The sequence below is a fragment of the Pseudomonas sp. p1(2021b) genome, from assembly GCF_020151015.1.
In the GTDB taxonomy this organism is placed as follows: Bacteria; Pseudomonadota; Gammaproteobacteria; order Pseudomonadales; family Pseudomonadaceae; genus Aquipseudomonas; species Aquipseudomonas putida_K.
Map to the genome: position 1 here is coordinate 5,061,170 of NZ_CP083746.1, position 112,817 is coordinate 5,173,986.

At 61.9% G+C, this 112,817-nt stretch carries 111 protein-coding genes and 5 pseudogenes (1 of these 116 cut by a window edge); 52 read left to right on the forward strand and 64 right to left on the reverse strand.

The window, feature by feature from the left end; translation table 11 throughout:
- Positions 1-30: 30 nt before the first annotated feature.
- Together K8374_RS23505 and argB are read left to right on the forward strand one after the other, a co-directional pair.
- Positions 31-1,404: pseudogene (locus K8374_RS23505) on the forward strand (phosphomannomutase/phosphoglucomutase); the annotation flags it as partial.
- A gap of 30 nt (positions 1,405-1,434) precedes the next feature.
- Entirely contained in the window at positions 1,435-2,340 is a 906-nt protein-coding gene (gene argB / locus K8374_RS23510) for an acetylglutamate kinase (RefSeq protein WP_224457415.1), read from the forward strand.
- A 174-nt stretch (positions 2,341-2,514) separates the two neighbouring features.
- Here argB and pyrE read toward each other — a convergent pair whose 3' ends face one another.
- Positions 2,515-3,156, reverse strand: a complete 642-nt coding sequence (pyrE, locus tag K8374_RS23515; protein ID WP_224457416.1) for an orotate phosphoribosyltransferase — start codon at positions 3,154-3,156, stop codon at positions 2,515-2,517.
- Between the two features lie 80 nt (positions 3,157-3,236).
- On the opposite strand from pyrE, the gene K8374_RS23520 reads away from it, so the two are divergent.
- Positions 3,237-4,016, forward strand: coding sequence for an exodeoxyribonuclease III (locus tag K8374_RS23520; protein ID WP_084855341.1), 780 nt, complete (start codon positions 3,237-3,239; stop codon positions 4,014-4,016).
- Positions 4,017-4,122: 106 nt separating this feature from the next.
- Here the strand turns inward: K8374_RS23520 and K8374_RS23525 are convergent, their stop codons facing one another.
- Positions 4,123-4,491: a DUF4870 domain-containing protein gene (locus K8374_RS23525; RefSeq protein ID WP_224457417.1), complete on the reverse strand. Its 369-nt coding sequence runs from the start codon at positions 4,489-4,491 to the stop codon at positions 4,123-4,125.
- A 25-nt stretch (positions 4,492-4,516) separates the two neighbouring features.
- Positions 4,517-5,239 carry a ribonuclease PH gene (gene rph, locus K8374_RS23530; RefSeq protein WP_224457418.1) on the reverse strand — a complete coding sequence of 241 codons (723 nt, stop codon included), beginning with the start codon at positions 5,237-5,239 and terminating at the stop codon, positions 4,517-4,519.
- Positions 5,240-5,465: 226 nt separating this feature from the next.
- On the opposite strand from rph, the gene K8374_RS23535 reads away from it, so the two are divergent.
- On the forward strand, positions 5,466-6,329 hold the full coding sequence (locus K8374_RS23535; protein WP_224457419.1) for a YicC/YloC family endoribonuclease: 864 nt from the start codon (positions 5,466-5,468) through the stop codon (positions 6,327-6,329).
- Between the two features lie 13 nt (positions 6,330-6,342).
- Positions 6,343-6,963 carry a guanylate kinase gene (gmk, locus tag K8374_RS23540; protein WP_224457420.1) on the forward strand — a complete coding sequence of 207 codons (621 nt, stop codon included), beginning with the start codon at positions 6,343-6,345 and terminating at the stop codon, positions 6,961-6,963.
- Positions 6,964-7,084: 121 nt separating this feature from the next.
- Here gmk and K8374_RS23545 read toward each other — a convergent pair whose 3' ends face one another.
- The 3 genes from K8374_RS23545 to K8374_RS23555 all read right to left on the reverse strand — a co-directional run bounded on the left by K8374_RS23545 (position 7,085) and on the right by K8374_RS23555 (position 10,905).
- Positions 7,085-8,629: an APC family permease gene (locus K8374_RS23545; protein ID WP_224457421.1), complete on the reverse strand. Its 1,545-nt coding sequence runs from the start codon at positions 8,627-8,629 to the stop codon at positions 7,085-7,087.
- Between the two features lie 133 nt (positions 8,630-8,762).
- Positions 8,763-9,518, reverse strand: coding sequence for a gamma-glutamyl-gamma-aminobutyrate hydrolase family protein (locus tag K8374_RS23550; protein WP_224457422.1), 756 nt, complete (start codon positions 9,516-9,518; stop codon positions 8,763-8,765).
- 4 nt (positions 9,519-9,522) lie between these two features.
- The gene (locus K8374_RS23555) at positions 9,523-10,905 is read right to left on the reverse strand and encodes a glutamine synthetase family protein (RefSeq protein WP_224457423.1); all 1,383 of its coding nucleotides are present in this window, start codon (positions 10,903-10,905) and stop codon (positions 9,523-9,525) included.
- Between the two features lie 206 nt (positions 10,906-11,111).
- Between K8374_RS23555 and K8374_RS23560 the strand changes: the two genes are divergently transcribed.
- From K8374_RS23560 to K8374_RS23580, 5 genes are all read left to right on the forward strand, one after another.
- Positions 11,112-11,984, forward strand: a complete 873-nt coding sequence (locus tag K8374_RS23560; protein WP_084855333.1) for a LysR family transcriptional regulator — start codon at positions 11,112-11,114, stop codon at positions 11,982-11,984.
- A gap of 258 nt (positions 11,985-12,242) precedes the next feature.
- On the forward strand, positions 12,243-12,506 hold the full coding sequence (rpoZ, locus tag K8374_RS23565) for a DNA-directed RNA polymerase subunit omega (RefSeq protein ID WP_008091595.1): 264 nt from the start codon (positions 12,243-12,245) through the stop codon (positions 12,504-12,506).
- Between the two features lie 59 nt (positions 12,507-12,565).
- Complete coding sequence (spoT, locus tag K8374_RS23570; RefSeq protein ID WP_224457424.1) at positions 12,566-14,674, forward strand: bifunctional GTP diphosphokinase/guanosine-3',5'-bis pyrophosphate 3'-pyrophosphohydrolase; 2,109 nt, start codon at positions 12,566-12,568, stop codon at positions 14,672-14,674.
- Positions 14,675-14,695: 21 nt separating this feature from the next.
- Positions 14,696-15,076, forward strand: coding sequence for a RidA family protein (locus K8374_RS23575; protein ID WP_043209898.1), 381 nt, complete (start codon positions 14,696-14,698; stop codon positions 15,074-15,076).
- Between the two features lie 57 nt (positions 15,077-15,133).
- Complete coding sequence (locus tag K8374_RS23580) at positions 15,134-15,859, forward strand: hypothetical protein (protein ID WP_224457425.1); 726 nt, start codon at positions 15,134-15,136, stop codon at positions 15,857-15,859.
- 56 nt (positions 15,860-15,915) lie between these two features.
- Here the strand turns inward: K8374_RS23580 and K8374_RS23585 are convergent, their stop codons facing one another.
- Positions 15,916-16,767 (reverse strand): SDR family oxidoreductase, encoded by an 852-nt coding sequence (locus K8374_RS23585; RefSeq protein ID WP_224457426.1) that lies wholly within the window; start codon positions 16,765-16,767, stop codon positions 15,916-15,918.
- Between the two features lie 190 nt (positions 16,768-16,957).
- Here K8374_RS23585 and exbB point away from each other — a divergent pair, with 190 nt between their 5' ends.
- The 6 genes from exbB (at position 16,958) to K8374_RS23615 (ending at position 23,800) form a co-directional block, all read left to right on the forward strand.
- A complete protein-coding gene (gene exbB, locus K8374_RS23590) occupies positions 16,958-17,947 on the forward strand; it encodes a tonB-system energizer ExbB (RefSeq protein ID WP_224457427.1) in 990 nt (329 codons plus the stop codon).
- Positions 17,948-17,950: 3 nt separating this feature from the next.
- A complete protein-coding gene (gene exbD / locus K8374_RS23595; RefSeq protein ID WP_084855328.1) occupies positions 17,951-18,379 on the forward strand; it encodes a TonB system transport protein ExbD in 429 nt (142 codons plus the stop codon).
- Positions 18,376-19,110: an energy transducer TonB gene (locus tag K8374_RS23600; RefSeq protein WP_224457428.1), complete on the forward strand. Its 735-nt coding sequence runs from the start codon at positions 18,376-18,378 to the stop codon at positions 19,108-19,110. Before exbD ends, K8374_RS23600 begins: the two co-directional genes overlap by 4 nt.
- Positions 19,111-19,204: 94 nt before the next feature.
- On the forward strand, positions 19,205-20,131 hold the full coding sequence (locus K8374_RS23605) for a hydrogen peroxide-inducible genes activator (RefSeq protein ID WP_084855326.1): 927 nt from the start codon (positions 19,205-19,207) through the stop codon (positions 20,129-20,131).
- Between the two features lie 4 nt (positions 20,132-20,135).
- On the forward strand, positions 20,136-22,214 hold the full coding sequence (gene recG / locus K8374_RS23610) for an ATP-dependent DNA helicase RecG (protein ID WP_224457429.1): 2,079 nt from the start codon (positions 20,136-20,138) through the stop codon (positions 22,212-22,214).
- A gap of 182 nt (positions 22,215-22,396) precedes the next feature.
- Entirely contained in the window at positions 22,397-23,800 is a 1,404-nt protein-coding gene (locus K8374_RS23615; protein WP_224457430.1) for an aminoacyl-tRNA deacylase and HDOD domain-containing protein, read from the forward strand.
- Positions 23,801-23,853: 53 nt separating this feature from the next.
- Here the strand turns inward: K8374_RS23615 and K8374_RS23620 are convergent, their stop codons facing one another.
- The 4 genes from K8374_RS23620 to K8374_RS23635 form a co-directional block, all read right to left on the reverse strand.
- The gene (locus K8374_RS23620) at positions 23,854-24,231 is read right to left on the reverse strand and encodes a helicase (RefSeq protein ID WP_224457431.1); all 378 of its coding nucleotides are present in this window, start codon (positions 24,229-24,231) and stop codon (positions 23,854-23,856) included.
- A gap of 154 nt (positions 24,232-24,385) precedes the next feature.
- Positions 24,386-24,685, reverse strand: coding sequence for an HU family DNA-binding protein (locus K8374_RS23625; protein WP_043209915.1), 300 nt, complete (start codon positions 24,683-24,685; stop codon positions 24,386-24,388).
- A gap of 190 nt (positions 24,686-24,875) precedes the next feature.
- Positions 24,876-26,024 carry an NAD(P)/FAD-dependent oxidoreductase gene (locus K8374_RS23630; RefSeq protein WP_224457432.1) on the reverse strand — a complete coding sequence of 383 codons (1,149 nt, stop codon included), beginning with the start codon at positions 26,022-26,024 and terminating at the stop codon, positions 24,876-24,878.
- 31 nt (positions 26,025-26,055) lie between these two features.
- Complete coding sequence (locus K8374_RS23635; RefSeq protein WP_011536423.1) at positions 26,056-26,223, reverse strand: rubredoxin; 168 nt, start codon at positions 26,221-26,223, stop codon at positions 26,056-26,058.
- A gap of 117 nt (positions 26,224-26,340) precedes the next feature.
- On the opposite strand from K8374_RS23635, the gene K8374_RS23640 reads away from it, so the two are divergent.
- Together K8374_RS23640 and ubiA are read left to right on the forward strand one after the other, a co-directional pair.
- The gene (locus K8374_RS23640; protein WP_224457433.1) at positions 26,341-26,898 is read left to right on the forward strand and encodes a chorismate--pyruvate lyase family protein; all 558 of its coding nucleotides are present in this window, start codon (positions 26,341-26,343) and stop codon (positions 26,896-26,898) included.
- Complete coding sequence (ubiA, locus tag K8374_RS23645) at positions 26,898-27,788, forward strand: 4-hydroxybenzoate octaprenyltransferase (protein ID WP_224457434.1); 891 nt, start codon at positions 26,898-26,900, stop codon at positions 27,786-27,788. The genes K8374_RS23640 and ubiA overlap by 1 nt, the downstream gene beginning before the upstream one ends.
- Positions 27,789-27,901: 113 nt before the next feature.
- On the opposite strand, the gene K8374_RS23650 is transcribed toward ubiA, so the two are convergent.
- Positions 27,902-28,273 carry a hypothetical protein gene (locus tag K8374_RS23650; RefSeq protein WP_196155897.1) on the reverse strand — a complete coding sequence of 124 codons (372 nt, stop codon included), beginning with the start codon at positions 28,271-28,273 and terminating at the stop codon, positions 27,902-27,904.
- Positions 28,274-28,445: 172 nt separating this feature from the next.
- Between K8374_RS23650 and phoB the strand changes: the two genes are divergently transcribed.
- The 4 genes from phoB (at position 28,446) to K8374_RS23670 (ending at position 33,228) form a co-directional block, all read left to right on the forward strand.
- Positions 28,446-29,135 (forward strand): phosphate regulon transcriptional regulator PhoB, encoded by a 690-nt coding sequence (phoB, locus tag K8374_RS23655; protein WP_003253341.1) that lies wholly within the window; start codon positions 28,446-28,448, stop codon positions 29,133-29,135.
- Between the two features lie 81 nt (positions 29,136-29,216).
- Positions 29,217-30,488: a phosphate regulon sensor histidine kinase PhoR gene (gene phoR / locus K8374_RS23660; RefSeq protein ID WP_263498544.1), complete on the forward strand. Its 1,272-nt coding sequence runs from the start codon at positions 29,217-29,219 to the stop codon at positions 30,486-30,488.
- 140 nt (positions 30,489-30,628) lie between these two features.
- Positions 30,629-31,969, forward strand: a complete 1,341-nt coding sequence (locus K8374_RS23665; RefSeq protein WP_224457436.1) for a hemolysin family protein — start codon at positions 30,629-30,631, stop codon at positions 31,967-31,969.
- 329 nt (positions 31,970-32,298) lie between these two features.
- A complete protein-coding gene (locus K8374_RS23670) occupies positions 32,299-33,228 on the forward strand; it encodes an IS110 family transposase (RefSeq protein WP_224455814.1) in 930 nt (309 codons plus the stop codon).
- Positions 33,229-33,338: 110 nt separating this feature from the next.
- Here K8374_RS23670 and K8374_RS23675 read toward each other — a convergent pair whose 3' ends face one another.
- From K8374_RS23675 to K8374_RS23710, 8 genes are all read right to left on the reverse strand, one after another.
- Positions 33,339-34,235, reverse strand: coding sequence for a peptidoglycan DD-metalloendopeptidase family protein (locus tag K8374_RS23675; protein WP_224457437.1), 897 nt, complete (start codon positions 34,233-34,235; stop codon positions 33,339-33,341).
- Between the two features lie 166 nt (positions 34,236-34,401).
- Complete coding sequence (locus K8374_RS23680) at positions 34,402-35,304, reverse strand: response regulator (protein WP_224457438.1); 903 nt, start codon at positions 35,302-35,304, stop codon at positions 34,402-34,404.
- Positions 35,305-35,468: 164 nt separating this feature from the next.
- Positions 35,469-36,236: a phosphate signaling complex protein PhoU gene (gene phoU, locus K8374_RS23685; protein ID WP_224457439.1), complete on the reverse strand. Its 768-nt coding sequence runs from the start codon at positions 36,234-36,236 to the stop codon at positions 35,469-35,471.
- A 91-nt stretch (positions 36,237-36,327) separates the two neighbouring features.
- Positions 36,328-37,161 carry a phosphate ABC transporter ATP-binding protein PstB gene (gene pstB / locus K8374_RS23690; protein WP_084855420.1) on the reverse strand — a complete coding sequence of 278 codons (834 nt, stop codon included), beginning with the start codon at positions 37,159-37,161 and terminating at the stop codon, positions 36,328-36,330.
- A gap of 72 nt (positions 37,162-37,233) precedes the next feature.
- Positions 37,234-38,904 carry a phosphate ABC transporter permease PstA gene (gene pstA / locus K8374_RS23695; RefSeq protein ID WP_196146543.1) on the reverse strand — a complete coding sequence of 557 codons (1,671 nt, stop codon included), beginning with the start codon at positions 38,902-38,904 and terminating at the stop codon, positions 37,234-37,236.
- A gap of 17 nt (positions 38,905-38,921) precedes the next feature.
- Complete coding sequence (locus tag K8374_RS23700) at positions 38,922-41,210, reverse strand: ABC transporter permease subunit (RefSeq protein ID WP_224457440.1); 2,289 nt, start codon at positions 41,208-41,210, stop codon at positions 38,922-38,924.
- Positions 41,211-41,350: 140 nt separating this feature from the next.
- Positions 41,351-42,349 carry a phosphate ABC transporter substrate-binding protein PstS gene (locus K8374_RS23705; protein ID WP_196155900.1) on the reverse strand — a complete coding sequence of 333 codons (999 nt, stop codon included), beginning with the start codon at positions 42,347-42,349 and terminating at the stop codon, positions 41,351-41,353.
- 247 nt (positions 42,350-42,596) lie between these two features.
- Positions 42,597-43,886 (reverse strand): MFS transporter, encoded by a 1,290-nt coding sequence (locus K8374_RS23710; protein ID WP_224457441.1) that lies wholly within the window; start codon positions 43,884-43,886, stop codon positions 42,597-42,599.
- A gap of 361 nt (positions 43,887-44,247) precedes the next feature.
- Here K8374_RS23710 and K8374_RS23715 point away from each other — a divergent pair, with 361 nt between their 5' ends.
- Complete coding sequence (locus tag K8374_RS23715) at positions 44,248-44,646, forward strand: acyl-CoA thioesterase (protein WP_003253317.1); 399 nt, start codon at positions 44,248-44,250, stop codon at positions 44,644-44,646.
- Positions 44,647-44,719: 73 nt separating this feature from the next.
- Positions 44,720-45,615 (forward strand): annotated as a pseudogene (locus tag K8374_RS23720) (D-hexose-6-phosphate mutarotase).
- Positions 45,616-45,683: 68 nt separating this feature from the next.
- On the opposite strand, the gene K8374_RS23725 reads toward K8374_RS23720, so the two are convergent.
- The 5 genes from K8374_RS23725 to K8374_RS23745 all read right to left on the reverse strand — a co-directional run bounded on the left by K8374_RS23725 (position 45,684) and on the right by K8374_RS23745 (position 49,305).
- Positions 45,684-46,217: a DUF3299 domain-containing protein gene (locus tag K8374_RS23725; RefSeq protein ID WP_084855308.1), complete on the reverse strand. Its 534-nt coding sequence runs from the start codon at positions 46,215-46,217 to the stop codon at positions 45,684-45,686.
- 47 nt (positions 46,218-46,264) lie between these two features.
- Positions 46,265-46,513: a GlsB/YeaQ/YmgE family stress response membrane protein gene (locus K8374_RS23730; RefSeq protein WP_084855307.1), complete on the reverse strand. Its 249-nt coding sequence runs from the start codon at positions 46,511-46,513 to the stop codon at positions 46,265-46,267.
- A gap of 94 nt (positions 46,514-46,607) precedes the next feature.
- Positions 46,608-47,690 (reverse strand): 5-(carboxyamino)imidazole ribonucleotide synthase, encoded by a 1,083-nt coding sequence (locus tag K8374_RS23735; RefSeq protein WP_224457442.1) that lies wholly within the window; start codon positions 47,688-47,690, stop codon positions 46,608-46,610.
- Between the two features lie 10 nt (positions 47,691-47,700).
- Positions 47,701-48,192: a 5-(carboxyamino)imidazole ribonucleotide mutase gene (gene purE / locus K8374_RS23740; protein WP_043209945.1), complete on the reverse strand. Its 492-nt coding sequence runs from the start codon at positions 48,190-48,192 to the stop codon at positions 47,701-47,703.
- 171 nt (positions 48,193-48,363) lie between these two features.
- Positions 48,364-49,305: a LysR substrate-binding domain-containing protein gene (locus K8374_RS23745; RefSeq protein ID WP_224457443.1), complete on the reverse strand. Its 942-nt coding sequence runs from the start codon at positions 49,303-49,305 to the stop codon at positions 48,364-48,366.
- A 180-nt stretch (positions 49,306-49,485) separates the two neighbouring features.
- Here K8374_RS23745 and aspA point away from each other — a divergent pair, with 180 nt between their 5' ends.
- From aspA to K8374_RS23765, 4 genes are all read left to right on the forward strand, one after another.
- Positions 49,486-50,910, forward strand: coding sequence for an aspartate ammonia-lyase (aspA, locus tag K8374_RS23750; protein WP_084855303.1), 1,425 nt, complete (start codon positions 49,486-49,488; stop codon positions 50,908-50,910).
- Between the two features lie 175 nt (positions 50,911-51,085).
- Positions 51,086-52,078 (forward strand): AraC family transcriptional regulator, encoded by a 993-nt coding sequence (locus K8374_RS23755; protein WP_224457444.1) that lies wholly within the window; start codon positions 51,086-51,088, stop codon positions 52,076-52,078.
- Between the two features lie 204 nt (positions 52,079-52,282).
- Positions 52,283-53,323: a histone deacetylase family protein gene (locus tag K8374_RS23760; protein WP_224457445.1), complete on the forward strand. Its 1,041-nt coding sequence runs from the start codon at positions 52,283-52,285 to the stop codon at positions 53,321-53,323.
- A 2-nt stretch (positions 53,324-53,325) separates the two neighbouring features.
- Entirely contained in the window at positions 53,326-54,429 is a 1,104-nt protein-coding gene (locus K8374_RS23765) for a polyamine ABC transporter substrate-binding protein (RefSeq protein ID WP_224457446.1), read from the forward strand.
- A 102-nt stretch (positions 54,430-54,531) separates the two neighbouring features.
- Here the strand turns inward: K8374_RS23765 and K8374_RS23770 are convergent, their stop codons facing one another.
- Positions 54,532-56,061, reverse strand: coding sequence for a PLP-dependent aminotransferase family protein (locus K8374_RS23770; RefSeq protein WP_224457447.1), 1,530 nt, complete (start codon positions 56,059-56,061; stop codon positions 54,532-54,534).
- Between the two features lie 89 nt (positions 56,062-56,150).
- Here K8374_RS23770 and K8374_RS23775 point away from each other — a divergent pair, with 89 nt between their 5' ends.
- From K8374_RS23775 to K8374_RS23785, 3 genes are read left to right on the forward strand one after another with little or no spacing between them, the layout of a single operon-like run.
- Positions 56,151-56,780, forward strand: coding sequence for an FMN-binding negative transcriptional regulator (locus K8374_RS23775; RefSeq protein ID WP_224457448.1), 630 nt, complete (start codon positions 56,151-56,153; stop codon positions 56,778-56,780).
- A 17-nt stretch (positions 56,781-56,797) separates the two neighbouring features.
- A complete protein-coding gene (locus K8374_RS23780; RefSeq protein ID WP_224457449.1) occupies positions 56,798-57,244 on the forward strand; it encodes a GNAT family N-acetyltransferase in 447 nt (148 codons plus the stop codon).
- Between the two features lie 7 nt (positions 57,245-57,251).
- Positions 57,252-57,923, forward strand: coding sequence for a GNAT family N-acetyltransferase (locus K8374_RS23785; protein ID WP_224457450.1), 672 nt, complete (start codon positions 57,252-57,254; stop codon positions 57,921-57,923).
- 189 nt (positions 57,924-58,112) lie between these two features.
- On the opposite strand, the gene oadA is transcribed toward K8374_RS23785, so the two are convergent.
- Both oadA and K8374_RS23795 read right to left on the reverse strand, forming a co-directional pair.
- Positions 58,113-59,921 carry a sodium-extruding oxaloacetate decarboxylase subunit alpha gene (gene oadA / locus K8374_RS23790; protein WP_084855295.1) on the reverse strand — a complete coding sequence of 603 codons (1,809 nt, stop codon included), beginning with the start codon at positions 59,919-59,921 and terminating at the stop codon, positions 58,113-58,115.
- 11 nt (positions 59,922-59,932) lie between these two features.
- Positions 59,933-61,348 carry an acetyl-CoA carboxylase biotin carboxylase subunit gene (locus K8374_RS23795; RefSeq protein ID WP_070093419.1) on the reverse strand — a complete coding sequence of 472 codons (1,416 nt, stop codon included), beginning with the start codon at positions 61,346-61,348 and terminating at the stop codon, positions 59,933-59,935.
- Between the two features lie 187 nt (positions 61,349-61,535).
- Between K8374_RS23795 and K8374_RS23800 the strand changes: the two genes are divergently transcribed.
- Positions 61,536-62,498 (forward strand): LysR family transcriptional regulator, encoded by a 963-nt coding sequence (locus tag K8374_RS23800; protein WP_084855294.1) that lies wholly within the window; start codon positions 61,536-61,538, stop codon positions 62,496-62,498.
- Here K8374_RS23800 and K8374_RS23805 read toward each other — a convergent pair.
- Entirely contained in the window at positions 62,440-62,658 is a 219-nt protein-coding gene (locus K8374_RS23805) for a PA3496 family putative envelope integrity protein (RefSeq protein WP_084855293.1), read from the reverse strand. The two genes, K8374_RS23800 and K8374_RS23805, sit on opposite strands and share 59 nt — an antisense overlap.
- A gap of 332 nt (positions 62,659-62,990) precedes the next feature.
- Positions 62,991-63,857 carry a transcriptional regulator HexR gene (gene hexR, locus K8374_RS23810; RefSeq protein ID WP_224457451.1) on the reverse strand — a complete coding sequence of 289 codons (867 nt, stop codon included), beginning with the start codon at positions 63,855-63,857 and terminating at the stop codon, positions 62,991-62,993.
- Between the two features lie 104 nt (positions 63,858-63,961).
- Here hexR and zwf point away from each other — a divergent pair, with 104 nt between their 5' ends.
- The 4 genes from zwf to K8374_RS23830 all read left to right on the forward strand — a co-directional run bounded on the left by zwf (position 63,962) and on the right by K8374_RS23830 (position 69,374).
- Complete coding sequence (zwf, locus tag K8374_RS23815) at positions 63,962-65,428, forward strand: glucose-6-phosphate dehydrogenase (protein ID WP_224457452.1); 1,467 nt, start codon at positions 63,962-63,964, stop codon at positions 65,426-65,428.
- Positions 65,429-65,514: 86 nt separating this feature from the next.
- Positions 65,515-67,701 carry a DNA helicase II gene (uvrD, locus tag K8374_RS23820; RefSeq protein WP_224457453.1) on the forward strand — a complete coding sequence of 729 codons (2,187 nt, stop codon included), beginning with the start codon at positions 65,515-65,517 and terminating at the stop codon, positions 67,699-67,701.
- Between the two features lie 189 nt (positions 67,702-67,890).
- On the forward strand, positions 67,891-68,739 hold the full coding sequence (locus tag K8374_RS23825; RefSeq protein WP_224457454.1) for a Tim44 domain-containing protein: 849 nt from the start codon (positions 67,891-67,893) through the stop codon (positions 68,737-68,739).
- 227 nt (positions 68,740-68,966) lie between these two features.
- A complete protein-coding gene (locus tag K8374_RS23830; RefSeq protein WP_084855290.1) occupies positions 68,967-69,374 on the forward strand; it encodes an SMI1/KNR4 family protein in 408 nt (135 codons plus the stop codon).
- Positions 69,375-69,552: 178 nt separating this feature from the next.
- Here K8374_RS23830 and K8374_RS23835 read toward each other — a convergent pair whose 3' ends face one another.
- Positions 69,553-71,313, reverse strand: coding sequence for a cation:proton antiporter (locus K8374_RS23835; protein ID WP_224457455.1), 1,761 nt, complete (start codon positions 71,311-71,313; stop codon positions 69,553-69,555).
- A gap of 322 nt (positions 71,314-71,635) precedes the next feature.
- Here K8374_RS23835 and K8374_RS23840 point away from each other — a divergent pair, with 322 nt between their 5' ends.
- Positions 71,636-72,121 carry an acyl-CoA thioesterase gene (locus tag K8374_RS23840; RefSeq protein ID WP_084855288.1) on the forward strand — a complete coding sequence of 162 codons (486 nt, stop codon included), beginning with the start codon at positions 71,636-71,638 and terminating at the stop codon, positions 72,119-72,121.
- A gap of 148 nt (positions 72,122-72,269) precedes the next feature.
- On the opposite strand, the gene pdxY is transcribed toward K8374_RS23840, so the two are convergent.
- Positions 72,270-73,151, reverse strand: a complete 882-nt coding sequence (gene pdxY, locus K8374_RS23845) for a pyridoxal kinase PdxY (protein ID WP_224457456.1) — start codon at positions 73,149-73,151, stop codon at positions 72,270-72,272.
- A gap of 117 nt (positions 73,152-73,268) precedes the next feature.
- Between pdxY and K8374_RS23850 the strand changes: the two genes are divergently transcribed.
- The gene (locus K8374_RS23850; protein ID WP_224457457.1) at positions 73,269-73,661 is read left to right on the forward strand and encodes a DUF3301 domain-containing protein; all 393 of its coding nucleotides are present in this window, start codon (positions 73,269-73,271) and stop codon (positions 73,659-73,661) included.
- Here K8374_RS23850 and K8374_RS23855 read toward each other — a convergent pair whose 3' ends face one another.
- Together K8374_RS23855 and zigA are read right to left on the reverse strand one after the other, a co-directional pair.
- Positions 73,662-74,630 carry a CobW family GTP-binding protein gene (locus K8374_RS23855; protein ID WP_224457458.1) on the reverse strand — a complete coding sequence of 323 codons (969 nt, stop codon included), beginning with the start codon at positions 74,628-74,630 and terminating at the stop codon, positions 73,662-73,664. It abuts the gene before it with no gap.
- A gap of 79 nt (positions 74,631-74,709) precedes the next feature.
- Positions 74,710-75,915: a zinc metallochaperone GTPase ZigA gene (gene zigA, locus K8374_RS23860; RefSeq protein ID WP_224457459.1), complete on the reverse strand. Its 1,206-nt coding sequence runs from the start codon at positions 75,913-75,915 to the stop codon at positions 74,710-74,712.
- 113 nt (positions 75,916-76,028) lie between these two features.
- On the opposite strand from zigA, the gene folE2 reads away from it, so the two are divergent.
- Complete coding sequence (gene folE2, locus K8374_RS23865; RefSeq protein WP_224457460.1) at positions 76,029-76,916, forward strand: GTP cyclohydrolase FolE2; 888 nt, start codon at positions 76,029-76,031, stop codon at positions 76,914-76,916.
- A 3-nt stretch (positions 76,917-76,919) separates the two neighbouring features.
- On the opposite strand, the gene K8374_RS23870 is transcribed toward folE2, so the two are convergent.
- A complete protein-coding gene (locus K8374_RS23870) occupies positions 76,920-77,447 on the reverse strand; it encodes a DUF3617 domain-containing protein (protein ID WP_224457461.1) in 528 nt (175 codons plus the stop codon).
- A 127-nt stretch (positions 77,448-77,574) separates the two neighbouring features.
- Here K8374_RS23870 and cls point away from each other — a divergent pair, with 127 nt between their 5' ends.
- Entirely contained in the window at positions 77,575-79,014 is a 1,440-nt protein-coding gene (gene cls / locus K8374_RS23875) for a cardiolipin synthase (RefSeq protein WP_224457462.1), read from the forward strand.
- Position 79,015: 1 nt separating this feature from the next.
- On the opposite strand, the gene cfaB is transcribed toward cls, so the two are convergent.
- Positions 79,016-80,200 carry a C17 cyclopropane fatty acid synthase CfaB gene (cfaB, locus tag K8374_RS23880; protein ID WP_224457463.1) on the reverse strand — a complete coding sequence of 395 codons (1,185 nt, stop codon included), beginning with the start codon at positions 80,198-80,200 and terminating at the stop codon, positions 79,016-79,018.
- Between the two features lie 209 nt (positions 80,201-80,409).
- Between cfaB and lpdA the strand changes: the two genes are divergently transcribed.
- The 3 genes from lpdA (at position 80,410) to K8374_RS23895 (ending at position 83,878) form a co-directional block, all read left to right on the forward strand.
- A complete protein-coding gene (gene lpdA, locus K8374_RS23885) occupies positions 80,410-81,810 on the forward strand; it encodes a dihydrolipoyl dehydrogenase (protein WP_224457464.1) in 1,401 nt (466 codons plus the stop codon).
- Between the two features lie 212 nt (positions 81,811-82,022).
- Complete coding sequence (gene choX, locus K8374_RS23890; RefSeq protein ID WP_224457465.1) at positions 82,023-82,961, forward strand: choline ABC transporter substrate-binding protein; 939 nt, start codon at positions 82,023-82,025, stop codon at positions 82,959-82,961.
- Positions 82,958-83,878 carry an alpha/beta hydrolase gene (locus tag K8374_RS23895; protein WP_224457466.1) on the forward strand — a complete coding sequence of 307 codons (921 nt, stop codon included), beginning with the start codon at positions 82,958-82,960 and terminating at the stop codon, positions 83,876-83,878. The genes choX and K8374_RS23895 overlap by 4 nt, the downstream gene beginning before the upstream one ends.
- Positions 83,879-84,496: 618 nt before the next feature.
- On the opposite strand, the gene arsJ is transcribed toward K8374_RS23895, so the two are convergent.
- Genes arsJ through K8374_RS23935 form a run of 8 tightly spaced genes read right to left on the reverse strand, consistent with a single transcriptional unit; the run spans position 84,497 to position 90,360 of the window.
- Positions 84,497-85,729, reverse strand: a complete 1,233-nt coding sequence (gene arsJ / locus K8374_RS23900) for an organoarsenical effux MFS transporter ArsJ (RefSeq protein ID WP_044047293.1) — start codon at positions 85,727-85,729, stop codon at positions 84,497-84,499.
- A gap of 9 nt (positions 85,730-85,738) precedes the next feature.
- Positions 85,739-86,743: an ArsJ-associated glyceraldehyde-3-phosphate dehydrogenase gene (locus K8374_RS23905; RefSeq protein WP_013974856.1), complete on the reverse strand. Its 1,005-nt coding sequence runs from the start codon at positions 86,741-86,743 to the stop codon at positions 85,739-85,741.
- Between the two features lie 32 nt (positions 86,744-86,775).
- Positions 86,776-87,279, reverse strand: coding sequence for a cyclin-dependent kinase inhibitor 3 family protein (locus K8374_RS23910; protein ID WP_013974857.1), 504 nt, complete (start codon positions 87,277-87,279; stop codon positions 86,776-86,778).
- Positions 87,280-87,291: 12 nt separating this feature from the next.
- Complete coding sequence (arsH, locus tag K8374_RS23915; RefSeq protein ID WP_013974858.1) at positions 87,292-88,008, reverse strand: arsenical resistance protein ArsH; 717 nt, start codon at positions 88,006-88,008, stop codon at positions 87,292-87,294.
- A gap of 3 nt (positions 88,009-88,011) precedes the next feature.
- Positions 88,012-89,073, reverse strand: a complete 1,062-nt coding sequence (gene arsB / locus K8374_RS23920; protein ID WP_054912979.1) for an ACR3 family arsenite efflux transporter — start codon at positions 89,071-89,073, stop codon at positions 88,012-88,014.
- 18 nt (positions 89,074-89,091) lie between these two features.
- On the reverse strand, positions 89,092-89,562 hold the full coding sequence (locus K8374_RS23925; RefSeq protein WP_044047179.1) for an arsenate reductase ArsC: 471 nt from the start codon (positions 89,560-89,562) through the stop codon (positions 89,092-89,094).
- A 19-nt stretch (positions 89,563-89,581) separates the two neighbouring features.
- Positions 89,582-89,938: a metalloregulator ArsR/SmtB family transcription factor gene (locus K8374_RS23930; protein WP_044047180.1), complete on the reverse strand. Its 357-nt coding sequence runs from the start codon at positions 89,936-89,938 to the stop codon at positions 89,582-89,584.
- A gap of 8 nt (positions 89,939-89,946) precedes the next feature.
- Positions 89,947-90,360, reverse strand: a complete 414-nt coding sequence (locus K8374_RS23935) for an arsenate reductase ArsC (RefSeq protein ID WP_044047181.1) — start codon at positions 90,358-90,360, stop codon at positions 89,947-89,949.
- 115 nt (positions 90,361-90,475) lie between these two features.
- Between K8374_RS23935 and K8374_RS23940 the strand changes: the two genes are divergently transcribed.
- Positions 90,476-90,814 (forward strand): ArsR/SmtB family transcription factor, encoded by a 339-nt coding sequence (locus K8374_RS23940; RefSeq protein WP_013974863.1) that lies wholly within the window; start codon positions 90,476-90,478, stop codon positions 90,812-90,814.
- Positions 90,815-90,856: 42 nt separating this feature from the next.
- A complete protein-coding gene (locus K8374_RS23945) occupies positions 90,857-91,399 on the forward strand; it encodes a flavin-containing monooxygenase (protein WP_013974864.1) in 543 nt (180 codons plus the stop codon).
- A gap of 209 nt (positions 91,400-91,608) precedes the next feature.
- Here the strand turns inward: K8374_RS23945 and K8374_RS23950 are convergent, their stop codons facing one another.
- The gene (locus K8374_RS23950; RefSeq protein WP_044047182.1) at positions 91,609-93,306 is read right to left on the reverse strand and encodes a phosphoethanolamine transferase; all 1,698 of its coding nucleotides are present in this window, start codon (positions 93,304-93,306) and stop codon (positions 91,609-91,611) included.
- Between the two features lie 507 nt (positions 93,307-93,813).
- On the reverse strand, positions 93,814-93,972 hold the full coding sequence (locus K8374_RS23955; protein WP_224459398.1) for a hypothetical protein: 159 nt from the start codon (positions 93,970-93,972) through the stop codon (positions 93,814-93,816).
- On the opposite strand from K8374_RS23955, the gene K8374_RS23960 reads away from it, so the two are divergent.
- On the forward strand, positions 93,943-94,143 hold the full coding sequence (locus K8374_RS23960) for a zinc ribbon domain-containing protein (protein WP_224459391.1): 201 nt from the start codon (positions 93,943-93,945) through the stop codon (positions 94,141-94,143). The two genes, K8374_RS23955 and K8374_RS23960, sit on opposite strands and share 30 nt — an antisense overlap.
- Before the next feature lie 55 nt (positions 94,144-94,198).
- On the forward strand, positions 94,199-95,104 hold the full coding sequence (locus tag K8374_RS23965; RefSeq protein WP_047595902.1) for a cation diffusion facilitator family transporter: 906 nt from the start codon (positions 94,199-94,201) through the stop codon (positions 95,102-95,104).
- A 125-nt stretch (positions 95,105-95,229) separates the two neighbouring features.
- Here K8374_RS23965 and K8374_RS23970 read toward each other — a convergent pair whose 3' ends face one another.
- The 8 genes from K8374_RS23970 to merT form a co-directional block, all read right to left on the reverse strand.
- Positions 95,230-98,196, reverse strand: coding sequence for a Tn3-like element TnAs1 family transposase (locus K8374_RS23970; RefSeq protein WP_010921731.1), 2,967 nt, complete (start codon positions 98,194-98,196; stop codon positions 95,230-95,232).
- A gap of 3 nt (positions 98,197-98,199) precedes the next feature.
- The gene (locus tag K8374_RS23975) at positions 98,200-98,760 is read right to left on the reverse strand and encodes a recombinase family protein (protein ID WP_010921730.1); all 561 of its coding nucleotides are present in this window, start codon (positions 98,758-98,760) and stop codon (positions 98,200-98,202) included.
- A gap of 174 nt (positions 98,761-98,934) precedes the next feature.
- Positions 98,935-99,924 (reverse strand): DUF3330 domain-containing protein, encoded by a 990-nt coding sequence (locus K8374_RS23980; protein WP_012314201.1) that lies wholly within the window; start codon positions 99,922-99,924, stop codon positions 98,935-98,937.
- Entirely contained in the window at positions 99,921-100,157 is a 237-nt protein-coding gene (gene merE / locus K8374_RS23985; RefSeq protein WP_003132004.1) for a broad-spectrum mercury transporter MerE, read from the reverse strand. Before merE ends, K8374_RS23980 begins: the two co-directional genes overlap by 4 nt.
- On the reverse strand, positions 100,154-100,519 hold the full coding sequence (gene merD / locus K8374_RS23990; protein ID WP_000995360.1) for a mercury resistance co-regulator MerD: 366 nt from the start codon (positions 100,517-100,519) through the stop codon (positions 100,154-100,156). The genes merE and merD overlap by 4 nt, the downstream gene beginning before the upstream one ends.
- A 17-nt stretch (positions 100,520-100,536) precedes the next feature.
- Complete coding sequence (gene merA, locus K8374_RS23995) at positions 100,537-102,222, reverse strand: mercury(II) reductase (RefSeq protein ID WP_003156770.1); 1,686 nt, start codon at positions 102,220-102,222, stop codon at positions 100,537-100,539.
- A 71-nt stretch (positions 102,223-102,293) separates the two neighbouring features.
- Positions 102,294-102,569 carry a mercury resistance system periplasmic binding protein MerP gene (merP, locus tag K8374_RS24000; protein ID WP_003131987.1) on the reverse strand — a complete coding sequence of 92 codons (276 nt, stop codon included), beginning with the start codon at positions 102,567-102,569 and terminating at the stop codon, positions 102,294-102,296.
- 12 nt (positions 102,570-102,581) lie between these two features.
- Positions 102,582-102,932 carry a mercuric ion transporter MerT gene (gene merT, locus K8374_RS24005; protein ID WP_003131974.1) on the reverse strand — a complete coding sequence of 117 codons (351 nt, stop codon included), beginning with the start codon at positions 102,930-102,932 and terminating at the stop codon, positions 102,582-102,584.
- A 71-nt stretch (positions 102,933-103,003) separates the two neighbouring features.
- Between merT and K8374_RS24010 the strand changes: the two genes are divergently transcribed.
- Positions 103,004-103,438 (forward strand): mercury resistance transcriptional regulator MerR, encoded by a 435-nt coding sequence (locus tag K8374_RS24010; RefSeq protein ID WP_003131969.1) that lies wholly within the window; start codon positions 103,004-103,006, stop codon positions 103,436-103,438.
- A 181-nt stretch (positions 103,439-103,619) separates the two neighbouring features.
- Positions 103,620-103,970, forward strand: coding sequence for a DUF3147 family protein (locus K8374_RS24015; protein ID WP_044047185.1), 351 nt, complete (start codon positions 103,620-103,622; stop codon positions 103,968-103,970).
- 32 nt (positions 103,971-104,002) lie between these two features.
- On the opposite strand, the gene K8374_RS24020 is transcribed toward K8374_RS24015, so the two are convergent.
- Complete coding sequence (locus tag K8374_RS24020) at positions 104,003-104,329, reverse strand: DUF2790 domain-containing protein (RefSeq protein ID WP_013974870.1); 327 nt, start codon at positions 104,327-104,329, stop codon at positions 104,003-104,005.
- Positions 104,330-105,028: 699 nt separating this feature from the next.
- On the opposite strand from K8374_RS24020, the gene K8374_RS24025 reads away from it, so the two are divergent.
- On the forward strand, positions 105,029-105,703 hold the full coding sequence (locus K8374_RS24025) for a heavy metal response regulator transcription factor (RefSeq protein WP_044047186.1): 675 nt from the start codon (positions 105,029-105,031) through the stop codon (positions 105,701-105,703).
- Positions 105,700-107,118, forward strand: coding sequence for a heavy metal sensor histidine kinase (locus tag K8374_RS24030; protein WP_013974872.1), 1,419 nt, complete (start codon positions 105,700-105,702; stop codon positions 107,116-107,118). The genes K8374_RS24025 and K8374_RS24030 overlap by 4 nt, the downstream gene beginning before the upstream one ends.
- Before the next feature lie 170 nt (positions 107,119-107,288).
- Here the strand turns inward: K8374_RS24030 and tnpC are convergent, their stop codons facing one another.
- The 5 genes and pseudogenes from tnpC to K8374_RS24055 form a co-directional block, all read right to left on the reverse strand.
- Complete coding sequence (gene tnpC / locus K8374_RS24035; RefSeq protein WP_224457467.1) at positions 107,289-108,464, reverse strand: IS66 family transposase; 1,176 nt, start codon at positions 108,462-108,464, stop codon at positions 107,289-107,291.
- A gap of 64 nt (positions 108,465-108,528) precedes the next feature.
- Positions 108,529-108,822 (reverse strand): annotated as a pseudogene (locus tag K8374_RS24040) (transposase domain-containing protein); the annotation flags it as partial.
- A 61-nt stretch (positions 108,823-108,883) separates the two neighbouring features.
- Positions 108,884-109,219, reverse strand: coding sequence for an IS66 family insertion sequence element accessory protein TnpB (gene tnpB, locus K8374_RS24045; RefSeq protein WP_224457468.1), 336 nt, complete (start codon positions 109,217-109,219; stop codon positions 108,884-108,886).
- Positions 109,216-109,539 (reverse strand): IS66-like element accessory protein TnpA, encoded by a 324-nt coding sequence (gene tnpA / locus K8374_RS24050; RefSeq protein ID WP_224457469.1) that lies wholly within the window; start codon positions 109,537-109,539, stop codon positions 109,216-109,218. Before tnpA ends, tnpB begins: the two co-directional genes overlap by 4 nt.
- On the reverse strand, positions 109,472-110,152 hold the full coding sequence (locus tag K8374_RS24055) for a hypothetical protein (RefSeq protein WP_224457470.1): 681 nt from the start codon (positions 110,150-110,152) through the stop codon (positions 109,472-109,474). The genes tnpA and K8374_RS24055 overlap by 68 nt, the downstream gene beginning before the upstream one ends.
- A 266-nt stretch (positions 110,153-110,418) precedes the next feature.
- Here K8374_RS24055 and K8374_RS24060 point away from each other — a divergent pair, with 266 nt between their 5' ends.
- Positions 110,419-110,640, forward strand: a complete 222-nt coding sequence (locus tag K8374_RS24060; RefSeq protein WP_013974874.1) for a hypothetical protein — start codon at positions 110,419-110,421, stop codon at positions 110,638-110,640.
- Positions 110,641-110,725: 85 nt separating this feature from the next.
- Here K8374_RS24060 and K8374_RS26355 read toward each other — a convergent pair.
- The 4 genes and pseudogenes from K8374_RS26355 to K8374_RS24075 form a co-directional block, all read right to left on the reverse strand.
- Positions 110,726-111,198 (reverse strand): annotated as a pseudogene (locus K8374_RS26355) (phospholipid carrier-dependent glycosyltransferase); the annotation flags it as partial.
- A pseudogene (locus tag K8374_RS24065) lies at positions 111,186-111,374 on the reverse strand (hypothetical protein); the annotation flags it as partial. The pseudogenes K8374_RS24065 and K8374_RS26355, both read right to left, overlap by 13 nt.
- Positions 111,375-111,580: 206 nt before the next feature.
- The gene (locus K8374_RS24070; protein ID WP_013974877.1) at positions 111,581-111,904 is read right to left on the reverse strand and encodes a DUF2790 domain-containing protein; all 324 of its coding nucleotides are present in this window, start codon (positions 111,902-111,904) and stop codon (positions 111,581-111,583) included.
- Between the two features lie 159 nt (positions 111,905-112,063).
- Positions 112,064-112,817, reverse strand: the 3' portion of a protein-coding gene (locus K8374_RS24075; protein WP_013974878.1) for a CusA/CzcA family heavy metal efflux RND transporter. It continues 2,408 nt past the right edge of the window; the window shows 754 of its 3,162 coding nt (coding positions 2,409-3,162); its start codon lies off the right edge, out of view; the stop codon is at positions 112,064-112,066.

The window sequence follows — 112,817 nt, forward strand, 5'->3', positions numbered from 1 at the left end:
CCAGAGATGAACGACATGGCCCACCTGGTACCCGCACTGCCCGAGAGCATCTTCCGCGCCTATGACATTCGCGGCGTGGTCGGCAAGACCCTGACGGGCGAGACCGCCTACTGGATCGGCCGCGCCATCGGCGCCCAGAGCCTGGCCCAGGGCGAACCTCAGGTTTCGGTTGGCCGCGACGGCCGTCTGTCCGGCCCGATGCTGGTGGAACAACTGATCAAGGGCCTGGCCGATGCCGGTTGCCAGGTCAGCGACGTCGGCCTGGTGCCGACCCCGGCGCTGTACTACGCCGCCAACGTACTGGCCGGCAAGTCCGGGGTGATGCTCACCGGCAGCCACAACCCGCCTGACTACAACGGTTTCAAGATCGTCATCGCCGGCGACACCCTGGCCAACGAGCAGATCCAGGCCCTGCTGACCCGCCTCAAGACCAATGACCTCACCCATGGCGAAGGCCGCGTCGAGAAGGTCGAGATCCTCGAGCGCTACTTCCAGCAGATCACCGGCGACGTGAAGCTGGCCAAGAAGCTCAAGGTGGTGGTCGACTGCGGCAACGGCGCCGCCGGCGTCATCGCCCCACAGCTGATCGAAGCCTTGGGCTGCGAGGTCATCCCGCTGTTCTGCGAGGTCGACGGCAACTTCCCCAACCACCACCCGGACCCGGGCAAGCCCGAGAACCTCGAAGACCTGATCGCCAAGGTCAAGGAAACCGGTGCCGACATCGGCCTTGCCTTCGACGGTGACGGCGATCGCGTGGGCGTGGTGACCAATACCGGCAGCATCGTCTACCCCGACCGCCTGCTGATGCTGTTCGCCCAGGACGTGCTGTCGCGCAACCCAGGTGCCGAGATCATCTTCGACGTCAAGTGCACCCGCCGCCTGACTCCGCTGATCGAACAGCACGGTGGTCGCGCCCTGATGTGGAAGACCGGTCATTCGTTGATCAAGAAGAAGATGAAACAGACCGGCTCGCTGCTGGCCGGCGAGATGAGCGGACATATCTTCATCAAGGAACGCTGGTACGGTTTCGACGACGGCATCTACAGCGCCGCGCGCCTGCTGGAAATCCTCAGCAAGGCCGGCCAGGACGCCGAAAGCCTGTTCGCCGCGTTCCCGAACGATATTTCCACGCCGGAAATCAACATTGATGTGACCGACGAGAGTAAATTCAGCATCATTGATGCTCTGCAACGCGACGCTGCCTGGGGCGATGCCAACCTCACCACCATCGACGGTGTGCGGGTCGACTACGCCCATGGCTGGGGCCTGGTCCGTGCCTCCAACACCACGCCGGTGCTGGTGCTGCGCTTCGAGGCCGACAGCGACGCCGAGCTGCAACGTATCAAGGCTGTATTCCGCGAGCAGTTGCTGCGGGTCGAACCAGGCCTGCAACTGCCGTTCTGACGACTATCCGTTCCTTACCTGGAGCCCTGCATGACCCTCGATCGCGATGCCGCTTCCCATGTAGCCGAGGTTTTGTCCGAAGCACTGCCCTACATTCGCCGCTTTGTCGGCAAGACCCTGGTGATCAAGTACGGCGGCAACGCGATGGAGAGCGAAGAGCTCAAGACCGGCTTTGCCCGTGACATCGTGCTGATGAAGGCCGTGGGCATCAACCCGGTGGTCGTGCACGGTGGCGGCCCGCAGATCGGCGACCTGCTCAAGCGTCTGTCGATCGAGAGCCATTTCATCGACGGCATGCGCGTCACCGACTCGGCGACCATGGACGTGGTGGAAATGGTGCTGGGCGGCCAGGTCAACAAGGACATCGTCAACCTGATCAACCGCCATGGCGGCAGCGCCATCGGCCTGACCGGCAAGGATGCGGAGCTGATCCGCGCCAAGAAGCTCACCGTCAGCCGCCAGACCCCGGAGATGACCCAGCCGGAAATCATCGACATCGGTCATGTGGGCGAAGTGGAAAGCGTCAACACCGACCTGTTGAACATGCTGGTCAAGGGTGACTTCATCCCGGTGATCGCCCCGATCGGCGTGGGCAAGAACGGCGAGTCTTACAACATCAACGCCGACCTGGTGGCCGGCAAGGTGGCCGAGGCGCTGAAGGCCGAGAAGCTGATGCTGCTCACCAACATCGCCGGCCTGATGGACAAGCAAGGCACGGTGCTGACGGGCCTGACCACCGAGCAGGTCAACGAATTGATCGCCGACGGCACCATCTACGGCGGCATGCTGCCGAAGATCAAATGCGCCCTGGAAGCGGTGCAAGGCGGTGTGAACAGCTCGCACATCATCGACGGCCGCGTGCCGAATGCGGTGCTGCTGGAGATCTTCACCGACAGCGGCGTGGGTACCCTGATTACCAACCGCAAGCCGCGCTGATCGTTAACCTGTTCCGGCCTCTTCGCGGGTAAACCCGCTCCCACAGGTACAGCACTGCCTTTGAGGGCTGTGGAAATCCTGTGGGAGCGGGTTCACCCGCGAAGAGGCCGGAACAGGCGACACAAAAAAGGCGACCTTCACAAGAAGGTCGCCTTTTTCATTTCCAGGCCCGGATCAGATACCGTACTGCGCCCGGTAAGCCTCGACAGCTGGCAGATGCTGCTTCAGCTGTGGGTCGTCGGCCAGGAACTCCAGCACCTGGGTCAGCGACACGATGCTGACCACCGGGATGCCGAAGTCGCGCTCGACTTCCTGGATCGCCGACAGCTCGCCATTGCCGCGCTCTTCGCGGTTCAGCGCGATCAGCACGCCTGCGGCCTTGGCCTGCTGGGCAGTGATGATCTGCATGACCTCGCGGATGGCAGTACCGGCGGTGATCACGTCGTCGATGATCAGCACGTCACCGGCCAGCGGGGCGCCGACCAGGCTGCCGCCTTCGCCGTGGTCCTTGGCTTCCTTGCGGTTGAAGCACCAAGGCACGTCGAGCTGGTGCTGCTCGGCCAGGGCCACAGCGGTGGCCGCCGCCAGGGGGATACCCTTGTAGGCCGGGCCGAACAGCACGTCGAACGGGATCTTGCTGTCGACGATGGCTGCCGCGTAGCAACGGCCCAGCTGGGCCAGTGCAGAACCTGTGTTGAACAGGCCGGCATTGAAGAAGTACGGGCTGGTGCGCCCCGATTTCAGGGTGAACTCACCGAAGCGCAGAACCCCGCGATCGATGGCAAAACGAATGAAGTCGCGCTGATACGGCTGCATGAAGAGTCCCGAATACCACGGATTTAGCTAAATGAGTTGAGCTCGGGTATCATACACGCACGAGATTTTTGGGGCCATTTATGCGGATCATCAGTGTGAACGTAAATGGCATTCAGGCTGCGGCCGAGCGTGGACTGCTCAGCTGGCTGCAAGCCCAGAATGCCGACGTCATCTGCCTTCAGGATACCCGCGCCTCGGCCTTTGAACTCGACGACCCAGCTTTCCAGCTCGATGGCTATTTCCTTTACGCCTGCGACGCGGAGGTGCCAGCCCAAGGTGGCGTGGCACTGTATTCGCGGATGCAGCCCAAGGCAGTCATCACCGGCCTGGGCTTCGAGACAGCCGACCGCTACGGGCGTTACCTGCAAGCAGATTTCGACAAAGTCAGTATTGCCAGCCTGCTGCTGCCTTCGGGCATGAACGGCGACGAGGACTTGAACCAGAAGTTCAAGTTGATGGACGACTTCGCCAAGTACCTGGACAAGCAGCGCCGCAAGCGTCGCGAGTACATCTATTGCGGCTCGTTGTACGTGGCGCAGCAGAAGCTGGACATCAAGAACTGGCGCGACAGCCAGCAATCGCCGGGCTTCCTGGCGCCGGAGCGCGCCTGGATGGACGCGATCGTCGGCGACATGGGCTATGTCGATGCCCTTCGCGAAGTCAGCCGTGAAGGCGACCAGTACAGCTGGTGGCCGGACAACGAACAGGCCGAGATGCTCAACCTGGGCTACCGGTTCGACTACCAGATCCTCACCCCGGGCCTGCGCCGCTTCGTGCGCAATGCGCGCCTGCCGCGCCAGCCGCGCTTCTCCCAGCATGCGCCGCTGATCGTGGACTACGACTGGACGTTGACCATCTAAAAGCATGGGGCTGCTTCGCAGCCCATCGCGGGACAAGCCCGCTCCTACAGGGATTGTGGAATCATCTGTGGGGGCGGGCTTGTCCCGCGATGGATCCTGCGAAAATCTACTTGATTGGCCGCCAGATCAGCGGATAACGGTAAGGCTTGCCTTCATTGGCCTTGACCCCCGCAACAATGGCCAGGACCAGCACCGCCACCGTCAGGATGGCGAACAGCACGATCCCCACCAGCACGAACATCAGCAGGAAGCAGATGAACCCGGCGATGGTCACGCTGATCTGGAAGTTCAGCGCCTCCTTGCCCTGGGCATCGATGAACGGGTCCAGTTCACGCTTCCAGATCCACATCACCAATGGGCCCAGCAGGTGCCCGAGCGGCACCACCAGGCCAAACAGCGCCGAGAGGTGGCAGAACATCGCCCATTGCCGGATTTCGGCATTGGGCGGCGTGATCGGCAGATCAGGTTCGTTCATGTTCCACACCTCCTTGGCGTAGCGATCAATCGGCCAGCGAGGCCTTTTGCAGTTCGAAGATTTCGTTCATGCCCTTCTGGGCCAGGGCCAACATGGCGTTGAAGTCTTCCGGCTGGAACGGAGCGCCTTCTGCGGTGCCCTGCACTTCGATGAAGCCTCCGGCACTGGTCATGACCACGTTCAGGTCGGTCTCGGCGGCGGAGTCTTCCAGGTAGTCCAGGTCGAGCACCGCTTCGCCCTGGTACATGCCCACGGACACGGCAGCGATCATGTGCTTGAGCGGGTTGCCACCCTTGAGGCCGCCGCGTTTCTTGATCACGGCCAGGGCGTCGCACAGGGCGACCATGGCGCCGGTGATCGAAGCGGTACGGGTACCGCCGTCGGCCTGGATCACGTCGCAGTCGACGTACAGGGTGATATCGCCAAGCTTGCTCATGTCCAGCGCGGCGCGCAGCGAGCGGCCGATCAGGCGCTGGATTTCCAGGGTGCGGCCACCCTGCCTGCCACGGCTCGCCTCGCGCTGGTTACGCTCGCCGGTGGAGCGCGGCAGCATGCCGTATTCGGCGGTCAGCCAGCCTTGGCCCTGGCCCTTGAGGAAGCGGGGAACACCATTCTCGACGCTGACCGTGCAGACGACCTTGGTGTCGCCGAACTCGACCAGTACCGACCCCTCGGCGTGCTTGGTGTAGTTGCGGGTGATGCGGATCGAGCGGAGCTGATCGGCGGCGCGACCACTTGGACGTTTCATCTGGGATACCTGTACCGGGACTTGAATCTGCGGAGCATTATAAGGCCCGCCGCCCCAGGAGGACATGCCTATTGTCGCGGCCCGGCAGCCTGTCGTCTTTCCCTACACCGGCGCCAGGCTGTCTGTAACATGGGTGGATTGGGCGCCCACGCCGCACTGCGTTACAATCCCGCGCCTTGCAGCCGAAAGGCTTCCCCGTTCATTCAGATTTCGCGAGGTACTCTCCATGGTGCACAGCATGACCGCTTTTGCTCGAGTCGAGCGCGCCGGCAGCCAAGGCACCCTGGCCTGGGAGCTCCGCTCGGTCAACCACCGCTACCTGGAGCCCCACCTGCGCCTGCCCGAGGCCCTGCGCGACCTGGAAGGCGCCGTGCGCGAAGGCCTGCGCCAAGGCCTGTCGCGGGGCAAGGTGGAGTGCACCCTGCGCTTGAGCGAAGACAGCACCGGCAAGCCCTTGCAGGTCGACCGCGAGCGTGCCGCACAGCTGGTGGCCGCCGCGGAAACCGTCGCCGGGCTGATCAAGCAACCGGCACCGCTCAACCCCTTGGAAGTCCTGGCCTGGCCGGGCGTGCTGGTGGCCGACGCCAGCGATCCCCAGGCCCTCAATGCCGAAGCCATGGTCCTGTTCGAGGAAGCCTTGGCCGAGCTCAAGGCCGGGCGCCAGCGCGAAGGCCTGGAGCTGGCCCGGCTGATCAACGAACGCCTGGACAGCATGGCTACCGAAGTCACCACCCTGCGCGCCCTGGTGCCGCAGATGCTGGCCGCCCAACGTCAACGCATCCTTGACCGCTTCGCCGACCTGCAGGCCGAGCTCGACCCGCAGCGCCTGGAGCAGGAGATGGTCCTGCTGGCGCAGAAGAGCGACGTCGCCGAGGAACTGGACCGCCTCAGCACCCATATCACCGAAGTGCGCCGGGTGCTCAAGTCCGGCGGCGCCGCCGGTCGGCGCCTGGACTTCCTGATGCAGGAACTCAACCGCGAAGCCAATACCCTAGGCTCCAAGGCCTTCGACCCGCGCAGCACGCAGGCGGCGGTCAACCTCAAGGTATTGATCGAACAGATGCGTGAACAAGTACAGAACATCGAGTAAGGCCACCCCGACCATGAACCACAGCAGCGGCACCCTCTACATCGTCTCGGCCCCTTCGGGTGCCGGCAAGACCAGCCTGGTCACCGCGTTGACCAAGGACGACCCGAAGATCCGCGTCTCGGTCTCCCACACCACCCGCGCCATGCGCCCGGGCGAGCAGCACGGAGTGAACTACCACTTCGTCAAGCACGATGAATTCAAGGCCCTGATCGAGCAAGGCGACTTCCTCGAGCACGCCGAAGTCTTCGGCAACTTCTACGGCACCTCACGCAGCGCGTTGCAGCAAACCCTCGAACAAGGCTACGACCTGATCCTGGAAATCGACTGGCAAGGCGCACAACAGGTGCGCAAGCTGATGCCCGAGGCGCTGTCGGTGTTCATCCTGCCGCCGAGCCAGCAAGCCCTGCGCCAGCGCCTGGACAACCGCGGCCAGGACAGCGAGGAAATCATCGAAGGCCGCATGAAGGAAGCGGTCAGCGAGATGGTGCACTACAACGAGTACGACTACGTCATCATCAATGATGATTTCGACGTGGCGCTGAAGGAATTGAAGGCGGTGTTCGTTGCTAACCGCCTGCTGCTGAAGAAACAGCAACAGCGTCACCGGGCACTGCTCGAGCAACTGATCGGCTGAAATCGAAAGGGGCCGCTTTGCGCCCCAATCGCGGGACAAGCCCGCTCCCACAGGGTTCGTCACAGGCCCTGTGGGAGCGGGCTTGTCCCGCGATTGGGGCTGCAAGGCAGCCCCTTTTACATCATTCCTGCAAGCGAAGCTTGGCCTGTTGCTGCAAGGTAGCCCCCAGGAAATAGGCCGGCGCGCGCCAGCGCGACAGCACCATCAGTACGATCCCCAGCGCCGAGATGATCGCCGCGATCACGAACACCAGCCCCAACCCGCCGACATGCGAGCCGCTGCCGAAGTCCGGCGAGGCACTGTCGATCGCGGTGCGCACGAAGATCACCGACAGGATCACCCCACCCACCAGCGGGCACAGGCCACGCATGAAGAAGTGGCGCACGCTGTCGAACAGGCTGTCGCGGAAGTACCAGACGCAGGCGAAGGCCGTCAGCGAATAGTAGAAGCAGATCATCATGCCCAGGGCCGTGATGGTGTCGGCCAGCACGTTCTCGCTGAGGGTGCGCATGGTCACGTAGAACACCGCCGCGGCGACACCGGCACAGATAGTGGCGTAACGGGGGGTCTGCGAGCGCGGGCAGACACTGGCGAAACGCTGCGGCACGGCGCCGTAGTAGCCCATGGCAAGCAGCGTACGCGCCGGCGAGACGAAGGTCGACTGCAAGGAGGCGGCGGTGCTGGCCAGTACCGCGATGGACATCAGGATCGCCAGCGGCCCCATGACCGGGCCGGCCAGGTGGGCGAAGACGTTCTCCTGGATGCGCGGGTTGCCAAGGCCCAGGCCGACATCGCTGATCCCGGCGAATTGCAGGGTGGCGATGGCGGTGACCAGGTAAAGGCCGAGGATCAGCAGCACGGTCCAGGTGGCGGCCTTGCCGGGTACCTCGTCACTGCCGATCGACTCCTCGCTGACCGTCAGGCAGACGTCCCAACCCCAGAAGATGAAGATCGACAGCGACAGGCCTGCGGCGAACGCCGAGAACGACTCGACGCCGAACGGGTTGAACCAGGCCAGGTCGAACGCCAGCGGCGGCGGCGCGGTGGTCTCGCCGAAGGCGGCGAAGGCGAAGCCGATCAGCACCAGCAGCTGCAAGGCGACCAAACCGTACTGCACCGTCATGGTGGTGCCCATGCCCCGGCAGCAGATCCACACGGCCAGGGCGATGAACACGCAACAGGTCACCACGTTGATCAACAGGTTGTCCGCCAACGCGGCCAACGCCTGGTGCCCAGTGATCTGGCCGAGGAACAGATAGAAGAAATCGACGGCCACGCCCGCCAGGTTGGACAGCACGATGGTGGTCGCGACGACCAGCCCCCAGCCACCGATCCAGCCGATCATCGGCCCGAAGGCACGTGCCGACCAGGTGAACGACGTGCCGCTGTCAGGCTCGGCGGCGTTGAGCTCGCGGTAGCCAAGGGCCACCAGCAGCATGGGCAGGAAGCCCACGATGAACACTGCCGGCAGGTGGGCGCCCACCTCGCGTACCGTCGGCCCGAGGGCGCCGGTCAGGGTGTAGACCGGCGCGATGGTGGAAATGCCCAGCACCACGCTGGCCAGCAGGCCCAGACGGCCTTTTGCCAAGCCCTTGCTGGCGCGTTGGGTGTTGCCTGCGTCGGTCGCCACGTCGGGTGGGCGGCCGGCTTCAGTGTATTCGCTCATGAGTATTTGCCGTAACTATTGGTATTGTTTTCACGGGCCTTGCGAACAAGGCCCGCTTTCACTCATTGAAAGCTGTTGCAGGGGAACGGGTCATCCGAGACCTTCGGGTAATGACGTCAGAATGCTTCTGCCGTTAACCCTCCCATGCAGCATGGGCGATGCAGGCCTCGCGGAACGCCTGGAAAAGGCGCCGGGAGACCGGGTTTTCGGCGAAACGCCATTCCGGGTGCCACTGCACCCCAAGCACGAAGCCCGGAGCGTCAGGCATCGACACCGCTTCGATCAGGCCATCCGGGGCCCGCGCCTCGACACGCAGCCCAGGGGCCAGGCGGTCGATGCCCTGGCTGTGCAGCGAGTTGACCTCGAACTGCGCAGCCAGGCCCAAGCCCTCGAACAACCCGCCCGGCTCGATGGCCACGGCGTGTCGAGGGCCGTATTGCACCTCAAGGGGTGCATCTTCAGGTTCTCGGTGGTCCAGATACCCAGGCAGCTCCTGCACACGCTGGTGCAGTGAACCACCAAGGGCCACATTCAGCTCCTGGAAGCCACGGCAAATACAGAACACCGGCACGCCGGCGGCAATGGCCGCCTGCAGCAAGGGCAAGGTCAGGCGATCACGCGCGAGGTCGTGCCGAGTGCCTTCCACGCTGGGGGCGCCATTGTAATGATGCGGCTCGACATTTGAAGGCGAGCCGGTAAAAAGAATGCCGTCGAGCCGCGCCACCAGCGCCTGGGGGTCACTGCCCCCGTCACGCGCCGGCAGGATCAGCGGCAGCCCGGCAAAGCCGGCCGCCTCGACATACTTGTCGCCCACCGTGTGCGACGAATTCTTCCCCACCTGCTGGCGGCAGGCGCTGACACCGATCAGAGGGACCGCATTTGCGCTCATGGGCTTACACCGTGTGCAGGTACCAGTTGTACTCGAGGTCGGAAATCGACACCTCGAACTCGGCCAGCTCGCTTTCCTTGCAGGCCACGAAGATGTCGATGTAGTCCGGGCTGATGTATTGGTTGAGGACTTCGCTGTCATCCAGTGCGCGCAGTGCATCGCGCAGGTTGTTCGGCAGGCTTTGCTCGAGCTGTTCGTAGGAGTTGCCTTCGATCGGCTCGCCCGGCTCGATCTGGTTGGTCAGGCCGTGGTGAATGCCGGCCAGGATCGCGGCAAGCATCAGGTACGGGTTGGCATCGGCACCAGCCACGCGATGCTCGATGCGCACGTTCTCGCTGCTGTCGGTCGGCACGCGCAGGGCCACGGTGCGGTTGTCCAGGCCCCAGCTCGGTGCATTGGGCACATAGAACTGCGCACCGAAGCGGCGATAGGAGTTGATGTTCGGGCAGAGGAACGCCATGGATGCCGGCATGGTCTCCAGCACGCCACCGATGGCGTGGCGCAGCGCCTCGCTTTGCAGCGGGTCTGCGCTGGCGAAGATGTTCTTGCCAGTCTTCTTGTCCAGCAGCGAGATATGCACGTGCAGGCCATTGCCCGCCTGGCCCGGATAGGGCTTGGCCATGAAGGTGGTGTCCATTTCATGGTCGTAGGCGATGTTCTTGATCAGGCGCTTGAGCAGAATCGCATAGTCACAGGCCTTGAGCGGGTCGGCGACGTGATGCAGGTTGACCTCGAACTGCGCCGGGGCACTTTCCTTGACGATGGCATCGGCAGGAATGCCCTGTTCCTTGGCAGCTTCGAGCATGTCCTGCAGGCAGTCGGCGTATTCGTCCAGATCATCGATCAGGTACACCTGGGTCGACTGCGGGCGCTTGCCGGAGATCGGCGAGCGCGGCGGCTGTGGGCGGCCATTGAGGTTGTCCTGGTCGATCAGGTAGAACTCCAGCTCGAACGCCGCGCAGATATCCAGGCCCAATGCGTCGAACTTGCCGACCACCTGGCGCAGCACCTCGCGCGGGTCGGCGAAGAACGGCGCACCGTCCAGCTCGTGCATGGTCATTAGCAACTGGGCGGTGGGACGCTTCTGCCAGGGCTCGTCGGACAGCGTGCCCGGGATCGGACGGCAGATACGGTCGGCATCGCCGATGTCCAGGCCAAGGCCGGTGCTCTCGACGGTGGAGCCGTTGATATCCAGGGCGAACAGCGACGCCGGCAGGTTGATGCCTTTCTCGTATACCTTGTGCAGGCTCGCGCGCTCGATGCGCTTGCCACGGACCACCCCGTTCATATCGGAGATCAGCAGGTCGACGAACTGCGTATCCGGATGAGCCTCTAGGAATTCATTCATCTCGCTGGCAGAACTGGCGCACGGAGTGACCGACGTCATGGCTGTACATCCTTTGATTCGGGGCGGCGATGTGGAGGGATACGGCTGGCGCCTTGCGGGCGGCGATGGTTGTACTGTTGTTCTTTTCACTGTCCCATCGTGGGGATAGGGTGCGGATCCGGCGCATTGATTACCGGGTGCCGTTCCACTATAAAATGGCACCTACGCAACAGACATTGGCATTACGGCAAACAGAGCGTGCATCGATGCAATACCAGATTACCCATGCGGACCTCTCCCTGGTGCTCGCCCTGGAGCGCGGTCGCTCGCTGGCCAAGGCCGCCGAGCTGCTGAAGGTCGACGTCTCGACCGTGTTTCGCTCGATCCGCCGACTGGAGTCGGCGCTGGGCACGGCGCTGTTCGTCAAGAGCCGCAAAGGCTACCTGCCTACCGATACCGCCCAGGCCCTGGCCGAACAGGCCGAGCGTGCCGAACAGGCCCTCGATGCCGCGCGTATCGCCCTGACCAGCGGAGAGCAGGTGGTCAGCGGCACCGTCCGCCTGACCTGCACCGAGGCGGTGATGCACAGCCTGCTGCTGCCGGCGCTGGCCGACTTCATGTCGAACTACCCGGCCCTGTCGCTGGAGATGGGCACCTCCAATACCTTCGCCAACCTCAGCCGGCGCGATGCCGACATCGCCCTGCGCCTGACCAACACGCCGCCGGAACACCTGGTCGGCCGCTGCCTGGGCTCTACGTCCTATGTGGTCTGCGGCCAGCCACAGTGGCGCGAACGCCTGGCCGAGTCGCACAACAACGTGCCGTGGATCGCCCCGGACGACTCCATGCAGGATCACCCCACGGTGGTCTGGCGCAACCAGCAGTACCCGGGGCTTAACCCGCGCTACCAGTGCAGCAGCATGTCGACCATCGCCCAACTGGTGAGCACCGGTCTGGGCGTGGCGGCGCTGCCCGACTACATGGTCGACGCCCTGCCCGAAGTCGAGGCCCTGAGCGGCCCCCTGCCGGGTTGCGATACCCAGCTGTGGTTGCTGACCCGCCCGGATTGCCGGGCGCTGCGCTCGGTGCAGACGCTGTTCGAGGAGCTGACCCCGCGATTGCGTGACGCGATGCTCTGAGGTTATCGTCGGGCTCAGGTATCGAGGGTGTCTGTTCCGGCCCTTTCGCGGCTGAAGCCGCTCCCACTGGGTGCAGTGATGGGCCTGAGGACAATGCTGTCCTTGTGTGGGCTTCAGCCGCGAAGAAGGCAACACAGGGCTTGAAGGTGACCACTCGACAAAACAACCCTTCCCTATTGGCTGGTGATTTTTTAAACTATCGAGTCCGCCTGCCCAACCTGGGCTGCACGCCTACCGCATTTGCTACTGAGGAAGACCATGGCCCGCGTAACTGTTGAAGACTGCCTGGAACACGTGGATAACCGCTTTGAGCTGGTCATGCTCTCGACCAAGCGCGCCCGTCAACTGGCCACCGGCGGCAAAGAGCCGCGGGTAGCATGGGAAAACGACAAGCCGACCGTCGTCGCCCTGCGCGAAATCGCCGAAGGTATCGTCACCCCTGAGTTCATCGCCGCCGAAGAGATCGTCACCGAAGATCCGGTCTTCGCCGCGTTCGAGGACGAAAACAACGAGGCTGTCTGATTCATGCCCGGTCGACATCGAGCGGCACACGGCATTCTTCCTCGGCAGGAGGTGACCCCATGCCAGGTATAGAAGCCCTCGCCGAACGGCTGTCGACCTACCTCGGCCCCGACCAGGTCAACCTGGTCCGCCGGGCCTACTTCTACGCCGAACAGGCGCACGATGGCCAACGCCGCCGCAGCGGCGAGCCCTACGTGACCCACCCGCTGGCCGTGGCCAGTATCCTGGCCGACATGCACATGGACCATCAGAGCCTGATGGCAGCCATGCTGCACGATGTGATCGAAGACACCGGCATCGCCAAGGAAGCCCTCTGCCAGCAATTCGGCGAAACGGTCGCCGAGCTGGTCGACGGGGTCAGCAAGCTGACCCAGATGAACTTCGAGACCAAGGCCGAGGCCCAGGCCGAGAACTTCCAGAAGATGGCCATGGCCATGGCCCGCGACATCCGCGTGATCCTGGTCAAGCTGGCCGACCGCCTGCACAACATGCGCACCCTGGAAGTGCTCTCGGGCGAAAAGCGCCGGCGCATCGCCAAGGAAACCCTCGAGATCTACGCCCCCATCGCCAACCGCCTGGGCATGCACAACGTGCGCGTGGAGTTCGAGGACCTCGGCTTCAAGGCCATGCACCCGATGCGCTCCTCGCTGATCCACCGCGCAGTCAAGAGCGCCCGTGGCAACCGCAAGGAAATCGTCGCCAAGATCGAGCACTCCCTGGCCAACTGCCTGGCGGCAGACGGCATCGAGGGTGAGGTCAGCGGTCGGCAGAAACACCTCTATGGCATCTACAAGAAGATGCGCGGCAAGCGCCGCGCCTTCAACGAGATCATGGACGTGTACGCCTTCCGCATCATCGTCGATAAGGTCGACACCTGCTACCGCGTGCTTGGCGCCGTGCATAACCTGTACAAGCCATTGCCTGGTCGCTTCAAGGACTACATCGCGATTCCCAAGGCCAACGGCTATCAGTCGCTGCACACCACGCTGTTCGGCATGCATGGCGTGCCCATCGAGATCCAGATCCGCACCCGCGAAATGGAAGAGATGGCCAACAATGGCATCGCCGCCCATTGGCTGTACAAGTCCAACGAGGACGAGCAGCCCAAGGGCAACCACGCCCGCGCCCGCCAGTGGGTCAAGGGTATCCTCGAACTGCAGCAACGCGCCGGCAACTCGCTGGAATTCATCGAAAGCGTGAAGATCGACCTGTTCCCGGACGAGGTCTACGTCTTCACGCCAAAGGGCCGGATCATGGAGCTGCCCAAAGGCTCCACCGCCGTCGACTTCGCCTACGCGGTGCATACCGACGTGGGCAACAGCTGCATCGCCTGCCGTATCAACCGCCGCCTGGCGCCCCTGTCCGAGCCGCTGCAGAGCGGCTCGACCGTGGAGATCGTCAGTGCCCCGGGCGCACGGCCGAACCCGGCCTGGCTCAATTTCGTGGTCACCGGCAAGGCGCGCACGCACATTCGCCACGCGCTCAAGCAACAACGCCGCTCCGAGTCCATCAGCCTGGGCGAGCGCCTGCTGAACAAGGTGCTCACCGGCTTCGACAGCAGCCTGGAGCAGATTCCCCCGGAGCGCATCCAGGGCATTCTCGCCGAGTACCGCCTGGAGCTGATCGAAGACCTGCTCGAAGACATCGGCCTGGGCAATCGCATGGCCTACGTGGTGGCCCGCCGCCTGTTGTCCGCCGAGGGCGAACAATTGCCGGCACCCGAGGGCCCGCTGGCCATCCGCGGTACCGAAGGCCTGGTGCTCAGCTACGCCAAGTGCTGCACGCCGATCCCAGGCGACCCGATCGTCGGCCACCTCTCGGCAGGCAAGGGCATGGTCGTGCACCTGGAAAACTGCCGCAACATCAGTGAAATCCGCCACAACCCGGAGAAGTGCGTGCAGCTTTCCTGGGCCAAGGACATCACCGGCGAATTCAACGTCGAACTGCGCGTCGAGCTGGAGCACCAGCGTGGCCTGATCGCACTGCTGGCCAGCAGCGTCAACGCTGCCGACGGTAATATCGAAAAAATCAGCATGGACGAACGCGACGGCCGTATCAGCGTGGTCCAACTGGTGGTCAGCGTGCGCGACCGCGTGCACCTGGCCCGCGTGATCAAGAAGTTGCGTACCCTGACCGGCGTGGTCCGCATCACCCGCATGCGTACGTAGTCCGTCAACCAAGGAGTCATCATGACCAAGACCGTCATCAACAGCGACAAGGCCCCAGCCGCCATCGGCACCTACTCCCAGGCGATCAAGGCCGGCAACACCGTGTACATGTCTGGCCAGATCCCGCTGGACCCGAAGACCATGGAACTGGTCGAAGGCTTCGAAGCCCAGACCGTCCAGGTCTTCGAGAACCTCAAGGCCGTGGCCGAGGCTGCCGGTGGTTCGTTCAAGGACATCGTCAAGCTGAACATCTTCCTCACCGACCTGAGCCACTTCGCCAAGGTCAACGAGATCATGGGCCGTTACTTCGAACAGCCCTACCCGGCCCGTGCCGCTATCGGCGTTGCCGCGCTGCCGAAAGGCTCGCAGGTCGAGATGGACGCCATCCTGGTCATCGAGTGATGCCCGTGGTGACGGGCTGCCCGCCCGTCACCTTCCCTTCCCCAAGGTTCCAGCACCATGCGCCACGCCCTTTCCCTTGCACTGGCAGCCCTGCTTCTGGGCGGCTGTGCCAGCCACAAGCCCGAAGACTACAACGGCACCTGGATCAACCAGGACGCCATCGATGCCGCCGACGGCGACAGCCTACGCCAAGCCCTGAGCGAGCACGGGCCGATACTCGAATGGAAGATCGACGTCGCCAACCAGCAGGCCAGCTACAGCAATGGCTTCGAGGCGGTCGACGGCTACCTCAGTGCCAAGGAAGACCAATGGCAGGCCAGCTTCTCTGGCGGCCAGACCGAGCAATTGAGCCTGGATGGCGACACCCTGCGCGCCACCTCGCAAGCCGGCGAAAAGCAGACGTTCGTACGGGTCAAGGCCGCACCCGCCAACGCCCCGCTGGGCGGCAGCTTTGAACAGGCTCTGTACAAGGCCTACCTGGGTGGCGACTGGAAGATCATTGAAGGCCCCGGCAAGGGGGCGGTGGTGCGCTTTGCCGAGAACGGCAGGGTGACCGGCCTGCCCAACCTCGACCGCTACGCCCTGTGCCTGGCCGGCGATTGCGCCGACATGGGCGGCGACAACGACAGCCTGTGGCTGGAGCGCGACCGGCGCGGGGCACCCTGGATTTTCAAGCGCGATGACGACACGCTGGAGATCCTCCAGGCCGTCAATCGTGCGCAACCTGACGAGAAGCCGCAACTGGCGCCAGGTGCTCGGCAGTGGCTGCTGGAGCGCGACTGACTTTTATCGGTTTCGATGACCCAATCGCCGGCAAGCCGGCGATTGGGCACTGAAGCCTAACCCTTCAGGATGGCCGCGTAGCCGTCCTTGTAGCTCGGGTACTGCGGTACCCAGCCCAACGCCCTGGCCCGCGCATTGCTGCACCGCTTGCTACCGGTGCGGCGCACCCGCTGCTCATCCGACCACTCGGTGACGCCCATGTACTGGCGCAACCAGGCCACCACCTCGGCCAGCGGCGCCGGGTCGTCGTCCACGCCGATATAGCAGTCATCCAGCGCCACCCCCCGCGCATCGGCCTGCAGCAGGAACGCGATCAGCCCTGCGGCATCCTCGGCATGGATGCGATTACCGTACAGCGGTGGCTCCTCGGCCACGCGGTAACCTTGGCGTACCTGACTGAGCAACCATTCCCGCCCCGGGCCATAGATGCCGGTCAGGCGCACGATGGAGGCCGGTAGCCCACTGTGCAGTGCCAATTGCTCCGCCTCCAGCATTACCCGCCCCGAATAGCCCTGGGGCTCGGTGACCGCGCGCTCGTCGATCCATTCGCCATCGGCCTGGCCATACACGCTGCTGCTGGACACGAACAGCACTCGTCGCGGCCGCTGCCCACGCTCCGCCAACCAACCCAGCACATGGCGTAGCCCCTCGACATAGGCCTGTTGGTAGCCCGCCTCGTCGTGCTGGCTGGCCGCCACGCAATACACCAGGTAGTCCGGCGACCGCGCCGGCCAGGCTGCTGGAATCGTCGGCTCGGCCAGGTCGGCAGCGATCGGCCACACGCCAACCGGAAGGTGCTCGACAGAGCGCCGCAAGCCGCTGACCTGCCAACCCTGGGCAAGCAGTTGTCGCGCCAGGCGGCCACCTACATCGCCACAGCCCACGATCAACACGGATGGTTCCGACATCTCCAAACTCCCAAGGCCAAAGGTTCAGGCTAGCCGGATTAATCGATGGGCGGCTAGACGTTGGTTAAAAAAGGCAACTTTATTACTTCTGCTAACAAGAATTACTTGCAATAATGGCGCCCTGTCTGTTCTCGGCCTGTCTCGAGGCCGTGGGGAACATCAATCTTTTTCTTCATCAGGTCCGGCCAGCATGACACGTACTCAACCCTCCGCTTCGCCAACCACGTCGCGCGCCTGGCGCGCCATCGCCGCGCTGACGCTCAGCCTGGTGCTGGCCCCGACCGCCATGGCCGATGAGCCTGTCGCACCCGCCACCAACGCCCCGGCAGCCGCCGCAGCCCCTGCGGCTCCCACGCAGGCACCGGCAGCCGATGCCAAGGCGCCAGCCGACGCCGCCAACGCCGCTGCCGCACCGGCCGACACCCAAGCTGCAGGCGACGAGAACGTCCAGGCCCTGGTCGAAGACACCTCCCTGGGCATGGCCCACGACCTGTCTCCATGGGGCATGTACAAGAACGCCGACGTGGTCGTCAAAGCCGTGATGATCGGCCTGGCCATCGCCTCGCTGATCACCTGGACCATCTGGATCGCCAAGGGCTTCGAGCTGATGGGCGCCAAGCGTCGCCTGCGCGGTGAAATCGCGCTCCTGAAGAAGGCCGCCAGCCTCAAGGAAGCCAGCGACGCCGCCAACAAGCCAGGCACCCTGGCCCACACCCTGGTCCATGATGCCCTGGATGAAATGCGCCTGTCGGCCAATGCTCGCGAAAAGGAAGGCATCAAGGAACGCGTGAGCTTCCGCCTGGAGCGTCTGGTCGCCGCCAGCGGCCGTGGCATGAGCAGCGGCACCGGCATGCTTGCCACCATCGGCTCCACCGCTCCATTCGTGGGCCTGTTCGGCACCGTGTGGGGCATCATGAACAGCTTCATCGGCATCGCCAAGACCCAGACCACCAACCTGGCCGTGGTCGCCCCCGGCATCGCCGAAGCCCTGCTGGCCACTGCCCTGGGCTTGGTCGCAGCGATTCCTGCCGTGGTCATCTACAACGTCTTCGCCCGCTCCATCGCCGGCTACAAGGCCCAGGTCTCCGACGCTTCGGCGCAGGTCCTGCTGCTGGTCAGCCGTGACCTGGACCATCAGGGCAGCGAGCGCGTCGCCCCGCACGTGGTCAAAGTGGGGTAAGCCATGGGCCTGCATCTCAACGAAGGTGGCGACGACCTCGCCGAAAACCACGAAATCAACGTCACACCCTTCATCGACGTGATGCTGGTGCTGCTGATCATCTTCATGGTCGCGGCACCGCTGGCCACCGTCGACATCAAGGTCGACCTGCCTGCCTCCAGCGCCAAGCCGGCGCCAAGGCCCGAGAAGCCGGTGTTCGTCAGCGTCAAGACCGACAAGAAGCTGTTCGTCGGCGATGACGAGGTGGCCCAGCGTGACCAGCTGGGTGCGATGCTCGACGCCAAGACCAAGGGCGACAAGGAAACCACCATCTTCTTCCAGGCCGACAAGGGTGTTGACTACGGCGACCTGATGGATGTGATGAACACCATGCGCGCGGCCGGCTACCTCAAGGTCGGCCTGGTCGGCCTCGAAACGGCAGCCAAGCAATGACGAACACACGGTCCAACCTGGCGCGCTACGGCGTCAGCCTGGCGATCGTGCTGGGCGTGCACGCCCTGGCGGTGCTGCTGACGCTGAACTGGTCGGTACCCAAGGCCATCGAGTTGCCGCCGGCAGCCATGATGGTCGAGCTGGCGCCGCTTCCTGCGCCAGCCCCACCGCCACCGCCCAAGGCTGCGCCGAAGCCTCCGGCCCCGGTCGAAGAGCCGCCGCTGCCCAAACTGGTGGAAGCGCCCAAGCCGAAAATCGCCGTTCCCAAGCCGCCCAAGCCGAAGGCCAAGCCGCAGCCGCCCAAGCCCGAGAAGAAGCCTGAGCCGCCGAAGGACCTGCCGCCGGCCAAGGAAGAAGTCGTCGATACGCCGCCAAGCAACACGCCACCGCAGAAGTCGGCGGCACCGGCACCGAGCGTCGCGGCCAACAGCAAAGCCTTGCCGACCTGGCAGAGCGACCTGCTGCGCCACCTGGCCAAGTACAAGCGCTACCCGGAAGACGCACGCCGTCGCGGCCTGCAAGGCATCAACCGGCTGCGTTTCGTGGTCGATGCCGATGGCAAGGTACTGTCGTTCGCCCTCGCCGGTGGTTCGGGCAGCGCGGCACTGGACCGGGCGACCCTGGAGATGATCCGCCGGGCGCAGCCTGTACCCAAGCCGCCGAAGGAGCTGCTGAACAACGGCCAGATCGAGGTGGTAGCGCCGTTCGTCTACTCGCTGGACCGCCGCTGAGGCGTTTGCTTCTGTCACAAAACGGCAAGTCTGATAACGTGCGTCTATCGATTGCAGCCGCTATGCTGGGGCCGCAACTTCATGGACGCACGTTATGACCCTCACAGAATTACGCTACATCGTCACACTCGCCCAGGAGCAGCATTTCGGCCACGCCGCCGAGCGTTGCCATGTCAGCCAGCCGACCCTGTCGGTCGGGGTGAAGAAGCTCGAGGACGAGCTCGGTGTACTGATCTTCGAACGCAGCAAGAGCGCGGTGCGCCTGACCCCGGTCGGCGAAAGCATCGTCGCCCAGGCCCAGAAGGTGCTGGAACAGGCCCAGGGCATCCGTGAGCTGGCCCAGGCCGGCAAGAACCAGCTGACCGCGCCGCTGAAAGTCGGGGCCATCTATACCGTCGGCCCCTATCTGTTCCCCCACCTCATCCCCCAGCTGCACCGGGTCGCCCCGCAGATGCCGCTGTACATCGAGGAAAACTTCACCCACGTGCTGCGCGAGAAACTGCGCAACGGCGAACTGGATGCAGTGATCATCGCCCTGCCGTTCAACGAGGCCGACGTGCTGACCCTGCCGCTGTACGACGAGCCCTTCTACGCGCTGATGCCCGCCGACCACCCCTGGACCGCCAAGAAGACCATCGACACGGCCATGCTCAACGACAAGAGCCTACTGCTGCTTGGTGAAGGCCACTGTTTCCGCGACCAGGTGCTCGAGGCCTGCCCGACCATCAACAAGGGCGGCGAAGGCTCCAAGCACACCACGGTCGAGTCCAGTTCGCTGGAAACCATCCGCCACATGGTCGCCTCGGGCCTGGGTGTGTCGATCCTGCCGCTGTCGGCCGTCCACAGCCATCATTACGCCCCCGGCGTGATCGAAGTGCGCCCACTGACGCCGCCCTCGCCGTTCCGCACCGTGGCCATCGCCTGGCGCGCCAGCTTCCCGAGGCCGAAGGCCATCGAGATCCTCGCCGACTCGATCCGCCTCTGCTCGGTCGCCAAGCCGCCCGCGGACAAATCGGCCTGAGCCCATGACCGAGCTGTCGAACGTCCCGGTCACCGCCCTCAAGGGCGTGGGCGATGCCATGGCCGAGAAATTGGCCAAGGTTGGCCTGGAGAACCTCCAGGACCTGCTATTCCACCTGCCCCTGCGCTACCAGGACCGTACCCGCGTAGTGCCCATCGGTGCCTTGCGCCCGGGCCAGGACGCGGTGATCGAGGGCGTGGTCAGCGGTGCCGACGTGACCATGGGCAAGCGCCGCAGCCTGGTGGTGCGGCTGGGCGACGGCACCGGCGTGCTGAGCCTGCGCTTCTACCATTTCAGCAATGCCCAGAAGGAAGGCCTCAAGCGCGGCACCCACCTGCGCTGCTACGGCGAGGCCCGCCCCGGTGCCTCGGGGCTGGAGATCTACCACCCGGAATACCGCGCGCTCAATGGCAGCGAACCGGCACCACCGGTGGAGCAGACCTTGACGCCGATCTACCCCACCACCGAAGGCCTGACCCAGCAACGCCTACGCCTGCTCTGCCAGCAGAGCCTGGCCATGCTCGGTCCGCGCAGCCTGCCCGACTGGCTGCCTGCGGAGCTGGCCCGGGACTACCAATTGGCGCCGCTGGACGATGCCATCCGCTACCTGCACAACCCTCCGGCCGACGCCGACTTGGACGAGCTCGCGGAAGGCCAGCACTGGGCCCAACACCGTCTGGCCTTCGAAGAGTTGCTGACCCACCAGCTTTCCCAGCAACGCCTGCGTGAAAGCCTGCGCACCCTGCGCGCCCCGGTCTTGCCCAAGGCCAGTCGCCTGCCGGCTCAGTACCTGGCCAACCTGGGGTTCAACCCCACCGGCGCCCAGCAGCGGGTCGCCAACGAGATCGCCTACGACCTCAGTCAGCATGAGCCGATGATGCGCCTGGTCCAGGGCGATGTCGGGGCTGGCAAGACGGTCGTCGCCGCCCTCGCCGCGCTCCAGGCCCTGGAGGCCGGCTACCAGGTGGCGCTCATGGCGCCCACGGAGATCCTCGCCGAACAGCATTACCTGACCTTCAAGCGCTGGCTCGAGCCCCTGGGCATCGAAGTGGCCTGGCTGGCCGGCAAGCTCAAGGGCAAGGCCCGCGCCAGCGCCCTTGAGCAGATCGCCAGCGGCGTGCCGATGGTCGTCGGCACCCATGCCCTGTTCCAGGAGGAAGTGAAGTTCCGCCACCTGGCCCTGGCGATCATCGACGAACAGCACCGTTTCGGCGTCCAGCAGCGTCTGGCCCTGCGCCAGAAAGGCGTGGCCGGCCAGCTGTGCCCACACCAGCTGATCATGACTGCCACGCCGATCCCGCGCACGCTGGCCATGAGTGCCTACGCCGACCTGGACACCTCGGTGCTCGACGAACTGCCGCCTGGCCGTACCCCGGTCAATACCGTGCTGGTGGCCGACAGCCGCCGCTTCGAGGTGGTCGAGCGGGTACGCGCCGCCTGCGCCGAAGGGCGCCAGGCGTACTGGGTGTGTACCTTGATCGAGGAGTCCGAGGAGCTGACCTGCCAGGCCGCCGAAAGCACCTTCGAGGAGCTCGGCAGCGCCCTGGGCGAGCTGCGCGTGGGCCTGATCCACGGGCGTATGAAACCGGCCGAGAAAGCCGCGGTGATGGCCGAGTTCAAGGCCGGCAACCTCCAGCTGCTGGTCGCCACCACGGTCATCGAGGTGGGGGTGGACGTGCCCAACGCCAGCCTGATGATCATCGAGAACCCCGAGCGCCTGGGTCTGGCCCAGTTGCACCAGTTGCGCGGCCGTGTGGGTCGGGGCAGCGCCGTCAGCCATTGCGTGCTGCTCTACCACCCGCCTTTGTCGCAGATCGGCCGCGAACGGCTGGGCATCATGCGCGAAACCAACGATGGATTCGTGATTGCCGAAAAAGACCTGGAGTTGCGCGGGCCCGGGGAGATGCTGGGAACCCGTCAGACCGGCCTGCTCCAGTTCAAGGTGGCCGACCTGATGCGCGACGCCGACTTGCTCCCGGCAGTGCGCGATGCCGCCCAGGCGCTGCTGGCACGCTGGCCGGACCACGTCAGCCCGCTGCTCGATCGTTGGTTGCGCCATGGCCAGCAGTACGGGCAAGTTTGAAAACCTCTGTGGGAGCGGGTTTACCCGCGAACACCGGCGAAGCCGGTGCCATACACCGCACCACGTTCTTCGCGGGTAAACCCGCTCCCACAGGGGCAGTGCTGCGTTCTGAAACACAATGGATCCAGCTCCGGCCCAGGCTGGTTATACTTCGCGTTTAAAGAAAACCGTGGACACAGACCATGACTGAAGTTGCCTTGGACACCGCAACCCCACACGCACCGTCTGTCATCCGGCTGCTGCTCGACAAGCTTGGCGTGCCCTACCGCGAAGTACCCGAGCATACGCAAATGCCGGCCAAGGCACGTGTCCAGGCGATTCTCCTAGACGACGCGGTCGGCGCCCTGATGGTGCTGTTCCCGCAGGATCAACTGCTGGACCTCAACCGCCTGGCCGAGCTGACCGGGCGCAAGCTGGTGGCCGTGCCGGTGGCGCGTCTCAAGCATATGCTCGACAAGCACGCCCTCAAGACCCTGCCCGGGATCCCGGCGCTGACCAGCTACCCGTGCCTCTACGAAGCCAGCCTGCTGCAGGCCGACAACCTGCTGATCCAGTCCGGCGAGCGCGGCCTGCTGCTCGAGATCCCACGTGAAGACTTCAAGCGCATGCTGGCCAAGGCAAGCGCCGGCCATTTCGGAGAACAGATCGAGGCCATTCGCCCGAATTTGGACCGCCCCGACGACGACTCCAAGGAAATCAGCCGCGCCGTCCAGGCCTTTACCGCTCGCCGTATCCAGCAACGCCTGGAACAAACCATCGAGATCCCGCCGCTGGCCGACACGGCGCAGAAGATCATCAAGCTGCGCGTCGACCCCAATGCCAGCATCGACGACATCACCGGCGTGGTGGAAACCGACCCAGCCCTGGCGGCCCAGGTGGTCAGCTGGGCCGCATCGCCCTATTACGCGTCTCCCGGCAAGATCCGCTCGGTGGAAGACGCCATCGTCCGTGTGCTGGGCTTCGACCTGGTGATCAACCTGGCGCTGGGCCTGGCGCTGGGCAAGACCTTGAGCCTGCCCGAGGACCACCCGCAGGAAGCCACGCCGTACTGGCAACAGTCGATCTACACCGCCGCGGTGATCGAAGGCCTGACCCGGGCCATGCCCCGTGCCGAGCGCCCCGAGGCAGGCCTGACCTACCTGGCTGGCCTGCTGCACAACTTCGGCTACCTGTTGCTGGCCCACGTCTTCCCGCCGCACTTTTCACTGATCTGCCGCCACCTCGAGGTCAACCCACACCTGTGCCACACCTTCGTGGAACAGCACCTGCTGGGCATCAGCCGTGAACAGATCGGCGCCTGGTTGATGAAGCTGTGGGACATGCCGGAAGAGCTCTCCGCCGCGCTGCGCTTCCAGCACGACCCGAGCTATGACGGCGAATATGCAGCCTTCCCCAACTTGGTATGCCTGGCGGTACGCCTGTTACGTGCCCGTGGCATCGGCACTGGGCCCCAGGAAGAGATTCCGGACGCCTTGCTCGAACGCCTGAGCCTGACCCGGGAGAAAGCGGAAGATGCAGTGACCAAGGTTCTGGAGGCCGAGACACTGCTGCGCGAGCTGGCTTCCCAGTTCCACACGCCGCATTGAGCTGCGCGGGTAGACCTGTATCGCCTGCCGGCGATTGGGCCCGCGCAGCCGCCCTATCGGCCTTTTTTCTTCGGCTTCAGGTATTTCATCAGGCCCTGGAACCAGATGACCAGGGCCGGGTTGCCCTTGATCTGGATGCTCTTGTCCTGGATCCCTTGCATGAAGGCCAGCTGCTTGTTGCCAGCCCGCAGAGTGTCGAAGCCGTAGGCTGCATCCTTGAAAGCGATGGCGAAGGCCGGCTGGGGGTGCAGGCCGCCCTTGCTGCTGATGCGCTCGCCACTGACGATGAAGTGCCGGCCTACCTTGCCGTCGAGGGTCTGCATCTGGAAGACCAGGTCCTTGTCCCGCAATTGTTGCTGAAACGCCGGGTTGTTGCGGCTGGCCCGAGCCATCAGCAGCCCCATGACCCAGAGCAGGAAGCGAAACTTCATCTACACGCCTCGACTAAAAAGTGACTGAGCCGCGCAGTTTATCCTTTTATCGGACGTGGAATGCAACTCTGCTGTTTCGGAGCTTTTCCGTTTCCCAGAATGCACAACGGGCGCCCAGGGCGCCCGTTCGGATAACGTGGTTATCGAAAACCGATCACTTGCCTTTCTTTGCTGGCTTGGCAGGTTGGTTGACGCTGTCGCGCAGGTTCTTGCCAGGCTTGAAGGCGACGGTATTGCTGGCCTTGATCTTGACCGGCTGGCCGGTCTGCGGGTTCTTGCCGGTGCGAGCACCACGATGACGTTTTTCAAAGGTACCGAAACCGACCAGGGTGACGGTGTCCTTGTCCAGCGCACCGGTGATGCTGTCGAGGATGGCATTCAAGACCTGGTTGGCCTTTTCCTTGGTCAGATCGGCCTTTTCGGCGATAACAGCGGCGAGTTCTGGTTTACGCATAGTGAAGCCTCTTGGACGGGATTTCTTGTTGTTATTGCCGTGCTGCCGTGTGAAGCAGCGTTCAAAGGCACCGCAGGCTCTAATCTGCGGCAGACGGAAGTGAGGATGGCACGCCCACCGAAGGCGCGCCAGTGCCTGGGCGGCCATTGTCGCGCCAAGGACAGGCCATACCCGACAGAGCGCCCGCTATTTATGCCATAAAGGGTGGCAACTGCCGATTCAGCGCCAGCTTTTCCATCACCGCCGTGCCGGTCAACGCGTAACCCAGCAGCTTCCCGTCGCCCGCGTGGCAGAGCACCTTGAGGTCAGCGCCCTGCCCCTCCACCTGCCAGACACCTTCATGGCCCGGCGGTGGCGGCGAAACCACCAGCGGGCAGGCCGGGGTCTTGACCGTGACCGGCATGGGCCCGTAGGCCACGGCGGTGGGGTTGCCGGCCAGGGTTTGGGCCAGGGCACGCGCGCAGGTCATCAGCGGCATGACATACAGCAGGTTGACCCCATCGACCTCGGCGCAGTCGCCCAGGGCGAAGATATTGCCGTGGGAGGTACGCAAGTGGCGATCCACCACCACGCCACGATTGACCTGCAGGCCAGCAGCGGCAGCCAGGTCGGTGCGTGGACGCAGGCCGATGGCCGACACCACCAGGTCGCAGGCGATCACGCTGCCATCGGACAGATGCGCCTCGAGGCCGTCGTCAGCACGTTGCAGCCGGGTCAATACGGGCCCCAGGTGGAAGCGCACGCCCAGGCCTTCCAGGCCGGCCTGGACAGCGCTGGCCGCGGCGGGATGCAGCAGGGTCGGCATCACCTGTTCGCAAGGCGCGACCACATCGATTTCGTAGCCGCCCAGGCTCATGTCGTTGGCGAACTCGCAACCGATCAGGCCGGCCCCGAGGATCAGCACGCGGCGCTTGCCTGCCGCTGCGGCACGAAAGCGCGCGTAGTCTTCCAGGTCATTGATGGGAAACACCAGGTCGCCGCCATCGCCTTCGATCGGCACCTGCACGGTCTGGGCACCCCAGGCGAGCACCAGGTCGCGGTACTCGACCGCTTCCTCGCCGATCCACAGGCGCTTGTGCCCCGGGTCGATGCCGCTGATGCGGGTGTGCGTGCGGATCTCGGCCTTGAGCTGCTCGGCCATGGCGCCCGGCTCGGCCATGCACAGGCCGTCGGCATCCTTGTGTTTGGCAAAGCCCGTGGAGAGCATGGGCTTGGAGTAGGAACGACCGTCGTCGGCGGTGATCAGCAGCAACGGCGTCTGGTCGTCGAGCTTGCGAAACTCGCGGGCCAGGTTGTAGCCGGCCAGGCCGGTACCAATGATCACCACGGGGGACATCATGTCATGCTTCCTCTCGTTGAATGGGGTGCGATCAGCCGATGGCGATCATTTCGAAGTCGCTCTTGCCGACACCGCAGTCGGGGCACAGCCAGTCTTCCGGCACGTCTTCCCAACGGGTGCCTGGGGCGATGCCGTCGTCCGGCCAGCCCTCGGCTTCGTCGTAGATCAGGCCGCAGACAATACATTGCCACTTTTTCATGGGGTTGGTTTTCCTCGTCTCTAATGTGCTAACTGCCCGTAGGAGCGGCCATTATGCAAGCAGTCGGGGCAATCATGCTAAGCTCGCGGCCTCTCTGGCTGTAACAAGCATATCGACGTGTCGTACGAATCCCCGCAAGCAGCCGCTGTCGCGTGGCTGCCGTATTCACAGCTGGCAACCGATGTCGACCAGCCGACCCTTGGCTGGCTGTTCGATGAAGGCTCCCTGACCCGCCGGCTGATCCATCTGTCCCAAGGCCATTTCGCCGTCGACCCGCTGTTCGAAGGCTGGCAACCGCTGCGTGATGATGAATGCCAAGCGCTGGGCCTCGCGCCGGGCGCCGAAGGTTGGGTGCGCGAGGTGTACCTGCGTGGCCATGGCCAACCTTGGGTATTCGCCCGCAGCGTTGCCAGCCGCAGCGCCCTGGAACGGGGCGGCCTGGACTTGGAGACGCTGGGCAGCCGCTCGTTGGGCGAACTGCTGTTCTGCGACCAGGCGTTCGTCCGCCACCCTATCGAAGTCTGCCGTTATCCACAGGGCTGGTTACCGCCTGCGGTGGCCGACGATGGCTTGTGGGGGCGGCGTTCGCGCTTCGAACGTGACAACCTCGACGTGCTGGTGGCCGAGGTATTCCTGCCAGAGCTGTGGCGCGTGGCCAAGGAGGAAAGCCGCTGATGTATCTGCATTTGCTCAAGTCGTTCAACCGCCTGCACCCTCGGGCTTGGGACTTCATCCAGCTCAGCCGCATGGATCGCCCGATCGGCATCTATCTGCTGCTGTGGCCGACCTTGTCGGCGGTATGGATCGCCGGCAACGGCTCGCCGACCCTGGCCAACGTGCTGATCTTCGGCCTGGGCGTGGTGCTGATGCGCGCCGCCGGTTGCTGCATCAATGACTTCGCCGACCGCAAGGTGGACGGCCACGTCAAGCGTACGGCTGACCGACCGCTGGCCAGTGGCCGAGTGAAGCCCCGCGAAGCGCTGGTGCTGTTCGCCCTCCTGGTCGGCGTGAGCTTCCTGCTGGTGCTGTGCACCAACGCAAGGACCGTGTGGCTGTCGTTCGGTGCAGTAGCCCTGGCATTCTGCTACCCGTTCATGAAGCGCTACACCTATTACCCCCAGGTGGTGCTGGGCGCTGCTTATTCCTGGGGCATCCCCATGGCCTTCACCGCGGCAGGTGGCGAGCTGCCGGCCAGCGCCTGGCTGCTGTACATCGCCAACCTGCTGTGGACTGTGGGCTACGACACCTACTACGCCATGGTGGACCGTGACGATGACCTGAAGATCGGCGTGAAGTCCACGGCGATCCTGTTCGGCGAGGCCGACCGGACGATCATCCTGACACTGCAGATGCTCTCGCTGGGGTGCCTGTTGCTCGCCGGCAGCCATTTCGACATGGGTGGCTGGTTCCACCTGGGCTTGCTGGCGGCGGCGGCGTGCTTTGCCTGGGAGTACTGGTCGACGCGCAGGCTGGACCGGGAGTCGTGCTTCAAGGCATTCCTGCACAATCACTGGGCGGGGATGCTGATCTTCATCGGCGTGGTGCTGGATTACGCACTGCGCTGAGGATCGTAGGGGGCTGCCTTGCAACCCTTTCGCGGCGCAAGGCCGCTCCACACTACGATCGTCCGTAGGAGCGGCCTTGTGCCGCGAAAGGGCCGCCCAGCGGCCCTGCAACTTCAAGGCTTGGCGATATGCCAGACGTCCTTCACGCCATCGCCGGTCTTGTCCCCGGCCTTCTTGTCCTTGATGAAGGTGTACAACGGTTTGCCGTCATAGGCCCACTGCTTGGCCCCGTCGTCGCGGGTGACCTGGGTCCACTTGTCCTTGGCGGCTTCATCGTCGGGCTTGACCAGCAGCGGCGGCCAGTTCTTGGCGCACTCGCCGTTGCACATGGACTTGCCGTCGGCATCCTTGTCGAAGGTGTAGAGGGTCATGCCGGCATGATCGACCCACATGCCATCCTTCTCCATCGCGTGGTGGGCAGACGCCACCCCCGGTAGCGCCAGCGCAGCGAAAAGGGCCATCCAGCTCAGCGTATGTCGTGTCATTGGAATCACCATCGTTTCGGGGGGAGTGGGGGCTGAAACACCGCCTCGGCGGCCCTTTCAAGCCTAGTCCAGTCATGGAATGTCGCCATAAACGCCAATGTCCTGTCACACAGCTGCAATAATTCCGTTATCTAATGCGGGCCAGACACAGTTCCTGGGAGAGGTATCAAGCATGGTTGGCAGAAACATTCTGATCGTCGACGACGAAGCGCCCATTCGCGAGATGATCGCCGTTGCATTGGAAATGGCCGGCTATGACTGCCTGGAAGCGGAGAACTCCCAGCAAGCCCATGCCATCATCGTCGACCGCAAGCCGGACCTGATCCTGCTCGACTGGATGCTGCCCGGCACCTCGGGCATCGAACTGGCGCGGCGCCTCAAGCGTGACGAGCTGACCGGCGATATCCCGATCATCATGCTCACCGCCAAAGGTGAAGAGGACAACAAGATCCAAGGCCTTGAAGTCGGGGCCGACGACTACATCACCAAGCCGTTCTCGCCACGCGAACTGGTGGCCCGGCTCAAGGCCGTGCTGCGCCGCACCGGCCCGAGCGACAGCGAAGCGCCGATCGAAGTCGGCGGCCTGCTGCTCGACCCGATCAGCCACCGCGTGACCATCGATGGCAAGCCGGCCGAGATGGGCCCCACCGAATACCGCCTGCTGCAATTCTTCATGACCCACCAGGAACGCGCCTATACCCGCGGCCAACTGCTCGACCAGGTCTGGGGCGGCAACGTCTATGTCGAAGAACGCACGGTCGACGTGCATATCCGTCGCCTGCGCAAGGCGTTGGGTGAAGCCTACGAAAATCTGGTACAAACCGTCCGGGGCACCGGCTACCGCTTCTCTACCAAGAGCTGATCCAGCCCGAAGCCACGCCGCAAGCCGCTGTACAAGGACCGTCAATTGAACCAGAACTGGCACGCGACCCTGATTCGCCACATGCTGCTGCTGATCACCATCTGCCTGGTTGGCGGGCTGGTCAGCGGCTACTACGGGTGGAGCCTGGCCATCGGCCTTGCGCTCTACCTGGGCTGGACCCTCAAGCAACTGCTGCGCCTGCACGACTGGCTGCGCAACCATCAGCCCGATGAAGCCCCGCCCGACGGCTACGGCCTTTGGGGCGAAGTGTTCGACAGCATCTACCACCTGCAGCGCCGCGACCAACGCGTGCGTGGCCGCCTACAGGCAGTGATCGACCGCGTCCAGGAGTCCACCGCGGCCCTGCGCGATGCGGTGATCATGCTCGACAGCGAGGGCAACCTGGAATGGTGGAACCGCGCCGCCGAGACCTTGCTGGGCTTCAAGACCCCGCAGGACGGGGGCCAGCCGGTCACCAACCTGGTCCGCCACCCGCGCTTCAAGGAATACTTCGAGGCCGAGAACTACCTCGAGCCGCTGGAAATCCCGTCGCCGATCAATGACCGTCTGCGCGTGCAACTGCACATCACCCGCTACGGCAACAACGAGCACCTGATGCTGGTACGCGATGTCACCCGTATCCACCAGCTCGAACAGATGCGCAAGGACTTCGTCGCCAACGTCTCCCACGAACTGCGCACGCCGTTGACGGTGATCACCGGTTACCTGGAGACCTTGCTCGACAACGTCGAGGACGTGAACCCACGCTGGAACCGGGCATTGCAGCAGATGAGCCAGCAAGGTGCGCGCATGCAGACACTGCTCAACGACCTGTTGCTGCTGGCCAAGCTCGAGGCGACCGATTACCCCTCGGACAACCAACCGGTGGCGGTCGACACCCTGTTGCAATCGATCACCAGCGATGCCCAGGCACTCTCCGGCCCGCGCAACCAGCGCATCACGCTGGACGCCGCGCCAGGGGTGCGTTTGAAGGGCAGCGAGTCGGAACTGCGCAGTGCCTTTTCCAACCTGGTGTTCAATGCAGTGAAGTACACCCAGGACGAAGGCAGCATCCGGGTTCGTTGGTGGGCCGACGACCAAGGCGCCCACTTGTCCGTGCAGGACTCAGGGATCGGCATCGATGCCAAGCACCTGCCGCGCCTGACCGAACGCTTCTACCGGGTCGACTCCAGCCGCGCCTCCAACACCGGCGGCACCGGGCTGGGCCTGGCCATCGTCAAGCACGTGCTGCTGCGCCATCGTGCGCGCCTTGAGATCAGCAGCGTGCCGGGGCATGGCAGTACCTTCACGTGTCATTTCGCGCCGGCACAATTGGCCAACGGTAAGCACTGAGAGGGGCTGCTTCGCAGCCCCAACAAGACCACTACCCTTTGCTTTTGCAGCTCCAGCCGCTACATTGGATCCCCTGTGCCAGCCATCGCTGGCACTTTTTTTCTCACCCTTACCAAGACGGACCCCGTAAAAACTCCATCATGGACCCTTCCCCTGGTTTCAGCTTCATCTCTCTCTTTGCCGATTTCGGCATGATTCTCTTCGCCTTCCTCCTGGTGCTGCTCAACGGCTTCTTCGTGGCCGCCGAGTTCGCCATGGTCAAGCTGCGCGCCACCCGCGTCGAGTCCATCGCCGAACTGCATGGCTGGCGGGGCAGCATCCTGCGCAAGGTCCACAATCAACTGGACGCCTATCTGTCGGCCTGCCAGCTGGGTATCACCCTGGCGTCCCTGGGCCTGGGCTGGGTCGGCGAGCCGGCCTTCGCCCACCTGCTCGAGCCGGTGCTGGCCGCTGTGGGCGTCGACACGCCGGAGCTGGTCAAGGCGATCTCCTTCTTCGTCGCCTTCTTCGTGATCTCCTACCTGCACATCGTGGTCGGCGAGCTGGCACCCAAGTCGTGGGCGATCCGCAAGCCCGAACTGCTGTCGCTGTGGACGGCCGTACCGCTGTACCTGTTCTACTGGCTCATGTACCCGGCCATCTACCTGCTCAACGCCAGCGCCAACGCCATCCTGCGCATCGCTGGCCAAGGCGAGCCCGGCCCACACCATGAGCACCACTACAGCCGCGAAGAGCTCAAGCTGATCCTGCACTCCAGCCGTGGCCAGGACCCGAGCGACCAGGGCATGCGTGTGCTGGCCTCGGCCGTGGAGATGGGCGAGCTGGAAGTGGTCGACTGGGCCAACTCCCGCGAGGACATGGTCAGCATCGATGCCCATGCCCCGCTCAAGGAGATCCTGGCGCTGGTGCGCCGTCACAAGTTCAGCCGCTACCCGGTCTACGACGCCGAGCGCGAGGAATTCACCGGCCTGCTGCACATCAAGGACCTGCTGCTGGAGCTGGCCGAACTCGACCACCTGCCCGCGACCATCGACCTCGACGAGCTGGCACGCCCTCTGGAGCGGGTGTCCCGGCACATGCCGCTGGCCCAGTTGCTGGAGCAGTTCCGCAAGGGCGGCGCGCACTTCGTGCTGGTCGAGGAGGCCGACGGCAAGGTGATCGGCTACCTGACCATGGAGGACGTGCTGGAAGTGCTGGTGGGCGACATCCAGGACGAACACCGCAAGACCGAGCGCGGCATCCTCGCCTATCAGCCCGGCAAGCTGCTGGTACGTGGCGATACGCCGCTGTTCAAGGTCGAGCGCCTGCTGGGCGTTGACCTGGACCACATCGAGGCCGAAACCCTGGCAGGGCTGGTATACGAAACGCTCAAGCGCGTGCCGGAGGAAGAGGAAGTGCTGGAAGTCGAAGGCTTGCGCATCATCATCAAGAAGATGAAAGGGCCGAAGATCGTGCTGGCCAAGGTGCTCAAGCTCGATTGAGCGCTCTATCCCAGGTGCACCACTGAACCCTGTAGGAGCGGGCTTGTCCCGCGATTGGGCCGGTCCTGCCGCAGCGGTTGTATGGCAAGGGCTTCGCCCTTGATCGCGGGACAAGCCCGCTTGTGTCTTCGCAAGAGGTAAGGTGTTAGGTGAGAGGGGTGGACGGCAAGCTGCTAGCTCGCGGTGCCATGAGCACGGGTAGGAGCCGAGCTGCCGTCCACTCTTCTCGCTCTGGCTCAAGCTCGAACAGTTGACTGAGTCCGACCTCGAACAACAAGCGTGAGCCAGGCCAGAGCGACCTCTCATCTTCAAGACTAGAGGCTTTACTCATGTCTGCCTATGCCGGAATCGATGTTTCCAAAAATACCTTGCAAGTGGCCCTGTATCCCGAGGCCTCCGAGCTTTGCGTGACCAATGATGCTGCAGGGCTCGAAGTTATCGCCCAACATTTCAAAGCCCATGCGGTCGAGCGTGTGCTGGTCGAAGCTACCGGCGGTTACGAAAAGCTGTCGATCCGGTTGCTGGCCAAGGCCGGTTTGAAAGTGCAGCGAATCAATCCTGCCCGGGCACGTCAATTCGCCCTAGCCATGGGCAAGCGAGCCAAGACTGACCCTATCGATGCACGGATGCTAGCCTTATTTGCCTCCGCCTTGGAGGACAAGCATTTCGTTGTACCTGACGAGGCTCGCGAGCACCTGACCGAACTGGTCAATCAGCGCGATAGCCTGGTCCAGCAACGCGATGACAATCGTCGCCGCATCAAGCAGGCCTCGCTGCCTGTTGTGCTGGAGCACTATAAAACGCTCGAATCGACATTACGCGTCTTGATCAAGGCATGCGATGAACAGATCGCTGAGCAGAGTCGCCGTGTCGATGCAGACCTATTCGAACGCTTGAGCGAGATCAAGGGTGTGGGCAACGTCACCATTGCCAGTCTGTTCTGCTATCTGCCGGAACTGGGTGATCTGAACCGTGCGCAAGTAGCTGCCCTGGCGGGTGTGGCGCCCTACAACAACGACAGTGGGACCAAAAACGGAAAGCGCCATGTCTACGGCGGCCGGGCGAAACTGCGTCGTGCGGCCTACATGTGCACCTTGGTGATGGCACGCGTGAATCCAGATTTTAAAGCGCGATGGGCCCGGCTGCGCGCGAGCGGTAAGCCAGCAAAAGTAGCGCTGGTGGCATGCATGCGCGTGCTGCTGGTGAGGCTCAATGCCATGGTGCGTGATGGAACGCCATGGCGTGATCAGCCTGTCTGAAGGCACATCGGGTAGGCAGACTGGTGTCTGCCTACCGCTGATACGTGCATTGGTCGGGTGGAAGTGAAAGACAGTTGGCTCCTACAGGGCATCGGCTCGGGCAATACGAATCAAGGATTCCCTGCCGTGAAATCCGGCAACCCACCGATCGGCCGGTTGAAGCGGTAGGGAATCGACTCCAGCGCCAGCCCAACATTGCGCTGCACCACGAAATGCAGGTGCGGCCCGCTGCTGTTGCCGGTATTTCCCGACCTGGCCAGCAGCGCGCCCTGGGCCACCCGCTGCCCTTCACTGACCACCACCGACCCGCGCATCAGGTGCAAGTACACCCCCATGGTGCCGTCCGGATGCAGAATCCTGACGAAGTTGCCCGCTGGGTTGTTGCCGCGACCATGCTGGCGGTTCTCCACCTTCACCACCACGCCTTCGCGCGCCGCGACGATCGGCGTGCCTTCGGGCATGGCGATGTCCATCGCATAACGTCCCTTGGGCCCGAAATGGCTGAAACGCCCGTTGGGCCCCTGGCTCAAGCGGAACGGGCCACCGCGCCAGGGGAACGGATAGCGGAAGGCCTGGGGTCGCTTGCTCGGGTCGCCCAAGGCATGGCGGAATTTCGTCTCATAACGCAGGCGCCCGCCCGGCACGGCGGTCACCACAGTCAGCGCCTGGCTCGAACGCGGCGGCACCACACGCCGGATGATCCGGGGCGCATTGCCACCCTGGGCATCGACCAGGCGATACAGGCGAAGCTCGACCTCCACCGGGGCGAACAACTCGTTGCGCGCGAAGAAGCGGGTACCCCCGGCAACCTCCACGGCGCGCAAGCGTACCTGGCTGTCCAGGCGCTCGATCATGGGTTCGCGCAGTACGAACGGCCTGGCGCCAGGCAGCGGGCTTTCGGAATAGGACACCACGCCAAAGGCATCGGTGGTTTTGTAGAGGGTCATGCCCAGGCTCGACGCCGAGGCCGTGAGCAAGGCACAGAACAGCAGCAGGCGGGCGGGCATGATAGTGGCTTTTTGATAGTTGTTATGAATCGAAGCCTAGCAGCCACTTTCAGGCGGGGTGTTGCAGTTGGTCGGGAATTGGTCGGCTGTCTTCATCGCGGGACAAGCCCGCTCCTACAGGGTCGCAATGTGCCTGTGGAGCGGTGTGTCCCGCGATTGCGATAGCTCAGGCGCCGGGGGTGAAGTGCTTCTGGGCGGTGCCGCGGGCGATCAGCCGCGACAGGTAGTCGAGCTTCTGGGCATCCTGGTCGACGAATTTGAAGGTCAGTTGCAGCCAGTCGCTGTCGGGCTTGGGCTCCAGGGCCGCCACGGCATGCAGGTAGCCATTGAGGCGTGCCACCTCGGCATTCTCGCCCTGCTCCAGGTCCAGCACCGCGCCTTCGAGCACCTGCGGCAAGGTCGTGCCGCGACGTACCACCAGCAAGGCTTCCTTGAGGCTCAAGGCCTTGATCACACAAGCCTGGGTACCGCTGGAAAGCCGCAGCTGGCCCTGCCCTCGCCCGCTCTGGGCCGCTGCCGCTGCGCTCTTGGGCGCCGGCGCGTTGATCAATGGCTTGCTGGGCGCCACGGCAGCCGCCACGGGCGCTTTGACCGTCTCGGCCCGACCGCCGGTGAGCGCATTCAACGAATCATTGGCGAACGCCGAATTGATGCGTGCTGGCGCGCTGTTCATCAGGCTTTCGAGCTTGCCCAGCTTGGTCAGGGCCTTCTTCACCTTGGTCAGCAACTGCTCGTTGGTGAACGGCTTGCCCACGAAATCGGATACGCCGGCCTGGATGGCCTGGATCACGTTCTCCTTGTCGCCACGGCTGGTCACCATGATGAACTGCAGGTCCTTGAGCTCGGCCTGCTGGCGGCACCAGGTGAGCAGTTCCAGGCCGGACATTTCCGGCATTTCCCAGTCGCACAAGACTAGGTCGAAGCGCTCCTTGCCCAGCAGGGTCATGGCTTTGCGACCATTGACCGCGTCCTCGATGGCGATGCCCGGGAAGGCATTGCGCAGACACTTCCTCACCAGGTCGCGAATGAACGGCGCATCATCCACGACCAGCACGTTGACCTTACTCATCGATACTCCTCTTGAACCCCGACTAGCTTACCGCCGACTGATGGCCATTTGCCAAACCATGGGTCACGCCGGGACTTCTCTCATCGTTCGCGGGTGCCTGCCGGCTGCCCGACCGCAAACGAAAACGCCCGGCCTAGGCCGGGCGTCGATGCTCGGGAGCAACCTTACTTATCGTCCGATTGCGCCGGAACATTAGCGATTTCGGCATCGTCCGCTTCGCCCTGCACTTCGGCCTTCATGCGCTTGAGGCCCATGTGGCGTACGTCGGTGCCGCGCACGAGGTAGATCACCAGCTCGGAGATGTTGCGCGCGTGGTCGCCGATGCGCTCCAGCGAACGCAAGGCCCAGATCACGCTCAGTACGCGGGAGATCGAACGCGGGTCTTCCATCATGTAGGTGACCAGCTCGCGCAGCGCGGTCTTGTATTCACGGTCGATGGTCTTGTCGTACTGGGCCACCGACAGCGCAAGGTCGGCATCGAAGCGGGCGAAGGCGTCCAGGGCGTCACGTACCATGTTGCGCACCTGGTCGCCGATGTGGCGCACCTCGACGTAACCACGGGGCGACTCGCCCTCCTCGCACAGCTGGATGGCACGGCGGGCGATCTTGGTGGATTCGTCGCCGATTCGCTCCAGGTCGATCACCGACTTGGAAATGCTGATGATCAGGCGCAGGTCGGAGGCCGCCGGCTGGCGACGGGCGAGGATGCGTACGCATTCCTCATCGATGTTGCGCTCCATCTGGTTGATCTGTTCGTCGACTTCACGGACCTGCTGGGCCAAGCCCGAATCGGCCTCGATCAGCGCCGTGACCGCGTCGTTGACCTGCTTCTCGACCAGGCCGCCCATCGCCAGGAGGTGGCTGCGCACCTCTTCGAGCTCGGCGTTGAACTGCTGGGAGATGTGATGGGTGAGGCTCTCTTTGTTGATCATCGTTTCGCTCCGCGAAGAAGCTGCAAGCTTCAAGTAATTCGTATCGTTCCCGGGTGCCGCACAGCAGCACACATCCTGTGGGAGCCGGGGATTAGCCGTAGCGACCAGTGATGTAATCTTCGGTCTGCTTCTTCGCCGGGTTGGTGAACAGGGTGTCGGTATCACCGAATTCGACCAGCTTGCCCATGTACATGAACGCGGTGTAGTCCGAGACACGCGCCGCCTGCTGCATGTTGTGGGTCACGATGACGATGGTGTACTTGGACTTGAGCTCGTAGATCAGCTCCTCGACCTTCAGGGTCGAGATCGGGTCCAGTGCCGAGCACGGTTCGTCGAGCAGCAGGACCTCGGGCTCCACGGCGATGGTGCGGGCAATGACCAGACGCTGCTGCTGGCCACCGGACAGGCCCAGGGCCGAATCGTGCAGGCGGTCCTTGACCTCGTCCCACAGCGCGGCGCCCTTCAGGGCCCATTCGACGGCCTCGTCGAGCACCCGCTTCTTGTTGATGCCCTGGATACGCAGGCCGTAGACCACGTTTTCATAGATGGTCTTGGGGAACGGGTTGGGCTTCTGGAACACCATGCCGACCCGGCGGCGCAGCTCGGCCACGTCCTCGCCCTTGCGGTAGATGTTGTGGCCATACAGGTTGATGGCGCCTTCCACGCGGCAACCGTCGACCAGGTCGTTCATGCGGTTGAAGGTGCGCAGCAGGGTCGACTTGCCGCAGCCGGACGGGCCGATGAAGGCGGTCACGCGCTGCTTGGGGATGTTCATCTGCACGTCGAACAGGGCTTGCTTGTCGCCGTAGAACAGGGACAGGCCGGGTACTTCGATGGCCACGGTTTCTTCAGCCAGGCGCAGGCTCTGCTTGTCGCGGCCCAGGGCGGACATGTCGATGCCGTGGGCGTGGGATTCTTGCTGCATGGTCAACTCCATACGCTATCAATTCGTTTCAAAGGGCCGCCCGGCTCACGGGCGGCACGCTTGCAATCAGGATCAGCTGTCGAGGGCCTTGTACTTCTCGCGCAGGTGGTTACGGATCCACACCGCCGAGAGGTTGAGGGTGGCGATCACCAGCACCAGCAGCAGCGCGGTGGCATACACCAGCGGCCGCGCGGCCTCGACGTTGGGGCTCTGGAAGCCGACGTCGTAGATATGGAAGCCCAGGTGCATGATCTTCTGGTCCAGGTGCAGGTACGGGTAGTTGCCGTCCACCGGCAACGACGGTGCCAGTTTCACCACACCGACCAGCATCAGCGGTGCCACTTCCCCCGCAGCACGGGCCACGGCGAGAATCATGCCGGTCATCATGGCCGGGCTTGCCATCGGCAGGACGATCTTCCACAGAGTCTCGGCCTTGGTCGCCCCCAGGGCCAGGGAGCCTTCGCGCACGGTACGCGGGATCCGCGCCAGACCTTCCTCGGTAGCCACGATCACCACCGGCACGGCCAGCAATGCCAGGGTCAGCGAGGCCCACAGCAGACCCGGGGTGCCCAGGGTCGGGGCCGGCAACGCCTCGGGGAAGAACAGCCGGTCGATCGAGCCGCCCAGCACGTAGACGAAGAAGCCCAGGCCGAACACGCCGTAGACGATCGCCGGTACGCCAGCGAGGTTGTTCACGGCGATGCGGATCAGGCGCGTCACCGGGCCCTGCTTGGCGTATTCGCGCAGGTAGACCGCCGCCAGCACGCCGAACGGGGTGACGATCACGGCCATGATCAGGGTCATCATCACGGTGCCGAAGATGGCCGGGAAGATACCACCCTCAGTATTGGCTTCACGCGGATCGTCGCTGAGGAACTCCCAGACCTTGCTGAAATACACGCCCATCTTGGTCATGGCCGACATGCCGTTGGGCTGGTACGCATGGACCACCTTGCTCAGGTTGATCTCCACTTCACGGCCGTTGCCGTCGCGGGCCACCAGGCTGTCGCGGGAGAAGGCCTGATGCAGGCCGGTCAGGCGCTCTTCGATGGCCTTGTAGCGGTTGTTCAGCTCGGCGCGGTCGGCCTCGATGTCAGCCTGGGCAGCGGCGTCCAGCTTACCGTCGAGCTCCAGCTTGCGGGTCTGCAAGCGCAAGCGCTCCAGGCCATGGTTGATGGCGCCGATGTCTTTCTTCTCGAGGGTCTGCAGCTCGGAGGCCAGCTGGTCGGCACGCTTGAGGCGCGCCTGCAGCTCGGCCCAGGCACCCGCACCTTCGGCGACCACGCGGCCTTCTTCCTTGACGCTCACCAGGTAGCCGTAGAAGTTGCCCCATTCGCGACGCTCCAGGGCGATCAGGTCGGCAGGCTTCTGCTGGTCGACCAGCCACTCGCCGACCAGCCAGGTGAAGTCGCTACCATTGAGGTCGCGGTTACCGACCTTGACCAGCTCGCGGGTCATGAACTCCGGGCCTTCGTCCGGCACCGGCAGGCCGGCACCCTTGAGGCGGGCGCGTGGCACCTCTTCCTTCTGCACCACCTCACCGATGATCACATGGTCACCCTGGCCTGGCACCTTGTAGGTGGCCTGGATCAGGTCGGCCGGCCAGAAGTGGCCCAGGCCGCGGACGGCGATCACGGCAAGCAGTCCGACGGTCATGATCACCGCCATGGCGACCGCGCCACCGCTGATCCAGACGCCGGGGGCGCCGCTCTTGAACCAGCCTTTGAGGGAATCCTTTTTCACGGATCTCTACCTTTCTATCAAAGCGACGAGTATTTCTTGCGCAGACGCTGGCGAATCAGCTCGGCCAAGGTGTTCATGATGAAGGTGAACAACAGCAGCACGAGGGCGGCGAGGAACAGCACACGATAGTGGCTGCCGCCGACTTCCGATTCGGGCATTTCCACGGCCACGTTGGCGGCCAGGGTACGCATGCCTTCGAACAGGTTCAGCTCCATGACCGGGGTGTTGCCGGTGGCCATGAGCACGATCATGGTCTCGCCCACCGCACGGCCCATGCCGATCATCAACGCCGAGAAGATACCCGGGCTGGCGGTGAGGATGACCACGCGGGTCAGGGTCTGCCAGGGCGTCGCGCCCAGGGCCAGGGAGCCCAGGGTCAGGCTGCGTGGCACGCTGAACACGGCGTCCTCGGCGATCGAGTAGATGTTCGGGATGACCGCGAAGCCCATGGCGATACCGACTACCAGGGCGTTGCGCTGGTCGTAGGTGATACCCAGGTCGTTGGTGATCCACAGGCGCATGTCGCCGCCGAAGAACCAGGTCTCGAGGAACGGGCTCATGTACAGGGCGAACCAGCCAATCACCAGGATCACCGGGATCAGGATCGCCGCTTCCCAGCCATCCGGGATGCGCAGGCGGATCGACTCGGGCAGGCGGCTCCAGGAGAAGCCGGCGACGAGGATACCGACCGGCAGGATCAGCAACAGGCTGAACACGCCCGGCAGGTGGCCTTCGAGGTACGGCGCCAGGAACAGGCCGGCGAAGAAGCCCAGGATCACCGTCGGCATCGCTTCCATCAGTTCGATCACCGGCTTGACCTTGCGGCGCATGCCTGGGGCCATGAAGTAGGCGGTGTAGATGGCTGCGGCGATGGCCAGCGGCGCGGCGAGGATCATCGCGTAGAACGCGGCCTTCAGGGTACCGAAGGTCAGCGGCGACAGGCTCAGCTTGGGCTCGAAGTCGGTATTGGACGCGGTGGACTGCCAGACGTACTTCGGCTCGTCGTAGTTTTCGTACCAGACCTTGCCCCACAGCGCGCTGAAGGACACTTCAGGGTGCGGGTTCTTCAGGCTCAGCGGCAGCAGCTTGCCACCCTGTTCGATGATGATGCGGTTGGCGCGTGGCGACAGGGCCAGGATACCGGCACCTTCGGCAGCCGGCTCGACCAGCAGGGTACGGTGCGCGGTGCTGTGGAACACGCCCAGCTGGCCTGCGCTGTCCAGGGCGATGAAGCCCTTGCGACGCTCTTCGGCATCGATCTGTACGACCGGCGCCTTGCCCATCTGGAAGCTGCGGATCAACTTGAAGCGCGACTCGCCATCCGGGTCACGGGCCATGAACCACTGGCTCAGGCCGCCCTTGGAATCACCGAAGATCAGCGAGATACCGCCGACCAGCTGGGCGCTGGCAGTGATCTCGGTATCGCCGTCCTCGGACAGCTTGTAACGCCCGTTCAGGCTCTTCTCGCGCAGGCTGAAGACATCGGCGGTGGCGCGGCCGTTGACCACGTACAGCCACTGCTGGCGCGGGTCGATGAAAATGGCTTTGACCGTCTCGGTCATCTGCGGCAGGTCGATGCGGGTCTGCTCGCTGGTGACCTCGCCGGTCATCATGTTCTCTTCGCGAGTCAGCTCGACCACCTGCAAGTGCGAACCGGTAGAGCCGGCCAGCAGCAAGGTGTCACCGTTGACGTTGACGCTGACGTGTTCGAGGGCACGGCCTTGGTCGTCCAGGGTGAACGCTTGCTGGCCATACGGGAAGTCGATGGCCGGGGTGATGGTCTTCTTGTTGTCCGGGTAGGTGATCTTGTAGCTGTGGTTGAACACCAGCGCCTGGCCGTTGGACAGGCCCAGCACCACCACCGGGCTGCCCGGCTGGTCGGCGCTGATCGAGGCTACCTGGACGCCTGCCGGCAGCGGCAGGTCGATGCGCTTGACCTCGGCACCGGTCTTGGTGTCGAAGAACAGCGCCTGGCCCTTGTCGGAAACGCGCATGCCCACGAGGTTCTGCTCCTCGAGGGCGATCATCAGCGGCTTGCCGGCGTCCTGTTGCAGCCAGGTCGGCTCCAGGGCCTTCTTGCTGGAAAGCGTGGCGCCCTGGAACAGTGGCAGCACCACATAGGCCAGGTAGAAGAAGATCAAGGTGATGGCTGCCAGCACGGCAAGCCCGCCCACCAGTACGTACCAGCGGGTCAGGCGGTCCTTCAGCGCACGCAGGCGCCGCTTGCGTTGCAGCTCGGGCGTATTGAAGTCAATCCGCACGGGGGGAGAATTTTGGGTCATTGTGGAGTTGGCCAGATCATTCATGCGCACACCCTAGCGGTCCCGTATGACAAAAACATGACAATGCAGTGACGCAAAAAAGCCCGCCGCTCAGGAGCCCTGGCTTCGGACTGGGAATTCGTGGAAAAGGCCAGGCATCAAGCACCGGCCCCTTCCTCAGTTACTTACTTTTTTGCAACGTTACCGGCGTGGGACAGGCCCAGGTCAGCCAGGGTCTTGTCGACCACCTTGGCCGGCAGCGGGATGTAGCCGTCCTTCACCACGACCTGCTGGCCAGCCTGCGACAGCACCAGCTTGACGAACTCGGCTTCCAGCGGGGCCAGAGGCTTGTTCGGGGCCTTGTTGACGTAGACGTACAGGAAGCGCGACAGCGGGTAGGTGCCGTTCAGGGCGTTGGCTTCGTTGTCTTCGACGAACGCGCCGCCTTCCTTCTTGGCCAGGGGCACGGTCTTGACGCTGGCGGTCTTGTAGCCGATACCCGAGTAGCCGATGCCGTTCAGCGAGCTGCTGATCGACTGCACGACCGAAGCCGAGCCAGGCTGTTCGTTGACATTAGGCTTGAAGTCGCCTTTGCACAGGGCTTCTTCCTTGAAGTAGCCATAGGTACCGGATACCGAGTTGCGGCCGAACAGCTGGATTGGCTTGTTGGCCAGGTCGCCGGTCACGCCGATGTCGCCCCAGGTCTTGACGTCGGCCTTGGCGCCGCACAGGCGGGTAGACGAGAAGATCGCATCGACCTGGGCCATGGTCAGGCCCTTGATCGGGTTGTCCTTGTGCACGAACACGGCCAGGGCGTCGACGGCGACCGGGATGGCGGTCGGCTTGTAGCCGTACTTCTGCTCGAAGGCCTGCAGCTCGACGTCCTTCATCTTGCGGCTCATCGGGCCGAGGTTGGCGGTACCTTCGGTCAGCGCGGGTGGCGCGGTGGAGGAGCCGGCAGCCTGGATCTGGATGTTTACGTTCGGATATTCCTTCTTGTAGGCCTCGGCCCACAGAGTCATCAGGTTCGCCAGGGTATCGGAACCGACGCTGGAGAGGTTGCCCGATACGCCAGTGGTCTTGGTGTAGGTCGGGATTGCAGGATCGACGGCGGCAACCGCATTGGCGGTAGCGACGCCAGCGGCGGCGAACGTGAGGGCCGCCATCAAACGCTTCAGTTTCATGCCTAACTCCTAGCAGGAATATTTGGGGTGTGAGATGGAACGGGCCCAAGTATCTGCAGGCCGCATGAACACTCTATGACTCGAATGTGACAATTGGATGAAAGGCCATCACCGGAAACCGGGATGGCCTTTGCAGGATGTTGCAAGGATGTGAGGGGGCGTTTCGCACCCCGTCGCGGCACAAGGCAGCGCGGTTCTGTAGGAGCGGCCTTGTGCCGCGAAAGGGGCGCAAAGCGCCCCCGGCCTATCAACGCTTGTTCGCTACCAGATACACCCCCACCAACAGACCAACGGCACACAGCCCAGCCACATAATAGGCCGGCGCCATCGGGCTGAACTTCAGCAGCGCCGTGACCACCATCGGCGTCAACCCGCCAAAGATCGCGTAGGCCAGGTTGTAGGAGAACGACAGCCCACTGAACCGCACCACCGGCGGGAACGCCTTGACCATGACGTAGGGCACCGCGCCGACGATCCCCACGCACAGGCCGGTGATCGCATACAACGGGAACAACAGGTCAGGCCGGCTCGGCAGGCTGTGGAAGAACACCCACGAAGACACGAGCAACAGCAGGCTGCCCACCACGAACACCCGCCCGGCGCCGAAACGGTCGGCCAGGCTGCCGGCTGCGACGCAGCCGACGCTCAGCAGCACGATGGCCAGGCTGTTGGCTTTCAGTGAATCGGTGGGGCTGACCTGGTAGAGACTCTGCAGCAGCGCCGGGGTCATGAGGATGATCACGACGATGGCCGCCGACAGCAACCAAGTCAGCAGCATCGACAGGATGATCGCGCCGCGGTGGTCGCGCAGCACCGCGCGCAACGGCAGCTCTTCAGCCAAAGCCTTGCGTTGCTGCATCTCGGCGAATACCGGTGTCTCATGCAGCCAGCGCCGCAGGTACACCGCTACCAGCCCGAACACGCCGCCCAGCAGGAAAGGAATACGCCAAGCATAGGCCGCCACTTCATCGGGGCTGTAGAGGGTGTTGATCAAAGTGGCCACCAACGAACCGAGCAGGATGCCCGAGGTCAGGCCGGCGGTCAGCGTGCCGCAGGCATAGCCGGTGTTACGGGCCGGCACGTGCTCGGAGACGAATACCCAGGCCCCTGGCACCTCGCCACCGATCGCGGCGCCCTGGACCACGCGCATCGCCAGCAGCAGGATCGGCGCCCACAGGCCGATCTGTGCATAGGTCGGCAGCAAGCCCATGACCAGGGTCGGCACCGCCATCATGAAGATGCTCAGGGTGAACATCTTCTTGCGCCCGAGCAGGTCGCCGAAATGCGCCATGATGATGCCGCCCAGCGGCCGGGCCAGGTAGCCGGCGGCGAAGATGCCGAAGGTCTGCATCAGCCGCAGCCACTCAGGCATGTCGACGGGGAAGAACAGTTTGCCGACTACCGTGGCGAAGAACACGAAGATGATGAAGTCGTAGAACTCCAACGCTCCGCCAAGGGCGGACAGGGAAAGGGTTTTATAGTCGCTGCGGGTCAGCGGCCGCGAAGGCTGCTCGATACTGCTCGGCACGGAGGTCATGGCTTTTCTCTTTATTGTCGTGCAGGCCGTTTGTCATGCGGCTTCTGGAGGATGTCGCCGGCGAAGATAACAAATTGCCGCAGGCGACTCATAGCGGTACAAAATCCATACAGATATTCATGAATGCACGGTCGTCGCTGGCTGTTCAGGTCTATATACTGGCCGCTCGTAGGAAAAGGTTGCGCCTCTCATGGGATGTTGTGCGAAAACGCCGGTCAAGTGTTTCAGGCGGTTTCGCAGAGTTTCCCTTTGGCCGCCCACCGAAGCGAAATCAGCGTAGTATGTTTTCAGCTGAATCGTTTTCCCGGCGTCCGTTCTTTGCGCCAACCAACGAAGCGTCACGGGTCCGAGGCCCCACCGCATGATTGAGCTCGAACAAGAAGATCCCATCCCACAGGGCGACCTGGCCCTGCAGATTACCGCCCTGCCGCGCGAAACCAACGGTTTCGGCGATATCTTCGGCGGCTGGCTGGTAGCCCAGATGGACCTGGCCGGCACGGCAATGGCCAGCCGCGTCGCCGGTGGCCGTGTCGCCACCGTGGCCATCGATCGCATGGCGTTCCTGGTACCGGTCGCCGTGGGCGCGCAGCTGTCCTTCTATACCCAGACCCTGGAAATCGGCCGCAGCTCCATCCAGATGATGGTGGAAGTATGGAGCGACGACCCGCTGTCCAGCGAATGGCGCAAGGTCACCGAAGCCGTCTTCGTGTTCGTCGCCATCGATGGCAGTGGCCGCACCCGCTCCGTCCCTCGTCGCTGAGCCACAGGCGCGTTAAACTCGTTGCAAGGCATGAGGTCCAAGGCCTCATTTGCATCCCAACGAGACAAGCGCAATGGCTACCTTCCAGGTCGAAACGGAACAACACGGCGAGCTCAACTGCTGGCGCATCACCAGCGCGCATGCAGAACTGCTGATCGCCCAACAGGGCGCCCAGGTCCTGAGCTATCAGCGACTGGGCGAGCCGCCGCTGCTGTGGCTCAGCGACCAGGCCATCTTCCGCCAGGGCAAGTCGGTACGCGCCGGCGTGCCGGTGTGTTGGCCCTGGTTCGGCAACCTGCAGCGCAACCCTCAGGCCGTCCAAGCCATGTACCACGGCGAACAGGCACCCGCCCATGGCCTGGCCCGCACCCGTGACTGGCAGCTGCTGGGTATCGAGGAAGCGGACGAAGGCCTGCGCATCGAGTTCAGCCTGCCCGAGGCCCAGGGCGACCTGCCCGGCTGGCCCCATGACGTCGAGCTCAAGCTGCTGATCGAAATGGGCACGCAGCTGAAGATGACCCTGCGCAGCCAGAACATGGGCAATGACAGCGTCACCCTCAGCCAAGCGCTGCACAGTTACTTCGCCGTGAGCGATGTGCGCCAGGTACGCGTCGAAGGCGTGGAGAACCTGGGCTATATCGAAACCCTGGCCGATTGGGCGCTGCGCCAGCAACATGGCGCGCTGGATTTTGCCGGGGAAACCGACCGCATCTACCTGCAAGTCCTGCCGTACTGAAGATCGTCGACCCGCACTGGAACCGCCGCATCACCTTGCACAGCGCCGGTTCGCGTTCTGCGGTGATCTGGAACCCCTGGGCCGACCGCGCGAAGGCGTTGCCAGACATGGCGGATGATGGCTGGCAGCGGATGCTGTGCATCGAGACGGCGAACGTGTGGGATGACGTGGTGACCCTGGCGCCCGGGGCAAGCCACGTGCTGAGCGTCACCATCGGCAGCGAGGCGCTCTGACTCTTTTCGCGGGTAAACCCGCTCCCACAGGGTTCGTGCATTACCCGCGAAGGGGCGCCACTGAAAAATCAGAGGTCGGCGTCTTCTACCACCCTCACCTTCCCCGCATCCATGGCATAGGCCGCATCCGCCAGGTCATTGCTGACCTTTTCCACCTTCAGCGTCCCACTGACCCACAACGGCGTGTAGATATCGTCGATCTTCAGCCCCTTGGGATAGCGCACCAGCACCAACTGGTTCGGTGGCGGCGGTGGCACATGGATGCAGGCGCCGGGGTACGGCACCAGGAAGAACAGCGTGCTGTTGCCCTTGGCATCGCTCTCCAACGGCACCGGATACCCGCCCAGGCGGATCTGCCTGCCGTTCATGGCCGCCACGGTCTTGGTCGAATACATCACCGCCGGCAACCCCTTGGCCTGCTTGAGCCCACCTTTGTCGGTGAAGGTACCCATGGCCTCGGGGGAGTTGTGGTCGATCTCGGGCATCTGCTCGAGCGCCTTCTGGTCCGATTTGGGCATCAGCTCCAGCCAGTCGGTCTCGGGCAGTTCGGCATGGGCCAGGGTGCTGGCCAACAACAGGGAAGCAAGAAAAAACGCACGCATGGAGAATGCTCGGCAACTCGGGTGAATTGCCGGGCATTCTAAACCAGTCACCCGCGTTTCTTGATGAATCCGTAGATCACCAATAGCACGATGGCGCCGATCAGGGCGCCAACGAAACCGGCGGCCTGGCCCGCCTGGTAGATACCCAGGGCCTGCCCGCCGTAGGTGGCGACCAGGGAGCCGGCGATGCCCAGGAGGATGGTCATGATCCAGCCCATGCTGTCATCCCCAGGCTTGAGGAAGCGGGCTAGCAGGCCCACGATGAGGCCGATGAAGATGGTTCCGATGATACCCATGGCGATCCCTCTGCAATGAAATGGAACAAGCCAAAGCCTAGACAGCGCTTTGGCTTGTTGCCATTTCAGAGGGCCTGCCGGGGCAGAGGTTCAATCAGCCGGCGATCAGCGCTTCGACTTCGGCGATCTTGCCTTTGAGCGTGGCCATGTCGGCGCAGCGCAGGGTGGCATGGCCAACCTTGCGGCCGACCTTGAACGCCTTGCCGTAGTGGTGCAGGTGGCAGCCCTCGATGGCCACGACCTTGTCCACCGCCGGCACTTCGCCGATGAAGTTGAGCATGGCGCTCTCGCCGACCTTGGCGGTGGAGCCCAGCGGCAGGCCGGCAACGGCGCGCAGGTGGTTCTCGAACTGGCTGCACTCGGCGCCTTCGATGGTCCAGTGCCCGGAGTTGTGCACCCGCGGCGCGATCTCGTTGGCCTTCAGGCCGCCGTCGACCTCGAAGAACTCGAAGGCCATCACGCCCACGTAGTCCAGCTTCTGCAGCACACGCCCGACATAATCTTCGGCCAGGGCCTGCAGCGGGTGCGCCTGGCTGGCCACCGACAGGCGCAGGATGCCGCTTTCATGGGTGTTGTGCACCAGCGGGTAGAAGCGGGTTTCGCCATCGCGGCCACGCACGGCCACCAGCGAAACTTCGCCGGTGAATGGCACGAAGCCTTCGAGCAGGCACGGCACGCTGCCCAGTTCGGCAAAGGTGCCCACCACGTCGTCGGCAGTGCGCAGGACCTTCTGGCCCTTGCCGTCGTAGCCCAAGGTACGGGTCTTGAGCACCGCCGGCAGGCCGATGCTGGCCACGGCGGCGTCCAGGTCTTCCTGGGAGAGGATGTCGGCGAAGGCCGGCGTCGGGATGCCCAGGTCGCGGAACATGCTCTTCTCGAACAGGCGGTCACGGGCGATGCGCAGGGCTTCGGCGCTCGGGTAGACCGGGACGAACTGCGAGAGGAAGGCCACGGTCTCGGCCGGGACGCTCTCGAACTCGAAGGTCACCAGGTCGACTTCGTCGGCCAGCTGGCGCAGGTGGTCCTGGTCGCCGTAGTCGGCCCGCACGTGCTCGCCCAAGGGCGCCGCGCAGGCGTCCGGGGCGGGGTCGAGGAAAGCGAAGTTCATGCCCAGCGGCGTTCCCGCCAAGGCCAGCATGCGGCCCAGCTGGCCGCCACCGATTACACCGATCTTCATGTTGATAGCCTCAGGCCTGGCGCGGGTCCGGGTTGTCCAGGACGGTTTCGGTCTGCTCCGTGCGGAACTGCTTGAGTGCCGCGTGGTACTGCGGGTACTTGGCGCCCAGGATGCTCGCCGACAGCAATGCCGCGTTGATCGCGCCGGCCTTGCCGATGGCCAGGGTGGCGACCGGCACGCCTGCCGGCATCTGCACGATCGACAGCAGCGAATCGACACCCGACAGCATCGACGACTGCACCGGCACGCCCAGCACCGGCAGGTGGGTCTTGGCAGCGCACATGCCTGGCAGATGGGCAGCGCCGCCGGCACCGGCGATGATCACCTCGATGCCACGGCCTTCGGCCTCCTCGGCGTACTGGAACAGCAGATCCGGGGTACGGTGGGCGGAAACCACCTTCACCTCGTAGGGAATGCCGAGTTTTTCCAGCATATCGGCGGTGTGGCTAAGGGTGGACCAATCGGACTTGGAGCCCATGATCACGCCAACCAGTGCACTCATCGTCGAGCCTCTTCGCTTGTGCGCCCGCGGGCGCGTCAAAAAACAACAAGCCACGCGGGACGACCGGCGTGGCTTGTTTGCTGATCAGTGACCGGATCGATCCGGTCCAGGGGCCGCGCAGTATACCGTAAGGCAGTGCCGTAAAGGCACCCCGGCGACCAACTGTCGGCCTTATTTTTCGGGGGTTTGGCTGACTTTTGAGTCAACTGACACGGCTGCCGTGCCACCCTCGAGCTTGCGCCACAGCAAGCGTACGTTGGCCTTGCGCACCAGGGCGCAGCGGTACAGGCGGATTTCCAGTGGTACGTGCCACTGGCTGCCCCCACAGATCGCCAGCTCTCCGCGCTCCAGCTCGCCGCGCATCGACAGTCGCGGCACCCAGGCGATACCCATGCCCTCCAGGGCCATGCTCTTGAGACTGTCGGCCATGGCGGTTTCATAGACCGTGGTATAGCGCAGGTTGCGCTGGCGCAGCAGCAGGTTGACAGAACGTCCGAGGAACGCACCGGCACTGTAGGCCAGCAATGGCACGCTGCTTTCACCCTCGAGATCGAACAACGGCTTGCCGTCGGCCCCCACCGCACACACCGGCAACATTTCCGTGGTGCCCATGTGCAGCGAGGGGAAGATCTCGGCATCCATCTGCAGGGCGGCGTCCGGGTCATAGAAGGCCAGCATCAGGTCGCAACCGCCTTCGCGCAGTGCATGCACCGCATCACCTACGTTGGTGGCGACCAGGCGGGTGGCGATGTTCAAGCCATCGTTGCGCAACTGGGCGACCCAGCGTGGGAAGAACCCCGACGCCAGGGAGTGTGCCGCCGCCACCTGCACCACTTCGCCCTGCCCACCTTCCAGATGATGCAAATGCCGCAGAACTTCGCTCAACTGGTCGACAACGGTGCGCGCCGTGACGAGAAATAGCTGCCCGGCTTCGGTCAGTTCGATGGGCGTGCGGGAACGATTCACCAAGGTCAGGCCCAAGGCAGCCTCAAGGCTACGGATCCGCCGGCTGAACGCTGGCTGGGTCACGAAACGGCGTTCCGCCGCCTGGGAAAAACTGCGGGTAGCGGCCAGGGCACTGAAGTCCTCCAGCCACTTGCTTTCGAGGTTCATGAAGCGATCTCCCAGCGTGCACCAAAATGGGACACGCTCGATTGTCAATTGGCGTCACATGATTCGGTATGCCGTTTGCGCATAGGTTAGCGTGCAACAGCATTGGCCGCAAAATCCGCCCAGGCCTAGGATTGGCGCCATTCCGGCTGGTGCCGGGTTTAAATCGAGATGATATCCGTCATGTCCTCCGCTGCATCGTTCCGCGTCGAAAAAGACCTGCTTGGTACCCTTGAAGTCCCTGCCGATGCCTACTACGGCATCCAGACCCTGCGCGCTGCCAACAACTTCCACCTCTCCGGTGTTCCGCTGTCGCACTACCCGAAGCTGGTCGTGGCCCTGGCCATGGTCAAGCAGGCCGCTGCCGACGCCAACCGTGAGCTGGGCCACCTAAGCGATGCCAAGCACGCTGCCATCAGCGAGGCCTGTGCCCGCCTGATCCGCGGTGAATACCACGACCAGTTCGTGGTGGACATGATCCAGGGCGGCGCTGGTACTTCTACCAACATGAACGCCAACGAGGTCATCGCCAACGTCGCGCTGGAGGCCATGGGCCACAAGAAGGGTGAGTACCAGTACCTGCACCCGAACAACGACGTGAACATGGCGCAGTCGACCAACGACGCCTACCCGACGGCCATCCGTCTGGGCCTGCTGCTGGGCCACGATGCCCTGCTGGCCAGCCTCGACAGCCTGATCCAGGCCTTCGCTGCAAAAGGCAAGGAATTCGACCACGTACTGAAGATGGGCCGCACCCAGCTGCAGGACGCCGTGCCGATGACCCTGGGCCAGGAATTCCGCGCCTTTGCCACCACCATGACCGAAGACCTGAACCGTCTGCGTTCCCTGGCGCCTGAGCTTTTGACCGAGATCAACCTGGGCGGTACCGCGATCGGTACCGGCATCAACGCCGACCCAGGCTACCAGGCCCTGGCCGTGCAGCGCCTGGCGACCATCAGCGGCCAGCCACTGGTCCCGGCTGCCGACCTGATCGAAGCCACCTCCGACATGGGCGCCTTCGTACTGTTCTCCGGCATGCTCAAGCGTACCGCGGTCAAGCTGTCGAAGATCTGCAACGACCTGCGCCTGCTGTCCAGCGGCCCACGCACCGGTATCAACGAGATCAACCTGCCGGCTCGCCAGCCAGGCAGCTCGATCATGCCAGGCAAGGTCAACCCGGTTATCCCGGAAGCCGTCAACCAGGTCGCCTTCGCCATCATGGGCAACGACCTGGCCCTGACCGTCGCCGCCGAAGGCGGCCAGCTGCAGCTCAACGTCATGGAACCGCTGATCGCCTACAAGATCTTCGACTCCATCCGCCTGCTCCAGCGCGCCATGGACATGCTGCGCGAGCACTGCATCGTCGGCATCACCGCCAACGAGCAGCGCTGCCGTGAACTGGTCGAGCACTCGATCGGCCTGGTCACCGCCCTGAACCCGTACATCGGCTACGAAAACGCCACCCGTATCGCCCGCGTCGCCCTGGAAACCGGCCGCGGCGTACTGGAACTGGTGCGCGAGGAACAGCTGCTGGACGAAGCGATGCTCAACGACATCCTGCGCCCAGAGAACATGATCGCCCCACGTCTGGTTCCGCTGAAGGCGTAACCGACGGCTTGAAACGTCTCACCAGGTCGAGGGACTAGACACCTCTCAACCTTTCAAGGGCCCGAGCAACGCTTTGGGCCCTTTTTTTATGCCCGCCCTCCACAGGGGCGCAGGTTCGTCCCGCCCGGCACACAACTTGCTCCATAATGCCTCCCAGCCCAACGGGATACCGAGCATGCTGCACAGCCACCTCACCACCCTCAACGCGGTTTCGCTGATTCTCAAGGTCTTCCAGGAAGAAGGCTGCGATGCCTCGCGGTTGCTGGCCGGCAGCGGCATCGCGCTGGCGGACCTGGGCCATGCCGATGCGCGCATCACCACCCAGCAGGAATTGCAGGTATGCGCCAACGCCGTGGCATTGCGCGAGGAGATCGGCCTGGAGCTGGGCCGGCGCATGCATGTGTCGTGCTACGGGATGCTCGGTTACGCCCTGCTCTCCAGTGCCACTTTGGGTGACGCCCTGCGCCTGGCACTGCGCTACCCGGCGTTGTTGGGCACGGCCTTCCAGCTGCGCTTGGTGGATGACGGCCAGCGGGTCTGGTTCAGCGCCAGCGACTACCGGGACAGCCCGGACCTGGCGGCCTTCAACGTGGAGTTCTGCCTGGTTTCCTTGAAGGTCATCTGCGATGACTTGCTGGGCAAGCCCCTGCCGCTGCTGGCGGCACGCTTCGAGTATTCCCGGCCCGGTTACCATGCGCTCTATGCCGATGCCTTCCAATGCCCACTGGGTTTCGAAGCCAACGACAATGCGTTCGCCTTCGAACGCCGCTGGCTGGACATGCCCCTGCCCTTGGCCGATCCCATCACCCACAAGGCCATGGCCGAACGCTGCCGGCAGCTCAACCTGGAATTCACCGGGCGCCAGGCCTGGCTGGGGCGCATTCGCCACTTGCTGATGCAGCAGCTGGACGCAGCGCCGGGGCTCGAAGGCCTGGCCCGGCAGATGAACTGCTCGTCGCGCACCTTGCGGCGGCACCTGCAGGCATTGGGGTGCAGTTATCAACAGCTGCTCGACGAACTGCGTTTCGAAAGGGCCAAGCAGTTGCTGGCCGAGGACCAGATGCCGATCTATCGCATCGCCGAAACCCTGGGGTTCAGCGAGACGGCGAGTTTCCGACATGCCTTCCAACGCTGGAGCGGCGTCGCGCCCAGTCATTTTCGCGGCTGACTGCATTGAGCCAATCGCCGGCAAGCCGCCTCCCACAGGTACAGTGCAGAACAGGTGGGAGTCGGCTTGCCGGCGATTGAGCCTTGAAAAACCGCACACACCAGCTTTGGCCACATCGATCCCCTTTTGGCCGTTTCCGTCGTTCTCCCCGACCACGCCCCCTCACACAATGAGGCACGCCAGTAAAAACCGGAGAACAACAACGTGCTGACGATCTATTCCGATGACCACCGCCTGCACCACGGCCGCTGCGAGCTGATCGACGGCAAGCTGATGCCCTGCTTCGAGATGCCTTCGCGCGCCGACCATGTCCTGGACCAGGTGAAGAAGCGCAACCTCGGCCCCATCGAAGGCCCGCGCGACTTCGGCCGCGCCCCGCTGCTGCGGGTGCATGGCGCCGACTACCTGGACTTCTTCGAAGGCGCCTGGGCACGCTGGGCCGAACTGGGCCAGGAAGGCGACCTGCTGCCGTTCACCTGGCCGGCGCGTACACTGCGCAAGGTCAAGCCGACCGGCCTGCACGGCGAGCTGGGCTACTACAGCTTCGATGCCGGCGCACCGATCACCGCCGGTACCTGGCAAGCCGCCTACAGCGCAGCCCAGGTTGCCCTTACCGCCCAAGCGGCGATCCAGCAAGGCGCACACTCGGCCTTCGCCCTGTGCCGCCCACCAGGGCACCACGCCGCCGCCGAGGTCATGGGCGGTTATTGCTACCTGAACAACGCCGCCATCGCGACCCAGGCATTCCTCGACCAAGGCCACCGCAAGGTCGCTATCCTGGACGTCGATTACCACCATGGCAACGGCACCCAGGACATCTTCTACCAGCGCGGCGACGTGTTCTTCGCCTCGATCCACGGCGACCCCCAGGACGAATTCCCGTTCTTCCTCGGCTATGCCGACGAAACCGGTGAAGGCGCCGGGGAAGGCTGCAACATCAACTACCCCCTGCCCGCCGGCAGTGACTGGGCAGCCTGGAGCCAGGCGCTGGAAGACGCCTGCCAGCGCATCGCCGCCTACGCTCCGGACGTGGTGGTGGTTTCCCTGGGTGTGGACACCTTCAAGGACGACCCGATTTCCCAGTTCAAGCTCGACAGCCCCGACTACCTGGCCATGGGCGAACGCATCGGTCGCCTGGGCAAGCCGACCCTCTTCGTGATGGAAGGCGGCTACGCTGTGGAAGAAATCGGTATCAATGCCGTCAACGTGCTGGAAGGCTTCCAGCGCACCCAGCCAGGAGCCTGACCATGGCCCGTCTCACGCGTCTGCTCGCCCCGCTCATCGCCGCCGGCCTTTTGGCCGGCGCCCTGCCGGCCCAAGCCGAACAGCGCACCCTGCGGGTGTACAACTGGTTCGACTACATCACGCCGCAAACCCTGACGGACTTTCAGCAGGACAGCGGCGTCAAGCTGATCTACGACATCTTCGACACCAACGAAGCCCTGGAAGCCAAGCTGCTCACGGGCAACTCCGGCTATGACGTGGTGGTCCCGTCGAACGTGTTCCTGGCCAAGCAGATCGAGGCCGGGGTGTTCCAGCCACTGGATCGCAGCAAGTTGCCCAACTGGCAGCACCTGGACCCGGCGCTGATGAAGCTGATCGAGGCCAACGACCCCGGTAACAAGCATGCCGTGCCCTACATGTACGGCACCGTGCTGATCGGCTTCAACCCAGACAAGGTCAAAGCCGCGCTGGGCGACAATGCCCCGGTGGATAGCTGGGACCTGATCTTCAAGGAAGAGAACATCGCCAAGCTCAAGCAGTGCGGCGTGGCCTTGCTCGACTCGCCGTCGGAGATCCTGCCGCTGGCCCTGCGGTACCTTGGGCTGCCGCCCAACAGCGAGAAGCCGGCCGACTACAAGAAAGCCGAAGCGCTGATGCTCAAGATCCGCCCGCATATCACCTACTTCCACTCCTCCAAGTACATGGCGGACATCGCCAACGGCGATATCTGCGTGGCCGTGGGCTATTCGGGCAGCTTTTCGCAGGCGGCCAACCGCGCGCGCGACGCCAAGAACGGCGTGGTGGTGGACATGCGCCTGCCCAAGGAAGGCGCGCCGATCTGGTTCGACATGCTGGCCATTCCGAAGAATGCCGCCAACCCGGAAGACGCCCATGCCTTCATCAATTACTTGCTGAGGCCGGAAGTGATCGCACCGATCAGCGACTTCGTCGGCTACCCCAACCCGAACAAGGACGCCACCGACAAGGTCAGCCCGGCGATCCGCAACAACCCCAACCTGTACCCGACTGCCGAGGCGATGGCCAAGCTGTATACCTTGAAGCCCTTGCAGCGCGACGCCGAGCGGGCACGGACCCGCGCCTGGACACGGATCAAGTCCGGGACCTGACCTGACGCCCGATCGCCGGCAAGCCGGCCCCCACCTGTTCTGCGCTGTTTGTAGAGACATCGCCAAACCTGTGGGAGCCGGCTTGCCGGCGATTTCGGGCGCTCATGTTTTCCATGCCTTGCGCACCCGCATCAACGCATCCGCAATCTGGGCCTCCGGCACCGCCGCAAACCCCAGCACCAGCCCCGCCCGCTTATCCACAGGCACCTCGCTGTCCTCGAGCCAGTAGCTGCTCAGGGGATTGACCTCCACGCCAACCGCCTCCGCCAACGCCACCAGTTCCTGCTCTCTCGCATAGTTATCCACAGCCACACGCACATGCAGCCCCGCCGCCACCTCTGGCATATCGCCCAATCCGGGCACACCGGTAGGCCAACCCGCCTTGAGCACATTACGCCGTGCCAGCGCTGCCTTGCGCATGCGTCGGATGTGCCGCTGGAAATGCCCTTGGGCCATGAACTGCGCCATGACGTGCTGGTTACCTATCTCCGAATGCCGCACCGCCAGTGCTCGCCCCTGGCTGAAAGGCTGCACCAGCCGCTGGGGAAGTACCAGGTAACCCAGGCGCAGGGCAGGAAAGGCGATCTTGCCAAAGGTACCGACATATAGAACCCGCCCCTGCCGGTCCAGGGCAGCCAGGGGCGCCAGGGGCGCGCCGCTGTAGCGGTACTCGCCATCGTAGTCATCCTCGATCACCCAACCGTTGCGCTGCTCGGCCCAGTCCAGCAGCGACAGCCGCCTGGCCAGGCTCATGGTGACACCGGTGGGGTACTGGTGCGCCGGTGTGACGTAGGCCAGCCGGCAGTCGGCCAATTGCACCAGGCGTTCGCAGTCCAGGCCTTCCTCATCCACAGGTACGCCTCGCACGCAGGCTCCGGCCAAGGCAAAGGTATGACCTGCCGCGCGGTATCCAGGGTTTTCCACAGCTACCTCGTCGCCCGGCTGCAACAACAACTGTGCACAAAGGCTTATGGCTTCTTGCGCACCACTGGTGATCACAATTTGTTCAGCCGTGCAAACAAGCCCGCGCGAGCGACGCAGATAGGCGGCGATGAGCCCCCTGAGCAGCGGTTCGCCCGCAGGGTCGCCATAGCCCAGCAGTGCGGCATCCGGTTTTCGCCAGAAACCCGCTTGCAGCTTGGCCCAGAGCTGGAAAGGAAACAGGTCGAACGCCGGAACTCCAACGCGAAATGCGCGCGGCGCGCCTGTACGTGGCGGCGGAAGATGATGGGTTTTCAGGCGCTCCATGGCGCTTCCCGAGCGACCTGAGCTGGATAAATCCTCAGTATCAGATACGCAAATTGTGGATAAACCTGTTGATAAACCCCGGGATAACCCTGTGGACAGTTGTGTGGATAGTTTCGGAAGCTGGCTGACATAGGTGCCATCGCCGACCCGGCTTTCGATATAGCCTTCGGCGTATAGCTGGTCGTAGGCACGCACCACGCTGTTGCGGGAAAGCGACAGCATCGCAGCCAGGTCACGCGTCGCCGGCAGACGCGTACCACTGCCCAGGCGACCATCCAATACCCTTGCCCGCAGCGCCTGGTAGAGCTGTTGGCTGAGCCCACGGCGGCGGTCCAGCACGATACCGGCTGGGTCGAAGGGCAACGCAAAGGGGCGTTCATGCATGGTATTGGACCTATCGAAATAGCTGCTATTGGCTCTTACCTGGTACCAATAGCCTGCCTAGGATGGAGCCATCGAACAAGGACTACGCCATGTACAACGCCAAGCCCCACCAGGAACACGACCTCGAGCGCCTGCACCAGCAGATGCTCGACACCCGCCTCGCCGTACTGGTCAGCCATGGTGAACAAGGCCTGCTGGCGACCCACCTGCCGGTTTTGCTCACGCCCCATGAAGGCCAATATGGGACCGTCTATGCCCACCTGGCCCGGTCCAACCCTCAATGGCAGGCCCTGGCCCAGGGCGGTGAAGCTTTGTTGGTATTCGCCGGCGCCGATGCCTACGTCAGCCCGTCCTACTACCCGAGCAAGGCCGAGCACCACAAGGTGGTGCCGACATGGAACTACCTGGCCGTCCATGCCTACGGCCCGGTCGAGGTGTTCCACGACGCCCCTCGCCTGCTCGAGCTTGTCAGCCGCCTGAGCGATCGTCACGAACAAGGGCGCGCCGAGCCTTGGAAAGTGAGCGATGCCCCGCGCGACTACATAGACGGCATGCTTCGCGCCATCGTCGGCATTCGCGTGCCCATCACCCGCCTGCAAGGCGCGCGCAAGCTCAGCCAGAACCGCTCGGCCGAGGATATCCGAGGCGTACGCGAAGGCCTGGCCGCCAGCGCAGATCACCTGGACAACCAGCTTGCCGCACACATGCATTCACTCTGAAGGAAAGGAAAACCGCCATGTCCGAAATCATCCTGCGCCCAGTAAGCGCCACCGACCACGCTGCCTGGCTCGCCCTGTGGCAGGCCTACCTGCGGTTCTATGAAACCGAACTGCCGGAAGCCGTCAGCGCCAGCACCTGGCAACGCCTGCTCGACCCGAACGAGCCTACCCATGCGGCCCTGGCGTGGGTCGATGGCAAAGCGGTAGGGATGGTCAACTGGATCTATCATCGGTCCAACTGGAGCATCGAAAATTCGTGCTACCTGCAGGATCTGTACGTGGACGGCCAGCAGCGCGGCCTGGGTATCGGCCGGCAACTGATCGAGCATGTCTATGCCACCGCCAAGGCCGCCGGCTGCATCAAGGTGCACTGGCTGACCCACGAAACCAACGCCACCGCGATCAGCCTGTACGAACAGGTCGCCGAACGCCCAGGTTTCATCCAATTCCGTAAACCACTGTAGGCCGACCATGCGCGACGCACTGAACTTCAAGCCCGCCGCAACACCCAAGGCCGAGCCCATCGAAGGCCGTTTCATCCGCCTGGAGAAACTCGACCCGGCGCGCCACGGCGACGACCTGTGGGCGGCATTGCAAGGCCCTGGGTCCGATCCTGCCCTGTGGGATTACCTGCCCTATGGCCCCTTCGGTGAACGCAGCGCCTTCGATCGCTGGCTGGAAGGCAACGCCGCGGGCCACGACCCGCTGTTCTACAGCGTCATCGACCGTGCCAACGGCCAGGTGCAGGGCATCCTCAGCCTGATGTCCATCGTTCCCGACCATGGCCGCATCGAGATCGGCCATATCGCCTTCGGCGCTGCCATGCAGCGCACACCGAAAGGTACCGAGGCGGTCTACCTGCTGGGCAAGCTCGGCTTCGCCCTGGGCAACCGTCGCCTGGAATGGAAATGCAACAATGCCAACGCCCGCTCCAAGCGTGCAGCCGAGCGTTTCGGCTTCGTCTTCGAAGGGGTGTTCCGCAATCACATGGTGGTCAAGGACCACAATCGCGATACCGCCTGGTATTCGATTACCGACGAGGAATGGCCGGCGGTGGCAGCGGGGTTCGAGCGCTGGTTGAGCGAGGAGAACCAGCGGCCTGGTGGGCAATTGAAGACGTTGGAGGCTTGCCGCACGGGCTGAGTCGCCAGAGCTGACGCAATCGCGGGACAAGCCCGCTCCCACAAGGTCGACGGCCCCAAGAAAGTGGTACCGGGAGCAGTCCAGCCTGTGGGAGCGGGCTTGCCCCGCGATTGCGTACAAAAGGCAGCACAAAAAAAGGGGAGCATATCGCTCCCCATGAGGTAAACCGCTTGTCGTCGAAGGCTTCGATCAGCCTTCGATCTCGATCAGGATCTCGCCCGGCGTGACACGATCGCCCTTGGCCACGTGGATGGCGGTGACCTTGCCGGCGATCGGCGCCTGGACCTCGGTCTCCATCTTCATGGCTTCGGTGATCAGCACCGGCTGACCGGCCTTGACCGTGTCACCTTCCTTGACCAGCACATCGACGATGTTGCCCGGCATGGTGGTGCTTACGTGGCCTGGGCCGCTGGCCTGCTTGCGCTTGCTGCCGCCACCGCTGACGAACTCGTTCAGTGGCTCGAAGACCACCTCTTCCGGCATGCCGTCGATGGACAGGTAGAAGTGGCGCTTGCCCTCGGCCTTGACACCCACGCCGGTGATGTCGACGCGGTAGGTCTCGCCGTGCACGTCGATGACGAACTCGGTCGGCACACCTTCGCCGCCCGGGCCGGCCACAGCGCCCGCTTCTGGAATCGGCAGCAGGGCTTCAGGCACCAAGGTGCCGGCTTCACGCTCCTCGAGGAATTTGCGGCCGATATCCGGGAACATGGCGAAGGTCAGCACATCTTCCTCGCAGCGGGCCAGGTTGCCGATCTCGGCACGCAGCTTGGCCATCTCCGGCTTGAGCAAGTCGGCCGGGCGCACGTCGATCACCTCTTCGCTACCGATCGCCTGGCGGCGAAGCTGCTCGTTGACCACACCCGGCGCCTTGCCATAGCCACCTTGCAAGTACAGCTTCACCTCGTTGGTGATGGTCTTGTAGCGCTCGCCAGCGAGCACGTTGAAGAACGCCTGGGTACCGACGATCTGCGAGGTCGGAGTGACCAGCGGCGGGAAGCCGAGGTCTTCGCGCACCCGCGGAATTTCCGCCAGCACTTCGTTCATGCGGTTGAGCGCGCCCTGCTCCTTGAGCTGGTTGGCCAGGTTGGAAATCATGCCGCCCGGGACCTGGTTGACCTGCACGCGAGTATCCACGGCGGTGAACTCGCTTTCGAACTGGTGGTACTTCTTGCGTACGGCATAGAAGTACAGGCCGATTTCCTGCAGCAGCTCCAGGTCCAGGCCGGTGTCGAACTCGGTGCCCTTGAGGGCGGCGACCATCGACTCGGTGCCCGGGTGGCTGGTACCCCAGGCGAAGCTGGAGATAGCGGTGTCGATGTGGTCGGCACCGTTTTCCACGGCCTTGAGCTGGCACATGGCGGCCAGGCCGGCGGTGTCGTGGGAATGGATGAATACCGGCAGCGACTGCTCGGCCTTCAGCGCCTTGACCAGCTCACCGGTGGCGTAAGGGGTCAACAGGCCGGCCATGTCCTTGATCGCCACCGAGTCGCAACCCATGGCTTCCATCTGCTTGGCCTGGGCCACGAAGGCATCGATGGTGTGCACGGGGCTGGTGGTGTAGGCGATGGTGCCCTGGGCGTGCTTGCCAGCGGCCTTGACCGCCTCGATGGCCACGCGCAGGTTACGCACGTCGTTCATGGCGTCGAAGATACGGAACACGTCGATGCCATTGACCGCGGCCTTGGCGACGAAGGCCTTGACCACGTCGTCGCTGTAGTGGCGGTAGCCCAGCAGGTTCTGGCCGCGCAGCAGCATCTGCAGGCGGGTGTTGGGCAGTGCGGCGCGCAGCTTGCGCAGGCGTTCCCATGGGTCTTCCTTGAGGAAGCGCACGCAGGCATCGAAAGTGGCGCCGCCCCAGACTTCCAGCGACCAGTAGCCGACCTTGTCGAGCTTGTCGCAGATCGGCAGCATGTCTTCGGTGCGCATGCGGGTGGCCAGCAGGGACTGGTGGGCGTCGCGCAGGATTGTGTCGGTGACAAAGATTTTCTTGGACATTATTCGGTTCCTCACAGGCCTGCGTGTGCAGCAATGGCGGCGGCGATGGCCAGGGCCAGCTCTTCGGGTTTGCGCTTGATCGAGTAATTGGTCAGTTCCGGGTGGCTTTCCACGAAGCTGGTGTTGAACTGGCCGCTACGGAATTCCGGATTGCGCAGGATCTCCTGGTAATACGCGGCGGTAGTCTTGACGCCTTGCACGCGCATGTCGTCCAGGGCCCGCAGGCCGCGGTCCATGGCTTCTTCCCAGGTCAGCGCCCAGACCACCAGTTTCAGGCACATGGAGTCGTAGAACGGCGGGATGGTGTAGCCGGTGTAAATCGCGGTATCGGTACGCACGCCTGGGCCGCCGGGCGCGTAGTAACGGGTGATCTTGCCGAAGCTGGGCAGGAAGTTGTTCTTCGGGTCTTCGGCGTTGATACGGAACTGCAATGCATAGCCGCGATGCTGGATGTCTTCCTGCTTGACCGACAGGGGCAAGCCCGAGGCGATGCGGATCTGTTCGCGAACGATGTCGATGCCGGTGATTTCTTCGGTGATGGTGTGTTCCACCTGCACACGGGTGTTCATCTCCATGAAGTACACCTCGCCATCGGCGAGCAGGAACTCCACGGTACCGGCGTTCTCGTAGTTCACTGCCTTGGCTGCGCGCACGGCCAGGTCGCCGATGTAGGCACGCTGCTCCGGGGTCAGCTGAGGGCTTGGAGCGATCTCGATGAGCTTCTGGTTGCGGCGCTGGATCGAGCAGTCGCGCTCGAACAAGTGCACCACGTTGCCGAAGCTGTCACCCAGGATCTGCGCCTCGATGTGCTTGGGGTTGACGATGCACTTCTCCAGGAACACTTCCGCCGAACCGAACGCCTTGGTCGCTTCGGAAATCACGCGGGGGAAGGCCTGCTCCAGTTCCTCGCGGCTGTTGCAGCGACGGATACCACGGCCGCCGCCACCGGACGTAGCCTTGAGCATTACCGGGTAACCGATGCGGTCGCCCTCGGCCAGGGCCTCGTGGATATCGGCGACGTTGCCTTCGGTACCCGGGGTGACCGGGACACCGGCCTGGATCATGGTACGACGCGCTTCGGTCTTGTCGCCCATGCGGCGAATGACATCAGCGGCCGGCCCGATGAACTTGATGCCACGCTCGGCGCAGATTTCCGCCAGCTCAGCATTTTCCGAAAGGAAACCGTAACCTGGGTGCAAGGCGTCGCAGCCGGTCTCCACAGCGAGGTTCACCAGCTTGCGCGGGTTCAGGTAGCCGGCCAAGGGCTCGGCACCGATGCTGTAGGCCTCGTCGGCGCGCTTGACGTGCAAGGCATGACGGTCGGCGTCGGAATAGATCGCCACGGAGCGAATGCCCATCTCGGCGCACGCACGCACGATCCGAACTGCGATTTCACCCCGGTTGGCGATCAGGATTTTTTTTATCACTGGAGTCTTCCCAAAGCCGATGGAACACACGAGCCGGTACTGCCGGTCGGCGTGACCAGACGCTGCTGGCCAGTCGCACATTCACCCTAGCGCTGTAGGTTGATAAACAAAAATCAATATTTGTTAGGGTCGGCATTAGCAAAAGCTTATAGTGCCGTAACAGGGTTTTGCGGAAAGTGAGGAAAGAATGCGTAAGTCATTGATGCGCATGACTTTAAGGCAGCTGCAGATTTTCAATGAGGTGTGTGACCTGCGCTCCTACAGCCGGGCAGCCGAAGAGATGGCATTGACGCAACCCGCCGTAAGTCTACAGATCCGCCAGCTCGAAGAGCTGGTGGGCCAGCCGTTGTTCGAATATGTCGGCAAGAAGCTGTACCTCACCGAGGCGGCCGAAGCCCTGCAACGTGCCAGCCGGGACATCTTCGGTCGCCTGGAAAACCTCGACATGCAGCTGTCGGACATGCAGGGCTCGCTGCAGGGGCAACTCAAGCTGGCGATCGAATCCAGCGCCAAGTACTTCGTCCCGCACCTGTTCGCCGCGTTCAAGCAGCGCCACCCGGAGGTCAACCTGACCCTGACGGTGGTCAACCGCGCCCAGGCGATCCGGCGCCTCTCGGACAACCGCGACGACCTGATCATCATGTCGATGGTGCCCCAGGACATGGGCCTGGAATTCATGCCGTTCCTCAACAACCCCATCGTTGCCGTGGCACCGCCGGACCATCCGCTGTGCAAGCTGGAAAAACTCCGCCTGCAGGACCTGGAACCTCACACGCTGCTGGTACGCGAGCAGGGCTCGGGCACGCGCAAGGCCTGCGAAGAATACTTCAAGGACAAGCGTGTGCATTTCACCCAGACCCTGGAAGTCGCCTCCGCCGACGCCCAGCGCGAGTGCGTGATCGCAGGCCTGGGCGTCGCCCTGCTGACTCGCCACGCGGTGAACATGGAGCTGGCCACCGGCGTGTTGAAGGAGTTGCCGGTCGAAGAACTACCCCTGTATCGCAGCTGGTGCGTGGTGCAGTCCAAGGCCAAGCGTCAGTCGCCGGTGGCGTTGGCGTTCCTGGCGTTCATCCGCAATGAACGGGCGAAGATCAGCGGGCTTGTGGAGCGATTTTCGGGGAAGATGCCGCCGATACCTGCCATACCGTGATGTCCTGCAGATCAGGGTAATCGGTGATCTCGCGAAGCAGTTGGCGCTGGTCGCAGTAGCTTTCGATCGCGCGGCGGAACTCCATGCGGCGCTGGTCCTTTTCCTGCTGCTTGCGAGCCTTGGCGCTGGGTTGGTACGAACCGTCATGATCACGTGCCATTGCCTGTCTCCCAGAAAGGATGCGGGAGTTTCAGACTGGCCTTTTGGGTTTACGATTTTGCGCTGGTTTGGTGACAGAATCGTGAATTTTCATTGCCTATACCGCCTTTTCGCGGGTAAACCCGCTCTCATAGAACAACGCATAACTCATTGATTTGACAAGCCCGCTCCTACAGAAGAAGGCGGCGCTAGCCACTTGTTCTCTGCGCGACAGCGCAGCCCAAAGGGCTGGGTGATCTCCCACAGAGCCTGCATGGCCCGAAGGGCTGGATTATCTTTCACAGGGCCTGTGGGAGCGGGTTTACCCGCGAAAAAGCCGGTTCAAGCTAGCGATCAGTCGTCGGTAGCCTTGATCGACTTGGGCGACAGCCGCAGGCTGCGCAGGCTGCGCTTGACGCTCTTGAGGTGGTTGACCAGGCTCGGCCCGCGGGCCATGGCCACGCCCATCGCCAGCACGTCGATCACTACCAGGTGAGCGATACGCGAGGTCAGCGGGGTATAGATCTCGGTATCTTCATGCACATCGATGGCCAGGTTGACAGTGGACAACTCGGCCAACGGCGTCTGGCTCGGGCACAGGGTGATCAGGTTGGCCCCGCTTTCACGCACCAGGTTGGCCGTGATCAGCAGGTCCTTGGAGCGGCCCGATTGGGAAATGCACACGGCCACATCGCCAGGCTTGAGCGTCACCGCAGACATGGCCTGCATGTGTGGGTCGGAATAGGCCGCGGCGCTGAGCAGCAAGCGGAAGAACTTGTGCTGGGCATCGGCCGCCACCGCGCCGGATGCACCAAAGCCATAGAACTCCACGCGCTGGGCCTGGGCCATGGCGGTTACCGCCTGTTGCAGGGCCTGGGGATTGAGGTGTTCGCGCACCTCCATCAAGGTATGTAGTGTGGTATCGAAGATCTTCAGGCTGTAGTCAGCGACCGAGTCGTCCTCGTGGATCGCGAACTGCCCAAAACTGGCGCCCGCGGCCAGGCTCTGCGCCAGCTTGAGCTTGAGGTCCTGAAAGCCCGAACAGCCGATCGCCCGGCAAAAACGTACGATGGTCGGCTCGCTGATCCCCACGCTGTAAGCCAGGTCGGCCATGGAGCTGTGCATGACGGCAGCCGGATCGAGCAGCACATGGTCGGCCACTTTCAGTTCCGATTTGCGCAGCAAATGGCGCGATTGGGCGATATGTTGCAACAGATTCACAGGCTGGACTCGGTTATGATCGGCTGGCCGGGATGTAGCTTTCTTGTAGTTATACTACAAGACCCGCGACCCGCCCAGCTAAACGAACGTGGAGAGTGGTGGTTTTGACTATTCCTTGCGACATCCTGGTATTCGGTGGTACGGGCGACCTGGCCCTGCACAAACTGCTGCCGGCGCTCTATCACCTGTATCGCGAGGGCCGCCTGCACAACGCCGTGAGGATCATCGCCCTGGCCCGGCGCAACCTGCCACGGGACGAGTATCTCAAGCTCGCCGAACGTAACTGTCGGGCCCAGATCGCCCGCAACGACTTCGAGGAAGATGTCTGGCGGCGCTTCTGTGCCCGCCTGGACTACTTCGCCATGGATGCCCTGCAAAGCGCCGATTTCGTGCGCCTTGCGCGCTACCTGGGCGAGCCTGGAGGGCTGGCCCGTATCTACTACCTGGCTACCGCACCCAACCTGTTCGTGCCCATCGCCAACCACCTGCGCATCGCCGGCCTTGCCGACAGCGAAGCACGCATCGTGCTGGAGAAGCCCATCGGCCACTCGCTGGAGTCGGCCACGGCGATCAACGAAGCCATTGGTGCGGTATTCGACGAGACCCAGGTGTTTCGCATCGACCACTACCTAGGCAAGGAAACGGTCCAGAACCTCATGGCACTGCGTTTTGCCAATGCCCTGCTGGAGCCGGTTTGGCGCAATAGCCAGGTCGACCATGTACAGATCAGCGTGTGCGAAACCCTGGGCGTGGAGAACCGCGGCGCCTACTACGACCGCGCGGGAGCGACCCGCGACATGCTGCAGAACCACCTGTTGCAGCTGTTGTGCCTGGTGGCCATGGAGCCACCGGCGCAGTTCGACGCCGAAGCGGTGCGTGATGAAAAGGTGAAGATCCTGCGGGCGCTCAAGCCGATAACCGGCCAGGACGTGCAGGACAAGACCGTGCGAGGCCAGTATGGCGCCGGACACATCGGCGGCCAGGAAGTGCCGGCCTACTACTTCGAAAAGGATGTGGACAACGACAGCGACACCGAGACCTTCGTCGCCGTGCACGCGCATATCGACAACTGGCGCTGGGCCGGCGTGCCCTTCTACCTGCGTACCGGCAAGCGCATGGCGCGGCGCTCATCGCAGATCGTCATCCAATTCAAACCGGTGCCACACGAGCTGTTCAACGGCGGCCAGGTCAACCAGCTGCTGATCCAGCTGCAGCCCGAGGAGCGCATCAGCCTGCGCATGATGACCAAGAGCCCGGGCAAAGGCATGCGCCTGGCGCCGGTCGAGCTGGACCTGAACCTGGCTCAGGTGTTCGGCCAGACCCGCCGCTGGGACGCCTACGAGCGTTTGTTGCTGGACGTGCTCGAAGGGGACTCGACGCTGTTCATGCGACGCGACGAAGTGGAAGCCGCCTGGGCCTGGATCGACCCGATCCTCAAGGGCTGGGAGGAGCACTTCCAGCCTCCTCGCCACTACGCTGCCGGAAGCAACGGGCCAGAGCAGGCCAACAGCTTGCTGGCCAGGCATGGCAACCAGTGGTATCGAAGCCCAACCGGCGACCGGGCGTCATGAACGACCCGATGAGCGACAACACCAGAAGGTGAATATTCATACAGTAGGTGTTTGTCCCTTAACCGGCTTGGCCCTAGAATGGCCGGATGCACACAGACGACCTCTCCCTCCTGTTGAATTCCCTCAATGATGCCCAACGCCAGGCCGTCGCGGCCACGCTTGGGCGTCAGCTGGTGCTTGCGGGCGCCGGCTCCGGTAAAACCCGCGTGCTGGTGCACCGCATCGCCTGGCTGATCCAGGTCGAGCAGGCTTCGCCGCATTCGATCCTGTCGGTGACGTTCACCAACAAGGCTGCCGCCGAAATGCGCCAGCGGATCGAGCAGCTGCTGGGCATCAACCCGGCGGGCATGTGGGTCGGGACCTTCCACGGCCTTGCCCACCGCCTGTTGCGTGCGCATTGGCAGGAAGCGCGCCTGGTGCAGAACTTCCAGATTCTCGACAGCGACGACCAGCAGCGCCTGGTCAAGCGGGTGATCCGCGAGCTTGGCCTCGACGAGCAACGCTGGCCGGCGCGCCAGGCCCAATGGTTCATCAACGGGCAGAAGGACGAAGGCCTGCGCCCCCAGCATATCCAGGCCGGCGGCGACCTGTTCCTAGGCACCATGCGCAGTATCTACGAGGCCTACGAACAGGCCTGCGAACGTGCAGGGGTCATCGACTTTTCGGAGTTACTCCTGCGCGCGCTGGACCTGTGGCGCGACCATCCCGGGCTGCTCGAACATTACCAGCGGCGCTTCCGCCACCTGCTGGTGGACGAGTTCCAGGACACCAACGCCGTGCAGTACGCCTGGCTGCGCCTACTGGCGGGCCAGAACGGCGGCAGCCTGATGGCCGTGGGCGACGACGACCAGTCCATCTATGGCTGGCGCGGAGCCAAGATCGAGAATATCCACCAGTACACCGCCGACTTCCCGGATGCCGAGCTGATCCGCCTGGAGCAGAACTACCGGTCCACCAGTGGCATCCTCAAGGCGGCCAACGCCTTGATCGCCAACAACAGTGGCCGCCTGGGCAAGGAACTGTGGACCGACATGGGCGAAGGCGAGCCGCTTACGTTGTACGCCGCCTACAACGAGCATGACGAAGCGCGCTATGTAGTCGAAACCATCGAGAGCCTGATCAGGCAAGGCAATGCGCGCGGCGACATCGCCATCCTGTATCGCTCCAACGCCCAGTCGCGGGTATTGGAAGAAGCCCTGCTGCGCGAGCGTATTCCCTATCGCATCTACGGCGGCCAACGCTTCTTCGAACGCGCCGAAATCAAGAACGCCATGGCCTACCTGCGCCTGCTCGAGGGTCGCGGCAACGATGCCGCCCTCGAGCGGGTGATCAACGTGCCGCCACGTGGCATCGGCGAGAAAACCGTCGAAGCCATCCGTGACCACGCCCGTCACAGCCAGCTGTCGATGTGGGAGGCCATGTGCCAACTGCTCGCCGCCAAGGCCTTGAAAGGCCGTGCGGCAAGCGCCCTGGGCGCCTTCATCGAATTGATGGAGAACCTGGCCGCCAAGACCCTGGACATGCCGCTGCACCTGATGACCCAGACCGTCATCGAACAGTCCGGCCTGATCATCTATCACCAGGAAGAAAAAGGCGAAAAAGGCCAGGCACGGGTAGAAAACCTCGAGGAACTGGTCAGCGCCGCGCGCAACTTCGAGACCAGCGAAGATGACGCCGACCTTTCGCCGCTGTCGGCCTTCCTCGGCCATGCTTCCCTGGAAGCCGGCGATGCCCAGGCGGACGAACACGAAGACAGCGTGCAGTTGATGACCCTGCACAGCGCCAAGGGCCTGGAGTTCCCCTATGTGTTCCTGGTGGGCATGGAAGAAGGCCTGTTCCCTCACAAGATGAGCCTGGAAGAGCCAGGCCGCCTGGAAGAGGAACGTCGCCTGGCTTACGTGGGCATCACCCGGGCCATGCGCCAGCTGATCATGACCTACGCCGAAACCCGTCGCCTGTATGGCAGCGAAACCTATAACAAGGTGTCGCGTTTCGTACGGGAAATTCCGGCAGGGCTGGTACAGGAAGTGCGCCTGTCCAATAGCGTCAGCCGCCCCTTCGGCGGTAACCAGAGCAGCTCGAGCAGCCTGTTCGCCAACGCCAGCATTCCACAAACGGCCTTCACCTTGGGCCAGCGGGTGCAACATTCGGTGTTTGGTGAGGGCGTGATTCTCAATTTCGAAGGCTCGGGTGCCCAGGCACGGGTGCAGGTCAACTTCGCCGAGGGCAGCAAGTGGCTGATGCTGGGTTACGCCAAACTGGAAGCGATCTGATACCAGACGCAAGGCTTCCAGCTGCTTGTAGACTTTTCTTTCGTCCGCTGACGAAAGGTCCTATGCACTGAATGGGCTTGGGTACAGGCCCATCAGGCAAAAGATGGAAACATTATGGCGCTGGTCATGTGCACAACAACCTGTGCAACATGACGCGCGTGCAATCCACCCACAGGGGAAATCCCATCTATGCAACGTTTTCTTAGCATCGTACTGGCGCTGTGCGTCGGCCTGACGCTGAGCCTGGACGCCAACGCCAAGCGTTTCGGCGGCGGCAAGAGCTCGGGCTCCGCGCCTATCCACCAGACCCGCCAGGCTACGCCAACCACGCCGGCCGCCGCGCCGACCGCTCCTGGCCGTGCTCCGGCCGCCGCCAGCGGTGCTTCGCGCTGGCTGGGCCCATTGGCCGGTATCGCCGCGGGCGGCCTGCTGGCCTCCATGTTCATGGGCGACGGCTTCCAGGGCATGCAGATCCTCGACTTCCTGATCATGGGCCTGATCGCCTTCCTGGTGTTCCGCTTCATCGCCGCGCGTCGTCGCCAGCAGCAGCCGCAGCACGCTGCCGCTGGCCACGCACCCTACCAGCGTGAAAGCCATGCCCAGCCAGCCCAACCGTCGGTCTTCGGTGGCGCCGCGGCGCCTGCCGCCACACCGGTGATCAACGCACCGGCCTGGTTCAACGAGCAGAACTTCCTGAGCGCCGCACGCAGCCACTTCATGTCGCTGCAGCAGCATTGGGATGCCAACGAGATGGACAAGATCGCCGAGTTCGTCACCCCGCAGATGCTCGAGTTCCTCAAGCGCGAACGTGCCGACCTGGGTGACGGCTTCCAGTCCACCTACATCGACAACCTCGATGTGCAGCTCGAAGGCGTCGACGACCGCGCCGACAAGACCATCGCGACCCTGACCTTCCATGGTGTCTCGAAGACCTCGCGCTTCGACCAGGGCGAAGCGTTCAGCGAAAGCTGGCACATGGAGCGTGCACAGGGCGAAAACCAGCCTTGGCTGCTCGCGGGTATCCGCCAGAACGGCTGATTCTTCTGGCATGCATTGGGGCTGCCTTGCAGCCCTATCGCGGGACAAGCCCGCTCCTACAAGAACGGTGCAATACCGACCTGTAGGAGCGGGCTTGTCCCGCGATAGGGCCGCAAAGCGGCCCCAAGCTTTTTGTTTCCGCCCCTGCCCGGGGTTTTTGCTTTTGGCAGACTGGCCTACTAGGGTATAACGCGCAGCGTTGTCATCAAGGTCAGAGGATGTAAGCCGTGGAAGAAGTGATCGAACAACTCCGGGAAGCCAATGAGCCAGTCCCCGTACCGCTGGAGCTGCCAGACGAGGACTTGCTGGTAGAGATCGAAGAGCAGCTGTTCATCAATATTCCCTTCGTGTTCAAGGAATTTCTGCTGACCGTCAGCGACGTGGTCTATGGCAGCCTGGAACCTGTCACCGTCACCGATCCGCAGTCACACACGTACCTGCCTGACGTTGCCGCGAACGCCTGGGATGCGGGCGTGCCCCGAGACCTGATCCCCCTGTGCCAGGATGGCGACAACTACTACTGTGTCGAGGAAGACGGTACCGTGGTCCTGTGGGATGGCGATGAAGAAGCCATCGCCGAAGACAACTGGGAGTCTGTCTGGCATTGGGCCAGGGATGTCTGGCTGGAAAGCTGACACCTGCGCTGCACAGGGCCAGCAAAAGCCTACAATCTTTGTAGGCTTTGCCTACATGCCAAGCATGGCTCTTAGCCACCACTCCACGTAGAATCGCCTGGCTTTCTGCGCTTGGCCGCGTCGCTACCGCTCCATCCCCTCGGACTTCGATCAAATCAAGCGCAGAAAGCCCTCCCCCTCAATGGGTTTGGTCACGATTGTTGTCCAGCGTTTCCAGCAGCGCGATCTGCATGCGGGAATGAACCCGGATGAACCAACGCCATAGCAAAGCCACCACCACCGCTGCTACCACTGCGATCACCAACAAGAGCTCGTTGGTTGGCAGAATGCTCGCCGAAAGCGCGGACAGCAGCAGGAAGATCACCAACAGCGACAACAACGGAATCACCTCGGCAATCACTCGTCTCACACGCTGGGTATGCCGCCCGGCCATCTCAGGCTTTACGCCCAGTTCGGCGAGCAACATCGAAAGCGCCTTGAGCTTGCGGTAGGCAGCAATCAGGAACGGCAGCGACAACAACAGCGCGGCGCCCCAGATCAACGCCTTCTGCCGGCTGATATCACCGACCCACTCCATGAGCCAGGTGCCGATACGCTCAGCGAAATAACCGCCACTGAAGAAGATCGCGATCACCAACGCCAGGTTCACACCCACCTGCAACAGGATGCGCCGGATCATTGCGGCCACCATGGCGCCTTCCCCATGAGGCTGGATGCTGCGCAGCCATTCACCGTACAACGACAATACCCGCGCCAACCGAGCGGGCACCACCTTGCCGAGCTTCAGCGACAAGGGGTCGGCGGCGCGAATCAGGTAGGGCGTGAGTAGCGTCGTAATGGCCGAGACAGCCACCGCTACCGGGTAAAGGAAGTCACTGGTGACCTGCAAAGTCATGCCCAGGGCCGCGATGATGAAGGAGAATTCGCCGATCTGAGAAAGACCCATCCCCACCCGCAATGAGGTCCTCCCGTCGTTGCCGGCGATAAAGGCCCCCATGCCGCACGACAGCATCTTGCCCAGCACCACCGCCACGGTGATCACCGCGATCGGCCAGGCGTAGTCGACCAGCACGCGCGGGTCGATCATCAGGCCGATGGCCACGAAGAAGATGGCACTGAACAGGTCACGTACCGGTTCGATCAGGCGCTCGATCTTAAGCAGCTGCCGGGATTCGGCCATGATCGCACCGATCAGGAACGCCCCCAGGACCATGCTGTACTCGAGCTTGACCACCAACAGGCAAAAGCCGAAGCACAGACCCAGCACGGTGATCAGCAGCATCTCGTTGCTTTCGAACTTCGCCACATAGGCCAGCAGCCGCGGCACCAGCAGTATGCCGATAACCAGCGCGACGATCATGAACAGGGAAAGCTTGCCCACCGTGGAGAACACCTCGCCCGAACTGACCGTGCCGCTGACCGCGATGCCTGAAAGCAGGGCAATGATGCCGATGCCAAGGATGTCCTCCACGATCAGCACACCGAAGATCAATTGGGCGAAGCGCTCGTGCTTCATCTTCAGGTCGTTGAGCGCCTTGACGATGATGGTGGTCGAGGAAATAGCCAGGATCGCGCCCAGGAACAGTGAGTCCATGGTGTTCCAGCCAAACCAGCGGCCGATCTCGAAACCGATCCAGATCATCAGGACGATTTCCAGGAAGGCCGCGATGAACGCGGTGGCGCCGACCTTGAACAGCTTGCGCAAGCTGAATTCCAGGCCCAGGCAGAACATCAGGAAAATCACCCCGAGTTCAGCCAGGGTCTTGATGGTGTCTTCATCATGGATCAGGCCGAAAGGCGGTGTGTGCGGGCCGATGATGAAGCCAGCGACGATGTAGCCCAGCACGACAGGCTGCTTGAAACGGTGGAAAAGAATGGTGACCACCCCGGCCACCAGCATGATCACGGCCAGGTCCTGAATGAAGCTGATGGCATGCATGGCGAGGGACTCCTTTTCTCGTTGCCGGGGCAGACCGCTCCTCTGCCGAGGCAAACCCGAGCGAGCAGCAAGTACATACTGTTTCAATGCAGGAAAGCCCAAGTTGCATGGGCTCGCTCAGGTTAACATCGCGCCTGTGTGCGGAAAGCCGATGCAATATGAAGAAACAGATCGGCGATTTCGTCGCCAGCGATGGCATGATTCGCGTGACGATGGCGCTTCGGCCGACGTCCCGTACCAGGATGTGAAACCACATTGAGGGGAAACAGAAGTGTCTGCAGATACCCGCCCCGTTTCAGCGCAACCAACCCGTGAGCACACTATGGAACCTGGAAACGCCCAGTTGACGATGACTGTCCTGATGACCCCGGACATGGCCAATTTTTCGGGCAACGTACATGGCGGCACCCTGCTCAAGTACCTCGATGAAGTCGCCTACGCCTGCGCCAGCCGCTATGCCGGCACTTACGTGGTGACGTTGTCGGTAGACCAGGTGATCTTCCGCGAGCCCGTGCATGTCGGTGAACTGGTGACCTTCCTCGCCTCGGTCAACTACACCGGCAATACCTCGATGGAAGTGGGCATCAAGGTGGTGACCGAGAATATCCGCGAGCGCTCCGTACGCCACTCCAACAGTTGCTTCTTCACCATGGTCGCGGTCGACGACAACCGCCGACCAGTGCAGGTACCACCTCGCCAGCCACAAACCAGCGAAGAAAAACGCCGCTTCCTGCAGGGCCAGCAACGCCGGCAGATCCGCCAGGAGCTGGAGCAGCGCTACCAGAACCTCAAGACCGACTCGATCTAACCGTTACCCAAAGGCTTTGAATGCATTCCGGGCCCTTGTAGGAGCGGGCTTGTCCCGCGATCAAGGGCGAAGCCCTTGCCAGGCGACGGTGATATCGGGCCCGGATTAATCGCGGGACGAGCCCGCTCCTACAGGGGTCTCGTCAGCCTCAAGCGTTACCGACCACTAAACGCTGCGCTTGAAAGCGCACACGGGGATGGGCAATGCGATCCTGGGCCCGGATCAGCTGCAGCTCGTAGCTGGCGCAGGCCTGGGTCTCCAGCAACACCTCGTGCACCGCGGCCGCAGTGAACTCGAACGCCTGTACCCAGCTGTCACCCAGCAGCACGCGGGCCAGGAATAGCCCAGAGGTCAGGTCGCCCACGCCCACCGGCTGACGCGGGAACGCCAACAGCGGACGCTGCAAATGCCAGCAACCTTCGCCCGTGACCAGTAGCATCTCGAAACTGTCCTCGGCACGCCCCGGGTAGGCCAAGTGCTTGACCAGCACCACCTTCGGGCCACGTTCGAGCAGGCCTCGGGCCATGGCCACGCAATCTTCAAGAGACTGGGCCCTACGGCCACAGAAGCTGTCCAGCTCGAGCTGGTTCGGGCAGAGGATGTCCGCCACCGAAGCGGCCTCATCGAGCAGGAACTCGCTCACCTCCTCCGGGACGATGCAGCCTTTTTCCGCATGGCCCATGACCGGGTCGCACAGGTACAGCGCCCTGGGGTTCACCGCCTTGATCCGCTGCACACCCGCCAGGATCGCACGCCCTTGTTCGGCACTGCCCAAGTATCCGGACAACACCGCGTCGCAGTGGCCCAGCTCGCCGATGTTGGAAATGCCTTCCACCAACGCAGGAATTTGCGCAGGAGCAAGCACTTCGCCGGCCCACTGGCCATACTGTGTATGGTTGGAGAATTGCACGGTATTGAGTGGCCAGACATTCACGCCGACCCGTTGCATGGGGAACACCGCCGCGCTGTTTCCGGCATGGCCGAAGACCACGTGGGACTGGATGGCAAGCAGATGCGGTGTACGTTTCATGCGAATTTTCCAAAGCTGTTTCAAAAGTATGCGGCGCGCAGTATGTACCTGATTGCCACCTGTACGACAGGCCAGGGACACAGTTAAGCTGGACCGACCTGTTTGGAGCATAAGCAAATGTTGACCTTGGAGAACCTGTTCGTCCTGATGGTGATAGCCGCCGCCGGCGCCTGGTTATGGCACAACCACGGGCTACGCGAGAAGGCGCTCGCGCGGGTCAAGCAGCATTGCGCCAAGCTCGACCTCGAGTTGCTCGACGATAACGTCGCGCTCAAGCGCATCGGATTCGTGCGCGACGCCAACGGGCGCAAGCGCCTGGCTCGTATCTATGGGTTCGAATTCACCGTCACCGGCGAGCAACGCCATCCGGGTACCGTCACCCAATTCGGCGCCCACACCCTGCAGATCGAACTGGCACCCTACCCGTTCGAGATCAAGACGCCACCCAGGTCGGACAACGTCATCGAGATGCAGCAGTGGCGCCAGGAACACAACCGCTGGCATAACTGATCAATCATCCAGGCAGCAGGCAGCCAAGGCGGCCTTCAAGGTTTCCAGCGGCTGGGGCTGGTCGAAGATCAGTTCCAGGCGCGTGTCCTTGCGCCATTCGCTCGGCTGCCAGCTCAGTTCATCGCCGTTGAGGGCGTTGAACGACTGCCAGCCAATCGCGCTGTGGATAACACCTTTGGCCCGTCGCCACCGCCAGGCTTGCAGAAACCGCTCCAAGCGGCCCGAGTCGAAACGCTGCGTAGGGTGCCAGCGCCAACCAACGCTCCATCCCCCCTCCCCGGCCTGAGCGAGACAGACAGGTTGGCGTGGATCGGGCCAAAGCACGTTCAAGGCGGGCGCAGGTTCATCCACAGGTGGTTTATCCACAGATTCTGTCGATGCAGGCGCGCTGCTGGGTAGATGATCCAACGCAAACGCCCCATGCTCTGTCCAATAGGCTGGCAAATCGGGCAGTCGAGCACTTATCAACAGGCGGTTCTGTTCATCCACAGACGCCGATTTGTTGAAGACCAGCACTCCAGCTGCCGCCAAGGCCGTCTGCTGTGCTTCCGGCAATGGCTCGCCACGTGCCAAGGTCTGGGTATCCAGGACCATCAGCAGCGGTTGCACCGCCAGCACACCTGACCACGGGGCCTGCCGGAGCTGGCCAAGCAACTGCATCGGGTGGCCAAGCCCGGACGGTTCGATGAACAAGCGGTCGGGCCTGGCCTTGCGCAGCAAACGCCCCAGGCCGACCTGGAACGGCATGCCATTGACACAACACAGGCAGCCACCGGCGACTTCACCAATGGCAATACCTTCGTTGTCACGGCTCAGAAGCGCCGCATCCAGGCCCACCAAGCCGAATTCGTTGACCAGGACCGCCCATCGTTCATTCGGAGGGCGCTGGGCCAACAGCTGACGTATCAGGCTGGTCTTGCCCGCGCCCAATGGGCCTGCTATCACGTGGGTAGGGATATTCTGCAACATGGAAAAGGGCCTGGAAAAAGCGGTCGCCCCACTATGCCCCTTCGATCAAGCCCGTCAAGCGGCCTGGATATCCACAGGCTCAGGCAACTTCTTCATACCAAGGCCCGAAGGGGTCGTTGAAACGCAGCCAGGCCATTTCGCCCAAGGCCATTTCCTCGTCGGTCAACAAACACGCTTCCAGTTCTGTGGATAACTGCTTGAAGTCGACGTTTTGCCCGATAAATACCAGCTCTTGCCGGCAATCCCCACTTTCGACGGTCCAATGCTTGAGGATCGCAGCAGTACTGTCCTCGTCTTGGGGCCAATGCTCTCGTGGAACGAAGCGCCACCAGCGTCCTGCCATGCCATGGCGCATCATGCCACCGGCCTGGGACCAGCTGCCCGCCTCCTGGAACTTGCTGGCCAGCCAGAAGAACCCCTTCGAACGCAGCAAGCGGCCATTGGTCCACTCGCTGTGGATAAAATCGTGGAAGCGCTCAGGGTGAAAAGGCCGACGAGCTTGCCAAGTGGTGGCTGCAATCCCGTATTCCTCGGTTTCCGGCACGTGCTCGCCACGCAATTCCTGTAGCCAGCCAGGGGCCTGGGCCGCCTGTTCGAAGTCGAACAGGCCGGTGTCGAGGATGCGCTCCAGAGGCACCTGGCCCATGACCATGGGGATGATCTGCGCCCGGGCATTGAGGCTGCGCAGGATCGCCATCAGCTCTTCGCGTTCATGCTGGCTGATCAGGTCGATCTTGCTGAGCAGCAGCACATCGGCGAATTCCACCTGTTCGACCAGCAGGTCGGTGATCGAGCGCTCATCGTCCTCGCCCAGGGTTTCGCCGCGGCTGGCCAGGCTGTCGGCAGCCTGGTAGTCACGCAGGAAGTTGAGGCCATCGACGACCGTGACCATGGTATCCAGGCGCGCCATGTCGGACAGGCTGCGCCCCTGCTCGTCACGGAAGGTGAACGTTTCGGCCACCGGGAGGGGTTCGGAGATACCGGTGGACTCGATCAACAGGTAGTCGAAACGCCCTTCCCGCGCCAGCTTCGCCACTTCCTCGAGCAAATCCTCGCGCAAGGTGCAGCAGATGCAGCCATTGCTCATTTCCACCAGCTTCTCCTGCGCCCGGTTGAGGCTGACGTTGCGCTGTACCTCGCTGGCGTCGATGTTGATTTCGCTCATGTCATTGACGATCACGGCCACCCGCAGGTTTTCGCGATTGCGCAGTACATGGTTGAGCAAGGTGCTCTTGCCGGCGCCCAGGAAGCCGGACAGCACGGTGACAGGGAGACGGTTGGGCATAGGGGACCTCATCGGGCAAAGGCATTCGAAGCGATGCGTTGCATACGTTATATTATAACAATACAATTTCGCCAAGCCCGTGCGCCGCTGCTGCATTCACCAGGATCGCCAAGATGACCAGCCTGACCCTTCCCGATATCGCCACCCAAACCCAACCTCATACGCTCCCCCTGGACTGGGTTGGCATGCAGGGCATCGCCTTGCCATTGCGATATGAAGGCCGCGTTCTCTGCGGGCAAGCAGACGTCGGCGTCAATCTGGAAGATGGTGTTTCACGAGGGATCCACATGTCGCGCCTGTACCTAGCGCTGGAGGCCCTCGAGCAGGCCGAGCTGAGTCCGTTGTCGCTACGCCGGTTGCTGGCCGATTTCCTCTCGTCCCATGAGGGGTTATCGTCTGCGGCCTATGTGAGCCTAAGGTTCGATCACCTACTGAAGCGGCCAGCCTTGGTCAGCCCATTGGCAGGTTGGAAAAGCTATCCCGTTACCCTTGATGCGAAGATCGAAGATGAAATGTTCCACGTGGAACTATCCGTCGGGGTGCCCTACTCATCCACCTGCCCTTGCTCCGCCGCGCTTGCCCGGCAGCTGATTCAACAGCAGTTTCTTGCCGACTTCCCCACACGAATGCCCGACCAGGCCGCAATGCTGGAATGGCTGGGCAGCAACCAGGGCATCGTCGCCACGCCGCACAGCCAACGCAGCCAAGCACATGTCCGCGTCCAACTACGAGACAACCTGGATTACTTACCGATTACCGAACTGATAGATCAGGTCGAGACGGCCCTGGGTACTGCCGTGCAAACGGCGGTGAAGCGCGCCGACGAACAGGCGTTCGCCTTGGCCAACGGCCAGAACCTGATGTTTTGCGAGGATGCCGCTCGACGGCTACATCAGGCGCTGCGCACAGTAGAATGGACGGCTGGCTTCAGCCTGCGTGTGGAACATGCAGAAAGCCTGCATGCCCACGATGCGGTTGCTGCCAGCCAATACCGCTGGTGATGCTCAAGTGCGTGGCTTTACCGCACCGCAATCACTGCCCAGCCAGACGGCCCGGGTGTTCATGCTGCCCTGTTGCTGTACACCGGAAGCATTGAAAGTGCCGCTGACCTGGGTCAGGAATTCTCGATCGCTGAGGAAGGTCGCTTGCCCGTTACCTTGGGCTCGTGGGCAGCTGAACTGGAACTTCCATACGTTGCCCGTACGCTCGGTGATCTTCTGAGTGCAACCGGACTGAGGATCCTGCAAGGGAATGTCATCAGTCTTGACTTGCTCAGGCGTGAGACACGAACGCACGCCTTTTCCCGCCAGGGTGATCCCCTGCTTGGCCAATACCCCTTCCATCATGGCTCGCTGCTCCGGTGGCAGGTTCTTCAACTGCCCGAGCATGAACTCCATATTGGGTAACGGCTTGCCATCGACCTGCATGTTACTGGTGGTCAGTTCCCACAAGCCTGGTTGCAGCATCTGCGCTTGCACCAATGGTGCGCCCAGGCCCAATGCCAGGGCCAACAATGGCAGACGAATCTTCATGGATGAGTGCTCCTCGAAAGACCGGCTACTGGCCGGTTGAGCCTTAGACGCCATTTCCGCTTCCGGGTTGCAAGGCGGGCCTGGAACATGCTCTGTTATCCCGGTGCTCTCAGCAAGCAGGATGCGTATGGACTACCACAGCCCCTATTTCTTCGGCTATGTACTCGGCCTGATTCACCTGCTCGGCATCGTCGCCGCGCTGCATGCCGTATTCACCGTACGCACCGCCCAAGGCGCGATCGCCTGGGCCATGTCATTGTTCTTCATTCCTTACTTCACGCTGATTCCCTACCTGGTCTTCGGTGCTCGCTCCTTCTATGCCTACATCCAGGCCAGGCGCCAGGCCAACCAGGAGATGCACGTGGCCATGGCCAACCTCAATTGGCGGCCCTGGGTGGAGGAAGCCCTGACCGCACGCGAGTCGCTGAGCTATGCCGCCCTACGCGCGATGCCCAAGCTGGGGCCCATGCCCTGCCTGGCGAACAACGAGGTGAAGCTACTGATCGACGGCAAGGCCACCTTCGACGCGATCTTCGCCGCCATCGCCGAGGCACGCCAGGCGGTACTGGTGCAGTTCTTCATCATCCATGACGACAACCTCGGCCGGAAGCTGCAACAGTTACTGCTGCGCAAGGCCGCCGAGGGGGTGCGCGTCTATGTGCTGTACGACCGGGTGGGCAGCCATACGCTGCCGGCCAGCTATAGCCAGGCCCTGCGTGATGGTGGGGTGCAGATCCATGCCTTCGCCACGCGCCGCGGCTGGTTCAACCGCTTCCAAGTCAATTTCCGCAACCATCGCAAGATCGTGGTGGTCGATGGCTTGCTGGGCTTTCTGGGGGGCCACAACGTCGGTGACGAATACCTCGGCGAACATCCCCGGCTATCGCCTTGGCGCGATACCCATGTCCAGGTCAGCGGCCCGGTGCTGGCCTGCCTGCAGGAGTCGTTTGCCGAGGACTGGTATTGGGCCACGCGTGAATTGCCGCCACTGATCCTGCCCGACACCTACCCGGAAAACGGCGTGCTGTGTCAGGCATTGGCCAGCGGCCCGGCCGACTCCCAGGAAACCTGTGCGCTGTTCTTTCTCGAAGCTATCCACTCGGCCACCCGCCGGGTATGGATCACCAGCCCCTACTTCATCCCCGATGAAGCGGTATTCGCGGCACTGCGCCTGGCGGTGCTGCGCGGGGTCGATGTGCGCATCCTCATTCCGGCACGGCCGGACCACCGTATCGTCTACGCCGCCTCCAGCCTGTTCGCGTTCGAGGCGGTACGTGCTGGTGTAAGAATGTTCCGCTACCAGCCAGGGTTCCTGCACCAGAAGGTGGTGCTGGTGGATGAAGAAGTCAGTGCGATCGGCAGTGCCAACCTGGATAACCGTTCATTCCGTTTGAATTTCGAGATCACACTGCTGACCGTGGACCGCACCTTCGCCGACCAGGTCGAGGCTATGTTGTTGAAGGATTTCGAGGAGGCCAGGGAAATCAGTGCCGACGACAGCCGTGATACGCATCGCCTGCAACAGCTCGGGATGCGTATCGCGCGGCTGATATCGCCGATCCTTTGAATTAACGGTAAAGGTCTTCGCGGGTCCAAGGCAGGTCGTGATGCCCATCTGCGTAAGGCTTCACCGCGAGGATCTGGTGCAGGTTGATCCAGCCCTTGGAGAAGGCATAGGCACAGCCGGCCAGGTACAGGCGCCAGATGCGCAAGGTCTTCTCTGGTACCAGGGCGGCGGCCTTGTGCAACTGGTTCTCCAGGTTCTCGCTCCAGTGGTTGAGGGTCTTGGCGTAGTGCAGGCGCAGGCTTTCCACATCGACGATTTCAAGCCCTGCTTCGCAGATACGTGCACTGATCATCGACACATGCGGTAGCTCGCCATGGGGGAAGACATAGCGGTCGATGAACTCGCCCGCCCCCCGCCCTACCGGGCGCCCATCCACGTGCTTGGCCGTGATGCCATGGTTCATCACCAGGCCGCCTTCGCGCACGGCACCGAACAGCTTCTGGCAATACAGTTCGAGGTTGGCATGGCCGACGTGCTCGAACATACCGACGCTCACCACCTTGTCGAAGCGGCCATCCTGGGGCAGGTCCCGGTAGTCGAGGATCTGCAGGTCGACCTGATCGGCCAACCCTTCTTCCTTGACCCGTTGGCGGCCCAGTTTCAGCTGCTCCTTGCTCAGGGTGATGCCGAACACCTTGGCGCCGTATTCGCGCGCGGCGAACCGCGCCAGCCCACCCCAACCGCAGCCCACGTCGAGCAGGTAGTCACCGGCCTGCAGGCGCAGCTTGCGGCACAGGTGGTCGAACTTGTTCTGCTGGGCCTCGTCGAGGGTGTTGTCCGGTTCGCGGAAGTAGGCGCAGGAATAGGCCATGTCCTGGTCGAGCCAGAGCTGGTAGAACTCGTTGGACAAATCATAGTGGTAGGAAATGGCTTCAGCGTCCGTGTCCTTGTCATGCGCGGTACGCTCAGGGGGTGTTTCGTCTTCGTCCTCCAGCAAGGCTTCGCTGAGCTCGTCGCAGACCCGGATGACTTCCCCGATATCGCCTTCGAGCTCGAGCTTGCCTTCGACGAAGGCGGCACCCAGTTCATCCAGGCTCGGATGGGTCAGCTGGGAGATCAGCTGAGGCTCCTTGACCAGGATGGTGACCTGCGGGCTCGGCCCCAGGTCGAACTGGTTGCCGTCCCACAGCTTCAGACGCAAAGGCAAGTGCAAGCTCTGCAACGCAGGTGGAAGTTGCGCAAGCATGAATGACCCTCCCTTTCATTTTTCCAGACGTCGCGCCTCTAATTGGGACGTCACCGGGAACAGGGTAGTTCATTCGTGGGAAGTTTCCGTGAATACAGACCTTGGTCTAGAAGCATCCGAAACAAATTGAAGGCATTTTTGTATACAACTTTCCTTGTGCAGACTAATCTTGTGGCCCTCTTGCGCTTCTTCACTCCTGGAGTAAACCCATGAAATCCTATGATGTGGTGATCATTGGCGGCGGCCCCGGTGGCTACAACGCAGCGATCCGCGCCGGTCAGCTGGGCATGAGCGTCGCCTGCGTGGAAGGTCGCTCGACCCTCGGCGGCACCTGCCTGAATGTCGGCTGCATGCCATCCAAGGCGCTGCTGCATGCGTCGGAGCTCTACGAAGCGGCCACCGGCGAGGAGTTCGCCCACCTGGGAATCGAGGTCAAGCCTACGCTCAACCTGGCCCAGATGATGAAGCAGAAGGACGAAAGCGTGACCGGCCTGACCAAGGGCATCGAATACCTGTTCCGCAAGAACAAGGTCGACTGGGTCAAGGGCTGGGGCCGCCTCGACGGCGTCGGCAAGGTCATCGTGAAGGCCGAGGACGGCAGCGAGACCACGTTGCAGGCCAAGGACATCGTCATCGCCACCGGTTCCGAACCCACCCCGCTGCCGGGCGTGACCATCGACAACCAGCGCATCATCGACTCCACCGGCGCCCTGTCGCTGCCCCAAGTACCCAAGCACCTGGTGGTGATCGGTGCCGGCGTTATCGGCCTGGAACTGGGCTCGGTGTGGCGCCGCCTGGGTGCCGAAGTGACCGTGATCGAATACCTGGACCGTATCTGCCCCGGTACCGACGAGGAAACCGCCAAGACCCTGCAGAAAGCCCTGGCCAAGCAAGGCATGGCCTTCAAGCTCGGCAGCAAGGTGACCCAGGCCACCCCATCGGCCGACAGCGTCAGCCTCACGCTGGAACCTGCAGCGGGCGGCGCGGCCGAAACCCTGCAGGCCGACTACGTGCTGGTGGCTATCGGCCGCCGCCCTTACACCCAGGGCCTGAATCTGGAAAGCGTCGGCCTTGAAACCGACAAGCGCGGCATGCTGGCCAACGAGCATCACCGCTCCTCGGTGCCAGGCATCTGGGTGATCGGCGATGTCACCTCCGGCCCGATGCTGGCGCACAAGGCCGAGGACGAGGCGGTCTCCTGCATCGAGCGTATCGCCGGCAAGGCCCACGAGGTCAACTACAACCTGATCCCAGGCGTCATCTATACCCGCCCGGAACTGGCCAGCGTCGGCAAGACCGAGGAACAGCTCAAGGCCGAAGGCCGCGCCTACAAGGTCGGCAAGTTCCCCTTCACCGCCAACAGCCGCGCCAAGATCAACCATGAAACCGAAGGTTTCGCCAAGGTCATCGCCGATGCCAACACCGACGAAGTGCTGGGAGTGCACCTGGTGGGCCCAAGCGTGAGCGAGATGATCGGCGAGTTCTGCGTGGCCATGGAATTCTCCGCCTCGGCCGAGGACATCGCCCTCACCTGCCACCCTCACCCAACCCGCTCCGAGGCGCTGCGCCAGGCTGCAATGAACGTGGATGGCATGGCCATGCAAATCTGATCGCATCGAAACGAGGTTGCATCGAAAAGGGCGAACACAGGTGTTCGCCCTTTCTTTTTGACCTGCTCGGCTAAGGTTTCCACGGTCGCCACCGTGCAACTGCGAGTCGCCCCAGTGCGATTTTTTATTTCTGGCTGCCCGTAACGTGAGCGACAGCCCCCACTGCGCGGGGCCCCACGACATAACAACGATAATGTCCCGAGGGAGAAGTCATGAAGCGATCGATCACAGCGGCCACCTGCGCTGCGTTGTTGAGCGTTGCCAGCGGTACCTGGGCCGCCGAGCCGGCTGCCTGCCAGAACGTGCGCATGGGCTCGGTGAACTGGACCGATGTGGTCGCCAGCAGCGCAGTGGCCGAGGCCCTGCTCGACAGCCTGGGCTACAAGGTCAAGCAGACCAGCGCCTCGCAGCAGATCATCCTCGCCGGCATGGCCGAAAAACGCCTCGACATCTTCCTCGGCTATTGGCAGCCGACCATGCAATCGGTGGCCAAGCCCTACCTGGACAAGCAGCAGATCGACGTCATCAGCCCAGCCACCCTGAGCGATGCGCAGTCCACCTATGCTGTTCCCGCCTACGCCTATGACGCAGGCCTGAAGACCTTCGCCGATATCGCCAGATTCCGCGACAAGCTGAACAACCGGATCTACCTGATCGAACCGGGCAGCGGCATGAACCGCATCACCCAGCAGATGATCGACCAGGACAAGTTCGGCCTCAAAGGCTTCCAGGGCGTGGAGTCCAGCGAGGCCGGCATGCTCACGGCGGTGAAGCGCGCCGTCAACCAGCAGAAATGGGTGGTGTTCGCCGGCTGGAAACCACACCCGATGAACCTGCAGATCGACATGAAATACCTCTCCGGCAGCGACGATGCATTCGGCCCGAACGAAGGCTCCGCCACGGTCTCGATCATGACCGCCGCCGGCTACCAGCAGCAGTGCGGCAACGTCGCCAAGCTGCTGCACAACCTACGCTTCACCAGCGAGGGCGTGAGCCAGGTGATGGCGCCCATCCTGGATCGCACCGCGCCGCTGGAGGCCGCCCGCGCCTGGCTCAAGGCCCATCCTGAGCAGGTATCGACCTGGCTCGCCGGGGTGACCACCTTCGATGGCAAACCTGCCGACGCGACGCTGGTCGCCAGCCAGCAATGACCCCATCCCCCCTGTCGGCCGGTATGACGGCCTTCATCGAGCGTACCCGCGCCTTCGCCGTGGCGGACTCGTCGCTCGCCGCTCAACGCGCGGCCTATTCGCGCATGGCCGCGGCCTTCACCCCACCGGCCCCGGCAGGCGTGCAGGTACGCGACCTGAAGCGTGCCCAGTTGCCACCGTTGCGGTTGTTCTACCCAGCCTGCCCGGCGCCGCCGGGCGGTTGGCCCACCGTGCTGTTCCTGCATGGAGGCGGCTGGATGCTCGGCGGCCTCGATTCGCACGCGTTCTTCTGTGCAGAACTGGTCACGCGGCAGGGTTTGCTCGTAGTCGCGGTGGATTACCGGCTAGCACCGGAACATCCCTTCCCCGCCGCACTGGAGGACAGCCTCGCGGCCTGGCGTGCACTGCGTAATGGCCTTGTCGGCGAGCCTGTGGACTGCGCGCGCATGGCAGTGGTCGGCGACAGCGCCGGTGGCAACCTCGCCGCTGCCCTGTGCCTGGCGTTACGGGATGCCGATGAGCAGCAGCCCTGCGCCCAGGTATTGATCTATCCAGCCCTTGGAGACGGGGACACTGCTTCGCGACGCGAATGCGCCGATGCGCCGCTGTTGTCCAGAGAGGACCTGCAGGCGTGCCTGGACGCGTACCTGCCCGAATCCAACCGAAGCTACCTGGCATTGCCCTTGCGCGCGCATGACCTGCACGGGCTGGCGCCAGCCATTATCAGCGTCGCCGAGTTCGATCCCCTGCGTGACGATGGACTACTGTATGCCGAGCGGCTACGTGGCGACGGGGTGGCTGTGGATTATTTTCCAGGCCATGGGCTGGTGCATGGGTGCTTGCGGGCGAGGGGGTTGCCGGAGGTGCAGCGCTTGTACGAGGCGTTGTTCGAGGCGCTGGCCAGTAGGATGGCCTAACTGTCGGGCGGCCTGGTGTTTATTGGGGCCGCTTTGCGGCCCATCGCGGGACAAGCCCGCTCCTACAGGGACCTCGCCATCCGCGAGGCTTGCGTGATCCTGTAAGAGCGGGCCGCACATGTTGCTTATTAATAAACTCTGTCACAAAACCTCTGGAAATTCGCGGCCTAGCGGGGAGGTTGATCCTGTGGAAGCGAAATTAAAGGTTGTCACAAAGCATCGCTTTTCAAAAAATCTCGGGGGTTTTCGTTTAATAAAGGTTGTCACAACAATAACGGTTGTCACAGCAAAGGTTCAGCCGGAGAAAAATCGCAGGGGTACGCCTCGGAAAAAACCCGAAAAAATTATGATGGTATCTTTTGTGCTTGGAACGGAGACAGTGGAGTTAGAGAATTGAACTGTGCCAGGACGGTTGCGCTAGAGAAAAACTCCCCGGGCGCGTCATTGACCAGCCAGTCGGTGGGTTGGGCGATGTCATGATGGTCCCGCCTGTGGCGGAGGCGCGTAAGCAACACGTTCTGTGAACGGGGTGTCCCGCACGGCCCGAAATACCGCAGCAGAAATGGAGCACTTTGTGATGAAAGCGAAGGCCTGATGGCTTCCGCATTTCCTCTCAGATCAGTGCGTCTGCTGTGCCATTTCAGTGTGCCTGGGCAGAGCAATCGAGATGAGTGCAGCGACCAATACGAAGACGCTGGAAACCCACAAGCAAGCCTCCAACCCATAGGCCTGAAACACCCAACCTGACAGCAGTGTGCCGACCAAACGACCGAGGGCGTTGGACATGTAGTAGAAGCCTACATCCAGGGAGACGCCATCTTCCTTGGCATAACTGACGATCAGGTAGCTGTGCAGCGATGAGTTCACGGCGAACAGCACACCGAACAGCATCAACCCACCGAGCAAGACTACCTTTGCCGACCAGCCTGCCGACAGGCCCACGGCAATGAGCGCAGGCAGTCCGGCCAGAGCGATTGCCCAGATGAAGGCTGCTCGGCCATCGGGTACATGACCACGCCTCTTGCCGGTGATATGGGGGGCAAACGACTGGACGATGCCATAGCCGATTACCCAGACGGCCAAGAAACCGCCGACCAGCCAGAAGTCCCAGCCAAACGCAGAGCTCAGGTACACCGGTAGTGCCACGACGAACCAGATATCCCGCGCACCGAACAAAACCAGCCGTGCGGCCGAGAGGATGTTGATGGCCCGGCTCTTGGACAGCATGTCGCGGAACTTCGGTTTGGCCTTGGCCTTGCCCAAGTCCTTTTTCAGCAGCATCAGACTACCGATCCAGATCAGGGCCAGCACCGCCGCCATGGCCAGCACCGCCTGGGTGAAACCGAGCAACGCGAGCAATGCTCCCCCGAGGAAAAAACCCACGCCTTTGAGAGCGTTCTTCGAGCCCGTCAGGATGGCCACCCATTTGTAGAGGATGCCTTGCTGGCTGTCCGGCACCAGGAGCTTGATGGAGCTCTTGGCGCTCATTTTGTTCAGGTCCTTGGCGATGCCGGAGAGCGCCTGGGCCGCCATCACCCACGGCACCGTCAGCGAGGCTGCTGGTACCGTGAGCATCAGCAGGGCGAAGACCTGCATGCCAAGGCCGATGTTCATGGTGCGGTTGAGCCCCAGGCGGGCGCCGAGGTAGCCGCCCACGAGGTTAGTGATCACGCCGAACACTTCGTAGAACAGGAACAGCGCCGCGATCTGCAGCGGCGTGTAGCCCAGCGAATGGAAGTGCAGTACCACCAGCATGCGCAAAGCGCCGTCGGTAAGGGTGAAGGCCCAGTAATTGCCGGTAACCAGCAGGTACTGACGCACTTCCGCAGACAGGGCTGACAACGCCTTCATGATCGCCATTTACTCCGCTGCGCCGACCAGGCGTGCTAGTTCAACCGCACGGTTGGCGTAGCCCCACTCGTTGTCGTACCAGGCGTAGATCTTCACTTGGGTACCGTTGACTACGAGGGTGGACAGCGCATCGATGATCGAGGACCGCGGATCGGTGCGGTAGTCGATGGACACCAAGGGGCGTTCTTCGTAGCCCAGGATGTCCTTCAGCGGTCCTTCGGTTGCGGCTTTCAGCAGCGCGTTGACCTCTTCAGCCGTTGTCTCACGTTCCACTTCGAACACGCAGTCGGTCAGCGAGGCGTTGGCCAGTGGTACACGTACGGCGTGACCATTCAGCTTGCCGCGTAGCTCGGGGAAGATCTCGGCGATTGCGGTGGCAGATCCCGTGGTGGTCGGGATCAGGCTCATGCCCGAGGCTCGGGCGCGACGCAGGTCCTTGTGCGGTGTATCCAGAATGCTCTGGGTATTGGTGAGGTCGTGAATGGTGGTGATCGAGCCGTGGCGTATGCCCAGGTTCTCGTGAATCACCTTGACCACCGGGGCCAGGCAGTTAGTGGTGCAGGAAGCGGCGGTGACGATACGATGCTGCGCCGGGTCGAATAGGTGCTGGTTGACGCCCATCACCACGTTCAGTGCGCCTTTCTCCTTCACTGGAGCGCAGACGACCACACGTTTGACGCCTTGATCCAGGTAGGCCTGGAGTACGGCTACCGACTTCATCTTGCCGCTGGCCTCGATGACCAAGTCACAGCCCGACCAGTCGGTGTCCGCGATGGTCTTGTTGGCGGTGACCTTGATGCGCTTGCCCTCGATCACTACCGCGTCGCCCTCTGCGCGGGCTTCACGGTGCCAGCGTCCGTGGATCGAATCGAAGTTGATCAGATGGGCATGGGTCTCGGCGTCACCGGCCGGGTCATTGATCTGCACAAACTCGAATTCCGGCCAGTCCCAGGAGGCGCGAAGCGCCAAGCGACCAATACGGCCAAACCCATTGATACCTACTTTGATAGCCATGTTCTTTTTCTCGAATCGCGATTAGCGAAAGGTCAGAGGGTGTCGCTGAACTGGTTGATATACCCAACGTGCGCAGGGTTCTGGATCGCACGTGGACGCAGGGCCTGGACCTGGGAAACAGCTTCCTGCACAGGGATGCCGCACTCGATCATCAGGCGGGCGGCAAACAGGCCGGTGCGGCCAGAGCCGCCCTTGCAGTGAATGGCGATCGTCTTACCGGTCATCACCAGCTCTTTCAGGCGTTCCCGGTGAGCCTTCCAGGCGGCCGCAAACGGCTCACCGGGCGCTTCGTCATCCTCGACCGGCAGGTGGAACCATTCGAGGCCCAGCAGTTGGCACTCCTCGGGAAGCAGATCGATCTCGTTCTGCAGCAGTTCTTCACTCGGCATCAGGGTTACCAGCGCGCTTGCGCCGGCATCGTGCAACGTTGCCAGAGCCTGAGATACCGATGTCTCCTTGGTACCTGGGCACGGAGTGAAGATCAGCTGGCCGACCAGTTCGGAATTAGCCAACACTGAATACGGGTGCAATTGCATGCTCACAAAGCCTCAAATGGATCGTTGATTGACACGCTTGGATAGTTCTTCAGCCGACTCTTTACGTTCGGAGTAGCGATCGACCAGGTAGTCGGAGCGATCACGAAGCAGCAGGGTGAACTTCACCAGCTCCTCCATTACGTCGACAACACGGTCGTAGTACGAAGAGGGTTTCATGCGACCCGCCTCGTCGAATTCCAGATAGGCCTTCGGCACGGACGACTGGTTAGGGATGGTGAACATGCGCATCCAGCGGCCGAGGACGCGCAGCTGGTTGACCACGTTGAAAGACTGCGAGCCGCCGCAGACCTGCATCACCGCGAGGGTTTTGCCTTGAGTGGGGCGCACGGCGCCCATGCTCAGTGGAATCCAGTCGATCTGCGACTTGAACACGCCAGTCATCGCGCCGTGGCGCTCTGGCGAGCACCAGACCATGCCTTCCGACCACAGCACCAGGTCGCGCAGCTCCTTGACTATGGGGTGGTCATCGGGCACGTCATCCGCCAGTGGCAGCCCGGTCGGATTGAAGATCCGCGTCTCGGCACCGAAGTGCTCCAGCAGGCGTGCCGCTTCTTCCGTCAGCAGGCGGCTGAACGAGCGTTCGCGGGTCGATCCGTACAGCAGCAGGATGCGAGGGTTATGGGTGGACTTTTGCTCGACTGCCAGTTTGTCTGCTGTCGGCAGGTCGACCAGATCGTTGTCGATATTCGGGATATGGTGTTCGGTCATGATTTACTCCTGAGTCAAGGCGCCAGATGGCTGATCGAACCAGCGGCGCTTGAGCCACAAGGCCACGCCCACCAGGGAGATCAGTACCGGCACTTCCACCAAGGGCCCGATGACGGTGGCAAACGCGACCGGCGAGGCAAGGCCGAAGGTGGCGATGGCCACGGCAATGGCCAGTTCGAAATTGTTGCTCGCTGCAGTGAACGCCAGCGCCGTGGTACGTGGGTAGTCAGCTTCCAACAGCTTGCCCATCCAGAAGCTGATGAAGAACATCACCACGAAGTAGATGGTCAGCGGGATAGCGATGCGCAGCACATCCAGCGGCAGTTGCAGCACCATGTCGCCTTTCAGGCTGAACATGGCGACGATGGTCAGCAGCAACGCCACAAGGGTCAGCGGGCTGATCTTCGGGATGAATCGCTCCTGGTACCAGGTCTCGCCCTTGCTGCTGATCAGGATCTTGCGGGTCAGGAAACCAGCCAGGAACGGGATGCCCAGGTAGATCAGCACCGATTGGGCGATATCGAGGAAGCTGGTCTCAATGACGCTACCTTCAAGGCCAAACAGCGGCGGCAACAGCCCCAGGAAGATCCAGGCGTACACGCTAAAGAACAGGATCTGGAAAATGCTGTTGAAGGCGACCAGACCCGCCACGTACTGGTTGTTGCCACCGGCGATCTGGTTCCACACCAGCACCATGGCGATGCAGCGTGCCAAGCCGATGAGGATCAGGCCGGTCATGTACTCAGGCTTGTCGGAAAGGAAGACAACGGCCAGCCCGAACATCAGGACCGGGCCGATCACCCAGTTCTGGATCAGCGACAGGGCAAGGATGCGCTTGTCCTTGAATACCTGTGGCAACTCCTCGTATTTCACCTTCGCCAGAGGTGGGTACATCATTACGATGAGGCCAATGGCGATGGGGATGTTTGTCGAGCCTACCGACAGGCTATTCAGCCACGCAGGCAATCCCTGGAACAGGCTGCCCAGACCAATGCCCAGGCCCATGGCCAGAAAGATCCACACCGTCAGGTAGCGGTCTAGAAAGGAAAGTCGGCTTTTGCTCATGGTGGATCTCCCTAAACGTCAGAGCGTTCCGATACGGGCCAGCTCGGCCTTAAGCTGGGCGGCATCCAATTGTTCGAAAGGCAGCGCGAGGAATGCATTGAGGCGTCGTTTGATCTGCTCAAGCGTGACGTCGAACGCTGCGTCCAGTTCGGCGGTGTTGCCCTGCTGGTCAGAAGGGTCAGAAAGCCCCCAGTGGGCTTTCACTGCTGGTCCGAAGAACACGGGGCAGGCTTCGCCAGCGGCCTTGTCGCAGACGGTGATGACAAAGTCCGGTGCCAGCTCGGCATGCGCGTCACTTGACTTGCTGCTGAGGCCCTCGGTGGAGATACCAGCACGCTGCAGCGCGGTGATGGACAGCGGGTGCACATCACCCTTTGGCTGGCTGCCGGCGCTGTAGGCCTTCATGCCGGCCGGGGCCAGATGATTGAAAACAGCCTCGGAGAGGATGCTGCGGCAGCTATTGGCGGTGCAGAGGAACAGAACTTTCATCGGTTTTTCTCGGCAATGATCAGCAGCAGGAGGCGACGCGTTGAGGGCGGTCACCCATTGTGTCCAGTCGTTTAGTGCTAGCACTCAGCCATTCGCGGTTGGCCTCCAGCGTCGTCGCCAGGACCTCACGTACCCAGCCGGGAAGCGATGGATGCAGGCGGTAATAAACCCACTGGCCCTGACGCCGGTCTTCCAGCAGGTCACACGTGCGCAGTTGCGCCAGGTGGCGGGAAACCTTGGGCTGGCTTTCTTCCAGCGCGCAGGTCAGTTCACAGACGCAGAGTTCTTCCTCGCGAGAGATCAGCAGCATCATCCGAATGCGGTTCTCGTCGGCGAGGCATTTGAAAACCTTGGTAGGTGTCAGCGAGTCAGTCATAGCAATTCTCAGTGTTTAGTTTTCACGAGGACGAACATTTTGATGCGCTCATGAATCTCATGAAGCGTGCGTCGGAAGGCATCGTGTTGGTCACTGGTAACAGGGTCTTCGAAGTTCCACGCCAGAACCTCGCCGAGGGCAGGCAAAGTAAGGCACTCATGGGCTGCCTTGTCGCAGAGCGTAATCAAGTAGTCGAACCGTTCCCCTGCAAACTCGTCGATGGACTTGCTGCGTAGAGCCTTGGTATCGATATCGAGATATTCGAGGGCGTCATAGGTGCGCGGATCGACTTGGCCAGGCTGGGTACCTGCGCTAAAAACTTCGAAATGCACAGGGTCTGTGTGCCGGAGCAAAGCTTCGGCGAGCTGGGAGCGAGCGGCGTTTGCGGTGCAAACAAACAGAACGCGGGTCTTGCCAGTCATCACTTGGTACCCTGAGTGTATATGGTTTTTCGAATATACGCTTTTTCGAATGTGTCGCAACCCCTCGATGATGGGTGGCTTTACATGTGCGCGTTCATGCACATATATTGGCTGCATGACGACCAACCAAAATCTCCGTGCTCAAGCCATCGAAGCCGCCATCGAGTCGCTAGACGAGACCTTCTTCAAAGCGCTTTGCGAGCCTTCCAGAGTCGCGGTTTTCAAGCGCGTACTTTTGCTCGGCCGGGCGGATGTCGGCGAAATCGCCAAAGAGCTGCCACAGGAGCGCTCGGTGATCTCCAGGCACCTGCAGGTATTGCATGACGCCAAGATCGTGAAGGCCACCAAGGTGGGTCGGCAGGTGTTCTATGAAGTAAATGGTGGGTCGATCGTCGAGCGACTGGAGGGCCTGCTCCAGCGAACCAAAGGTCTAGTATCGATCTGCTGTCCGTAGTCCGGCCTTTTTTTGCCTTTAGATATGCATGAGTGCGCATATATGAATGAGTTGGATCGCGTTCTGGATGTGGTCGTTATCGGTGGTGGGCAAGCAGGTTTGGCGACTGGCTGGCATTTACAGCAGCACGGCTTGGATTACCTCATCTTGGATGAGCAGACATCCCCGGGCGGTAACTGGCGTAACTACTACGAAAGCTTGCAGTTGTTCTCACCATCGGAGTACTCAGCGCTGCCGGGGCGAGCGTTTCTTGGCGATCCCAAGGACTACCCGGTGCGAAATGAAGTGGTGCAGTACCTGGAGGCATACGCCGCCGAGTTTCAGCTCCCTTTTCAGGGCGGTACCCGAGTGGTGGCGGTCGTACAGAAGGGCAAGGCATTTGAGGTTCGCACCGCCAACGGAGCGAATTTCACTACGCGTGCTGTGGTAGTGGCATCAGGTGGCTTCAGCCGTCCTTTCATGCCTGACATTCCTGGGCTAGAGAGCTTTTCAGGACACTGTCTGCAGATAAAAAAGCAGCTCCGAAAAGCTGCTTTTCTGCCCTACTCCCCCTTTTTATGCTTGTGGGGTTTCAGGTCTGGGTGATCCTTCTGCTTCTCAGGCGTGACCCGCTGCCTCTTGTCCGGAGTGCCATCTTCGTTGGTGCGTTTAGGGCCTGGCTTGATGCTCATGCAAATTTCCTTTTCCGCTTGGGTTGTTGAGTACTGCTATGTAGTTAGTCGAGCTTCTGGCTGCTGTCAAAGCAGCTCGATGTGGAATCGCTATCGACCTCACGTGTTCAGCCCGTTGCAGCATTAGAGGCCTGAGTAGGTGCTTCCGGTCAAAGTCTTGCAAGGGGCAGTAAAATCAAGAGCTGAGCGATACGAGGATGTCTGGACGTTCATCATCCCGAGTACGGTGTGGAACAGGTTGTCGTGGCTCAGTGGCGAGCTCGTCTGTGCTTTCAAGCAGCCCACATTGAGGCGTTCGCTTTTCGCGAGAGAATCAGACATCCAGAGCACCAATGGCACCTTGGTTTGCTCATCTGGGGCCATCGCATAGGGCAGCCCATGCAGGTAAAGACCACCCTCTCCCAGTGACTCTCCGTGATCTGAGACGTACATGAGCGCAGTGTCGAATTTGGTATTCGCAGCCAGGATGTCGATCAGCCCGGCCGTCACGTAGTCGGTGTAGAGGATCGAATTGTCGTAGGCATTGATCACCTCCTGCTGCTTACATTTGTCGAGCTCATTGGTCTCGCAGACCGGCCCGAATTTCTTGAACTGCGGGGGGTAGCGCTTGTAGTAGGCCGGGCCGTGACTACCTTTGTAGTGGAGCACCAGGACTGCATCGCCTTCCTGACGCTTGATGAAGTCCTCCATCTCCGAAAGCAGCACCCCGTCCTTGCACTCGTCGCTGGTACACAGTTGAGCATCTGCGTGTTGGGTAGCCTTGTGGTTTGGCACCCGATCACAGACCCCTTTGCAGCCCGAATTGTTATCAGTCCACATGACACTGATGCCTGCCCGCTGAAGCACATCGAGCAGCCCTTCTCGGCTCTTGGCCAAGCCGTCCTTGTACTCATCCCTCCCGACGTCCAAGAACATGCATGGCAGGGAAACCGCAGTGGCAGTGCCGCACGAGCTCACATTCGAGAAGCTGATGACATTGCGCTTTTCCAGCTCTGGATTCGTATCGCGGGAGTAGCCATTAAGGGAGAAGTTGGCGGAACGTGCGGTTTCCCCCACTGCCAGTACCAGCAGCTTGGGTTTGCGAGCCGCTCCCTGCCTGGTCACCACGGCGTCGGTACCAATGGAGGTCAGCGCTTTCGGTGTGGCCAGCTTGCGTTTCAGGTAACCATGACCGGCAGCAAACAAATTGGTGGGAACCAGAATGAGCCGGATCTCCCGATTGTTGCGTAGGAGGGAGGCATAAGACTGGTACTGGCTCAGCACGATACCAGCAAGGGTTACCAGTGCGAGCGACAGGACGATGAGTCTGCTACCCAACGCTTTGGTCCAGGGCTTGCGTCGCAGGGGCACCAGACAGATCAGGTAGACGGGCAATACCCCTACCATTGCCACCCAGAGGCCAAGTTTCCAGTTCAGTAGCTCGGACACCTCACCGACGTCGGTCTCCACGACGTTGGTGAACATCGTGTAATCAATGACGATGCCGTAAGCACTCATGAAGTAGCTGGCGAACGACGCGCTGATCAGCACCAGGCACAGCAGAGGTTTTGCGAGTCTTGACCATGACAGCAAGCTAAGTACGGTGAACACCCAAACGAACACTACGACTGGCAGGCTGGCGGCGAGCAACCAGTTAACTTCATCAGTGTTGAATGCCAGGCGCCAGAGCACACGCCAAAGCTCAGCGTTCACGAACAACAACAACCAAAAAGTTACTAGCGCGATGAGTAAATTGGTGCTGATGCCTTCCTGTCTAACTTTGCGAATAGCATGGATCCATTTACTTAACAGGATGTGAACAATGGATTTAGAAGGTGTCATTATCAAACTCTAGGGAGCTGCTCATCCATGGCGCTGGTTATGAATAGTCGGGAGCTAAACGGCAAGCCATCGACAGACACTGAGCGAATCAGGCCGTACAGAGCGCCAGAGACCTTGATCCCCTTAGCCTGAGGACGCTTAGGATGTGTGAGGCATAGGATTAAATGAGAAATTAGCTCTCGCTAGGCGCATTATTTCCGCCACACGATAACGTCATGATGACTTCGCGATTACAATGCTGACAGAATCGCGATAATGACTTTTTCGATTGTAAATGCTCAGGCTATGATAAAAAATCGGACAGGTCCGACTCTTTGAGTAGTCAATGCCATCTGGCGAATTAAATTAAATTTCATAAACAAACCAGCTTCGTTTTGTCGTACGCTAATTTTGAACTTTTACTTTAACTTAAAAGTCATTCTAACGAGCAGAACACTTCTTTCACCTTTTGCTCGTGCTGATGTCACCTATCGATGAGGGACGAATACCATGAGTTTTCTCAAAAATTTATTGGGCGGCCACCACGGCCGTGGCAACCACGGCGGTGGCAAGCATCACGGTAGTGGGCACGGGAGTGATCGACATGACCGGCATGGTCGCTTCGAGCAGCAGCAATCCTGCGACAGTAATGACCGGGTGATTGAGGATGGTCGCGTAATAGCTCAAGCCCCAATCAAAGATCTGCAGACTTGCAGGCACTGCCGGACCGCAAACGCCCCGTCCGCACGCTTTTGTCTAAACTGCGGAACACCACTATCGAGTGGTTGCACGGCCTGCGGCTCATCCCTGACAGCAGGAGCAAAATTCTGCAGCCAGTGCGGCCAAGCCACCCATTAGCGCATGGCCACACTGGAAATCCAACGCGACCACTACCCTGTGCAAGGAGAAATACGTGGGATCGAATCATGATCATGGCAGTGCCGCGCTTCGTGAGGGGCATCAGAAGAAACTAGTCATGGCATTGGTCCTGACCGGTAGCTTCATGATCGCTGAAGTGATCGGCGCATGGATTACCGGCAGCCTGGCGTTGCTGTCGGATGCGTCTCACATGTTCACCGACACCGCCGCTTTGGCAATTTCGTTGATTGCGCTTCAGATCGCAAAGCGGCCGGCGGATCAGAAAAGAACCTTTGGCTATGCGCGGTTGGAGATCCTAGCCTCCACGTTCAACGCCGTGCTGCTCTTCCTGGTGGCGATGTACATCTTGTACGAGGCCTACCAGCGCTTCTTCATGCCGGCGGAGATCGCCACCGGGGCGATGATGTGGATCGCAATTGTCGGCCTGATCATCAACCTGATTTCAATGCGACTGCTGGCATCTGCCAGCAACGAGAGCCTCAACGTCAAAGGCGCCTACCTCGAAGTCTGGAGCGACATGCTCGGATCGTTGGGCGTGATCATCGCAGCCCTCATTATCCGCTTTACCGGCTGGACCTGGGTCGACACGGTTGTCGCCGTAGCGATCGGCCTTTGGGTATTGCCGCGGACTTGGCAATTGCTTCGAGAGAGCCTGGGGATTCTTATGGAAGGTGTACCCCGGGGGCTCAACGTGGCGGCAATCGAGGCCACGATCCTCAAGGTCGACGGCGTCACGGATGTCCATGACTTGCACGTTTGGGCCGTCAGCAGCGGAAGCAACGTGATGACGTCGCACGTGGTCGTCCGAGACGCAGCAGATGGAGATGCTGTGCTAGCGGCCGTCGTGGATGCAGTCAGCGACGCGTTCGAAATCCATCACTGCACCATTCAGATCGAGCGCGCAGCTTTCCACGAGAACGTTCCGTCGCCGTCGCATTGATCGGCCGGTAGACACCTGATCAACACACCGCCGCCAACGTCGGGGGGGTGTTGTCGAGGAAAGGTAAGGATGGATAGGCGACAGCAGAAGCAGGGGGGCTCGCAGAATTCGGAAAAAATCGTACGCTAAGGTTTTCCGGGCATCCGTAGGGGCCGAAACTTCCCGTCTTCCAGTCTGCGGCTCTGCCGCCAGACGTAATCGCCGGTGAGGTTGATGTGCTCCCAGCCCAGCGGCGACAGGAATTGCAGCAGCTCGCCGTCCACCGGCTTGCCGGCCTCGACCAACCCCTGGGTGGCGCGCTCCAGGTACACCGTGTTCCACAGCACGATAGCCGCCGTCACCAGGTTGAGGCCGCTGGCCCGGTAGCGCTGCTGCTCGAAGCTCCGATCCCTGATTTCCCCAAGGCGGTTGAAGAACACCGCCCTGGCCAGCGAGTTGCGCGCCTCACCTTTGTTCAGGCCGGCATGCACGCGGCGGCGCAGCTCAACACTTTGCAGCCAGTCTAGGATGAACAGCGTGCGTTCGATCCGGCCCAGCTCGCGCAGGGCCACGGCCAGGCCGTTCTGGCGCGGATAGCTGCCGAGCTTGCGCAGCATCAGCGAGGCAGTGACGGTGCCCTGTTTGATCGAGCTGGCCAGGCGCAGGATGTCGTCCCAATGGGCGCGGACGTGCTTGATGTTCAGGGTGCCGCCGATCAGCGGCCGCAGCGTCGGGTAGGTCTGCACGCCCTGCGGCACGTACAGCTTGGTTTCGCCGAGGTCGCGGATGCGCGGCGCGAAACGGAAGCCCAGCAGGTGCATCAGGGCGAAGACGTGATCGGTGAAGCCGGCCGTGTCGGTGTAGTGCTCCTCGATCCGCAGGTCGGACTCGTGGTACAGCAGGCCGTCGAGCACATAGGTGGAATCGCGCACGCCGACATTCACCACGCGGGTGCTGAACGGCGCGTACTGGTCGGAGATATGGGTGTAGAACAGCCGTCCCGGCTCACTGCCGTACTTCGGGTTGACGTGTCCGGTGCTCTCGCCCCGGCCGCCAGCCCGGAAACGCTGGCCATCGGAGGATGAGGTGGTGCCGTCGCCCCAGTGGGCGGCGAAGGCATGCTGGTACTGGTGGTTGACCAGCTCGGCCAGGGCCGCCGAATAGGTCTCGTCGCGGATGTGCCAGGCTTGCAGCCAGGACAGCTTGGCGTAGGTCAGACCGGGGCTCGACTCGGCCATCTTGGTCAGCCCGAGGTTGATCGCATCACCGAGGATCGCGGACAGCAGCAACGTCCGGTCTTTGGCCTCGGCCCCGTCCTTCAGGTGGGTGAAGTGGCGGCTGAAGCCCGTCCAGTCGTCCACGTCCATCAGCAGTTCGGTGATCTTGATGCGCGGCAGTAACTGACTGGTCTGGTCGATCAGCGCCTGCGCCCGATCCGGCACCGCCGCATCCAGCGGGGTGATCTTCAACCCGGACTCGGTGAGGATGGCATCGGGCAGCTCGTTGTCCTTGGCCAGGCGGGCGACAGTGGCCAACTGCTCGTCCAGCAGCTGCAAGCGCTCTTCCAGATACTGGTCGCTGTTCGGGTTGATCGCCAGCGGCAGGGCCTGTTCCCGCTTGAGCGCGGCGAACTTCTCGGCCGGCAACAGGTAGTCGTCGAAGTCGCGGAACTGCCGCGAGCCCTTGACCCAGATGTCGCCGGAGCGCAGGGCGTTCTTCAGCTCGGACAGGGCGCAGATTTCGTAGAAGCGCCGGTCGAGGCCTTCCGGGGTGATCACCAGTGGCTTCCAGCGCGGCTTGATGAAGGCGGTGGGAGCATCGGCCGGCACCTTGCGCAGGTTGTCGGCGTTCATCTCGCGCAGCGTCTGCACGGCTGCCAGCACGCCCTGCGCGGCCGGGGCGGCGCGCAGCTCCAATACCTCCAGCAGAGCCGGCGTGTAGCGGCGCAGGGTGGCGAAGTTCTCGCCGACCAGGTGCAGGTGGTCGAAGCCCTCCGGCCGGGCCAGCAGCTCGGCTTCGCTGACGCTCTCGGTGAACTCGTCCCAGGGGATCACCGCCTCGATGGCGGCATAGGGGTCGCTGCCGGCTTCCTTGGCCTCCAGCAGCGCCTGGCCGATCTTGGAGTACAGGCGCACCTTGTCGTTGATCGCCTTGCCCTGCTTCTGGAACTGCTGCTGATGCTTGTGCTTCGCGCCGCTGAACAGCTTGACTAGGATGCGGTCGTGCAGATCCACCAGCTCATCAATCACGGTTGCAGTGCTCTCCAGCACCACGGCGGCCAGGGTCGCATAGCGCCGCTGCGGCTCGAACTTGCCGAGGTCTTTGGGCGTCATCTGCCCACCCTCGCGGGCCAGCTTGAGCAGGCGGTTCTGGTGGATGTGCCGGCCCAGGACTTCGGGCAAGTCCACCAGCTGAAATGTCTTCAGCCGCTCGATGTGCTCAAGCATGTGCCGAGAGTTGGGTTTCAGCGGTGCCTGGCGCAGCCAGGTCAACCAGGTGATGCTGCTGCCGGCCTTGAGCTTCAACAGCTCGTCCAGCTTGGCCCGATGCGAGTCCGTGAGCGGTTCAACCAGGGCGCGGTAGACCCGCCGATTGGCCCGTGCAATGGCCTCCGAGCAAGCCCGGTCGATCACGCTCAACGCCGGCAGGATGCGTCGCTTCTGCCGCAGGCTCTCCAGCGCCTGGCCGGCCAGCAGCAAGCCCTTGTCGGTCTGCTGGGCCAGTTCGGTCAGCTCGCGCACCAGGGCGCGGAAGTCGGACAGGCCGAACGGGGCCAGTTGAAGGTAGGTGCGCAGTTCCTGGGCGTGCTCGCGACGGGTCACATCGCGCTCGCCGTACTTCGTCCAACTCGCCGGATCGGTCTGGACTTGCTTGGCCACCCACAGGATGACCGGTTCGGGCAGCTCGCTGTCAGTGCCCAACGCATAGCCGGGGTAGCGCAGCAGGCAGAGTTGCACGGCGAAGCCGAGGCGGTTGGCGTCGCCGCGCCGCTGACGGATCAGCGACAGGTCGGAGTCGTTGAAGGTGTAGTAGCGGATCAGGTCATCCTGGCTTTCTGGCAACGCGAGCAGGGTGCCCCGCTCCGTGGCCGAGAGGATCAAGCGACGCGGCATGTGTCAGTCGTCCGTGCGGAGGTACTGGTAGAGGGTTTCCCGGCTGATGTTGAACTCGCGGGCAAGCTGCGCCTTGGGCTCGCCGGCCGTCGCTCGCTGCCGCAGGGTAGCAGCCTGCTCATCGGACAGGGCTTTCTTGCGGCCCCGGTACGCGCCACGCTGCTTGGCCAAGGTGATGCCCTCACGCTGCCGCTCGCGGATCAGGGCGCGCTCGAACTCAGCGAAGGCCCCCATCACCGACAGCATCAGGTTGGCCATCGGCGAGTCCTCGCCAGTGAACACCAGGCCCTCCTTCAGGAACTCGATGCGCACGCCGCGTTGAGTCAGCTTCTGTACCAAGCGACGCAGGTCATCGAGGTTGCGGGCCAGCCGGTCCATGCTGTGCACCACCACTGTATCGCCTTCGCGGACGAAGCTCAGCAGCGCTTCGAGCTGGGGGCGCTGGGTGTCCTTGCCCGATGCCTTGTCGGTGAACACCTTGCTCACCTGTGTCTGTTCCAGCTGGCGTTCCGGGTTCTGGTCGAAGCTGCTGACCCGGACGTAGCCGATGCGGTGCCCCTGCACGATGTCTCCTTGGTTGAAGGCGGCTTAAGTGCTCCTTCTGTTCCGTTGTGCCTCAAACCCCGTTTCTGTCAGGCTGAAATCTATGACCTTCGCAGGCATGTGTCAAAAATGCGAAAGATGACTCTATTCTGACTAAGCGGCGCGGCCCTGCCTGACATCCAGTTAGGGTATGCCTCAATCTGACGGTAGCGAGTCGCAGGCGTTCGGATCGGCATCGGTTTCGTTCCCTGTCTTGGCACGCGCTTCGAAGCGTTGATAACACTCCAACCCGCAGAAGTGCTCGACGTATTCCGCGCCTTCCGGGGTGAAGGCGGCATCGAGCGGGATTTCCTTGCAGCACACGCAGCAACTGGTGGTGGTCGAGTCACTTGCATTCATGGTGGCACCCCTCCATTGACTGACGAAGACGGCGAATGCCGCCGCCGGCATTGGCTTCGCGAACAGGAAGCCTTGTCCTGTGTCGCAGTCCGCTTGTCGCAATAGATCAAGACTCGCCGATGTTTCCACGCCTTCAGCCACCACATCCATGCCCAGCCCGTGCGCAAGCTGAATCACGGTGTGCACGATGGTTTGGTCGCGGCGGTCGTTGGCGAGCCCGGCGACAAACGATTGGTCGATCTTGAGCGTGCTGATTGGGCAGCACTTCAGATGTTGCAGACAGGAATACCCCGTCCCGAAGTCATCGGCGGCGAAGCGCACACCGATCTGCCGCAAGGCGTCCAGGGCGGGGAAGATCGCCGGATCACCAAACGCGACCGATTCGGTCAGCTCGATTTCGAGATACTCGGCGGGCAACTCGGCATCAGCCAGCACGCCCTTTACCCACCCGTCGAAGTCCGGTCCCACTTGGCTCGCCGAAGCATTGACGGCCAGCCGGAACGGTCGCCATGCCAGCATTCGCCAGTCACGCATCTGGCGGCAGGCTTCGCCCAGCACCCAAGCGCCGATTTCAGGCATCAGGCCGGACGATTCGACCACGGGCAGGAACTGGCCCGGTGGCAATAGTCCAAGCGTCGGATGACGCCAGCGCAACAGGGCTTCCGCGCCGACAATCCCACCACTGCGCAGATCGACGACGGGCTGGTAGTGCAGTTCAAGCTGCCCGCGCTCGACCGCTTGGGCCAGTTCCGGCGTCGTCCATCCATCCGGCCGGAAAGCGCTCATTCTCTTTCCCTGAATGCCCGCAACGCCCGCGACAGGGACAGAAGGAACAGGCCGGTCAAACCGAGCGCCGCGATGACCCAATGCTCGCCGAGGAAAGCACCGGCGGTTGTGCCGGCCAGCACGACAGCGAGGATGGGCAGGTGGCAGGGGCAAGTCAGCACAGCCAGTCCGCCCCACAGGTAGCCGGTGATCGGTTTGTGCGTCTCGGACGGCAAGCGCTCGGGGTTGTTCATGGCAGACTCTCCGCGTGCTGTGCCGGCTCGGTCGGCAGGGTGGCCAACTGCACTTCCAGATCGGCCAACGCTTCGCGCCGACGCTCGACGAACTGACGCAGCAGGGCAAGCTGCGCGGCCGCTTCGTCGCCGTCCGCCGCATCCAGCGCCCGGCACAGCCGCGCCAGCGCGTCGAGGCCGATGCCCGCCTCGAAGGCCGCCCGCACGAAGCACAGCCGTTGCAAGGCGGCGTCATCGAACAAGCCGTAGCCGCCTGGTGTGCACGCCACCGGGCGCAGCAATCCGCGCAGCAGGTAGTCGCGCACGATATGCACGCTCACCCCGGCATCAAGAGCCAGCCGGGACACCGTGTAGGCGTTCATTGAACACCTCCTTTTTCTCACCCGGCGCAGCAGGAAAGCTGCTTCACATCCTTGTTGAAGGTCTGCGCCGCGAGCTTCAACCCCTCGACCATCGTCAGGTAGGGGAACAACTGGTCGGCCAGTTCCTGCACCGTCATGCGGTTGCGAATGGCCAGAGCCGCCGTCTGGATCAGTTCACCCGCTTCCGGCGCGACCGCCTGTACGCCGATCAGCCGATGGCTGCCTTCCTCGATAACCAACTTGATGAAGCCGCGTGTGTCGAAGTTGGCGAGCGCACGCGGCACGTTGTCCAAGGTCAAGGTGCGGCTGTCGGTCTCGATCCCGTCGTGGTGGGCTTCCGCCTCGCTGTAGCCCACGGTCGCCACTTGCGGATCGGTGAACACCACGGCCGGCATTGCGGTCAGGTCGAGCGCCGCATCGCCGCCGGTCATGTTGATCGCGGCACGGGTGCCGGCCGCTGCCGCCACATAGACGAACTGCGGCTGGTCGGTGCAGTCGCCGGCCGCGTAGATGTTCGGGTTGCTCGTGCGCATGCCTTGGTCGATGACGATGGCACCTTGCGCATTGACAGTGACCCCCGCTGCGTCCAGCGCGAGGCTGCGCGTGTTCGGTGTCCGACCGGTGGCAACCAGCAGTTTGTCGGCGCGCAATTCACCGTGCGTGGTGGTCAGCACGAATTCACCGTCCATATGGGCGACCTGGCTGGCTTGCGTGTGCTCCAGCACCTCGATGCCCTCGGCACGGAAAGCGGCTGTCACCGCCTCGCCGATGGCCGGGTCTTCACGGAAGAACAAGGTATTGCGCGCCAGGACCGTGACCTTGCTGCCCAGCCGGGCAAAGGCTTGCGCCAGCTCCAGCGCCACCACCGACGAGCCGATTACGGCAAGGCGTTCGGGAATGGTGTCGCTCGCCAGGGCCTCGGTGGAAGTCCAGTAGGGTGACTCTTTCAACCCCGGAATCGGCGGGACCGCCGGGCTGGCACCCGTGGCGACCAGGCAGCGGTCGAACATCACGACGCGCTCGCCACCCTCGTTCAAACGGACGGTAAGGCTCTGGTCGTCCTTGAAGCGCGCCTCACCGTGCACAACGGTGATGGCCGGATTACCGCCCAGGATGCCTTCGTACTTGGCGTGCCGCAGTTCGTCGACGCGGGCCTGCTGCTGGGCCAGCAGCTTACTGCGGTCAATCGTAGGCACAGTTGCCGCAATACCGCCATCGAACGGGCTTTCCCGGCGCAGATGGGCGATGTGGGCGGCGCGGATCATGATCTTGGACGGCACACAGCCGACATTGACGCAGGTGCCGCCGATGGTGCCGCGCTCGATCAGCGTGACCTGCGCGCCTTGCTCGACGGCCTTCAGCGCCGCCGCCATCGCGGCTCCACCGCTGCCAATGACCGCTACCTGCACCGGGGGCTCGTTGCCACTGTGCTTTTCGGCGGCGGCCATCCATCCCCGCACCTTGTCGAGCAGTCCGACGCGGTTGTCCGCCAGTGGCGCATCGGCTAGCGTTGCCTTGTAGCCCAGTCCGGCCACGGCGGCAGTCAGCGCGTCCGGCGATGTGCCCGGCACGATGGCGAGTTGCGCTGTGCCCTTCGGATAGGACACCAGCGCCGACTGCACGCCTGGCACTTTTTCCAGCGCTTCCTTGACGTGCGCCGCGCACGAGTCGCAAGTCATGCCGGTGATTTTTAGATGGGTCATGCAACAGATCCTTTATCGTTTGTGGCGCCAGACAATGACGTCCGTTGTGCTGCGGTGCCGTTTTCAGTGACTCACTGCTTGACGCTGGACGGATAGCCCGCGTCTGCGGTTGCCTTGGTCAGCTTCTGCACGCTGGTCTTGGCATCGTCGAAGGTGACGACCGCTTGGCGTGTCTCGAAAGTCACGTCAACTTTGCTGACGCCTTCGACCTTGGAAATCGCCTTCTTGACAGTGATCGGGCAGGCGGAGCAGGTCATGCCCGGTACGGACAGCGTGACGGTCTGGGTGGCGGCCCAGACGGGGGCAACAACGGCGGCGAGGGCGAGGGAGGCAAACAGTTTCTTCATGGTGAACTCCGATCAGTAGAAAAATGGCATGACGTAGGGAAATCCGAGCGCGACCAGAACCAGCGCGGCCACGATCCAGAAAATGAGCTTGTAAGTAGCTCGCACTTGGGGAATCGCGCAGACCTCACCCGGTTTGCAGGCCGCTGCCTGCCGGTAGATGCGCCGCCAGGCGAAGAACAACGCCACCAGCGCCACGCCGATAAAGATGGGGCGATAGGGTTCCAACACCGCCAAGTTGCCGATCCAAGCGCCGCTGAACCCCAAGGCGATCAGAACCAACGGCCCGAGGCAGCAAGCCGAGGCGAGGATGGCGGCAAGCCCTCCAGTGAAGAGCGCGCCGCGCCCGGTTTTTGGTTCAGACATGCGCTTGTCCTTTCGAATTGAAATTGGATAGCGTAACCTTACTTCCGTACTCATGTACGGAGTCAAGCGATATGGAAAACAATTTGGAGAACCTGACCATTGGCGTTTTCGCCAAGGCGGCCGGGGTCAATGTGGAGACCATCCGTTTCTATCAGCGCAAGGGCTTGTTGCTGGAGCCTGACAAGCCCTATGGCAGCATCCGCCGCTATGGCGAGGCGGATGTAACGCGGGTGCGCTTCGTGAAATCAGCCCAGCGGCTGGGCTTCAGCCTGGATGAGATCGCCGAGCTGCTGCGGCTGGAGGATGGCACCCATTGCGAGGAAGCCAGCAGTCTGGCCGAGCACAAGCTCAAGGACGTGCGCGAGAAAATGGCTGACCTGGCGCGCATGGAGGCCGTGCTGTCTGAGTTGGTGTGCGCCTGCCATGCGCGAAGGGGGAACGTTTCCTGCCCGCTGATCGCGTCACTACAGGGTGGAGCAAGCTTGGCAGGTTCGGCTATGCCTTAGCGTGCTTTATTTTCCGTTTTCTGAGACGACCCCTTAGAAAGCCTAGTCAAAGAGCTGTCACGAGAACACCGTTAGCTTAGCGTACGATTTTTTCCGAATTCTGCGGTTCCCCCAAGCACGTCGTGAGTGCCTGGCGAATGATCCCAGGAGATCCACTCCACTAGCTCAAGTAGGTTCAGCGATGGCTTGGATCATTACGAAGTACCTGGTCACTGCCGCGATAGTGATTATCGTGTCTGAGCTGGCAAAGCGCAGTGACAAGCTGGGCGGCTTGGTTGCCGCCCTGCCATTGGTCACCGTCTTGACGCTCATCTGGCTCTACTTGGAGAACCAGAGCATGGAGAAGATTTCCAATCATGCCTGGTACACGTTCTGGTATGTGATTCCAACGCTGCCGATGTTTATCGCGTTTCCGGCACTGCTGCCCAAGTTGGGATTCTGGCCAACACTTATCTCCAGCATCCTCATCACCATGGCGAGCTTCGGAGGATTTGCCCTACTTCTAAGGCGATTGGGCATCGAGTTGCTTTGAGTCGGGTGTAGAGGAAAGCACTCGGTCACCGCTTACCGGCTGTTGATGCACTCACCTTTCACGAGGTAGCGAACCATGTGCAGTTCGCCCTTGGAATCCTCGTAAGTCATCATGCTTCTCACATTCCCGCAGTACCGCACGCTAGGCGAGACGTACACCAACTTGCCAACGTCCAAATCCATACCGTATGCGTAATCTTCAAGCTCGGGCATGGGTTTCTTCACGCTCTGTGCATAGCGTTCTGTAGCCTTCCTGGCAGACTGCTCAAGATCGTCGTTGATCTGAACGCTACTTTGGGCATTTGTCGACAGTGCAGAGAAAAGCATGAACGCGGCAATAGCCGATATAGTTGTTTTCATGAGAAGTCCATTAATAAAAAAGCGCCCATGGCGGGGCGCTAAAATTCACCTTACCAAAGGAGCGTATGGTTCCAAGGTGAATGCATTGGCGTGAGCAGGGTATCGTTACTCCCGCCATGCTGCTTCAGATGAGACTGGCCCAAAGCAGCGCTGCCTGTGTGCTGTTCTTAAACTAGCAAAAGCGGCTAACGACAAGATGATTGTGAAATTACAATTTGGACATGTAATAGATTGTAAAGTAATTATTCTTGCCCAATTAAGATGAAAAGCCATGCATGCTGGCCGGTTTAAGCCCGTTATCAAAGGGGCGAACGATCGGTGGCTTGCTACCACTCGGAGCTTGAGCTTGTAGGATTGAACGCCATAAATGCTGAGCAGCTTGGCAGAAACGCCACCCCTCTCGGCCGAATCCTCCTGTCAGTCCTGAGGACTGATAACCGCTGCAAGCCACAGAATCCGCTAAGCTCAGTAGGGAAAGCCGTCATGACTGTCAGCAATCTTGCGGCTACATTACAAATTTGTAGGATTTCGCCGCGGCCAGCGTCTTCGCGTTAAGATTCAAGCGTCCTCAGGTGACCCCGGCGTATGGACAGAGGTAGCGACTACCAGATGTCATGCACTCAGCCGAACCTTCAAACTGCCTGCAACCACAGTCTTGGCGGATTAGGCCAATTCCTTCCTCACACCTTGAGATAAGTTATGCGCGTTCTAGTTGTGGAAGACGAAATTAAAACTGCCGAATATCTTCAGCAGGGCCTATCCGAAAGCGGGTATGTCGTAGATATCGTGCACAATGGTGTTGACGCCCTGCACTTGTTCAATACTAACGTCTATTCGTTGGTTCTGCTGGACGTAAACCTTCCTGGCATCGACGGTTGGGACCTTTTGGAAACCATCAGGAAAACCAGCCGGGTCCGCATCATCATGCTGACCGCTCGTGGTCGCATCAACGACAAGCTCAAAGGCTTGGATGGCGGAGCCGACGATTACCTTGTCAAACCCTTCGAATTCCCGGAGCTGCTCGCTCGAATCCGTTCGCTGCAGCGGCGTGGTGATGAATTAGTCGAGAAGAGTTCGCTGAAAATTGCCGACTTGGAACTCGACTCAGTGCGCCATCGGGTTTTCCGCGCTGGCACACGCATCGATCTCACCACAAAGGAATTTACGCTCCTGCACCTGCTTATGAGCAGGACGGGCGAAGCGCTGACTCGTTCTCAGATCATTTCGTTGGTCTGGGACATGAATTTTGACTGCGATACCAACGTCATCGATGTCGCTATCCGGCGCCTTCGCTCAAAGATCGATGACCCGTTTGAAACCAAGCTCATTCACACGCTTCGTGGCGTAGGGTACGTTTTTGAGGAACGCGCATGAGGCCATTCAGCCTGGCTGCAAAGCTGGGATTAAAGGTGGGGTTGATGAGCGCAGCGTTGCTGCTTCTGTTCGCCACCTTCGGGTATCTGATGGTGGGTCAGGCGCTAGAGCGAAATGCCCGCAGTGACCTGGAAGTGAAGATGGCGGGCATGGCTCACAACCTGTCCATGATTTCCGACATCTCAGGAGTCAACGCAGACGCACATCAGCTTGTGGATCTGGTGATGGGCCACAACAACCTGTACGTCAGCATTTTCGAGTCGGCGCAGAGTGAAACGCCCCTGCTCTCGATTGGCTCGAAGCAGGTCAACGTGGAGGTGCACAAGTTTCAACCATCCGCACAGCCGAAGGAACATGAGTGGCGCGACACCCAGGACCGCCCCTTGCTGACAGCTTCTCGCACCATGAATTTGGGCGACGGAACCGAAGTCAGCGTGTACATGACTATGGACCAGTCGTCCAATGAAGCGCTGCTTGATGCATTGCTCACCTGGGCCCTGATGATTTCCCCGCTCATCATCGCGCTGATCCTCGCAATCGGCTGGTGGACCGTACGCAGAGGTCTGCTGCCTCTGACCAAGTTCCTGAAAGTCGCCTCGAAGATCTCCACCGAGAGTCTTGACCATCGTCTGCCGACTAATGGAATGCCAGCAGAACTCAAAGAGCTCGCCGACGGTATCAACATCATGCTGGCTCGCCTGGATGACGGGGTTCAGCAGCTCTCGCAGTTTTCTGACGATCTTGCTCACGAACTGCGAGCGCCGCTATCCAACCTGATGGGTAAAGCCCAAGTTGCACTGACCAGAGAGCGATCCCTTCCCGAGTACAGGGAAGTGCTGGAGTCGTGCACAGAAGAGCTGGACCGCATGAGCCGCATGGTTTCCGACATGCTGTTCCTCGCTCAGGTCAGTCATCCGGCATCCATGGTGGAGTTCGAACCTGTGTCCCTGGTCGATGAAGTTCAGCGGGTGTGTGATCTCTTCAGCATTTCGGCAGAGGATGGCGAGATCCAGCTGCAGATCTCTGGCAGTGATGACGTGGTGCGCGGTAACCGCCTGATGATTCAACGAGCCGTCTCGAACCTGGTGTCAAATGCGATTCGCTACTGCCCTCGCGGTCGCACGGTCTACGTGAAAGTGCAACGCGGTGGTAGCGGCACGACCTTGAGCGTCGGCAACCCGGGCCGCGGGATCGCCAAGGAACACCATGCGCATTTGTTTGAACGGTTCTACCGCGTAGATAAGAGCCGAGCACGAAGCGAAGGGGGGACCGGTCTTGGCCTTGCCATCGTGCAGTCGATCATGAGCCTGCATCAAGGCTCGGCGAGCGTGGAAGTGACCGAGGAAAATTTCACCTGGTTCCACCTTCACTTTCCCGAAGCCCAGCTAAAGCAGTCGGCAAAGACCGCTGCTTGAAGCGCGCCCACTTGAAAAGGCCCGTCAATCGACGGGCCTTTTGTCTATGCAATGCCTCAGTGCCTAAGCACCACAGGGTCCATAGGTGACCGCAGAATTACCGACTTTATGATCTTTTGCTCTTCTGGGTTGGCGTTTCGTAAGCGAGCCGCGAACACACCTTGCGCTCGTTAAGCAGGCGTCCACTGATGCGGCAACAAGGCCTCGATCTCGCTCGCCCGTTGAGTAGGCAGTCGTGTCAGCACGTCCTTGAGGTAGGCATACGGATCATGTCCATTCATACGCGCCGACTGGATCAAGCTCATGATCGCAGCCGCGCGTTTGCCACTGCGCAGTGATCCAGCAAACAACCAATTGGCACGTCCAAGTGCCCACGGTCGTATTTGGTTCTCGACGTGGTTGTTATCGATGGGCAACGCGCCGTCGTCCAGGTAGCGCGTCAGCGCTACCCAACGTTTCAAGCTGTAATCGAGAGCCTTGGCGATGGCCGAGCCTTCTGGCACCAGCTCGCGCTGGGTCAGCATCCAGTCATGCAGTTTTTCAGCGATGGGAACCGCATCCTGCTGACGTATTCGTCGGCGGTCTTCTTCGCTCATGTCCTTGGCCTGTCGTTCGACCTCGTAGAGCGCACCAATCGTTAGAAGCGCCTGCTCGGCCAACTGACTCTTGTTCGCCGCATGCAAGTCAAAGAACTTGCGGCGCGCATGGGCCATGCAGCCAACCTCGACGATGCCTTGTTCGAAACTGGCCTTGTAGCCGGCAAAGTCATCGCACACCAACTTGCCGCGCCAGTCGTCCAGGAAGTTACGCGCATGCTCGCCGGCACGGCTCGGGCTGAAGTCGTAGACCACGGATTTCAGCTCTGCGTAAGCAGTGCTGCTGTAGGCCCACACATAACTTCGATGGGTTTTCTTTTCACCTGGTGCCAGCATCTGAACCGGTGTTTCATCGGCATGGATGACCGGTTGCGCCAGCACCGCTTCACGCAGTGCATCGACCAATGGTTGAAGCTGAACACCTGTTTGCCCAACCCAGCGGGCCAGTGTCGAACGGGGAATGGCCAAGCCGGCGCGGCCAAAGATCTTTTCCTGCCGGTACAGCGGCAGATGGTCAGCGAACTTGGCCACCATCACATGGGCCAACAGGCCTGCGGTGGGGATGCCTTTGTCGATGACTTGTGCCGGAACCGGCGCCTGGATCAGGGTTTCGCAAGCTCGGCAGGCCCATTTGCCACGTACATGCTGCTCGACCGTGAACACACGGCGTGTAATCGAGCTTTTCGCTGACATCTTCACCGATGCGTTGAAGCTCGCAGCCACACGCGCATTGGGTGTTGTCGGGTTCATGGCGGATAACCGTACGCGGAAGCTGTGCTGGCAGTGGTGCGCGCTTGGGCTTCTGGCTTGGCTCTTTTGGGGCCGGGTCGGGATGAAGTGCGTTCAGCTCAGCTTCGATGGCCTCAAGGTCGACGTTGAGCAAATCATCGAGCAGACGGCCTTGCTCTGGGCTGATTTGTTCGCTGCGCTTGGCGTACTTATGGCGTTTGAGAACGGCAATCTCGTGCGTGAGTTGCTCGATGATGATTTTGTCGTTTTGGATCTTGCGACTCATCGCCTCGACTTGAGACTGCAATGTCAGCGTCTGCGCGAGCAGCGCACGCAGCTCTGCTGGAGTCAGTTGGTCGAGGTCGGGTAAGGAAGTCATGCCGCCAATTGTGCCAGAGCACCGCACTGGCGGCGATTGGCGGTTATGCCAATGGCAAGCACTAAAGCCGTGTGATGGTGCTGTTGGCCCCCATGCGCTGCCAAGGTAACCCCATGATGAGCGCCTGAAGTTGCTCGCTGTCCAGTTCCACTTGAGCGCCGTGACGAATACCCGGCCAGTGGAATTTACCCTGGTTGAGTCGGCGTGCTGCCAGCCACACGCCAACGCCGTCATGTACCAGCACCTTTATCCGGTTGGCGCGACGGTTGGCGAAGAGATAAGCGCAGTGCGGCTTCGCCGCACCGAAGACCGCGACAACACGGGCCAAGGCCGTTTCGGTGCCGGCGCGCATGTCCATGGGCTCGGTGGCCAGCCAGATGGTATCGATACGGATCATTTGACGAGGCCGCGAATGAAGCGGGCGCAGCCATCGGGATCGACAGTGGGCCAGATCACTGTGAGTGTGTGTTGTTTGAACGGAATTTCGATACGCGCCAACGTTGGTTGCGCAGGCGCAGATTCAGTCTTCATCGTCAGCGGCACGAATGCAGGTAACGCGTCAGGTTGGCGGTCACGATAGAGCGGAATCCATTTGCGCACTAGGTTGGCATTGATGCCATGGCGCAGCGCGATGCTGGCTATCGACACGTCAGGTTGAAGACATTCCTGGACGACTTGGGCTTTGAACGGTTTTGGATAAGAGGTGCGCTGGCGCATGGTGATCCTTGCGATAAGGGCGATGGTGTCCACGTATTTTTAGGTGGACACCATCGCCCTTAATGCTGGGATTCTGAAGGTGTGTTGGCTGGCCGCTTACGGCGTTTCTCCACAGGTGGGAGAAGTATTGGGCATTCACTTTTTCCTGAGCGCTCACACTGCCGGCGGCCTCAATGAACTGCATGGTCGAGTACACACAGATCAGTGCCAGGATGAAGAATGCTGTCGCCACCACCATGACATAACGTTTGGCCAGCACCGGTGCCCGCTTTAGCTCCAGGATCGAGGCATCCGCTAATTTTGTCGCGGCAGTAAGCTCCGAAATCAGCGGTTGGATGGCGGTCTCGACTCCACGAGCGGCAGCGGAATATGCCTCTGCCGCAGCGCGGATGACGACCTCTTCGGCATTGGACCAGGCTTTCTCAGCCTTTCGTACCTCCTCCTGAATCTGCCGACTGACAAGGTCAACCTCCTCCACCAGCTCGTTCGACTTTTCCAGAACAGCGTTGCAGGCCCTGGTCTGGGAGGCCAGCTCATCGAGCTGAACAGTGAGTTTTTCAGTGCTTCGGCGGAAGTCACCGATGGCAACTGACCAAGGCTCTATGTCATTCATGGCTATCTCCTAGAGCGGCCGGTGACGGCGCACGGTTTTATTTTGTTAGATATCAAAAATGTAATTTACGGAACAGTTTGAAGTCAGCCTCGACACAAGCGAGATAGACATGATCCTTCCAGATTTGCAGATTGGGCGCATCCGGCCAGCCGCCTAAATTACGGAATTGTAATTATTGACTCACCTTGTCGTTAGCTTCGCGTTCCTAAACTACAAACCAACAAAGGCCGTCAGTCAGGCAGGCCTAGTAAGAACCGAGGCACACAATGAAATTTGTCAAATCTATCGCTATTGGCAGCCTGCTGCTTGGTCTCGTGGGTACCGCTTACGCTGAAGGTGGTTACGAACGAGCGAAACAGTTCCAGGAAAACTTCCGAAATGAACAGGCTCGCTTATGGAGCGACGATTCTTCGGACCAGAACAAACAACAAGTCGCTCAAGAGCAAAAGAAAGAAAGCAAGGATGGTAAGGAACAAGCCGATAACTAAACGGCGGTTAAATAGGACTTTAAATGACGAAAGCAATCGACAAAAAAGCCAGGGTAAAACCTGGTTTTTTTGTGTCTGGAATTTTACCTTCGTTTGTACGAGGCGTTTCCGCATTACTGTCTCCGACCAGACCTTCGGTACCTTGCTTGGCGTCTTTCCAACGGCACAGCAACAGCTGACTGGCGTTCGCTTCGGTGATCTCGACACAGCCCAGGTTGGCAGGCAGCTCAGCATTGCTGTCGAGTAAGCGCCGGGACAGGTAGAATGAGCTGTCACGAGGCCACTTTGCTGGGTACTGGATGTTTTCGGACTTCCCGCTGCTGTAGAACTCCGAGGAATTCGAGCGGCGACCAGGGTAGATCAGAGGGGCCGATTGAGCACATTCAACCAGGCCTGAACGACATCTCGCTGGTTCTGAGGCCTCTGCATCAACACCCCGGCATAGATGATGTCGACGCCGATGATTGGCAGTATCAACGCTCGCGGCGGCGCCCTGGTGATCCTTCGGCCAACCTCATTGATCCGACCGGACAGGAGCAACGCCGAGACAGGTACAGAACCAGCGGCAGCCAGTCGATCAGCCCTAGTTTTCCTGCGAGCGCTCCGGCTCCGAGCAGGGCACCACAGATCAGCGCGAAAACCAGCTCGGTGTTCATGCCAAAGATGCCGTCGTGCTCATGGCTCAGCCCTTCATGCTCTGCTTGGTCATCTGGGCGTTCAAGCGAACTTTTCATAACTCGTCCCTTCTGGGGGGCAAGACTATAAACTGCTCTATGCAGTTGAAAGACATTACTGTTGTGTAGTTGAGATTTATTTCACAGCTAACCCAGGGGCAGTCATTAAGGCATCTAGCCTAAATGACGTTCATCGAGCTCAATAAAAAATGCCAGGCACTGCCTGGCATTTATGAATTCTCTAAGTATTCTACTCACAGCAATTACTACTTGTTGTTGATGCATTGCGAGTACATGGAGTAGCGAACCGTCTTAAGCGTACCCTGAGAGTCCTCGAAGGTCATCAATCGCGGGTAAACTTGGCAGGTACGCGGGTCTTGGGACTGACGCACGAATTTCGCAACATCGATCTTCATGCCGTAATTGTAGTCCTGGATCTCCGGCATCGGTTTGCCATTTCTCTCGGCATAGTTCGCTACAGCAGTCTGATGCTCCTTGATGTATTGCAGCTGCTTGCTTTCAGAGTAAGTATAAGCCTGCGAAGCCATCGAGAACATAACAAGTGCAGCAGCAACAATTAGCTTTTTCATAGGAACCTCTCAAATTCAAATCATCTCGGGCGTAACTTTAGCAACGCAGAGGCATCACCGGCATGACGAGAAACTTACAATTTTGAAAGGTAAGTGCATCTATTTCATATAAAACAAAAAACCCACAACGCGTGTTGTGGGTTTTTGTATCTGGGGGGATCAGCTTACGGCTTCTGCCTCGTCGCCGTCTTCATCCTTGCGATGTGCCCAATGATACAGGGCCGGCAGGACCAGCAAAGTCAGCGCGGTGGAGGAAAGGATCCCACCAATTACCACTGTAGCCAGAGGCCGTTGAACCTCCGCACCGGTACCGGTGGCCAAGGCCATTGGGATGAAGCCCAGGGACGCCACCAAGGCTGTCATCAACACTGGTCGCAGTCGGGTGAGTGCGCCTTCATCGACTGCCTGCCTGAGCGTTCGTCCCTCTTCTCGCAATCCGCGAATGAAGGCAATCATCACCAGGCCGTTCAGTACCGCGACGCCGGAGAGTGCGATGAAGCCTACCCCTGCCGAGATCGAGAGCGGGATATCACGCAGCCAAAGGGCCACGACCCCGCCAGTGAGAGCGAATGGAATACCGGTGAAGACCAGCATGCCGTCCTTCAGGTTGTTGAACATCAAGAACAGCAAGGTCATTACCAGCAGTAAGGCTACCGGAACCACAATCTGCAGGCGCTTGGCTGCCGACTGCAGCTGCTCGAACTGGCCGCCCCAACTGGTCCAGTAGCCTGCTGGAATTTCCACCTTCGTTGACAAGGTAGATGCCGCCTCATCAACGAACGACCCAAGGTCACGGCCCCGGACGTTGGCGCTTACAATAACCAAGCGCTTACCGTTCTCGCGGCTGATCTGGTTCGGGCCCAACTGCAAGTCCAGCTTAGCGACCTGCGAAAGTGGAATGAAACCGATCTGA

Coding starts and splice junctions, on each gene's coding strand:
- K8374_RS23670 (WP_224455814.1), top strand. CDS start 32,299: ATGTCTGCCTATGCCGGAATCGATGTTTCCAAAAATACCTTGCAAGTG.
- K8374_RS23925 (WP_044047179.1), bottom strand. CDS start 89,562: ATGAAAGTTCTGTTCCTCTGCACCGCCAATAGCTGCCGCAGCATCCTC.
- K8374_RS23835 (WP_224457455.1), bottom strand. CDS start 71,313: ATGCATGCCATCAGCTTCATTCAGGACCTGGCCGTGATCATGCTGGTG.
- K8374_RS23700 (WP_224457440.1), bottom strand. CDS start 41,210: ATGAATGATCTGGCCAACTCCACAATGACCCAAAATTCTCCCCCCGTG.
- pyrE (WP_224457416.1), bottom strand. CDS start 3,156: ATGCAGCCGTATCAGCGCGACTTCATTCGTTTTGCCATCGATCGCGGG.
- purE (WP_043209945.1), bottom strand. CDS start 48,192: ATGAGTGCACTGGTTGGCGTGATCATGGGCTCCAAGTCCGATTGGTCC.
- K8374_RS24020 (WP_013974870.1), bottom strand. CDS start 104,329: ATGAAAACAACTATATCGGCTATTGCCGCGTTCATGCTTTTCTCTGCA.
- phoR (WP_263498544.1), top strand. CDS start 29,217: ATGCTGCTGCTGATCACCATCTGCCTGGTTGGCGGGCTGGTCAGCGGC.
- K8374_RS23525 (WP_224457417.1), bottom strand. CDS start 4,491: ATGAACGAACCTGATCTGCCGATCACGCCGCCCAATGCCGAAATCCGG.
- merE (WP_003132004.1), bottom strand. CDS start 100,157: ATGAACAACCCCGAGCGCTTGCCGTCCGAGACGCACAAACCGATCACC.
- merD (WP_000995360.1), bottom strand. CDS start 100,519: ATGAACGCCTACACGGTGTCCCGGCTGGCTCTTGATGCCGGGGTGAGC.
- K8374_RS23715 (WP_003253317.1), top strand. CDS start 44,248: ATGATTGAGCTCGAACAAGAAGATCCCATCCCACAGGGCGACCTGGCC.
- K8374_RS23620 (WP_224457431.1), bottom strand. CDS start 24,231: ATGAAGTTTCGCTTCCTGCTCTGGGTCATGGGGCTGCTGATGGCTCGG.
- K8374_RS23520 (WP_084855341.1), top strand. CDS start 3,237: ATGCGGATCATCAGTGTGAACGTAAATGGCATTCAGGCTGCGGCCGAG.
- tnpA (WP_224457469.1), bottom strand. CDS start 109,539: ATGCGCCAGCGCACCTCTTATCCAAAACCGTTCAAAGCCCAAGTCGTC.
- K8374_RS23755 (WP_224457444.1), top strand. CDS start 51,086: ATGCTGCACAGCCACCTCACCACCCTCAACGCGGTTTCGCTGATTCTC.
- K8374_RS24070 (WP_013974877.1), bottom strand. CDS start 111,904: ATGAAAAAGCTAATTGTTGCTGCTGCACTTGTTATGTTCTCGATGGCT.
- cfaB (WP_224457463.1), bottom strand. CDS start 80,200: ATGCTTGCGCAACTTCCACCTGCGTTGCAGAGCTTGCACTTGCCTTTG.
- folE2 (WP_224457460.1), top strand. CDS start 76,029: ATGACCAGCCTGACCCTTCCCGATATCGCCACCCAAACCCAACCTCAT.
- K8374_RS23745 (WP_224457443.1), bottom strand. CDS start 49,305: ATGAACCTCGAAAGCAAGTGGCTGGAGGACTTCAGTGCCCTGGCCGCT.
- K8374_RS23775 (WP_224457448.1), top strand. CDS start 56,151: ATGTACAACGCCAAGCCCCACCAGGAACACGACCTCGAGCGCCTGCAC.
- K8374_RS24055 (WP_224457470.1), bottom strand. CDS start 110,152: ATGAATGACATAGAGCCTTGGTCAGTTGCCATCGGTGACTTCCGCCGA.
- lpdA (WP_224457464.1), top strand. CDS start 80,410: ATGAAATCCTATGATGTGGTGATCATTGGCGGCGGCCCCGGTGGCTAC.
- choX (WP_224457465.1), top strand. CDS start 82,023: ATGAAGCGATCGATCACAGCGGCCACCTGCGCTGCGTTGTTGAGCGTT.
- K8374_RS23855 (WP_224457458.1), bottom strand. CDS start 74,630: ATGTTGCAGAATATCCCTACCCACGTGATAGCAGGCCCATTGGGCGCG.
- arsB (WP_054912979.1), bottom strand. CDS start 89,073: ATGAGCAAAAGCCGACTTTCCTTTCTAGACCGCTACCTGACGGTGTGG.
- exbD (WP_084855328.1), top strand. CDS start 17,951: ATGGGCCTGCATCTCAACGAAGGTGGCGACGACCTCGCCGAAAACCAC.
- phoB (WP_003253341.1), top strand. CDS start 28,446: ATGGTTGGCAGAAACATTCTGATCGTCGACGACGAAGCGCCCATTCGC.
- K8374_RS23850 (WP_224457457.1), top strand. CDS start 73,269: ATGTTGACCTTGGAGAACCTGTTCGTCCTGATGGTGATAGCCGCCGCC.
- recG (WP_224457429.1), top strand. CDS start 20,136: ATGACCGAGCTGTCGAACGTCCCGGTCACCGCCCTCAAGGGCGTGGGC.
- K8374_RS23800 (WP_084855294.1), top strand. CDS start 61,536: ATGCGTAAGTCATTGATGCGCATGACTTTAAGGCAGCTGCAGATTTTC.
- K8374_RS23905 (WP_013974856.1), bottom strand. CDS start 86,743: ATGGCTATCAAAGTAGGTATCAATGGGTTTGGCCGTATTGGTCGCTTG.
- K8374_RS23575 (WP_043209898.1), top strand. CDS start 14,696: ATGACCAAGACCGTCATCAACAGCGACAAGGCCCCAGCCGCCATCGGC.
- K8374_RS23870 (WP_224457461.1), bottom strand. CDS start 77,447: ATGAAGATTCGTCTGCCATTGTTGGCCCTGGCATTGGGCCTGGGCGCA.
- K8374_RS23545 (WP_224457421.1), bottom strand. CDS start 8,629: ATGAGCGAATACACTGAAGCCGGCCGCCCACCCGACGTGGCGACCGAC.
- K8374_RS23600 (WP_224457428.1), top strand. CDS start 18,376: ATGACGAACACACGGTCCAACCTGGCGCGCTACGGCGTCAGCCTGGCG.
- tnpC (WP_224457467.1), bottom strand. CDS start 108,464: ATGAACCCGACAACACCCAATGCGCGTGTGGCTGCGAGCTTCAACGCA.
- K8374_RS23950 (WP_044047182.1), bottom strand. CDS start 93,306: ATGACACCTTCTAAATCCATTGTTCACATCCTGTTAAGTAAATGGATC.
- K8374_RS23785 (WP_224457450.1), top strand. CDS start 57,252: ATGCGCGACGCACTGAACTTCAAGCCCGCCGCAACACCCAAGGCCGAG.
- merP (WP_003131987.1), bottom strand. CDS start 102,569: ATGAAGAAACTGTTTGCCTCCCTCGCCCTCGCCGCCGTTGTTGCCCCC.
- merA (WP_003156770.1), bottom strand. CDS start 102,222: ATGACCCATCTAAAAATCACCGGCATGACTTGCGACTCGTGCGCGGCG.
- K8374_RS23770 (WP_224457447.1), bottom strand. CDS start 56,061: ATGCATGAACGCCCCTTTGCGTTGCCCTTCGACCCAGCCGGTATCGTG.
- aspA (WP_084855303.1), top strand. CDS start 49,486: ATGTCCTCCGCTGCATCGTTCCGCGTCGAAAAAGACCTGCTTGGTACC.
- K8374_RS23680 (WP_224457438.1), bottom strand. CDS start 35,304: ATGAGTAAGGTCAACGTGCTGGTCGTGGATGATGCGCCGTTCATTCGC.
- K8374_RS23675 (WP_224457437.1), bottom strand. CDS start 34,235: ATGCCCGCCCGCCTGCTGCTGTTCTGTGCCTTGCTCACGGCCTCGGCG.
- K8374_RS23630 (WP_224457432.1), bottom strand. CDS start 26,024: ATGATGTCCCCCGTGGTGATCATTGGTACCGGCCTGGCCGGCTACAAC.
- K8374_RS23710 (WP_224457441.1), bottom strand. CDS start 43,886: ATGACCTCCGTGCCGAGCAGTATCGAGCAGCCTTCGCGGCCGCTGACC.
- K8374_RS23980 (WP_012314201.1), bottom strand. CDS start 99,924: ATGAGCGCTTTCCGGCCGGATGGATGGACGACGCCGGAACTGGCCCAA.
- K8374_RS23735 (WP_224457442.1), bottom strand. CDS start 47,690: ATGAAGATCGGTGTAATCGGTGGCGGCCAGCTGGGCCGCATGCTGGCC.
- K8374_RS23705 (WP_196155900.1), bottom strand. CDS start 42,349: ATGAAACTGAAGCGTTTGATGGCGGCCCTCACGTTCGCCGCCGCTGGC.
- tnpB (WP_224457468.1), bottom strand. CDS start 109,219: ATGATCCGTATCGATACCATCTGGCTGGCCACCGAGCCCATGGACATG.
- K8374_RS23580 (WP_224457425.1), top strand. CDS start 15,134: ATGCGCCACGCCCTTTCCCTTGCACTGGCAGCCCTGCTTCTGGGCGGC.
- K8374_RS23635 (WP_011536423.1), bottom strand. CDS start 26,223: ATGAAAAAGTGGCAATGTATTGTCTGCGGCCTGATCTACGACGAAGCC.
- K8374_RS23730 (WP_084855307.1), bottom strand. CDS start 46,513: ATGGGTATCATCGGAACCATCTTCATCGGCCTCATCGTGGGCCTGCTA.
- K8374_RS23910 (WP_013974857.1), bottom strand. CDS start 87,279: ATGCAATTGCACCCGTATTCAGTGTTGGCTAATTCCGAACTGGTCGGC.
- K8374_RS23825 (WP_224457454.1), top strand. CDS start 67,891: ATGCAACGTTTTCTTAGCATCGTACTGGCGCTGTGCGTCGGCCTGACG.
- K8374_RS23765 (WP_224457446.1), top strand. CDS start 53,326: ATGGCCCGTCTCACGCGTCTGCTCGCCCCGCTCATCGCCGCCGGCCTT.
- K8374_RS23930 (WP_044047180.1), bottom strand. CDS start 89,938: ATGACTGACTCGCTGACACCTACCAAGGTTTTCAAATGCCTCGCCGAC.
- K8374_RS24030 (WP_013974872.1), top strand. CDS start 105,700: ATGAGGCCATTCAGCCTGGCTGCAAAGCTGGGATTAAAGGTGGGGTTG.
- gmk (WP_224457420.1), top strand. CDS start 6,343: ATGAACCACAGCAGCGGCACCCTCTACATCGTCTCGGCCCCTTCGGGT.
- K8374_RS23615 (WP_224457430.1), top strand. CDS start 22,397: ATGACTGAAGTTGCCTTGGACACCGCAACCCCACACGCACCGTCTGTC.
- zigA (WP_224457459.1), bottom strand. CDS start 75,915: ATGCCCAACCGTCTCCCTGTCACCGTGCTGTCCGGCTTCCTGGGCGCC.
- rpoZ (WP_008091595.1), top strand. CDS start 12,243: ATGGCCCGCGTAACTGTTGAAGACTGCCTGGAACACGTGGATAACCGC.
- ubiA (WP_224457434.1), top strand. CDS start 26,898: ATGTATCTGCATTTGCTCAAGTCGTTCAACCGCCTGCACCCTCGGGCT.
- spoT (WP_224457424.1), top strand. CDS start 12,566: ATGCCAGGTATAGAAGCCCTCGCCGAACGGCTGTCGACCTACCTCGGC.
- arsJ (WP_044047293.1), bottom strand. CDS start 85,729: ATGAAGGCGTTGTCAGCCCTGTCTGCGGAAGTGCGTCAGTACCTGCTG.
- K8374_RS23970 (WP_010921731.1), bottom strand. CDS start 98,196: ATGCCGCGTCGCTTGATCCTCTCGGCCACGGAGCGGGGCACCCTGCTC.
- K8374_RS23665 (WP_224457436.1), top strand. CDS start 30,629: ATGGACCCTTCCCCTGGTTTCAGCTTCATCTCTCTCTTTGCCGATTTC.
- K8374_RS23945 (WP_013974864.1), top strand. CDS start 90,857: ATGAATGAGTTGGATCGCGTTCTGGATGTGGTCGTTATCGGTGGTGGG.
- K8374_RS23625 (WP_043209915.1), bottom strand. CDS start 24,685: ATGCGTAAACCAGAACTCGCCGCTGTTATCGCCGAAAAGGCCGATCTG.
- argB (WP_224457415.1), top strand. CDS start 1,435: ATGACCCTCGATCGCGATGCCGCTTCCCATGTAGCCGAGGTTTTGTCC.
- K8374_RS23585 (WP_224457426.1), bottom strand. CDS start 16,767: ATGTCGGAACCATCCGTGTTGATCGTGGGCTGTGGCGATGTAGGTGGC.
- merT (WP_003131974.1), bottom strand. CDS start 102,932: ATGTCTGAACCAAAAACCGGGCGCGGCGCGCTCTTCACTGGAGGGCTT.
- oadA (WP_084855295.1), bottom strand. CDS start 59,921: ATGTCCAAGAAAATCTTTGTCACCGACACAATCCTGCGCGACGCCCAC.
- K8374_RS23550 (WP_224457422.1), bottom strand. CDS start 9,518: ATGAGCGCAAATGCGGTCCCTCTGATCGGTGTCAGCGCCTGCCGCCAG.
- phoU (WP_224457439.1), bottom strand. CDS start 36,236: ATGATCAACAAAGAGAGCCTCACCCATCACATCTCCCAGCAGTTCAAC.
- pdxY (WP_224457456.1), bottom strand. CDS start 73,151: ATGAAACGTACACCGCATCTGCTTGCCATCCAGTCCCACGTGGTCTTC.
- rph (WP_224457418.1), bottom strand. CDS start 5,239: ATGAAACGTCCAAGTGGTCGCGCCGCCGATCAGCTCCGCTCGATCCGC.
- cls (WP_224457462.1), top strand. CDS start 77,575: ATGGACTACCACAGCCCCTATTTCTTCGGCTATGTACTCGGCCTGATT.
- K8374_RS23935 (WP_044047181.1), bottom strand. CDS start 90,360: ATGACTGGCAAGACCCGCGTTCTGTTTGTTTGCACCGCAAACGCCGCT.
- K8374_RS23725 (WP_084855308.1), bottom strand. CDS start 46,217: ATGCGTGCGTTTTTTCTTGCTTCCCTGTTGTTGGCCAGCACCCTGGCC.
- K8374_RS23555 (WP_224457423.1), bottom strand. CDS start 10,905: ATGACGTCGGTCACTCCGTGCGCCAGTTCTGCCAGCGAGATGAATGAA.
- K8374_RS23650 (WP_196155897.1), bottom strand. CDS start 28,273: ATGACACGACATACGCTGAGCTGGATGGCCCTTTTCGCTGCGCTGGCG.
- K8374_RS24060 (WP_013974874.1), top strand. CDS start 110,419: ATGAAATTTGTCAAATCTATCGCTATTGGCAGCCTGCTGCTTGGTCTC.
- K8374_RS24010 (WP_003131969.1), top strand. CDS start 103,004: ATGGAAAACAATTTGGAGAACCTGACCATTGGCGTTTTCGCCAAGGCG.
- K8374_RS23940 (WP_013974863.1), top strand. CDS start 90,476: ATGACGACCAACCAAAATCTCCGTGCTCAAGCCATCGAAGCCGCCATC.
- K8374_RS23805 (WP_084855293.1), bottom strand. CDS start 62,658: ATGGCACGTGATCATGACGGTTCGTACCAACCCAGCGCCAAGGCTCGC.
- K8374_RS23840 (WP_084855288.1), top strand. CDS start 71,636: ATGGAACCTGGAAACGCCCAGTTGACGATGACTGTCCTGATGACCCCG.
- K8374_RS24015 (WP_044047185.1), top strand. CDS start 103,620: ATGGCTTGGATCATTACGAAGTACCTGGTCACTGCCGCGATAGTGATT.
- exbB (WP_224457427.1), top strand. CDS start 16,958: ATGACACGTACTCAACCCTCCGCTTCGCCAACCACGTCGCGCGCCTGG.
- K8374_RS24025 (WP_044047186.1), top strand. CDS start 105,029: ATGCGCGTTCTAGTTGTGGAAGACGAAATTAAAACTGCCGAATATCTT.
- arsH (WP_013974858.1), bottom strand. CDS start 88,008: ATGACCGAACACCATATCCCGAATATCGACAACGATCTGGTCGACCTG.
- pstB (WP_084855420.1), bottom strand. CDS start 37,161: ATGCAGCAAGAATCCCACGCCCACGGCATCGACATGTCCGCCCTGGGC.
- K8374_RS23895 (WP_224457466.1), top strand. CDS start 82,958: ATGACCCCATCCCCCCTGTCGGCCGGTATGACGGCCTTCATCGAGCGT.
- K8374_RS23780 (WP_224457449.1), top strand. CDS start 56,798: ATGTCCGAAATCATCCTGCGCCCAGTAAGCGCCACCGACCACGCTGCC.
- K8374_RS23605 (WP_084855326.1), top strand. CDS start 19,205: ATGACCCTCACAGAATTACGCTACATCGTCACACTCGCCCAGGAGCAG.
- K8374_RS23535 (WP_224457419.1), top strand. CDS start 5,466: ATGGTGCACAGCATGACCGCTTTTGCTCGAGTCGAGCGCGCCGGCAGC.
- uvrD (WP_224457453.1), top strand. CDS start 65,515: ATGCACACAGACGACCTCTCCCTCCTGTTGAATTCCCTCAATGATGCC.
- K8374_RS23560 (WP_084855333.1), top strand. CDS start 11,112: ATGCAATACCAGATTACCCATGCGGACCTCTCCCTGGTGCTCGCCCTG.